The 115,343-nt window shown below is 70.2% G+C and carries 93 protein-coding genes and 4 pseudogenes (1 of these 97 running past the window's edge); 62 read left to right on the top strand and 35 right to left on the bottom strand.

Annotated elements, in window-relative coordinates:
- From JYK17_RS13475 to JYK17_RS13465, 3 genes and pseudogenes are all read left to right on the top strand, one after another.
- Window positions 1–2,674 carry the 3' portion of a TIM-barrel domain-containing protein gene (locus tag JYK17_RS13475; RefSeq protein WP_504739971.1) on the top strand. The gene continues 470 nt to the left of window position 1, outside the view, so the window shows 2,674 of its 3,144 coding nt (coding positions 471–3,144); the start codon falls outside the window, past its left edge; its stop codon occupies window positions 2,672–2,674.
- 62 nt (window positions 2,675–2,736) lie between these two features.
- A pseudogene (locus tag JYK17_RS13470) lies at window positions 2,737–3,175 on the top strand (nucleotidyltransferase domain-containing protein); the annotation flags it as partial.
- A gap of 298 nt (window positions 3,176–3,473) precedes the next feature.
- Complete coding sequence (locus JYK17_RS13465; protein WP_108014250.1) at window positions 3,474–4,010, top strand: MarR family winged helix-turn-helix transcriptional regulator; 537 nt, start codon at window positions 3,474–3,476, stop codon at window positions 4,008–4,010.
- 854 nt (window positions 4,011–4,864) lie between these two features.
- Here the strand turns inward: JYK17_RS13465 and JYK17_RS13455 are convergent.
- From JYK17_RS13455 to JYK17_RS13440, 4 genes are all read right to left on the bottom strand, one after another.
- Entirely contained in the window at window positions 4,865–5,641 is a 777-nt protein-coding gene (locus JYK17_RS13455) for a DUF4142 domain-containing protein (RefSeq protein ID WP_108014249.1), read from the bottom strand.
- Between the two features lie 143 nt (window positions 5,642–5,784).
- Window positions 5,785–7,635 carry a glycoside hydrolase family 76 protein gene (locus JYK17_RS13450; protein ID WP_222810447.1) on the bottom strand — a complete coding sequence of 617 codons (1,851 nt, stop codon included), beginning with the start codon at window positions 7,633–7,635 and terminating at the stop codon, window positions 5,785–5,787.
- Between the two features lie 176 nt (window positions 7,636–7,811).
- Entirely contained in the window at window positions 7,812–9,332 is a 1,521-nt protein-coding gene (locus JYK17_RS13445) for a glycoside hydrolase family 76 protein (protein ID WP_222810446.1), read from the bottom strand.
- Window positions 9,333–9,605: 273 nt separating this feature from the next.
- Window positions 9,606–10,346, bottom strand: coding sequence for a VOC family protein (locus tag JYK17_RS13440; RefSeq protein ID WP_222810445.1), 741 nt, complete (start codon window positions 10,344–10,346; stop codon window positions 9,606–9,608).
- A gap of 101 nt (window positions 10,347–10,447) precedes the next feature.
- Here JYK17_RS13440 and JYK17_RS13435 point away from each other — a divergent pair, with 101 nt between their 5' ends.
- From JYK17_RS13435 to JYK17_RS13420, 4 genes are all read left to right on the top strand, one after another.
- Complete coding sequence (locus tag JYK17_RS13435; RefSeq protein ID WP_222810444.1) at window positions 10,448–11,689, top strand: sensor histidine kinase; 1,242 nt, start codon at window positions 10,448–10,450, stop codon at window positions 11,687–11,689.
- A complete protein-coding gene (locus JYK17_RS13430; RefSeq protein ID WP_128800963.1) occupies window positions 11,686–12,351 on the top strand; it encodes a response regulator in 666 nt (221 codons plus the stop codon). Before JYK17_RS13435 ends, JYK17_RS13430 begins: the two co-directional genes overlap by 4 nt.
- A gap of 116 nt (window positions 12,352–12,467) precedes the next feature.
- Entirely contained in the window at window positions 12,468–13,106 is a 639-nt protein-coding gene (locus tag JYK17_RS13425) for a GOLPH3/VPS74 family protein (protein ID WP_108014244.1), read from the top strand.
- A gap of 270 nt (window positions 13,107–13,376) precedes the next feature.
- The gene (locus JYK17_RS13420; RefSeq protein ID WP_222810443.1) at window positions 13,377–14,939 is read left to right on the top strand and encodes a carboxylesterase/lipase family protein; all 1,563 of its coding nucleotides are present in this window, start codon (window positions 13,377–13,379) and stop codon (window positions 14,937–14,939) included.
- 96 nt (window positions 14,940–15,035) lie between these two features.
- Here the strand turns inward: JYK17_RS13420 and JYK17_RS13415 are convergent, their stop codons facing one another.
- The gene (locus JYK17_RS13415) at window positions 15,036–15,950 is read right to left on the bottom strand and encodes a PhzF family phenazine biosynthesis isomerase (RefSeq protein WP_222810442.1); all 915 of its coding nucleotides are present in this window, start codon (window positions 15,948–15,950) and stop codon (window positions 15,036–15,038) included.
- Between the two features lie 83 nt (window positions 15,951–16,033).
- Between JYK17_RS13415 and JYK17_RS13410 the strand changes: the two genes are divergently transcribed.
- On the top strand, window positions 16,034–16,918 hold the full coding sequence (locus JYK17_RS13410; RefSeq protein ID WP_222810441.1) for a LysR family transcriptional regulator: 885 nt from the start codon (window positions 16,034–16,036) through the stop codon (window positions 16,916–16,918).
- Here JYK17_RS13410 and JYK17_RS13405 read toward each other — a convergent pair.
- Window positions 16,915–18,318, bottom strand: a complete 1,404-nt coding sequence (locus JYK17_RS13405) for an MFS transporter (RefSeq protein WP_128800959.1) — start codon at window positions 18,316–18,318, stop codon at window positions 16,915–16,917. The genes JYK17_RS13410 and JYK17_RS13405 overlap by 4 nt on opposite strands.
- A 64-nt stretch (window positions 18,319–18,382) precedes the next feature.
- On the opposite strand from JYK17_RS13405, the gene JYK17_RS13400 reads away from it, so the two are divergent.
- From JYK17_RS13400 to JYK17_RS13390, 3 genes are all read left to right on the top strand, one after another.
- Window positions 18,383–18,844, top strand: coding sequence for a MarR family winged helix-turn-helix transcriptional regulator (locus JYK17_RS13400; protein ID WP_181362567.1), 462 nt, complete (start codon window positions 18,383–18,385; stop codon window positions 18,842–18,844).
- A gap of 112 nt (window positions 18,845–18,956) precedes the next feature.
- The gene (locus JYK17_RS13395) at window positions 18,957–19,202 is read left to right on the top strand and encodes a hypothetical protein (RefSeq protein WP_128800957.1); all 246 of its coding nucleotides are present in this window, start codon (window positions 18,957–18,959) and stop codon (window positions 19,200–19,202) included.
- Window positions 19,203–19,276: 74 nt separating this feature from the next.
- Window positions 19,277–20,140 carry a class I SAM-dependent methyltransferase gene (locus tag JYK17_RS13390; RefSeq protein ID WP_222810440.1) on the top strand — a complete coding sequence of 288 codons (864 nt, stop codon included), beginning with the start codon at window positions 19,277–19,279 and terminating at the stop codon, window positions 20,138–20,140.
- Here the strand turns inward: JYK17_RS13390 and JYK17_RS13385 are convergent.
- A complete protein-coding gene (locus tag JYK17_RS13385) occupies window positions 20,112–20,759 on the bottom strand; it encodes a DUF1062 domain-containing protein (protein ID WP_222810439.1) in 648 nt (215 codons plus the stop codon). The two genes, JYK17_RS13390 and JYK17_RS13385, sit on opposite strands and share 29 nt — an antisense overlap.
- A gap of 473 nt (window positions 20,760–21,232) precedes the next feature.
- Here JYK17_RS13385 and JYK17_RS13380 point away from each other — a divergent pair, with 473 nt between their 5' ends.
- Both JYK17_RS13380 and JYK17_RS13375 read left to right on the top strand, forming a co-directional pair.
- Window positions 21,233–22,450, top strand: a complete 1,218-nt coding sequence (locus JYK17_RS13380; protein WP_108014236.1) for an MFS transporter — start codon at window positions 21,233–21,235, stop codon at window positions 22,448–22,450.
- 218 nt (window positions 22,451–22,668) lie between these two features.
- On the top strand, window positions 22,669–23,607 hold the full coding sequence (locus JYK17_RS13375; protein ID WP_108014235.1) for a L,D-transpeptidase: 939 nt from the start codon (window positions 22,669–22,671) through the stop codon (window positions 23,605–23,607).
- Between the two features lie 28 nt (window positions 23,608–23,635).
- Here the strand turns inward: JYK17_RS13375 and JYK17_RS13370 are convergent, their stop codons facing one another.
- The 6 genes from JYK17_RS13370 to JYK17_RS13345 are packed head-to-tail and all read right to left on the bottom strand — an operon-like array spanning window position 23,636 to window position 29,307.
- Window positions 23,636–23,989 carry a VOC family protein gene (locus tag JYK17_RS13370; RefSeq protein WP_108014234.1) on the bottom strand — a complete coding sequence of 118 codons (354 nt, stop codon included), beginning with the start codon at window positions 23,987–23,989 and terminating at the stop codon, window positions 23,636–23,638.
- A 4-nt stretch (window positions 23,990–23,993) separates the two neighbouring features.
- Window positions 23,994–24,854 (bottom strand): STM4011 family radical SAM protein, encoded by an 861-nt coding sequence (locus JYK17_RS13365; RefSeq protein ID WP_108014233.1) that lies wholly within the window; start codon window positions 24,852–24,854, stop codon window positions 23,994–23,996.
- A 10-nt stretch (window positions 24,855–24,864) separates the two neighbouring features.
- Window positions 24,865–26,250 carry an STM4012 family radical SAM protein gene (locus tag JYK17_RS13360; RefSeq protein WP_222810438.1) on the bottom strand — a complete coding sequence of 462 codons (1,386 nt, stop codon included), beginning with the start codon at window positions 26,248–26,250 and terminating at the stop codon, window positions 24,865–24,867.
- Window positions 26,247–27,092 carry an STM4013/SEN3800 family hydrolase gene (locus tag JYK17_RS13355; protein WP_181362575.1) on the bottom strand — a complete coding sequence of 282 codons (846 nt, stop codon included), beginning with the start codon at window positions 27,090–27,092 and terminating at the stop codon, window positions 26,247–26,249. The genes JYK17_RS13360 and JYK17_RS13355 overlap by 4 nt, the downstream gene beginning before the upstream one ends.
- A gap of 7 nt (window positions 27,093–27,099) precedes the next feature.
- Window positions 27,100–28,320: an STM4014 family protein gene (locus JYK17_RS13350; RefSeq protein ID WP_222810437.1), complete on the bottom strand. Its 1,221-nt coding sequence runs from the start codon at window positions 28,318–28,320 to the stop codon at window positions 27,100–27,102.
- A 27-nt stretch (window positions 28,321–28,347) separates the two neighbouring features.
- Window positions 28,348–29,307 carry an STM4015 family protein gene (locus JYK17_RS13345; protein WP_222810436.1) on the bottom strand — a complete coding sequence of 320 codons (960 nt, stop codon included), beginning with the start codon at window positions 29,305–29,307 and terminating at the stop codon, window positions 28,348–28,350.
- A 175-nt stretch (window positions 29,308–29,482) separates the two neighbouring features.
- Between JYK17_RS13345 and JYK17_RS13340 the strand changes: the two are divergent.
- The 6 genes and pseudogenes from JYK17_RS13340 to JYK17_RS13315 all read left to right on the top strand — a co-directional run bounded on the left by JYK17_RS13340 (window position 29,483) and on the right by JYK17_RS13315 (window position 34,999).
- A pseudogene (locus tag JYK17_RS13340) lies at window positions 29,483–29,807 on the top strand (DUF8820 family protein).
- A 22-nt stretch (window positions 29,808–29,829) separates the two neighbouring features.
- On the top strand, window positions 29,830–30,936 hold the full coding sequence (locus JYK17_RS13335) for a DUF6745 domain-containing protein (protein ID WP_222810435.1): 1,107 nt from the start codon (window positions 29,830–29,832) through the stop codon (window positions 30,934–30,936).
- Between the two features lie 162 nt (window positions 30,937–31,098).
- The gene (locus tag JYK17_RS13330; RefSeq protein ID WP_222810434.1) at window positions 31,099–32,301 is read left to right on the top strand and encodes a serine hydrolase domain-containing protein; all 1,203 of its coding nucleotides are present in this window, start codon (window positions 31,099–31,101) and stop codon (window positions 32,299–32,301) included.
- Between the two features lie 519 nt (window positions 32,302–32,820).
- Complete coding sequence (locus JYK17_RS13325) at window positions 32,821–33,231, top strand: RidA family protein (RefSeq protein WP_128800946.1); 411 nt, start codon at window positions 32,821–32,823, stop codon at window positions 33,229–33,231.
- 63 nt (window positions 33,232–33,294) lie between these two features.
- The gene (locus JYK17_RS13320) at window positions 33,295–34,149 is read left to right on the top strand and encodes an alpha/beta fold hydrolase (RefSeq protein WP_222810433.1); all 855 of its coding nucleotides are present in this window, start codon (window positions 33,295–33,297) and stop codon (window positions 34,147–34,149) included.
- A 604-nt stretch (window positions 34,150–34,753) separates the two neighbouring features.
- Window positions 34,754–34,999: a DUF5133 domain-containing protein gene (locus tag JYK17_RS13315; protein ID WP_108014223.1), complete on the top strand. Its 246-nt coding sequence runs from the start codon at window positions 34,754–34,756 to the stop codon at window positions 34,997–34,999.
- A 36-nt stretch (window positions 35,000–35,035) separates the two neighbouring features.
- On the opposite strand, the gene JYK17_RS13310 is transcribed toward JYK17_RS13315, so the two are convergent.
- The gene (locus JYK17_RS13310; protein WP_128800943.1) at window positions 35,036–36,361 is read right to left on the bottom strand and encodes a lipase family protein; all 1,326 of its coding nucleotides are present in this window, start codon (window positions 36,359–36,361) and stop codon (window positions 35,036–35,038) included.
- A 406-nt stretch (window positions 36,362–36,767) separates the two neighbouring features.
- Here JYK17_RS13310 and JYK17_RS13305 point away from each other — a divergent pair, with 406 nt between their 5' ends.
- The 3 genes from JYK17_RS13305 (at window position 36,768) to JYK17_RS13295 (ending at window position 44,447) form a co-directional block, all read left to right on the top strand.
- Entirely contained in the window at window positions 36,768–38,276 is a 1,509-nt protein-coding gene (locus JYK17_RS13305; protein ID WP_222810432.1) for an MFS transporter, read from the top strand.
- 95 nt (window positions 38,277–38,371) lie between these two features.
- A complete protein-coding gene (locus tag JYK17_RS13300; protein ID WP_222810431.1) occupies window positions 38,372–39,847 on the top strand; it encodes an MFS transporter in 1,476 nt (491 codons plus the stop codon).
- A 325-nt stretch (window positions 39,848–40,172) separates the two neighbouring features.
- Complete coding sequence (locus JYK17_RS13295) at window positions 40,173–44,447, top strand: discoidin domain-containing protein (protein WP_222810430.1); 4,275 nt, start codon at window positions 40,173–40,175, stop codon at window positions 44,445–44,447.
- 56 nt (window positions 44,448–44,503) lie between these two features.
- On the opposite strand, the gene JYK17_RS13290 is transcribed toward JYK17_RS13295, so the two are convergent.
- Window positions 44,504–46,063: a mucoidy inhibitor MuiA family protein gene (locus JYK17_RS13290; protein ID WP_222810429.1), complete on the bottom strand. Its 1,560-nt coding sequence runs from the start codon at window positions 46,061–46,063 to the stop codon at window positions 44,504–44,506.
- Window positions 46,064–46,067: 4 nt separating this feature from the next.
- The gene (locus JYK17_RS13285; RefSeq protein ID WP_222810428.1) at window positions 46,068–48,143 is read right to left on the bottom strand and encodes a DUF4139 domain-containing protein; all 2,076 of its coding nucleotides are present in this window, start codon (window positions 48,141–48,143) and stop codon (window positions 46,068–46,070) included.
- Window positions 48,144–48,272: 129 nt separating this feature from the next.
- Between JYK17_RS13285 and JYK17_RS13280 the strand changes: the two genes are divergently transcribed.
- Window positions 48,273–49,067 (top strand): SDR family NAD(P)-dependent oxidoreductase, encoded by a 795-nt coding sequence (locus JYK17_RS13280; RefSeq protein WP_108014216.1) that lies wholly within the window; start codon window positions 48,273–48,275, stop codon window positions 49,065–49,067.
- A 3-nt stretch (window positions 49,068–49,070) separates the two neighbouring features.
- Here the strand turns inward: JYK17_RS13280 and JYK17_RS13275 are convergent, their stop codons facing one another.
- On the bottom strand, window positions 49,071–49,649 hold the full coding sequence (locus JYK17_RS13275) for a TetR/AcrR family transcriptional regulator (RefSeq protein WP_108014215.1): 579 nt from the start codon (window positions 49,647–49,649) through the stop codon (window positions 49,071–49,073).
- Window positions 49,650–49,921: 272 nt separating this feature from the next.
- Here JYK17_RS13275 and JYK17_RS13270 point away from each other — a divergent pair, with 272 nt between their 5' ends.
- From JYK17_RS13270 to JYK17_RS13255, 4 genes are read left to right on the top strand one after another with little or no spacing between them, the layout of a single operon-like run.
- Complete coding sequence (locus JYK17_RS13270; RefSeq protein WP_108014214.1) at window positions 49,922–50,500, top strand: (2Fe-2S)-binding protein; 579 nt, start codon at window positions 49,922–49,924, stop codon at window positions 50,498–50,500.
- Window positions 50,497–51,489: an FAD binding domain-containing protein gene (locus JYK17_RS13265; RefSeq protein WP_108014213.1), complete on the top strand. Its 993-nt coding sequence runs from the start codon at window positions 50,497–50,499 to the stop codon at window positions 51,487–51,489. Before JYK17_RS13270 ends, JYK17_RS13265 begins: the two co-directional genes overlap by 4 nt.
- On the top strand, window positions 51,486–53,612 hold the full coding sequence (locus JYK17_RS13260; protein WP_222810427.1) for a xanthine dehydrogenase family protein molybdopterin-binding subunit: 2,127 nt from the start codon (window positions 51,486–51,488) through the stop codon (window positions 53,610–53,612). The genes JYK17_RS13265 and JYK17_RS13260 overlap by 4 nt, the downstream gene beginning before the upstream one ends.
- Complete coding sequence (locus JYK17_RS13255) at window positions 53,605–54,726, top strand: XdhC family protein (protein ID WP_108014211.1); 1,122 nt, start codon at window positions 53,605–53,607, stop codon at window positions 54,724–54,726. Before JYK17_RS13260 ends, JYK17_RS13255 begins: the two co-directional genes overlap by 8 nt.
- An 18-nt stretch (window positions 54,727–54,744) precedes the next feature.
- Here JYK17_RS13255 and JYK17_RS13250 read toward each other — a convergent pair whose 3' ends face one another.
- Together JYK17_RS13250 and JYK17_RS13245 are read right to left on the bottom strand one after the other, a co-directional pair.
- Window positions 54,745–56,649, bottom strand: a complete 1,905-nt coding sequence (locus JYK17_RS13250; RefSeq protein ID WP_222810426.1) for an SMI1/KNR4 family protein — start codon at window positions 56,647–56,649, stop codon at window positions 54,745–54,747.
- Between the two features lie 84 nt (window positions 56,650–56,733).
- On the bottom strand, window positions 56,734–58,251 hold the full coding sequence (locus JYK17_RS13245) for a catalase (protein WP_222810425.1): 1,518 nt from the start codon (window positions 58,249–58,251) through the stop codon (window positions 56,734–56,736).
- Window positions 58,252–58,575: 324 nt separating this feature from the next.
- On the opposite strand from JYK17_RS13245, the gene JYK17_RS13240 reads away from it, so the two are divergent.
- The 5 genes and pseudogenes from JYK17_RS13240 to JYK17_RS13220 all read left to right on the top strand — a co-directional run bounded on the left by JYK17_RS13240 (window position 58,576) and on the right by JYK17_RS13220 (window position 61,808).
- Complete coding sequence (locus JYK17_RS13240; RefSeq protein WP_108014208.1) at window positions 58,576–59,355, top strand: oxidoreductase; 780 nt, start codon at window positions 58,576–58,578, stop codon at window positions 59,353–59,355.
- Between the two features lie 72 nt (window positions 59,356–59,427).
- Window positions 59,428–59,881: pseudogene (locus tag JYK17_RS13235) on the top strand (zinc-binding dehydrogenase); the annotation flags it as partial.
- Window positions 59,882–60,096: 215 nt separating this feature from the next.
- Window positions 60,097–60,987, top strand: a complete 891-nt coding sequence (locus JYK17_RS13230; RefSeq protein WP_234548352.1) for a hypothetical protein — start codon at window positions 60,097–60,099, stop codon at window positions 60,985–60,987.
- Between the two features lie 28 nt (window positions 60,988–61,015).
- The gene (locus JYK17_RS13225; protein WP_128800933.1) at window positions 61,016–61,321 is read left to right on the top strand and encodes a hypothetical protein; all 306 of its coding nucleotides are present in this window, start codon (window positions 61,016–61,018) and stop codon (window positions 61,319–61,321) included.
- A gap of 175 nt (window positions 61,322–61,496) precedes the next feature.
- Window positions 61,497–61,808, top strand: a complete 312-nt coding sequence (locus JYK17_RS13220; RefSeq protein WP_128800932.1) for a WhiB family transcriptional regulator — start codon at window positions 61,497–61,499, stop codon at window positions 61,806–61,808.
- Between the two features lie 40 nt (window positions 61,809–61,848).
- On the opposite strand, the gene JYK17_RS13215 is transcribed toward JYK17_RS13220, so the two are convergent.
- Together JYK17_RS13215 and JYK17_RS13210 are read right to left on the bottom strand one after the other, a co-directional pair.
- Complete coding sequence (locus JYK17_RS13215) at window positions 61,849–62,427, bottom strand: dihydrofolate reductase family protein (RefSeq protein WP_128800931.1); 579 nt, start codon at window positions 62,425–62,427, stop codon at window positions 61,849–61,851.
- Between the two features lie 119 nt (window positions 62,428–62,546).
- A complete protein-coding gene (locus tag JYK17_RS13210) occupies window positions 62,547–62,978 on the bottom strand; it encodes a universal stress protein (protein ID WP_108014383.1) in 432 nt (143 codons plus the stop codon).
- A 269-nt stretch (window positions 62,979–63,247) separates the two neighbouring features.
- Between JYK17_RS13210 and JYK17_RS13205 the strand changes: the two genes are divergently transcribed.
- Complete coding sequence (locus JYK17_RS13205; RefSeq protein ID WP_108014201.1) at window positions 63,248–64,024, top strand: SDR family oxidoreductase; 777 nt, start codon at window positions 63,248–63,250, stop codon at window positions 64,022–64,024.
- 50 nt (window positions 64,025–64,074) lie between these two features.
- Here JYK17_RS13205 and JYK17_RS13200 read toward each other — a convergent pair whose 3' ends face one another.
- Together JYK17_RS13200 and JYK17_RS13195 are read right to left on the bottom strand one after the other, a co-directional pair.
- Window positions 64,075–64,971: a LysR family transcriptional regulator gene (locus tag JYK17_RS13200; protein ID WP_222810424.1), complete on the bottom strand. Its 897-nt coding sequence runs from the start codon at window positions 64,969–64,971 to the stop codon at window positions 64,075–64,077.
- A gap of 212 nt (window positions 64,972–65,183) precedes the next feature.
- On the bottom strand, window positions 65,184–67,724 hold the full coding sequence (locus tag JYK17_RS13195; RefSeq protein WP_222810423.1) for a discoidin domain-containing protein: 2,541 nt from the start codon (window positions 67,722–67,724) through the stop codon (window positions 65,184–65,186).
- A 298-nt stretch (window positions 67,725–68,022) separates the two neighbouring features.
- On the opposite strand from JYK17_RS13195, the gene JYK17_RS13190 reads away from it, so the two are divergent.
- The 7 genes from JYK17_RS13190 to JYK17_RS13160 all read left to right on the top strand — a co-directional run bounded on the left by JYK17_RS13190 (window position 68,023) and on the right by JYK17_RS13160 (window position 76,730).
- Window positions 68,023–69,117, top strand: a complete 1,095-nt coding sequence (locus JYK17_RS13190) for a DUF1996 domain-containing protein (RefSeq protein ID WP_108014198.1) — start codon at window positions 68,023–68,025, stop codon at window positions 69,115–69,117.
- A gap of 12 nt (window positions 69,118–69,129) precedes the next feature.
- Complete coding sequence (locus JYK17_RS13185; protein WP_222810422.1) at window positions 69,130–70,884, top strand: discoidin domain-containing protein; 1,755 nt, start codon at window positions 69,130–69,132, stop codon at window positions 70,882–70,884.
- 73 nt (window positions 70,885–70,957) lie between these two features.
- Window positions 70,958–71,998: a LacI family DNA-binding transcriptional regulator gene (locus tag JYK17_RS13180; RefSeq protein ID WP_222810421.1), complete on the top strand. Its 1,041-nt coding sequence runs from the start codon at window positions 70,958–70,960 to the stop codon at window positions 71,996–71,998.
- 177 nt (window positions 71,999–72,175) lie between these two features.
- A complete protein-coding gene (locus JYK17_RS13175; RefSeq protein ID WP_108014195.1) occupies window positions 72,176–73,534 on the top strand; it encodes a beta-1,3-glucanase family protein in 1,359 nt (452 codons plus the stop codon).
- Between the two features lie 312 nt (window positions 73,535–73,846).
- Window positions 73,847–74,194: a hypothetical protein gene (locus JYK17_RS13170; RefSeq protein WP_234548353.1), complete on the top strand. Its 348-nt coding sequence runs from the start codon at window positions 73,847–73,849 to the stop codon at window positions 74,192–74,194.
- A 122-nt stretch (window positions 74,195–74,316) separates the two neighbouring features.
- Complete coding sequence (locus JYK17_RS13165; RefSeq protein WP_108014193.1) at window positions 74,317–75,306, top strand: aldo/keto reductase; 990 nt, start codon at window positions 74,317–74,319, stop codon at window positions 75,304–75,306.
- Window positions 75,307–75,545: 239 nt separating this feature from the next.
- Complete coding sequence (locus JYK17_RS13160) at window positions 75,546–76,730, top strand: beta-ketoacyl-[acyl-carrier-protein] synthase family protein (protein WP_108014192.1); 1,185 nt, start codon at window positions 75,546–75,548, stop codon at window positions 76,728–76,730.
- Between the two features lie 37 nt (window positions 76,731–76,767).
- On the opposite strand, the gene JYK17_RS13155 is transcribed toward JYK17_RS13160, so the two are convergent.
- Window positions 76,768–78,969, bottom strand: a complete 2,202-nt coding sequence (locus JYK17_RS13155) for a SpoIIE family protein phosphatase (RefSeq protein ID WP_108014191.1) — start codon at window positions 78,967–78,969, stop codon at window positions 76,768–76,770.
- A gap of 246 nt (window positions 78,970–79,215) precedes the next feature.
- Here JYK17_RS13155 and rph point away from each other — a divergent pair, with 246 nt between their 5' ends.
- The gene (gene rph / locus JYK17_RS13150; protein WP_222810420.1) at window positions 79,216–81,822 is read left to right on the top strand and encodes a rifamycin-inactivating phosphotransferase; all 2,607 of its coding nucleotides are present in this window, start codon (window positions 79,216–79,218) and stop codon (window positions 81,820–81,822) included.
- A gap of 77 nt (window positions 81,823–81,899) precedes the next feature.
- The gene (locus tag JYK17_RS13145; protein ID WP_108014189.1) at window positions 81,900–82,166 is read left to right on the top strand and encodes a hypothetical protein; all 267 of its coding nucleotides are present in this window, start codon (window positions 81,900–81,902) and stop codon (window positions 82,164–82,166) included.
- On the opposite strand, the gene JYK17_RS13140 is transcribed toward JYK17_RS13145, so the two are convergent.
- Together JYK17_RS13140 and JYK17_RS13135 are read right to left on the bottom strand one after the other, a co-directional pair.
- A complete protein-coding gene (locus tag JYK17_RS13140; RefSeq protein ID WP_108014188.1) occupies window positions 82,139–82,639 on the bottom strand; it encodes a GNAT family N-acetyltransferase in 501 nt (166 codons plus the stop codon). The two genes, JYK17_RS13145 and JYK17_RS13140, sit on opposite strands and share 28 nt — an antisense overlap.
- Window positions 82,640–82,689: 50 nt before the next feature.
- Window positions 82,690–84,564: a hypothetical protein gene (locus JYK17_RS13135; protein WP_222810419.1), complete on the bottom strand. Its 1,875-nt coding sequence runs from the start codon at window positions 84,562–84,564 to the stop codon at window positions 82,690–82,692.
- Window positions 84,565–84,829: 265 nt separating this feature from the next.
- Here JYK17_RS13135 and JYK17_RS13130 point away from each other — a divergent pair, with 265 nt between their 5' ends.
- The 14 genes from JYK17_RS13130 (at window position 84,830) to JYK17_RS13065 (ending at window position 102,553) form a co-directional block, all read left to right on the top strand.
- The gene (locus tag JYK17_RS13130; RefSeq protein ID WP_222810418.1) at window positions 84,830–85,855 is read left to right on the top strand and encodes a LacI family DNA-binding transcriptional regulator; all 1,026 of its coding nucleotides are present in this window, start codon (window positions 84,830–84,832) and stop codon (window positions 85,853–85,855) included.
- Window positions 85,856–85,942: 87 nt separating this feature from the next.
- On the top strand, window positions 85,943–87,538 hold the full coding sequence (locus JYK17_RS13125; RefSeq protein WP_108014185.1) for an FAD-dependent oxidoreductase: 1,596 nt from the start codon (window positions 85,943–85,945) through the stop codon (window positions 87,536–87,538).
- A gap of 17 nt (window positions 87,539–87,555) precedes the next feature.
- The gene (locus JYK17_RS13120; RefSeq protein ID WP_222810417.1) at window positions 87,556–88,821 is read left to right on the top strand and encodes an ABC transporter substrate-binding protein; all 1,266 of its coding nucleotides are present in this window, start codon (window positions 87,556–87,558) and stop codon (window positions 88,819–88,821) included.
- 7 nt (window positions 88,822–88,828) lie between these two features.
- Window positions 88,829–89,785 carry a carbohydrate ABC transporter permease gene (locus JYK17_RS13115; protein ID WP_108014183.1) on the top strand — a complete coding sequence of 319 codons (957 nt, stop codon included), beginning with the start codon at window positions 88,829–88,831 and terminating at the stop codon, window positions 89,783–89,785.
- Window positions 89,775–90,614 carry a carbohydrate ABC transporter permease gene (locus tag JYK17_RS13110; RefSeq protein ID WP_108014182.1) on the top strand — a complete coding sequence of 280 codons (840 nt, stop codon included), beginning with the start codon at window positions 89,775–89,777 and terminating at the stop codon, window positions 90,612–90,614. Before JYK17_RS13115 ends, JYK17_RS13110 begins: the two co-directional genes overlap by 11 nt.
- A 196-nt stretch (window positions 90,615–90,810) precedes the next feature.
- Window positions 90,811–92,019 (top strand): COG1361 family protein, encoded by a 1,209-nt coding sequence (locus JYK17_RS13105; RefSeq protein WP_234548354.1) that lies wholly within the window; start codon window positions 90,811–90,813, stop codon window positions 92,017–92,019.
- Between the two features lie 68 nt (window positions 92,020–92,087).
- Window positions 92,088–92,516, top strand: a complete 429-nt coding sequence (locus tag JYK17_RS13100) for a Rossmann-fold NAD(P)-binding domain-containing protein (RefSeq protein ID WP_234548355.1) — start codon at window positions 92,088–92,090, stop codon at window positions 92,514–92,516.
- Window positions 92,517–92,701: 185 nt separating this feature from the next.
- Complete coding sequence (locus JYK17_RS13095; RefSeq protein ID WP_108014179.1) at window positions 92,702–93,076, top strand: VOC family protein; 375 nt, start codon at window positions 92,702–92,704, stop codon at window positions 93,074–93,076.
- 53 nt (window positions 93,077–93,129) lie between these two features.
- Window positions 93,130–93,666: a GNAT family N-acetyltransferase gene (locus tag JYK17_RS13090; protein WP_128800918.1), complete on the top strand. Its 537-nt coding sequence runs from the start codon at window positions 93,130–93,132 to the stop codon at window positions 93,664–93,666.
- Between the two features lie 135 nt (window positions 93,667–93,801).
- A complete protein-coding gene (locus JYK17_RS13085) occupies window positions 93,802–94,344 on the top strand; it encodes a hypothetical protein (RefSeq protein WP_108014177.1) in 543 nt (180 codons plus the stop codon).
- 2 nt (window positions 94,345–94,346) lie between these two features.
- Window positions 94,347–95,558 (top strand): sensor histidine kinase, encoded by a 1,212-nt coding sequence (locus JYK17_RS13080; RefSeq protein WP_108014176.1) that lies wholly within the window; start codon window positions 94,347–94,349, stop codon window positions 95,556–95,558.
- Window positions 95,555–96,220, top strand: a complete 666-nt coding sequence (locus JYK17_RS13075) for a response regulator (protein ID WP_128800917.1) — start codon at window positions 95,555–95,557, stop codon at window positions 96,218–96,220. The genes JYK17_RS13080 and JYK17_RS13075 overlap by 4 nt, the downstream gene beginning before the upstream one ends.
- 134 nt (window positions 96,221–96,354) lie before the next feature.
- The gene (locus JYK17_RS13070) at window positions 96,355–98,760 is read left to right on the top strand and encodes a glycoside hydrolase family 95 protein (protein ID WP_128800916.1); all 2,406 of its coding nucleotides are present in this window, start codon (window positions 96,355–96,357) and stop codon (window positions 98,758–98,760) included.
- 439 nt (window positions 98,761–99,199) lie between these two features.
- Window positions 99,200–102,553 (top strand): lectin, encoded by a 3,354-nt coding sequence (locus tag JYK17_RS13065; RefSeq protein ID WP_234548356.1) that lies wholly within the window; start codon window positions 99,200–99,202, stop codon window positions 102,551–102,553.
- Window positions 102,554–102,640: 87 nt separating this feature from the next.
- On the opposite strand, the gene JYK17_RS13060 is transcribed toward JYK17_RS13065, so the two are convergent.
- Window positions 102,641–103,366, bottom strand: a complete 726-nt coding sequence (locus JYK17_RS13060; protein ID WP_108014172.1) for a TetR/AcrR family transcriptional regulator — start codon at window positions 103,364–103,366, stop codon at window positions 102,641–102,643.
- Window positions 103,367–103,455: 89 nt separating this feature from the next.
- Between JYK17_RS13060 and JYK17_RS13055 the strand changes: the two genes are divergently transcribed.
- Window positions 103,456–104,316 carry an SDR family oxidoreductase gene (locus tag JYK17_RS13055; RefSeq protein ID WP_108014171.1) on the top strand — a complete coding sequence of 287 codons (861 nt, stop codon included), beginning with the start codon at window positions 103,456–103,458 and terminating at the stop codon, window positions 104,314–104,316.
- 82 nt (window positions 104,317–104,398) lie between these two features.
- On the opposite strand, the gene JYK17_RS13050 is transcribed toward JYK17_RS13055, so the two are convergent.
- Entirely contained in the window at window positions 104,399–104,758 is a 360-nt protein-coding gene (locus tag JYK17_RS13050) for an excisionase (protein ID WP_108014170.1), read from the bottom strand.
- Window positions 104,759–104,826: 68 nt separating this feature from the next.
- Between JYK17_RS13050 and JYK17_RS41410 the strand changes: the two are divergent.
- A pseudogene (locus tag JYK17_RS41410) lies at window positions 104,827–105,205 on the top strand (Clp protease N-terminal domain-containing protein); the annotation flags it as partial.
- Window positions 105,196–105,798, top strand: a complete 603-nt coding sequence (locus JYK17_RS41175; protein ID WP_372465110.1) for a Clp protease N-terminal domain-containing protein — start codon at window positions 105,196–105,198, stop codon at window positions 105,796–105,798. The pseudogene JYK17_RS41410 and the gene JYK17_RS41175, both read left to right, overlap by 10 nt.
- Before the next feature lie 76 nt (window positions 105,799–105,874).
- Here the strand turns inward: JYK17_RS41175 and JYK17_RS13040 are convergent, their stop codons facing one another.
- Complete coding sequence (locus tag JYK17_RS13040; protein ID WP_234548357.1) at window positions 105,875–107,134, bottom strand: phospholipase D-like domain-containing protein; 1,260 nt, start codon at window positions 107,132–107,134, stop codon at window positions 105,875–105,877.
- Window positions 107,135–107,441: 307 nt separating this feature from the next.
- Between JYK17_RS13040 and JYK17_RS13035 the strand changes: the two genes are divergently transcribed.
- Entirely contained in the window at window positions 107,442–108,569 is a 1,128-nt protein-coding gene (locus JYK17_RS13035; RefSeq protein ID WP_222810415.1) for a hypothetical protein, read from the top strand.
- A 21-nt stretch (window positions 108,570–108,590) separates the two neighbouring features.
- On the opposite strand, the gene JYK17_RS13030 is transcribed toward JYK17_RS13035, so the two are convergent.
- The 5 genes from JYK17_RS13030 to JYK17_RS13010 form a co-directional block, all read right to left on the bottom strand.
- The gene (locus JYK17_RS13030; protein WP_222810414.1) at window positions 108,591–109,298 is read right to left on the bottom strand and encodes a response regulator; all 708 of its coding nucleotides are present in this window, start codon (window positions 109,296–109,298) and stop codon (window positions 108,591–108,593) included.
- Between the two features lie 35 nt (window positions 109,299–109,333).
- Window positions 109,334–110,548, bottom strand: coding sequence for a sensor histidine kinase (locus JYK17_RS13025; RefSeq protein WP_234548358.1), 1,215 nt, complete (start codon window positions 110,546–110,548; stop codon window positions 109,334–109,336).
- An 85-nt stretch (window positions 110,549–110,633) separates the two neighbouring features.
- Window positions 110,634–111,104 carry a hypothetical protein gene (locus tag JYK17_RS13020; RefSeq protein ID WP_108014167.1) on the bottom strand — a complete coding sequence of 157 codons (471 nt, stop codon included), beginning with the start codon at window positions 111,102–111,104 and terminating at the stop codon, window positions 110,634–110,636.
- Between the two features lie 114 nt (window positions 111,105–111,218).
- A complete protein-coding gene (locus JYK17_RS13015) occupies window positions 111,219–112,133 on the bottom strand; it encodes a hypothetical protein (RefSeq protein ID WP_222810413.1) in 915 nt (304 codons plus the stop codon).
- Window positions 112,134–112,269: 136 nt separating this feature from the next.
- Window positions 112,270–113,352, bottom strand: coding sequence for an NADP-dependent oxidoreductase (locus JYK17_RS13010; protein WP_222810412.1), 1,083 nt, complete (start codon window positions 113,350–113,352; stop codon window positions 112,270–112,272).
- Between the two features lie 100 nt (window positions 113,353–113,452).
- On the opposite strand from JYK17_RS13010, the gene JYK17_RS13005 reads away from it, so the two are divergent.
- Entirely contained in the window at window positions 113,453–114,349 is an 897-nt protein-coding gene (locus tag JYK17_RS13005; RefSeq protein ID WP_222810411.1) for a LysR family transcriptional regulator, read from the top strand.
- Between the two features lie 172 nt (window positions 114,350–114,521).
- The gene (locus JYK17_RS13000; protein ID WP_128800909.1) at window positions 114,522–115,106 is read left to right on the top strand and encodes a dihydrofolate reductase family protein; all 585 of its coding nucleotides are present in this window, start codon (window positions 114,522–114,524) and stop codon (window positions 115,104–115,106) included.
- Window positions 115,107–115,129: 23 nt separating this feature from the next.
- Here the strand turns inward: JYK17_RS13000 and JYK17_RS12995 are convergent.
- The coding region (locus tag JYK17_RS12995; protein WP_222810410.1) for an ATP-binding protein at window positions 115,130–115,343 on the bottom strand (214 nt) is incomplete at its 5' end.

The raw sequence follows: 115,343 nt of genomic DNA, 5'->3' as shown, positions 1-115,343 counted from the left end.
CGCCAACGCGGTCGGCGCCGACGGCAAGCACGAGGCACGCACCCTCAGCCTCGACGTGGACGGGGGCGCCGACAAGACGTTCACGCTTCCCGCGACGGCCGACTGGGACACCTGGGGCGTGGCCCGTCTGCCGCTGACGCTCGGCGCCGGTACCCACACCGTCACGCTGCACCGCACCTCCGGCGACTCCGGCGACGTCAACATCGACAGCCTCGCCCTCCTCAACTCCGGCGCCGACTACCCCTCCCGGGCACAGAGCGCGGTCAACGGCTGCCGCTTCGGCACCAGTTGCGAGGCCGAGGACGCCCTCCTCGCCGGTTCCGCCACCATCGCCACCGACCACAAGGGCCACGCCGGCTACGGCTTCACCGCCGAGCTGAACCAGGGATCGAGCGTCAAGGACCGGATCACCGGCATCCCGGCCGACGGCACCTATCTGCTGAACCTGCGCTACGCCAACGGCACCGGCAGCGACGGCCTGCACCAGGCGCGCACGGTCGAGGTCGGCACCGGCAGCGGGGCCTCCCGCACCCTGACGCTCCCGGCCACGGACAACTGGGACACCTGGCAATCGGCGTCCGTCCCCGTCCAGTTGAAGGCGGGCACCGACGACGTCACCCTGAACTGCCCCGATTCCAGCAGCTGTCACGTCAACGTGGACACCCTGGCGCTCAGCCGCGAGGGGGATCCGGCACCCGCGCCCCACCTCGCCCTGGGCGGCTACCGCCGCAGCCTCGACGGGCTCAACGGCGACAACGACCCCACGCCGTGGACCACACCAGGTCTGCTGCACCGCGACGGCTGGTACCTGCTCGACGACACCGCCTCCGCCATCTACGACTCGGCCACCAAGAAGGCCACGGCCCGCCCCTCCCACGGCGGCAGTGCCTACCAGGACGGCTACCTCTTCGGCTACGGACACGACTACCAGAAGGGCCTGTCCGACCTCTCCACCCTGACCGGACCGTCCCAGCTGCTGCCCCGCTGGGCCTACGGCGTCTGGTACTCCGAGTACATCGACCGCACCGCGAACGACTACGAGAACACGATCCTGCCCGCGTTCCGCGCCGCGGACGTACCGCTGGACGTGCTCGTCACGGACACCGACTTCAAGTCGCCCAACACCTGGAGCGGCTGGAACTTCGACCCGGCCAAGTTCCCCGACCCCAAGGGCTTCTTCGACTGGTCGACCAGCCAGGGACTGCACAACACCCTGAACGTGCATCCGAGCATCCTCGGCACCGACCCGCAGTTCGCGAAGGCCCAGAGCACGGCCAAGGGCAAGCTGCGCAAGGGCGGTTGCGCGGGCGGCGCGGGCTCGGACTGCTACACTTTCGACTTCGGCGACCCCGACCAGCTCAAGGCCTACCTCGACCTGCACCGTCCGATGGACGCGGCCGGAAACGACTTCTGGTGGCTGGACTGGTGCTGCGACGCCTCCCGCTCCTCGCAGGCGGGCGTCACCCCGGACGCGTGGATCAACCAGAAGTACGCCGACCTCACCTCCGAGACCAGCGACCGCCCCTTCGTCCTGTCCCGCGCCTACGGATCGCTGCAGGCCGGCGGCTACAGCGGGGGCGTGGGCCTGCCCACCGGGCCGTGGGCCGACAAGCGCAGCACGCTCCACTTCACCGGGGACACGACCTCGAACTGGGGCACCCTGCACGCCGAGATCGGCTACACACCGGGGGAGTCCGCCGCCACCGGCCTCTCCAACATCAGCCATGACATCGGCGGCCACAACGACGGATACGGCATCCCCGGAGCCGAGACGTACACCTCGGACGGCCAGACCCACCGCACCACGAAACTGCCCGACGACCTGTACGCCCGCTGGGTGCAGCTCGGCACCTTCCAGCCCATCGACCGCCTGCACAGCAATCACAGCGACCGGCTGCCGTGGCAGTACGGCACCGACGCGCAGAAGTCCGCCGAGAAGTTCCTGCGGCTGCGCGAGTCGCTCGTGCCGTACACCTACACGCTGGCGCAGCAGGCCAACACCACCGGCATCCCCATCGTCCGCCCGCTGTACCTGCAGTATCCGGAGGAGGAGGCCGCCTACACCAAGGCGGACAGCGAGTACCTCTACGGCTCCGACATGTTGGTCGCGCCGGTCACCTCACCCGGCACCGACACCACCACCTCAGTGTGGTTCCCGCCGGGCCAGTGGACGGACTACTTCACCGGCCGCACCTACACCGGTGGCGCCACGCACGACGTCGAGACCACCCTGGACACCATGCCGGTCTTCGTCCGAGCGGGCGGCATCGTCACCACGCGGTCCAACAACGTGGCCGCCGACGCGAAGAGCCCGCTCGACAAGGTCAGCGTCTCGGTGGCCCCGGGAGCGTCCGGCACCTTCTCCCTCTACGAGGACGACGGCGTCACCTCCGGCAAGTCCGCGCGTACGGCCACCACCCGCATCCGCTACACCGAGCACAAGGGTGCGCACCTGCTGAGGATCGCCCCCACCAAGGGGAGTTTCCGAGGCCAGGCGAGCCACCGGACCTGGACCGTCTCCTTCCTCGGAGTCGACCAGGCTCCGAAGCAAGTACACGCGGGCGCCGCCAAGTTGACCGCATCGGCCTGGCACTACGACGCCACGACCCACGCCCTGCGCATCACCCTGCCCGCGCACAGCATCCACAGCGCACTGACCATCGCTTACCAGTAGCAGCCCATCCCGAGGGGCCCGCGCACAGCTGAACGCGCGGGCCCCTTCGCTACGTTGCACACATGACGACCGACTCCCTGCCGCCGGGCGGCACCGTATTCGACGCGGACGAACTCAAGGCCCGCTGGGCGCATGCGTGGCGTCCGGAGCAGGTCGCGGAGCGCTTGCAGGGGGTCCGTGCACCTTGGTGCGTGGCGGCAGGATGGGCGCTGGACCTCTTCCGCGGGGAGCAGACCGGGCCGCACGGCGATCTGGAGATCGCGGTGCCCTCGACGGCCTTCCCGGAAGTGCGGGACCGCTTTACGGAGTACGTGTGGGACGCGGTCGGCTCGGGACGGGTCTGGGCCGCGGCGGACGCCGAGACGCTGGCGGCCACGCATCAGACCTGGCTCCGGGATCCGGCCAAGAGAGCCTGCGGCTGCCGTACGACTCGATCATCAAGCGGACCCCGGATGGAATCCCTACCTGGTACCGGAGTTGGTTCTGTTGTTCAAGGCACGCCCGGGCATCCGTGGTCGAAGAGGCTGCGGGCGCGGGGAGTGGGCGGGCCCACCGACGGCCCGGTACGTCGTCCGATCCCGTGATCGAGTGCCGCTCACTCATGGGCGCTGCGTACCGGACCGCCGGTTGGGGGACCGGCGCGATTTTTGCACAGTGCAACAAGGGGCCGCCACCCGGACCGCGCACGACGGCCCGAAGGGCGGCGCCGGGTGCTGTTGACCGATGTCCCGGTCATGAAAAGGAAAACGTGTGCCCATCACGTAAGTGGGCGGCGACTTCGGCGAGGTAGAAAGAACGCATGCCGGAGCACGAAAGCCCCGCGGGGGCCATGGACGACGTAGACGCGGTCTCCCGGGCGGTCCTGTCCGCCTCCCGCCTGCTGTTGGCCGTCTCCGCCCGTTCGCTCGCCGAGTACGAGGACCGGGTGACGCTGCCGCAGTTCCGGATGCTGGTCGTGCTGGAGACCCGGGGCGCCACCAAACTGGTCGCCCTCGCCGATCTGCTGCAGGTGGCGCCGTCGACGGCGATGCGGATGGTCGACCGGCTGATCGCGGCCGGGCTCGCCGACCGGCAGACCAACCCCGAGAACCGCCGCGAGACCCTGCTGCAGCTCACCGACGAGGGCCGGCGTGCCGTCGCACATGTCACTGCCCGCCGCCGAGCGGAGATCGCCACGATCGTCGAACGACTCGCTCCCACCCAGCGTCTCGCGCTCATCGAAGCCCTCAACGCCTTCAACAGGGCCGGAGGCGAACCCCTGGCCTCCGCCACGGACGGCCCCGAACCGCACCCGCCCGACCCGGCCATGGACGGCGTGGCGGCGCACGACGCCTGACGTCTCCCGCTCCCGTACGCCCGCCGCCTCCGGCGGCCCCTCATCCACGCCCCGCATATTTTGCATAATGCAAGGGCGCGACCGGCGCCGCACGAGCACCGGTCCGAAGGACCGGAAAGGACACGGGGCGTGGCACGCATGCACCGAAGAAGACGGCCCCGGTCCTCACACCGGTCCCCGCTGATGGGCCACTTGCGCACATCGGTGTGGGGCCCCGCGGAGTTCGTCGGCCTGCCGCCCTGGTGGCTCGTGGGGGAGGGGCTCCTCGCGGGCCTCCTGGGCGCCGCCGCGATCATCGGCCCGACGCTCTACGGCGCCTGGACGGGGCGACCGGCCCTGGCCGACGGCGAGTCGGGCCTGGTGTGCGCGGCGGCCCTCGCCCTCTATGTGGCCCTGACGGGGGCCGGGCGCGCGCTGGTCGGCATCGTCGCGCTGCTCGGCGTATGCCTGGCCCTGCAGACCCCGCAGGCCGCGGCCGGTGTGGTGCTGGCGGAACGGGGACGCGTGCAGTCCGTCGTGGTGACATCGGTCGACGAGGGCCGGCTCCCGGACGGGGTGCATGAGCGGTACCTCTGCACGGTGACCGACGCCGACGGCATCCCGCTCAAGGTCCGCATCTGGCGCGGTTGCGGACGCGCCACCCGCCCCGGGGACGCGCTCTCCGTCCGCTACGACCCCGAAGGGCGGGTACGCCCGCGCGGAGTGCGGACGGGGGACGCCGCCCCCAGGCCGCTGCGCGATCTCGCCCCGTGGACCGCCACGCTCGTCACGAGCAGCCTGGTCGCCGTCGTGCGCTCCTTCCGCCTGTCCGGCCCTCCGGCGCCTGCGAACCGCGATGTGACGCGACGCCGAGGTCACCCCACCGTCGCGGAACCGGACGGCGCGGCAGGCACGTTCGGCGTGGCCGGGACCGAGGTTCCCGTGGGAACCCCCTCGGCCGAGACTCCGGGCGGCGGAGTGAGGACGACCATGGGCACACCCGACTGAGGCACCGGCGGGGTGACCTGGTTGGACGGAAGCTTCTGCGGGCTCGTCTCCTGCGCGTTGACCTGGTCGAAGTTGACCAGCCCGGAGCCCTCCATCTGCGCGATGTGATCCAGCACCACATCGTTGGCCTGCTCCGCCAGTTGCCGTACGAGCGTGTTTCTGGTGGTCGAACGGATCTTGGCGATGGTGTTGAAGATCGAGCCGTGGGTGACGCGCAGGATGTTGGTGAGGTCGGAGTCGAACTGCTTGCCGGTGTCCGACTGCAGGGTCGCGAGGAAACCCTGCTGCTGCGGCGTCGGCTGGTTGGGAATGGTGATGTTCAGCTCCGGAGCGATCTTGCGGCAACTCGCGTCGAGTGCGGCATGCCCGATGATCAGATGCCGCCCGGCCTCGCGTACGGCCGCGGTCGTGCCCTTCTTCACCGCCAGCTCCCCGGACGGGAACTCCCACAGCCCGGCCGCCCGTACGAACACGACGAAGTTGCGGTCGGCCTCGGTGAGCGGACCGAAGCGGGTGTTGGCGATCACCCGGGCGCCGTTGCTGGACGTCTTCTGAACGCCGAGGAAGCTCGGGTACGCCAGGGCCGCGACGGTCACGGCCAGGGCGCCGCCGACGAAGACGGATCCAATGGTGAAGCGGGACATGGGCGGGGGCACCTCCGGTGCGGGCGAGCGCGGACACCAGGAGGTACGAGCACGGCACATGCCTGAACCTTTGCCGCAGGTAAAGCTTGCACTGTGCCAAGCTCGTCCTCCCGGTGTCGTAGCACCGCCTCCCCGCACGGCGCCTAGAACCGTGCCGCGGCCGTCAGCGCCTCCAGCGCGCTCGCCTGGGTGCGCCAGTCCGAGGTGTTGGGGCTCGTGCCCGACCAGCGCTGGCCGAGGCGGTTGAGGGAGTCCCGGTCGGCGGCCCAGAGGGAGTCGGCCTGTTTCCTGACGTACGCCTTGTAGGTCGCGGACCCGGTGGCGTCGGCGAGGTCGGCGAAGTGACGGATGAAGATGCCCTTGAACTGCTTCTGGTTGTCGTCGCAGGAGCCCGAACCGACGTCGCAGGACTCGGTGAGCACGCCGTCACGGGTCAGCGCGGAGGAGGACATCGCCGCGTCGGCCAGCCGCTTCGCCGTGTCCAGGTACCGGCCGTCGCCCGTCGAACGCCACAGCTGCGTGAACGCGCCGATGGCCAGGCCCTGGTTGTAACTCCACACGGTCTGGCCGTTGTTGGCGCAGCTCGCGGTCAGTCCGTCGTTGACCAGGCCCGAGGAGTTGATCAACCCGCTCGCCAGATACCAGTCCGCGGCCGTGGTCGCCCGGGCGCCCCACACGGTGTCGCCCCCGATCCGCTCGTGCAGCGAGGTGGTCAGCCACAGATACAGCCCGTTGGTGACGGCGTTCTTGTAGGTGCGCTCCCGGTTCCACCACACACCGCCGCCGCATGTACCGGTGTCCCAGTACTGCTGCACGTAGTCGGTGATGGTGACCGCCTCGTCCAGATAACGCTGCTCGCCCGTGTAGTCGTACGCCGTCACCCAGGCCACCGCCCACCATGCCGCGTCGTCGATCGCACGGCTGATGAAGTGGCCCTCGATCGGGTCCGAACTGCGCCCGCCCGCCGGGAAGACGCCGCGGTTCTGCTCGAAGGTACGGGCGATCGCCCAGTCGTAGTCGTGCCGCCCGCTCTGCTCGGCGAAGTCGATCAGCGCGGTGAGCGCGACGGCCGAGTTCCACCAACTGCTGCGCCACCACCCCTCGTTGGTCTGGTAAGACGCCATCAGCGCGTCCGCGCCCGCGCGGGCCCGGGTCGGTGCGGGCCGCACCCAGGCCGTGCAGCTGCCCTCCTGGTGGGATGCCTCCCGGCCGCAGGCGCGGACCGCACCGCCGTACAGCAGGCCGCGCGGGTCCCGGGTGGCGAACATGACGGTCCTGGTCGAGGAGGCTCCCGACGACACGCTCGTACGGCCGAGCGACGAACCCTCCGGCCAGCTCGCGCCGTTGTCCCAGGACCGGTCGAGCCAGATCTCGTCGCCCGCGCCACCGCCCGCGATGACGCCCCAGGCCATGCCGCCCTGTTGGTCGACGTGCAGGCTGATGGTGCGTCCGTACAGGCTGGTTGACGGGACGGGGGTGTCGTCGCCCGCCGCGGTCGCGGGGTCGGCGCCGTCGCAGGACGTGCCGTCGCACACCTTCGGGTACACCCAGTCGGTGCAGGCCACGCCGGCGGCGTCACCGCAGGCGCGGACCCAGCCGCGGCGGTGCCCGACCGGGTCGGTGATGTTGTACATGAGCGTGCGGGTGCCGGTCCAGGTGCTCGGGATGCTCGCCTTGCCGAGCACCGGTTCCCAGGTGGCGCCCCGGTCCCAGGACCGGTCCAGCCAGACCGAGTCGCCGCTCACGCCGTCGTCGATGCTGGCCCAGGCCATGTCGTCCGGGTCGGAGACGTGCAGCCGCACGGTGCGGCCGTTGATGTTCTTGCTGGGCACCGGGAAGGTGTCCTGCTGTGCCTGGGACGGATCCAGGGTGTCGCAGGCCAGGGCGCAGACCGCCGTGGCGGCATGCGAGGGAGTGGGGAGGGCTACCAGGCCGGTCAGGGCCAGGAGCAGGGCCAGGAGGCCGCCGATGGCGGGGTGGGTCCGCGCTGACATGACGTACCGCCGATCTGTGAGGGCCGTGCGCCGAAGGAGGAGTCGGCGGCCGCCCGGTCAGGTGGGCGGCCGCCACGATCGCTCCGGGTGAGGGGGAGGGCGCTGTCCGCACAGGGAGCGGGAACCGTGTGCGGACAACGTTGTCGCGCCGTACGGAGGTGCTGTCAACGCCCCTGTCAGGGCGCCGCGTTGAGCAGATCGAGGGCGCTCTGCTGCCGCGCCGCGTCCACCTTGTCGAGCGGTCCTGACCAGCGCAGTCCGTACTGGTCGAGGGCGTTGCGGTCGCTCGCGTAGGCGCGATCGGCCTGCCGTTGCAGATAGGCGGTGTACGGATGGTCCGGCAGCGCGGCGTTGAGCTTGCCGAGACCACGCACGTCCGCGCCCTTGAAGGAGGGCCCGTCGCCGCCGCAGTCACCGCTCTCACAGGGATCCCGGAGGATGCCGTCGGCCGTGTGCAGCGAGGAGGTCGTGGTGGCGGCGTCGGCGATCTGCCGCGCCCGGGTGAGCAGCGTGCCGTCCCCGGTGGCCCGGCTCAGCTCGGTGAGCGCACCGAGCAGGACGCCCTGGTTGTAGGACCAGACCGCCTGGCCGTTGTTCCGGCACGTGCCCAGATCTATCCCGTCGTTGACCAGGTTCGAGCCGTTGATCATGCCGCTGCCCTGGAACCAGGTCCAGCCGGCGCGTGCTCGATCCAGATAGGCCGTCTCGCCCGGGATGCGGTTGTGCAGGGCCGCGTTGAGCTGGATGTAGAGGGAGTTGGCGATGGCGTTCTTGTACGTCTTCGCCGTGCTCCACCACACCCCGCCGCCGCAGGTGCCGTCCCAGTACGCCGCCATGTGGTCGGCGTCCGCGCGGGCGGTGTTGAGGTAGCGGCTGTCGCCGGTCAGGTCGTAGGCGGCGACCCAGGCGAGCCCCCACCAACCGGTGTCGTCGATGTAGTCGTTGCGGAACTGCCCGCCCTGCGCGTTCAGGTTCAGGTCGTAGGTGCGGGAGATCGCGTACCTGTAACTGCCCATCCCCGACACGCGGATGTTGTCGATGACGGCGGTCAGCGCGTTCGCGGAGTTCCACCAGCCGGTGGTGTCGAACAGGCCGGTGGAGTTGTTGTAGAGGGTCATCAGGCCGGTGGCCGCCGCGGTCCGCCGGTCGCCGGCGTTCCATGTGGTACGGGCCCACGGAGTGCAGGCGATCTCGGCGCGGTCGCCGGCCTTGCCGCAGGCGCGCAGGGCGCCCACACCCTGGTTGTTCCAGTCGTCGACGTTGTACATGAGCGTGCGCCAACCCCGTTGCCCCGCAGGGACGTTGGTGTCGCCGAGCTTGCTCCCGGAACTCCAGGTGCGGCCGCCGTCGAGGGAACGGTCGAGCCAGACCTCGTCACCCGGGTTGCCGTTGTCGACGGACGCCCAGCCCATCGCGTCGGCGTCGTCGAAGTGCAGGGCGATCGACCGCCCGTAGATGCCGGCGGTGACCGGGGAGCGGTCGCCGGGAGAGAGGGCGGGATCACGGGCGTCGCAGTACTTGTTGCAGATGGCCGCGGCGGCGGAGGTGCCGTTGTCGGCGGCGGATGCCGGTTGCGGGGCGGGGCCCGCGAGGAGTGCGAGGGCGAAGGCCGCGGCCGACACCGCGGCGGTGAGGGGTCCGGATCGGTGGGGTCTTCGGGTGCGCCGGGGCCGTCGAGGTCTTCGTACGGGAGTCATGGGGCCTCCCCATCGGCTCAATGCTCTCCTGGCCTTGCCGTGGGCCTGCCGACGCCGCTTCGCGGAAGGCGTCGGTGACGGAGACTGCGACGGCCCGGGAGCATGCTGTGGATGAAATAGAGAGCGCTCTCAGAAGGTAATGACGGGGAGACGGAGCGTCAATGGGTTGCGGCGTACGAGAGTTGGGGGATGGGGAAGCGGGGGACCTGCGACCTGCCCACCGCGAAAAGTCCCGCGCGCCGGAAGCGACCGGGGTGGCGTCGAAGTGCCGCGTCAGTGCAGGGCGAGGACGCAGAACTCATGGCCCTCCGGGTCACTCAGGCACGTCCACGGGACGTCGCCCTGGCCGAGGTCGAGGTCGGTGGCGCCGAGCGCGCGCAGACGACTCACCTCCGCCTCCTTGTCGTCATCGGCGTGCGGCAGCAGGTCGAGATGGACGCGGTCGGGCACGGTCTTCGGGTCGGGGGTGCGGATGAACTCGACGTAGAGGCCGACCCCTTGGGCGGAGCGCAACCGCGCCTGATCGTCGCTCACCTCGTGCAGCGTCCAGTCCAGGGCCTCGTCCCAGAACCGGGCCATCGCCCGCGGATCCACGCAGTCGACCACGATCGCGGCGATCGGCCCGGTCTCCCGGTAGATCTCCCGAGGCTCCAGCACGCAGAACTCATTGCCCTCGGGGTCGGCGAGCACCGTCCACGGCCCGTCGCCCTGGCCGACGTGAACCGGGGTCGCACCGAGAGCCCTGAGGCGGGCGGTCAGCTCCGCCTGGTGGGCCGTGGAGGTGGTGGCGAGATCGAGGTGCACACGGTTCTTCACCGGTGACTTGAGCTCCGGAACGGGGACGACATCGATGCCCACGACGACCGGGTCCGGCCACACGAGGTCGGCCCCGGGCCCTACGTACGTCGTCACACCGGGACTGTGCGCGGTCCAGCCGAGTGCCTGCGCCCAGAACCGGCCGACGGCCGCGGCGTCGAGGGCCTTGATGTTCACCTGTACGGGGCGCAGTGTCATGCCCGCGATCCTATGCACACCCTGGACCCCACCAGGCGAAAAGCCGAGTCGCGCGCTGACGGTTGAGCTACCCGGCCGCCGCCGCTGGATAGGGTCGGGGCGTGGAGCTCAGCAGCAGGCAGCCGGACGACGTACTCGCCCGGGAGGTGCAGGGCAAGCTGTCGCCCCGGACGGTCCGGGCGCTGTGGTGGGGCTCGGCCGGTCTGGTGCTCGGCGTCCTGGGCACCTCGGTGGTCGTCGCCGGTGCGGAGCGCGGGTGGAGGCTGCCCGTGGCCGCGGTCCTGGTCCTCGCGCAGGCATGTGCCTTGAAATGGCAGGCCAGTGCCCCCGTCCCCGTCCTGGCGGTGAACGCGCTGACCGGGCTCGCGGTGTGGGGCCTGCTGCCCGAGGTGTCGCTGACCGGGGCGCTGCTCGCGGCGCAGATCACGTTGTGCGTGCTGTCGGCCACCGCGTCGCGACGAATGTCGGTGTGGGCGCTGGCGGCGATGTGCCTGCCGGCGGTGCCGGCCTTCGGCGCGGGCGGCCCGGCGGGGCTCGCGGTCTATCTGCTGACGGTGGTCCTGGCCTGGACCGTGGGGCAATGGCGGCGGGCGCAGCAGGCGCGGATCAGGGCGGAGACGCGCCGGGCCGTGGTGGAGGAGCGCGCCCGGATCGCGCGCGAGGTGCACGATGTCGTGGCGCACACCCTGTCGGTGATGGTCATTCAGGCGGGCGCCGCCGACGACGTGTTCACCGAACGGCCCGACCAGGCCCGTACGGCGCTGCGTGCCATCGAGACGGGCGCCCGCTCCGCGCTCGGCGAACTGCGCCTGCTGCTACGGGCGTTCGGGCCCGCCGCGGGAGGGGCGGGCGGGGGAGTAGCGGGCGAGGGAGGGGCGGGCGAGGGAGGAGCGGGCGAGAGCGGGGTGGGCGAGGGAGGGGACGGCGCCGGCGAACGGCCCGCCCCGGAGCCCTCGCTCGCCCGCCTGGACGAGCTGGCGGACACCGTGCGCGCGACCGGGATGACTGTGCGGGTGCACCGCGAGGGCGACGACGAACTGCCGCCCGCCGTGGACCTGGCCGCGTACCGGATCGTCCAGGAAGCCCTCACCAACACCCTGCGCCACGCAACCGGCGCCGACGCGGTGAGCGTGCACGTGACGACGGAAGGGGAGTGCGTGAAGGTCACGGTGGTCGACAACGGGCGTACCAGGCAAGGCAGTTCGGCCACCGCGGGAGCGGGGCGAGGGCTTGTGGGGATGAAGGAACGGGCGCGGCTCGTGGGCGGCAGCCTGCGCGCCGGGCCGCTGCCCGGAGGCGGGTTCGAGGTGACGGCGCGGCTGCCGTTGGAGCGCGCCTCATGACACTGCGCGTGGTGGTGGCCGATGACCAGGCCCTGGTCCGTACCGGTTTCCGCATGATCATCGACGCCCGGGACGACCTGGAGGTGATCGGCGAGGCGTCCGACGGCGACGCGGCGGTGCGGCTGACCCTGGAACTGGCGCCCGACGTGGTGCTGATGGACGTACGCATGCCCGTGGTCGACGGCATCGAGGCGACCCGGCGGATCGTGGAGAGTGGCAGCCGGGCCCGGGTGCTCGTGCTGACCACCTGGGACGTCGACGCGCATGTGGTCGCCGCCCTGCGGGCCGGGGCCAGCGGCTTCCTGCTCAAGGACATCCGCCCCACCGAACTCGTCGACGCGATCCGCCTCACCGCGCGCGGCGACGCGCTCCTGGCGCCGACCGTGCTGAGCCGTGTCCTCGACCAGTTCCTGCGCACCACGTCCGACCCGGCGCCGCCGCCCGCCCTGACGGATCTCTCCGCCCGCGAGCGGGAGGTGCTGACCCTGATCGGGCAGGCCCTGTCGAACGCGGAGATCGCCGAGCGGTTGCGACTCTCCGAGGCCACCGTCAAGAACCACGTCACCGCGGTCCTGCGCAAACTGGGCCTCCGCGACCGCGTCCAGGCAGTCGTCGCCGCCTACGACCACGGCCTCGTAGAGCCGCGCAGGCCGTCCCGTTAGGCGTTGGGCGTCTCCTCCTCAAGGAGGAGGCCGGGCCGCGATCCTCCTGTGTTCCCAGTGCCGGACCGCTCGTGCGGCCGATCCGCGGGCAGGGGCACCGGCCGTAGCGTCGGGATGTGACCGACGACCTGCCCTGCCTCATGTATCTGCTCGCCCACGACGACGCGGCCGAAGGCCCGTACGACCGTTCCAGGACACTGCTGCTGCTCCGGGCCGCCGCGCTGATCGACCTCGCCTCGCGGGGCCGATTGGGAGAGGACGGCGGCAGGGTCACGGTGTCCGGCGCACAACCGACCGGCAACCCCGTCCTGGACGGCGTGCTCGGCGACGCCGCTGCCGGACACGGCTGGAAGCATCTGGTGCGCACCCACCGCAAGCGCACCCTGACGCAGGTCGAGGACCGGCTCGCCTCGGCGGGACTGCTCACCGTGAAGGAACCCCGCACCCCCTTCGGCACCAGGCGCGTGAGCGTGACGGACCGGACCGTGCCCGCCGCCATACACACCCGTGTCACCGCGGCCCTGCACGGCAACGGCCCCGTACACGAGATCCCCACCGCCGACGCCGCACTGCTGGCGCTGGCCGCGGCGGGCGGCCTCCGCTCGGTCGTCTCCCGCCAGGACCAGAAGACCCACCGGGCCCGGATCGACGCCTGCACACGAACTCTCGCCGTCCTCGCACCGGGCCTCGAGAAGGCCGTACGCGCCCTGCCGACGACCGTGATCGCGGCGCAGGGGGGTATGGGCGGCGGCTGATCGCGTGAACGGGGCGGTGTGGGGCGGCAGATGCTGAACGGCGTGGCCTGGGGCGGGAGATGACCGAACGGGGTGGCGTGGGGCGGGAGATGACCGAACGGGGCGGCGTGGGGCCGCAGATGACTGAACGGCGCGGCCTGGGGCGGCAGATGACCGCACAAGGCGGCATGTGCCGGTAGTCGACTGAACGAGCGTGGCTGCATGCGCCAGCAGTCCCGGAAACGAACGCGGCGGCAAGCGGCCGTAGTTGACCGAACGAACGGGGAGACGATGACCATGCACCGCGTCCTGGCCACCACGGCCTGCGCGCTGACCGCCGTACTCGCGACGGCCTGGTCGGCGGCGCCACCGCCATCGTCGCCCCGGCCCGCGGCCACGACGGTCCGCACGCACGACGGCGCGATCCGGGGTACGGCCCACGACGGCTACCGCACCTTCGAGGGCATCCCCTACGCGGCGCCGCCGGTCGGCGGCCTGCGCTGGGTGTCGCCCCGCCCCGCCGCTTCTTGGCCAGGGGTGCGGGACGCGACGCGTCCCGCGAGCGCCTGCCCGCAGCCGGCCGGTGAAGTGCCGGGCGGCAGTATCGACGAAAACTGCCTCCACCTGAACGTCACCGCGCCCGACGGCGCAGCACCGACGCACCCCCGGCCGGTGATCGTGTGGCTGCACGGCGGCGGGTTCACCACCGGGGCGGGCAGTTCCTACGACGCCCACCGCATGGCCACGCGCGGCGATGTCGTGGTCGTCACCGTCAACTACCGCCTCGGCGCCCTGGGTTTTCTCGGGCACGCCGGCCTGCCCGGCTCCGGCACCTTCGGCCTGGCCGACCAGCAGGCGGCGCTGCGCTGGGTCCGCGCCGAGATCGGCGCTTTCGGCGGCGACGCGCACCAGGTGACCCTGGCGGGTGAGTCCGCGGGCGGCTACAGCGTCTGCGCCCAGCTCGCCTCGCCCGCCGCCGCGGGGCTCTTCGACCGGGCGATCATCGAGAGCGGCCCGTGCACCGGCCGCCCCGACCGCCCGTTCGCCCCGTACTCCGTACCCCTGTCCACGGCTCGGGCCACGGGCGCCGACCTCGCGGCCGAGGTCGGCTGCGCTTCCGCCCGTGACGTGATGGCGTGCCTGCGGCGCGTGCCTGTCGACCGTCTGCTCGCGGCCCAGGCCACCGATCAACAGCCCGCGTACGGAACGCCGTTGCTGCCGCGCGATCCGGGAACCGCTCTCGCCGCCGGACGCTTCCACCGTGTTCCGGTGCTCCTCGGCAACAACCACGACGAGGGCAACGGCTGGGCGGCCGGGATCATCCAGGCCGGCAATCCCGTCACCCCCGACACCTGGCCCGACGTCGCGGCCACCTTCTTCCCCGCACCTGGGCAGGCGAAGGCGATCGTCCGTGAGTACCCGGTGCACCGCACCGACGGCGGCCCGGTGTTCGGCGCGGTCATCGGCGACGCGAACTTCGCCTGCCCGACGGCCCGCACCGACAGCCTGCTCACCACTCAAGTCCCGGTCTGGCGCTACGAGTTCGCCGACGAGCACGCCCCACCGCTCACCTCGAACACGCCGCCCTTCCCGCTGGGCGCACCCCACGCGAGCGAACTGCCCTACCTCTTCGACCTGGGCGGCCGCCCCCGCGAACTGACCCCGGCACAGCACCGCCTGGCCGACACCATGATCGACTACTGGACCCACTTCGCCCGTACCGCCAACCCGAACGGCCCATCATCACCACCCTGGTCCCGCCGAACGGTGCTGTCCCTCGCCCCGGACCACATCGCCCCCACCCGCACCACGCAAGGCCACCATCACTGCGGGTTCTGGGACGCCTTCGGGTGACCCCAACATGGTGCTGCGCCAGGCGATTTCGGTGCCCTGGTTCATGTGGTTGCGCCGCTCGGACTCGTTGATCCGCCGCTGAGACCGACGACAGCGTCACCGCACATGGCCGGGACCTCGACCGATCGGCACAGCCCGCCCCGTGACCCGTGTCCGGGTGTCCTGCGGGTCGACGTCGATGAGCAGATCGCTGGGGCGCCCCATGTCCTCGCCCTGGCGGATGGTGATCCTGGCCGGGGAGGTGACCAGCCCCAGGCTGCGGAGATACCCGCCGAACGCCGCGGCCGCCGCCCCGGTTGCCGGATCCTCCACGACGCCGCCCACGGGAAACGGGTCACGGGCGTGGAAGCGTTCCGGCGACTCGCGCCACACCAGGTGGACGGTGGTCCAGTCATGACGCCGCATCACCTCGGCGAGCCCGTCGAAGTCGTAGTCCAGGTCTGCCAGGCGCGCCCGGGAGCGGGCGGCCAGCACCAGGTGGTCGTTGCCGCCGAACGCCACGTGGGGCGGGAGTGCGGGGTCCAGTTCTTCGGGGGCCCAGCCCAGCGCCTTCAACGTCGCCTCCAGCTCGGCGCTGGTGGCGGGGCGTGAACGGGTCGGCACGCTGGTGAGGGTCGCCAGCGCCGTTCCGTCGTCGTCCACCCTGATGTCCACGGGGATCTCCCCGGCGGGAGTGTCGAGGACGATCTCGCCGGGGCCCAGCTGTTCGGCGAGGGCGACGGACAGGGCGACGGTCGCGTGTCCGCAGAAGGCCACCTCGGCGAGCGGGCTGAAGTAGCGCACCCTGAACCGGCGTGCCGCGTCGTCGTGGCTGGTGACGAAGGCCGTCTCGGAATAGCCGACCTCGGCGGCGACGGCGAGCATCTCGGCATCGCCGAGCCCGGAGGCGTCGAGCACGACCCCGGCGGGATTGCCGCCCGCCGGATCGTGGGTGAAGGCGGCGTAGCGCAGGATCCGCGTGTTCGGCTTTGCGTGGTGCACGGGGCTCGCCCCGCTCGCGTCGTTGGTCATGGCTCCACGCTGCCACGGTCGGTCGATCGAGTCCAACGATGGATTACGATCCGGTCCATCGACACATCGCATACCCTGGCCTCGTGGACACCCGCCTGCTGAACACCTTCACGACGCTCGCCAGAACAGGCAGCTTCACCGCTGCCGCTGCCGAGCTGCACCTGGCTCAGTCCACGGTCACCGTCCATATCCGGTCCCTGGAAAGGGAGTTCGGTACGCGGCTCTTCGACCGACTGCCCACGGGCGCGCTGCTCACCGAATCCGGACGGCGACTGCTGGAGAGGGCAGAGGACGTACTGGACGCCGTCGCCCGGCTGAAGGCCTACGGCGACGACGACGGAGCCGTACGGGGACGGGTGGTCGTGGGCGCTCCCGAGTCGCTGTGCTCCAGTCGGCTGCCGGGGGTGATCGCCGCGCTGCGCATGAGCCGTCCCGAGGTGGACGTCAGTCTGTACGCGGCCGGTACCGCGGGATGCGTCGAAGGGCTGCGCTCTGGACGCCTCGATCTGGCGCTGCTGCTGGAGGAGGAGGCCGACTTCCCCGATGTGACGACCGAGCCGATCGGCCGCGAGCCCCTCGCTCTCGTCTGCGCCCCCGGCCACCCGCTCGCCGCGTCCTCTCGCCGGGCGTCCTGGGAGCAACTGGCCGACGAGGACTTCTTCCTTCTCGAACAGGGATGTTCGTACAGCGACAATCTGGAACGACGGCTGCTGGCCGTGCCCGGCGCCCGGCCGCGGCTGACCCGGTTCGGCAGCGTGGAAGCGGCGCGCTCCTGTGTGTGCGCCGGTCTGGGACTGGCCCTGCTGCCGCTCACGACCGTGGACGAGCACCTGCGCCAGGGACGTCTGGCGCGGGTGAACGGACCGCGGTTCGCCGACGTCCCGGTGCGGCTGGCCCGCCACCGCAGACGCTGGACGGCGCCCGCCGCCCGGGCCCTCGCCGAGGCACTGAAAGCGGACTCCGCCTAGGCCTCGCGGGTTCGCTGCCCCATGGGTGAGCCGAGGACGAGCAGGAGCGAGACGACCGCGCACACGGCGAGGAACGTGCCGATGGCGGCCATGCCTTCCTGCAGGCCGACGGTGAATCCCGAGTCGCTGCCACGGACGATGATGCCGAGTACGGCCACGCCGAGCGTGCTGCCGATCTGCCGGAACGTGTTCTGCACGGCGGAGGCGGAGTTGCTGAGGCGGTCGGGCACGCTGGAGACCGCCAGATTGCTGATCGAGGAGCTGAGAAGCCCGCAGCCGATACCGACGAGGGCGAGGCGCCACTCGATGCCCGCGAGCGTCGCACGGGAGGCCGCCGCCAGCAGCAGCGACCCGGCAGCGGTGACCGCCAGACCGGAGATCATCACGGGAGCGGCGCTGTAGCGGGCCATCAGCCTGCCGGTGACGGGAGCCACCAGAGCCATCACGAGGGTCATGGGCAGGAAGGCGAAACCGGCGGCCAGGACCGAGTAACCGCGCTGGTCCTGAAGGTCGAGGCTGTAGAAGAACAGCACCCCGAAGAAGACCGCGAAGTAGGCGAAGCCGCCCACGTTGGCGGCTATGAAGGGCCGGCTGCGCCAGACGCCCATCGGCATCAGCGGGTTGCGCCCGTTGCGGCCCTTGCTCAGCTGCGTGGCGATGAAAACGATCAGGGCGAGGACGGACAGCACGAGCGTGCCGAGCACGCGTGGCGAGGACCAGCCGGCGCTCTCGCCCTCGCTGAGCGCGAAGACCAGCGCGGCGAGGGTGACGGCGGCGCTGAACGAGCCCGCCACGTCCAGTGTCCGGCGCCCCTCGGGCCGACCGTGCCGCTCGACCGGGATCGACCTGCGGCCGAGCAGCCAGGTGACCATGCCGAGCAGCACGGTGAGAGCGAAGGCGGCGCGCCAGGACGTGACGCTGAGCAGTGCCCCGCCGACCACGGGACCGGCCGCCAGCCCCAGACTGGCCACGCCTGCCCAGGCGCTCACCGCGCGGGCGCGCTCGCGCGGCTCGGTGAACTCGTGCACCAGGATCGACAGGGTCTGCGGGAGCATGATCGCCGCGCCGAGTGCCTGCACCGCCCTGGCGCCGAGCAGCAGTCCGGTCACCGGAGCGAGCGTGCACAGCAGGGATCCGGCGCTGAACACGAGGACGCCGAGCAGGAAAGCGGTGCGCCGGCCCAATCGGTCGCCGAGGGCTCCGCCGAGGAGCAGGGCGGCGGCGTAGGTGAGCGTGTAGAGGGTGGCGACCCACTGCAGTGACGTGTCCGAGGCGTGCAGCGAGCGGCCCAGGTCCGGCAGGGCGACGTTGGTCATCGTCGAGTTGAACATGCTCAGCATGAGCCCCAGGCACATGGCCAGGAGAACCACCTTCTGGCTGCTTCGGTCACGTATCGCCATGCCATCCCTCAGTTTTATAGGTAGCCTAACTATAAAACATCGACGAGTGAGGACGGGCCGAGGGATGGCCGAGCCGGCCAACGAGCTGACAGACGAGCTGACAGACAAGCTGACGGACGAGGCGCGCAAGCGGCTGTTGCGGATCGGTCAGGCGATCCGCCGCGATGCCGCCGGCCTGCCCGTCACCACCGCGCAGGGCTCCGCGCTGAGTCTGCTCAGCGGCGGAGCGATGAGCGTCGGACAGCTCGCCCAGGCCGAGGGAGTGCAGCCGCCGACCATGACGCAGCTGGTCAACCGCATGGAGGCGGCGGGGTGGGTGACCCGCTCCGGCCCCGCGCGCAAGGGGAGCACCGTTCAGATCACGGCCCTGGGGGAGCAGGTCGCCGAGGAGGTCCGCGCGAGCCGCAACCGTCTGCTGGCCCAGCGGATGGAGGGGTTGACGCGCCGTGACAGGGAGGCGCTGCAGGCAGCCCTGGCCGTCTTCGACAAGATGTTCGGCCCGCCGCTCTCCCCGCCGCGGCCCTGAGGAGCCTCCGGCCGACAAACGGCTGAGCCACCAGGCGCGTTGTCGGAAACACGGAGGATTCCGTACCTATTCTCACAGAAGCCCATATTCCGGTGCCTTCAGGAGAATGACCATGAACCTCAAGCCTCTGGCTCGTGCGGCAACCGCCACCGTCGTCGCCGCTGCCGCCTCCCTCGTCGTGATCGGCCCGGCCGCAGCATCCACTTCTCACGCGCAGGTCGTACGAGCGACGTCCCCGACCCCGGGCGGGCCTGCTGCCCCCGCGGGCGCGATGACGGGCCCCGGCCTTGTCCAGTTCGGCGCTGCCACCATCGACTTCGTCGGCCGTCTCATCGGTACGGGCGGCAGCGGCGCCTGAGCGGAACCGGTGCCCCAGCGATCAGCAGCCCGTCCCACTCCGGCGGCTGCCCCACCGTGCGCAGAGGTCCCGCTATGAAACGGTTCGACGACGACAAAGCCAACGGCGACAGCAACGCCAACGCCGACAGCAACGCCCCCGAGACCGCCCCGGACGGTGGCCGCTACGGCGAGGCCGTCTTCCGCCCCGAACAGACCGGCGAGGGCGAGCGCATCGACTTCGGCGCCCTCGCCTACGACGACATCACCTGGGCACGGCTGCGGGCGCTCGGGGTCGGTCCGGGGTGGAACTGCCTCGACATCGGCGCCGGGACGGGCACGATCGCCCGCCGGCTGCTCACCGAGGCCGGGGCGGCCCACGTGCTCGCCGTGGACCGCGACGTACGTTTCCTCAACGCGCGGCCCGCGCCACGGCTCGACGTTCTGCAGGCGGACATCACCGCCCCCGACTTCACACCCGGGCAATTCCGTCTGGTCCACGCACGCTTCGTGCTGATGCACCTGTCCGACCGCGAACGCATGATCACAGCACTGGCCGAACTCATCGCCCCCGGCGGTGTGTTGGTGCTCAGCGACGCGGTCGATCTGACGAGCGACCGCGCCCCCGGCACGCCGTACACCGTCGCCATGCGGGCGATGTGGCAGGGGCTGCGCGACACGATCGGCACCGATGCGACCTCGGCGCCGACGTACCCGCAACTCCTGCGCGGGGCGGGGCTCTCGCCCGTCGCCGCCGAGATCCACGTGCCGCCGCTGCTGCCGGGCAGCCCCATCAGCCGCTTCTGGGCCGACACTTGGGCACGGAGCCGGGAGGCGATGCTCGCGACCGGCCTGGTCGACGAGACCGGCATCGATGCGGCGGTCCGCTATCTCGACTCCGACGAATGCGCCGCACTGTCGGCCGGGATGCTCACCGCGTGGGGCTGGAAACCCGAGTAGCCCCTACGATCACCACCTTCGGTCGCCCTAGCGGCAAAGGAATCAGCGGAACCGCTCCCGTCAACGTCAGCTCGAAGTCCCGATGAGTCCTGGCGCGTGGAGGCAGTGGCAGTTGGATGCGCGCGTCCGCGACCAGGCGTCGTATCCCGTTCCGACTGAGACCGAACCCGGCCATGAGCAGTCTTTCGACACGGACCGGCGCAGGCAGCTCGAACCTGACCCGCACCGTGAGCGGCCTCGGGTCGTCGAGTGCGGGCCGGGGCGTGTCGCGTCGCAGCTCCCACGCCCCGGTCCAGTCGAGGCGGTAAACCCTCTTCGCGGCGAGCGACGCGCTCATCGCCAGCTCCCGCACTGTGGCGGGGTCGTTGGCCTCGTACGCCACCAGCCGAGCGGGCTCCAGCGACGACACGTGGGCACGTTCGTGGACGGGCACTTTCGAGGTCCGGCCGCAGCCCGCGCAGTGCAGCAGCAGCCAGACGTCGAGGAGCTTGCCGTTCGCGTTGACGCGGAACCTGCCCGAGGGGCGGTGCCGGGTGCCGGGGCAGTCCGGGCAGGGCCGCACGATCATGGGCAGCGCGGATTGGCGCACGGCCCACTGGGCCTTGCGATCGATATTCATGGATGTGGTTGATTTCTGGGCTGAGCAGGAGCGCTCGCGGGCCGGGCCGCGGCTCCCGGGATCTGGTGGATGCACACGAGGGCGCGATGACCGCCCCGGGCCGGGTCGTCAGGCTCCGAGGCCGATCGCGCGACAGGTCGACCGTGCGTATGTGGCAGCCGTTACAGATCCATGCGGGCGATCCTCTTCGAGACCGCGGCGCGGAGCAACTCCTTTTCGGCCTCGGCGCATCCGGACGGCATCGCCCCGCCCTCGGTCGTGATGGACATCTCCGACCCCGGCGGTGAGAATGTCCGCGGTTCACAACCACCAACAACACACCGAGACTTCTGCCCGGTGATGGAGTCGGCGCGGGGCGAGTGTCCCCTCTCCGCGCCAGCACTGGACGGTTCCAGGCGGCGACCACGGGTCGGTACATTCGGGCACCGACGACCCAGGTGGGCCGTCCCGCCGGGCAGCGAACAGGACTCGCCGTGCCGTCGGCGAACTACCGTTCCCTGCTGCGCACCCCGGGTGCCGCGGCCTTCTTCCTGCCGGCCTCGCTCGGACGCGTCGGCGTCGCGATGACCGGCCTCGGCATCGTATGGCTCGTGCACAGTCACACCGGCACCTTCGCCGCGGCGGGTCTGGTCGGCGCCGGGTGCGCGGTGGCCGAAGCGCTCGGAGCGCCCCAACTGGCAAGGCTCGTCGACCGGTTCGGCCAGACGCGCATCCTGCCGCCCGCGCTCCTCGCCCACGCCCTGTCCGTGGCCGTCCTGGTGTCCCTGGTGGCCGCAGACGCCTCCGACGCCTTTCTGGTCCTGGGCGGTGCGCTGGTCGGAGCGACCCTTCCGCAACTCGGCGCGATGTCCGCCGCCCGATGGGCGGCAATGCTGCGCACCACCAGAGCGGCCGAACTACCCACCGCCTTCGCGCTGGAGTCCCTGAGCAACGCGGTGGGCTACCTACTCGGCCCGACCATGGTCAGCGCACTCGCCGCGGCCGGACATCCCGTGGCGGGCACAGTGTCGGCCGCCACCTTGTCGGTGACCGGCGGCCTGATCCTCGCGGCCCAACGCGGCAGCGCACCCTCACCGGCGGCCCACGGCGAACGCGCCGCCCGCAAAAGCCGCACCTTGCTGTGCGGCGGCGGCATCGGCGTACTGATGGGCCTCAATCTCGCCATCGGTGTCTTCTTCGGCGGCATGCAGGTGTCGGTGACCGCGTTCGCGGTGGAGCATGGCGAACCCGACTCCGCTGCCGTGATCTTCGCCGTCTCCAACTGCAGTGGACTGCTGGCCGGTTGGCTGTACGGGATGCGACGCTGCCGTGCCGCACCGCCGGTACAACTGCTGGTGGCAACCGGCGCCCTGCTCCTCGGCACACTGCTCTTGCCGACGGCCGGCTCACCGTTCACGCTCGGAGCGGTCGTGGTGCTGACCGGCGCCACCATCCCACCCCTGCTCGCACTCTTCTCGGTACTCACCGAGTCGACCGTCCACCCGACCGTCCTGACCCAGGCGTTCGCCTGGCTCGGCTCGGCCGGCGCCGCAGGCTCGGCCGCCGCGGCGGCGGTCTCCGGCCGAGTGATCGACTCCCTCGGCCCACATGGCGGCTTCACGATCACCACCACGGCCGCCGCCGCGATGACCGTGCTGAGCCTTGCGGGGCTACGGGTGTTCGGGTTCTCGGATCAGTCGCGCAGACCGTGAGACGGGCGGATCCGCTCGAGGGCGGTGTCCGCCGGGTTGAAAGGTGGCCGTAGTTTTGGGACATGCTTTACGTACGGTTGGAAACTCCCACCGTGCCAAGCGCAGTCTGACAGTAGGCAAGGTTCATCCGGGCCGAAGAGCAGTCGAAGAGCAAGAGAGTGGGGCAGGGCGTGCGAGGGCGCAAGGGCGGCATAGGGATCGCATTCGTCACGGTTGCGATGCTGGTGGGCACCAGTGCCTGCGGTGGGGGCAGCGGTGACAAGGCGAGCGACGACATCGGGAAGGGTTCGGGGAAGCCGAGTGCGAGCGCCTCGCCTTCGCCGACGAAGCCCAAGGGCCCGCCGATGCTGCTGGACACGATCACCCCGCAGACGGGAACCACCGTCGGCGTGGCCATGCCCATCTCGGTGATCTTCACGAACCCGGTGGCCGCCAAGGCGCGGGCCACGGTCGAGAAGCACATGAAGGTGAGCGCCTCGCAGCCGGTGGCCGGCGCCTGGCACTGGTTCGGCGACCGGCGCGCCGACTGGCGGCCGAAGACGTACTGGCCCACCGGCACGACGGTGAAGATCGACGCCGACATGACGGGCGTCAGCAACGGCAACGGACGCTACGGCGTGCACGGCTACACGCACACCTTCAAGATCGGTGACGATGTCCGCGCGGACGTCTCCGTGACCGGCCACACCATGAAGGTGACCCGCAACGGCCAGGCGGTGCGCACCCTTTCGATCAACGCCGGCAGCGCCCAGTACCCGACGTGGAACGGCACGATGGCCGTCATCGACAAGCAGGAGAAGGTCCACATGACCTCCTGCAGCGTCGGCATCAGCTGCGACAAGGGCAGCCCGAACTACTACGACCTGACGCTGCCCTGGGACGTCCACCTCACGCAGTCCGGCACGTACGTCCACTACTCGACCGGCGACCCCAACCCGGGCAGCGGCAGCGCCCGCGGCTCGCACGGCTGCGTCCACCTCTCGATGGCGGACGCCAAGTGGTTCTACGGCCAGGTCAAGCAGGGCGACCCCATCACCATCACCGGCTCGCCCCGCGCCAAGGCCCCGGCCGACAACGGCTACGCGTCGTTCAACCTGAGCTGGGACCAGTGGCTCGCCGGCAGCGCGTCAGGAGAGTCGACGACCGCCACGCTGTGACACACCAGCCGGCCTGACTCGATCGCGGTCAGGCCGGCTGCCACAGCTCGATCCGGTTCCCGGCCGGATCGGTGACCCAGCCGAACCGCCCGACGCCCTCCATCTCCTGCGTCTCCTCGGCCACATCCGCCCCCTTGGCCCGCAACTGCGCGAGCATCGCGTCCAGATCGCGCACCCGGAAGTTCAGCATCGTCCGCTGGTCCGGAGAGCCGAAGTAGTCGGTCCCGGACTCGAACGTCGAGAAGACCGTCGGCCCGGTCTCCTGCTGCCACAAACCGTTCTCGTCGGCCTCCAGCCCCAGACAGTCGCGATACCACGCGCCCAGGGCCGCCGGGTCCGTGGCCCGCAGGAAACAGCCACCGATGCCAAGCACACGTTCCATGCCGTCATCCTGCCAGGACATCGACGGGACGGCCCGGAATGCGCTCCAGCACCCCGCCCGCGAAGACGTCGTACAGCGGCAGCGTCTCCAGATGGACGTAGCCGATGTGGCAGTCGCAGGTCGTCAGCGGACAGGGGCGGGGGCGCAGGGCGGTGCGGTAGGAGCCGTCGTAGAGGTTGCCCAGTTCGGCGCGGACGAAATGGCAGCGGCGTACGGTGCCGTCGCCGTCGACCGAGATCACGGACTCACCCGTGCGGCAGGGCAGACCGGCGCTGGCGTGGGGGTGGCGGCTGTACGGGAAGAGGGGGTCGAGCGCCGTCCACTCGTCGGCCTCGGCGTCCCGGTAGGTGTGTCCCTCGGCGGCGTTGATCCACAGGTAGACATGCGCGGGCAGCTCGGCGCGCAGACGGCGGGCCGCCTCCAGGTGCTCGGGCAGGCCGACGACGCCGACGCTGAAGCGCACACCGCGTTCGGCGAGGTCGCGGCACTTGCCCAGGAAGCGGTCGTAGGGGGTCTGGCCCGGGTGGTACGTGCACCACAGCGCGAGTGTGTCGAGATCGGCCCCGGCGAGCCAGTTGGTGCGGCAGCTGAGGTTGGTCTGGATGGCGACCCGGCGGACGTGCGGCAGGCGCGACAGGTCGGTGAGCGTGCGCCGGTACCAGGTGCGGACCAGGCCCTCGCCCCAGGGTGTGAACAGCAGCGACAACCGGTCGTCGCTGTCCGCGGCCCACTGCGCGAAGCGCTCCAACGCGGCCCGGTCTGCGCGGAGTTGGGCGGTCGAGTCGCGCCGCTTGGCGAACGGGCAGTACGGGCAGTCGTAGTCGCAGGAGGCCAGCGGTCCGCGATAGAGGACGGTCAGATCCATGGCGGGCCCGTCACTTCCTCTCGTAGGCGGCCATGGCGGCCCGGACGGCGGGGGAGAACAACTCGGGTCCGATCGCGTCCGAGTGGGCCAGTCCCTCCGGGGTGAGCCGCAGCCGAGCGAAGCCGGGGCCGGGGTTGGGGCCGGGGCTGGGGTCGGTGGTGGTGTCGGTGGTGGTGTCGGTCAACCAACCCCGGTCCGCGAGGAGTTGGAGCTCCGGGCCGAAGTCGTCGAGCGGCTCCGCTCCGAAGCGCGCACGGTAGTCGGCGACCGTCAGGCCCTCCGCCTGGAGGAGCGACTGGAGCAGATGGCGGCGGCGCGCCTCGTGCGCGTCCATGCGGTAGCCGACCTCCGCGCGGGTGAAGTCGCCGGTGCAGACGTAGTCGTCGATGATCCCGCGGATCTCGTGCATCCCCACCGCATAGTCGAAGGAGTAGTGCAGACCGGCTGTGTACGAGCGGGCGCCGCAGCCCAGGCCGATCATGCCGTCGGTCTGGCAGGCGTAGTCGTCGGCGCCCTGCCGCGGGGCATCAATCCTGCGGAACATCCGCATCGACTGCTGGGTGTAGCCCCGGGCGAGGAGGTGGTCGCGGCCCGCGCGGTACAGGCGCAACCGCTGGTCGTCCCAGGCTGGGTCGGGGCCGTTGCCGGTGCGGTGACGGTCGAGGCCGGTCAGGGGGCGGACGTAGAGCGGGTAGAGGTACAGCTCCTCGGGCAGCCAGTCGAGGGCGGCGTCCAGGGAGCGCAGCCACGTCTGTTCGGTCTGGCCGGCGATGCCGTAGATGAGGTCGATGTTGAGGACAGGGATGCCGGTGTCCCGGATCCGGGCGAGTGCGGCCTCGACATCGGCGCGGCGCTGCGGGCGTACGGCTGCTCTCGCCTCGGAGTCGACGAAGCTCTGGACGCCGAGGCTGAGCCGGGTGGTACCGCGCTCGGCCAGGACGGTGAGGCGGTCGGTGGTGGCCGTGGCGGGCGATGCCTCGACGGAGAGCGGGATCGCGCGCAGGTCGGCGCCCATACGGTGTTCCGCGATGTCGCAGAGGCGGTCCAGTTCGGGCGCGGTGAGGAAGGTGGGGGTGCCTCCGCCGAGCGCCGCGGTCGAGAATCGCACCTGCCCGCCGGGCCGGAGAGCCTCGCGCACGGCGTCCGCCTGCCGTTCGAGGGCGTCGAGGTAGGCGCTGGTCAGGCCGTCGGGAGCGCCGATGCGGGTGAAGAGGTTGCAGAAGCCGCAGCGGACCTCGCAGAACGGTATGTGCAGGTAGAGCGAGAGCGCACTCTTGTCCTCGTTAGCCCACAGGGACCGCAGCGTGGGCCGGTCGGGCAGCCTGCGGTAGGCGGTCTTGTGCGGGTAGGCGTAGACGTAGTGCTGATACGGGCTGGTGAGCTGGGCGGTGGTCATCGGACGGCCTCCGCGGGGGCGGTTACCGCCAGGTCGGTCTCTGAGGGGTCGAGGAAGAAGTGGGCGTACGGCACCGTCCACACGGACTCGTGGCCGAGGCGGTGGCCGGAGTAGCCGTCGTCGCCGTAGGCGGTGCCGTGGTCGGAGCAGACGATGGCGAAGCAGCGGCGCCTGGAGCTCGCGGCGGCGAAGAGGCGGCCGATGTGCCGGTCGACGTACTCCAGCGCGGCGGCGTGCGTTTCGCGGGTGTCGCCCGTCTCGCGGGTCGCGCCGGGCAGATGGAACCAGTTGGGCTGGTGCAGAGCGGAGACGTTCACGAAGAGGAACAGCCGCTGGTCGACGGGGAGTTGAGCGACCACCTGCTCGGCTCGGGCGACCTGGTTCTCGAAGGAGTGCGGTGAGGTGACGCCGAACTCCCTTTCCCAGTGCGCCTCGTGGAAGAGACCGGGCAGGACCGTGCCGAGCGGGCCCTGCTTGTTGAAGAAGCCGACGCCTCCGATGCAGACGGTGCGGTAGCCCGCCTGCGCCAGACCGGAGACGAACTCCGGGGTGTCGTAGACGAAGGTGCCGTCGGCGGTCGTCTCGCTCCCGGCGAAGCTCGCCGCGAACAGCCGCGGATGCGGGCCCGGTTCGGCCGGAGTGGGCAGGAAGCCCGCGAAGATCGCCTGGTGCGAGGCGTAGGTGAAGCTGCCCGGCGCGTGGCGCTTCTCCCAGCGGCCGCCGGGGAGATGGCGGGCGAGGTTCGGGATGCGGCCCTCGGCCGCCAGCTCGACGGCCACGTCGTGGCGCAGTGTGTCGAGGGTGACCAGGAGGATGTCGTGACGGCCGACGACCTCGTTCATGTCGGGCTCAGGCATGGGGTGTTCCTGTTCTGTACGGGTGAAGCGGGCCGGCCCCGGTGGGGTTGGGCAAAGCAGAGCCGGTGGGGCTGGGCAGAGCAGAGCCGGTGGGGCTGTGCAGGGCAGACCCGGAAATGCTGCGCACGGCGGCCGCCACCTGCGCGGCGTAGGTGTTCAGGCCCTCGGCGCCGCTGCCGGGCAGGCCGGTGAGCCGGGGCAGCAGGTCGCCGAAGGCGTTGACCTCGCCGACGAAGGTCCTGCGCCAGCCCACGGCCGGCAGCAGGTCCACGCCGACGCAGAGGGTGCGCGGGAAACAGGAGGCGGCGCGCTCGCACACGTCCAGTACGTCGGCCCAGTGCGCGCCCGCCGCCTCCACGGCCTGACGCGCGGCGTCCAGGTCGCCGCGGCACCCGCCGAGGTGGAGATTGGTCAGGGGAGTGCGGCTGGTGCGGACCGCGGCGTGGGTGGCCCGGCCGGCCACGACCACCACCCGCAGGTCGGCGGCGCGGCCCTGCTGGGAGGCCTTCGGCACCCAGCGTTCGAGATGCAGCCCGTCCGGCGCGAGCGTGTCGACGATGGCGGCGATGTCCCGTTCACTGTCGTAGCGGCGTACCCGCAGCGAGTTGTGCAGCGCGCCGTCGGGGGCGAGTTCGACGGACGTGGTGGCCCTGATCCGCCCGCCGCCCGACTCGACGGCGAGGACTCCCGACGCCGACGACCCATGGGCGAGTTTGACGAACAGCCGGTGCATACGGTGCTCGCGCATCAGCGTCCGTACGTCGTCCCAGCTGCGCACCGGCGCGCCGTCGGGGCCCGAGGTGGGCGAGGCGGGGACGGGTACGCCCGCCGCGTCCAGCACGGCGTGACAGGCGCGTTTGTCGAACAGCACGGCAAGTTCGCCGGGGTCGTCGAGGCGGATGCCGCCGCGCAGGGTGCGCAGCGCGGCGGTGAACCCGGCGTACCAGCGGGCCGAGCCCTCGACCCGGGTGGGATCGAGCGAGCCCCGCAGCAACCGGTCGACCTCGGAATCCTCACCGGGTGAGTCGATCCGTACGATCTCGTCGGCCGCGAAGTCCGCTCCCCGCTCGCGCAGGACGTCCGCCCAGGCGATGACCCGCGGACCGGGCAGACCGGCCGCGCGCACCGCGTCCGCGAAGAGGGACACCCGGCGGTTGCCGGGGTTGCCGACCACGGCGAACCGCGGCCTGCCGTGGGCGACTGGCCGAGTCATGGAGGAAGTACTCACTGGAGGACGTGCTCACTCGCCGACGGCGACATAACGCCAGACCGTGCCGTCGTCCTCCGTGTCCTCCTCCGCGTCGTCGCGGTCGAGGTCGACCTCGACGCCCGCGGGCTCCAGGGTTTCCCGCACCCGCTCCTCCACGGGCTTGCTGAGGTAGTGGTGGTGCAGATCGAGCTTCTTGAGGTGGGTGAGGGGCTGACCGCCCAGGAGCGCGACCGCACCCTCGTCGGTCAGCACACCCATGGACAGGTCGAGCACTTCAAGGCGGTCCACGACCGGGGCGGCGGCCACGGCGGCGGCCACCGCGTCCTGCATCTCGCTGTTGCGCAGGGCCAGATGACGCAGGCGCGGCAGCCGGGCGCCGGACAGGATCGGCTCCAGATCGGCGACCTCGCTGTTGCCGCCGTAGTCGGGTGTGCCCAGCCACAGGTCGAGGTGCTCCAGAGCGGGCAGGTCGCTCGCGCCGATGCCGCGCACCACCTCGGCGGGCAGCCCGCCCGTCTCCACAACGAGCCTGCGCAGCGCGGTGTGTTCGAGCGCGGTGAAACCCAGCCCGGAACCGCCGCGCACACCGAATTCCTCCAGCTGGGGGAATGCGGCCAGGAGCGGGCCGACGTCGGTCTGGTTGATCCAGGAGATCTCGCACTCCTCCATCACCATGTCGCCCAGGAACAGCGCGCGCAGCGCGGGGAAGCGGTCCCGGGCGGCACGCAGGGCCGCGATGACGGCGTGCGGGTCGGAGTCGTAGGCCTCCTGCCAGGCCCCGACGATCACGGCTCGCACCCGGGTGGTGTCGACCGCGGCACAGAAACGGGCGAAGGCGTCCGGCCAGTCCTCGTTGGAGTCGTACACCTCGCTGCTGATCCGCCAGGCCACCGCGTCCGGCTCGGGCAGCTTGTCCGTGGGTGCGTCCGGCCCCGGGAAGGTGTGGGAGGGCAGCCGGTAGAGCGAGCTGAGGTGGTCACCGATGGTCATGCTGCCGCTCCTGAGGAGAAGGGAAGTGTGTGCGATCTGTGATGACCGCAGTTCTACCAACAGCCACTGACAACGGCGTTCGGCGGGGCGGGGATCCGGGGCGTTGTCAGTGGTGCCGCCTACCGTCGTGGTCATGAGGCCGGTGCGCGGTGCACCCGGCGGTGAGGGGACAGCCATGTACCGACAGGGAGACGTGCTGATCGTGCCGGTGACGGAGGGGGCGCTGCCGGCCCATGTGGCGCACGCCCCCAGGGAGCGGCGCGACGGGCGGGGCCGGCTCGTGCTGGCGCTGGGCGAGGTCACGGGCCATGCCCACGCGGTCGTCGGGCCGGGGGAGTTGGTGCGCGAGCCGGGATCGTACGGCCCCTTCCTGCTGCACCTTCCCCAGGGCGGCCGGGTGGTGCACGAGGAGCACGCGGCGATCGCTGCCCAAGGGCTGGTACCGCGTGATCAGACAGCGGGAGTACGTGCCCGGATCCGTCCGGATCGTGGCGGACTGAACAGCGGATGGCGGAGGGGCACATGACGAGGACGGACATCGAAGAGACCGTGAACGAGAGCGTTTCCGCGGAGGAGAGTGTCTCCCTGGAGGAGAGCGTCTCCTTGGAAGAGAACGTCTCCTTGGAGGAGTTGGGCCAGTGGCGCGCATGGGCCGCCGCGACCGGTCCCGCCGATCGTGCCACCGCCGAGGACGGCGTACGGCGTGCCTACCGGCTTGCGGGACTCGCGGAACCGGAGCGCGTGGTGTGGGTGGGGTCGCCCAGAGCGGCCGTCGCGCTGATCCGCGAACTGCCGGACCGCGGGGCGAGCGTACGGGACGTGGTGCGCAGCACTCCGTGGGCGCTTGAACGGTGCAGGGTCCACGCCGAGTTGGGGGCGGCGGGCTGGGCCGCGCACTGGGCGGCGACGGGCGGGCGCCTGTGGGACTCGACTCAGGCCCTCGTGGACCGGATACACGCCGGCGTCATCGAGGACCTGGTCGGCAAGGACACGGGCAAGGAGGCCGCACAGGTCCGGCTGCTCCTTTTGGACGCCGTGCTCGGACAGCACGACGCTCCGTGGCTCGCCGCGTTCTCCTGCGACGACGGTGCGCTCGGCGCATTGGCCCAGGTGTGCCGCAGCGCCGGCTGGTGGTGGCCCTTCGCCCGCGTGGCCGTCCTGTCGGAGCGGCCCGTCGCCCTGCACCGCGACGAGGCCGGACGGCTCGACCACGGGGACGGTCCGGCCCTCGCCTATCCCGACGGCTTCGCCCTGCACGCCTGGCGCGGCATGCCCGTACCGGCCACCTTCCTGGCCGAACTGCGCACGCTCACACCGGAGCGGATCCGCGGCGAGGAGAACGCCGAACTGCGGCGCGTGATGCTGGAGTACTACGGCTACGACCGCTATCTCGCCGACTCGGGCGCCCGGCCGGTGCACCAGGACGAGACGGGCACGCTGTGGCGGATCGACCTGGTCGACGACGAGCCCGTGGTGATGGTGGAAGTCCTCAACTCCACTCCGGAACCGGACGGGACCCGGCGCACGTACTGGCTGCGGGTACCGCCGTCGACCCGGACCGCCAAGGAGGGTGTCGCCTGGACGTTCGGCCTGCAGGCCGAGGCGTACGCGCCGGTGCGGGAGACATGAGGCGGGGCCCCTTCTGGAGCGCGTGGGCGCCCGGCATCGGCCGGCGTGCCACCGAACGGGTGGACTCTCAGGTGAACAAGGTGCAAGGGGCCCTCATGACGAGGTCGCCGTTGATCATATGGCCGTCTTGTCCGAGCCTGTGACCGGAAGAGGCGCCCCGACATGCGACGTACCCCCCACCGCCGACTGCTCGCCACCACGCTGCTCGCGGCGTCCGTTCTCATCCCGTCGACGGCGGCTCCCGCCGCGGTGGCCCACGCCGCCGGGGCCGTCGACCGGCACGGGCGCCACGACTGCCCGCAGAGCGGACTCGGCGCGACGCTGAACGCCCGGCTGGACGCGGCGATCGACGACGTCCGCCGGCAGGCGGGCATCCCCGGTGCCGTCGTCGGCCTGTGGCTGCCCGGCAAGGGTTGCTACGTCCGCGCCAGCGGCGTCGCCGACACCGTCACCCAGCAGCCGATGACCACCGACTCCTTCGTGCGGATCGGCAGCGAGACCAAGACCTTCACGGCCACCGCGCTGCTTCAACTCGTGGACCAGCACCGGGTCCGCCTCGACGACCCGATCTCCCGCTACATCAGCGGCGTGCCGAACGGCCGCAGGATCACGCTGCGGCACCTCCTGGAAATGCGCAGCGGCCTGTTCCCGTACACCTCCGACCCGGACTTCGTACAGGCCCTGTTGAGCGACCCGCAGCGCTCGTACACCCCTCGGGAGCTACTGGCGTACGGCTTCAAGCACGCGAACACGTTCGCGCCGGGCGCGCAGTTCGAGTACTCCAACACCAATTTCGTCCTGCTCGGCCTGGTGATCGAGAAGGTCACGGGTCACCGGTTCGGCGATGTGATCGACGCGCAGGTGCTCCGGCGGTCCGGGCTGAGGCACACGCTGCTCCCGCGAGGTGCCCAGTTCCCCCAGCCGCATCCGCACGGCTACACGAACCAGACGCTGGACGGGTCGGTCGCCGACGCCACCAACTGGAACCCCAGTTGGGCCTGGGCGGCCGGGGCGATGATCTCCAACCTCCACGACCTGCGCCGCTGGGCCGAGATCGTCGCGACCGGGAAACTGCTGAGCCCTCGCACCCAGGCGCAGCGGCTGCAGACCCTGCCGACCGGCTTCCCCGGCACCGACTACGGCCTCGGCATCTTCGAGACCAACGGGTGGATCGGGCACAACGGTTCGATCCCTGGCTACGAGACGGTGACCGTCTATCTGCCCTCGCAGAAGGCCACCATGGTGATCATGATCAACACGGACTCCACGAGTCAGGGTCAGGAGCCCTCCACCCTCCTTGCCCGGGCGATCACGGAGATCGTCACCCCGGACAACGTCTACGCGGGCGCGGTCGTCACGCACTGAGTGCATGCAAAAGGCCGCCCGTAGGCGGCGATCAGGGAGGCGGAGGAGGTACTGCGGGGACGCAGCCCTCCTCTGCCTGCCCTCGGTTGTACGAGATGGGCGTCACGCACAGATGTTGGCGGTTCCGTTGCAGTCGCCGTCGTCATCGTCCCAGTCGCCCCAGCCGCCGAAGGCGGAGTGGCCCGGGCTGGACTGAACCGTGGCGGTCCTCATGGCGGAGTGAACGGCTGACGGCGCGGCCTGAGCGGATCCGGCCGTGACCATCCCGGTTGCGAGGGCGAGGCCGAGTAGGGTGCTTGTCGCGAGTGCGCGTGACATGGATATCTCCAGTCGGTTCTTGTGTGTTGCCTTCATGCGGACGACTCTGCTTGCCCCTGGTGCCGGTCTCATTTCGGGCGCGGCCGATCGAGTGACCCAGACCCATGGGCGCGAGGGCCGTCGGCCGCACCCTCGGGAGTGCCGCACCCTCGGGAGTGCCGTGCCACCGCTCAACACCCGATGAGAAAGGACCGTACGACCATGGCTCGTACCGTCACCCTGATCCGCTCCTCCTCCCTGTCCGACATCGCCGAATACGCCTACGCCGCCACGGCGCCCGCCGATTCCCGCCTGATCTTCCTTGCCGGCGCGTGCCCGTTGAACGACGACGGCTCCACGGCTGCGATCGGCGACTACGCGGGCCAGGCGGCGAAGGCCGTCGAGAACATGCGGACCGCTCTCGCCGCCGCAGGCGCGTCCCTTCAGGACGTCATCAGCACCCGGGTTCTCGTCGCCTCGACCCGACGGGAGGATCTGGTGACGGCGTGGACCGTCGTCCGGGACTCGTTCGCCGATCATGACGTCCCGAGCACCTTGATGGGCGTCACCGTGCTCGGCTACGAGGACCAGCTCGTCGAGATCGAGGCGGTCGCCGCCGTAGTCGATGCGTGAGGCCGGTCCAGCACGCGACGTACGGCGATGTGCAGACGCCGGTGTCTCGTAGAGTGAAGGTCAATGACATTTCTGCATACGCACGACTACGGGGGCAACGGCCCGCAACTCGTTCTCCTGCACGGCTACGCACGGTCCCACACGGACTGGGACACCTCGGCGGCCCTTCTCACCACCGGACACCGCGTTCTCGCCGTCGACCTCCCCGGACACGGCAATTCACCCGATATCCCTTCCTGGAACATCCCCGCCGTGCTGCGGCGGATCACGGACACGCTGGACGCGCTTGGTGTACCGGAGGCGGTCGTGGTCGGCCATTCCCTCGGCGGGCTCGTCGCGGTCGAGTACGCCCGGGCGTGCCCGGAGCGGGTCCGAGCCGCCGTGAATCTCGACGGCTTCTGGTGGGGGCCCGACGAGCCGGGCGCGGAACGTGTGAGCAAGGGGCTGCTGGCGGCGGCCGGGACCGTCGCGCCGCCGGAGTACATCGAGCAGCAGATCACCAACTCCGCCAGATTCGGGATCCCTCGCGACCGCGCCGAGGCCGCCGCCCGCGCCGCCGTACGCCCGTTGCCCGACGGCAGCTGGCAGACGCTGCCGGAGCGGGCGGCGGCACTCGAGATCGTCGACGAACTGCACAGGCTGGGCGCGCTCGGTGTCACCGCATGGCTGGACGGTATCGACCGCCCACTGCTGCTGGTACAGGCCGGCCGGCGGCTGCCGCCCTCGCCGGGCATGGAGTGGTTCGCCGACTTCAACGCCCGGTTCGCCCAAGGGGTTTGGGACGAGCTGACCGTGCTCTCCCGCTCCCGGCCGACGATCAGCGTCACCCGGATCGATGCCACCCACCCCATGAACATGGAGGCTCCGGGAGCGGTGGCGACGTCGGTCGAGGAGTTCGTTCGCGGACTGCCTGACTGAGCGGTCGGGCACGCACGGACGGGCCCATGCCGACACCCATCGCGAGCATGCCGGGCGGGATCGAGGTACCTCCGCGGTCGACCGCGGAACGGCGCAAGGCACTCGGCCGTGAGCGGTACATCCGCCAGGAGATCCGGCGGCGCACCGCTCGCGGGAATGCCCCGCCGGGCGACGGCGTTATGACCGGCGTGGGAGTGAAGGGAACAGTGTCCCCGGGCCTCACCTATCGCCTGCAGGGAAGATCGTTCGGCTGAAGCCCTGCAGTGCCTTTCGCCGCGTAGGCGACCGCCCTTCACAACCACAAAGCGCAGACGCGGCCCCGAGTGCTTCGATTGCCTCGGGGCCGCGGTGCTGTGTCCGGCGTCCGGCGTCCGGCGCGAAGCCGGACCGGGCATCGGACAACCGCCGACGCTGAGCGATCTCACTGCTCCATGCGACGGATCTTTGGCCCCTGCAGGTATGTATCTCTCACACCGGGGCACTTGGGGCTGTACCCGACGCCCCTCGGCGTCGCCCAGTGACAACGACGCCACTGATGAAGTCCAAAATCCTCGCGGTGGCGCCTGCCCGCCTGCGAGCTGTGCTGTGTGGGAGAGGAATCGCCATGATGGTGCCGGCGGAGAAGGAACTGCGTGCGGTGCTGGCCCGGTTCGCCGAGGCGCGGATCGAGCACGACGTACGTCCCAGCGGCCGCAGCAGCGCCGCCCTGGAGGACGTCACGTACACGCTGTGCGTCATGACCGGCTCCCGCACCGTCGCGCAGGCCCTCCGCACGGCGGATCTGCTCATGGAGCAGTACACCGCCGAGCGTGCGGTCATCGTTCGCGAAGGCGAGACCCTGGCCGCCTAGGGACTGCAGTTCCACAGTTCCAGCCGTCGCATACGCTCAGGAGAGACCGGGCAGTGCGGCGCAGTTGGAGGTGGCCGGCTTGGCGTCGAAGCGGTCGGTGAGCCAGGAGATGGCGTCGCCCTGGTCGGTGAGCAGGGGAGTGAAGTGGTTGATCAGGGCGCTGCCGAGGTCGAGCTCGGGGACGGGCTTGTAGGTGATGTCGGCGCCCTTGGCGCACCAGTCGACGGCGAGCCGCCGGGCCTGTGCGTGCGGTACGAGGTTGTCGCTGATGCCGGTGGCCAGCCGTACCGGTGACGCGGGCTTCATGGTGCCGATGCGCTGCTTGTCCAGGAAGTCCGTCAGCGCGGGCTCGGACTGGATGATGTCGCTGATGGTCCGGCCGTCCGTGGTCCAACTGGTGCTGTGCCGACCGCCGTATCCGAAGATGGCGTCGCCGACGCACATGGTCGACAGATCCTTGAGGGCCGCGTGGCCCGCCGCGTTCAGGTGGGCGTCGGCGATCGGCTTCAGCGCGGGGTCGGACTCCAGGAACCCGTTGACCGACCAGCCCAGGGCGCCCGCCAGCTCGCTGCCGTCGATGGCCTTGGTGACCTCGACCAGATCGGCCGGGGGAGCGCCCGCGTAGGTCCCGGACAGGGTGATCTCGGGGGCGTACGACGGCTGCAGCTCGGCGGCGGACGCGGTGGCGCCGCCGCCCTGGCTGTAGCCGAAGAGGCCCACGCGTGAGGTGGGCGTGAGAGACGTCCCGTCGAGCGAGCGCGCGGCTCGGACGGCGTCGAGCACGGCGTGGCCCTCGTCCACCCTGTTGACGTAGGTGTGCGTGCGGTCCGTCGCGCCCAGCCCGGCGTAGTCGGTGACGACGACGGCGACGCCCTTGGCCAGCAGGCGGTAGATCGCCAGGTCCTCGTAGCCGATCGACACCGTCTGTCCGTTGAGGGTCAGGGGGTGTTCCAGGCCGAGGGAGGCGGCGCACTGGTCGCCCTGGCCCATGGTGCCGGGCGCCACTGCCACCAGCGGACGGTCGCCGGAGCCCCGCCAGGCCGCGCTGGGTTCGATGTAGGCGCCGGTGACCGCCATGGGTTCGCCGTTGGAGTCGGTGGACTTGTACATCAGACGGGTGGCGGTGCCGGGCAGCGGCCCGTGGACGCCCGGCAGGCTCAGCGCCAGGGGGAGGGGTTCGCTGCGCACCAGGGCGCCGTTGGCGGAGGGCAGGGCGGCGGGCGGGTTGTAGAACTCCGGGATCGTGACACCGCGGGAGACCACGGCGTCGGTCTGCGGCTCCGCTACGGCGGGAAGCGCGGTGCTGCCGAGACATGCGGCGGTCGTGACGGCGACGGCCAGGAGGCGGGCGGATGCGGGCATGACGGTCTCCGGTGTCGGGGAGGCCGAGCCTCGACCTGCGGCTCGGTGGGGTTGACGGCCTGGTGGGGCCAGGCCGGTGGGGGAGGGGCCGGTGGTTCGGGCGCGGTCGTTCCGCCGCGCCCCGCACCCCGTGCCACTTTCATTGCCACTCTTAGACGAAGTGTCAGGACGGTATCCGCGAGGGTGTTACCGGCGGTAGCAGTTGGAAGGTTACGTTTCAGTAATATGACGCCCCGTGAGCGGCATCACACCGGCGTCCGTGAGCGGCGTCCGTGCGGGTCCGCCCCGCTCGCCTGGGTACTCGGACGTGTCCCTCGACCGTTTTTCGGCCGTTCCCCGGTTTGCGGCAGCCGTCGGCGAGCAGACGATCTCGCGGCACCCGTGCCAGGCTGAAAGGAGCGTGCTCATGACCGACAACGAGTCCGGTCTCCTCGTCGGCGACGCGGACCCTGGAGCGGTCAGACGACATCGCACCCTGTTCAGGGCCGTGCGCCGGCGCAGGAACCCGCCACTGCGCCGTACCGACATCACCGTCACCGACGAGGCGGCCGTCAAGAGGGCGGTGAAGGCGGCCTCGCTCGGAAACGCCATGGAGTGGTTCGACTTCGGGATCTACAGCTATCTCGCGGTCACCATCGGACACGTCTTCTTCCCCTCCGGGAACGACACCGTCCAGCTGCTGTCGTCCTTCGCGACCTTCGCGGTGGCCTTCTTCGTACGTCCCCTCGGCGGCATGTTCTTCGGACCGATGGGCGACCGGATCGGCCGTAAGAAGGTCCTCGCCCTGACGATGATCCTCATGGCGATCGGCACGTTCGCGATCGGTCTGATCCCCTCGTACGCCACCATCGGCTTCTGGGCCCCGGTCCTGCTGATCTTCTTCCGGCTGATCCAGGGCTTCTCCACCGGAGGCGAGTACGGCGGCGCCTCCACCTTCATCGCCGAGTACGCGCCCGATCTGCGCCGAGGCTTCTACGGCAGCTTCCTCGAACTGGGCACCCTCGCCGGCTATGTCGGCGCGGCCGGGCTGGTCACGGCCCTGACATCGGTGCTGGACAGCGGCGGCATGGACGCATGGGGCTGGCGGGTGCCGTTCCTGGTGGCCGGTCCCATCGGAATGATCGGTCTCTACCTGCGGCTCCGGCTCGACGAGACACCCGCCTTCCAGAAGCTGGAGGACGGCTCGATGCACCGGGCGTCCGATGCCGCGTCCGCGGTCGAGACGACCACCGGCAAGGACCTCACGAAGATCTTCCGCGACTACTGGCCGACCCTCGTCCTGTGCATCTGCCTGGTCGGCGCCTACAACATCGCCGACTACATGCTCCTGTCGTACATGCCGACCTATCTGTCGGACGACATGGGCTATTCCGAGACCCACGGGCTGCTCGTCCTGATCGCCACCATGGTCGTGCTGATGCTGATCGTGAACCAGGTGGGCCGACTGTGCGACCGGCTGGGCCGAAAGCCGCTGCTGATGACCGGGATGCTCGGGTTCCTCGTGCTGTCCCTGCCGGCGTTCCTGCTGGTCAGGCAGGGCAGTCTGGTGGCGGTGTCGGCCGCGATGCTGATGCTCGGACTCTCGCTGGTCTGCCTGCTCGGCACCATGTCCGCCACCCTGCCCGCGCTGTTCCCGACGGAGGTCCGCTACGGCTCCCTGTCCATCGGCTACAACTTCGCGGTCTCCCTGTTCGGCGGCACCACGCCCTTCGTCATCACCGCGCTGATCTCGGTGACCGACAACGAGCTGATGCCCGCCTTCTACGTCATGGGCGCATCGCTCGTCGGCGTGATCGCCGTGCTGTGCATGCGGGAGACGGCGCGCCGGCCGCTGGCCGGGTCGCCGCCCTCAGTCGCCACGGCGGAGGAGGCCGACCGCATGGTGGAGAGCCAGGCGCCGACGCCCAGGTTCTGACGCGCGTCGGCGTGGTATGCCCGTAAAGGTGTGCATGTCCTGATCGAAACAGGGCCACGGGCAGGTGCAGGCCCACGGCAGGCGAAGGAGGAGCGGTGCCGACGCAGGCGGGTGACGGAACGGATCCACGGCGCTGGAAGGCGCTGTGGGTCACGCTGGTCGCCGGGTTCATGAGCCTGCTCGACGTCACGATCGTGGCGGTCGCGCTGCCGTCCATGCAGCGCGACCTGCACGCGTCGGCCCCCGCCATCCAATGGGTGGTCTCCGGTTACGCCCTCGCCTTCGCCCTGGTCCTCGTCACCGCGGGCCGGGTCGGTGACGCTATCGGCAGGCGCCGTATCTTCCTGCTGGCCCTGGGGGCCTTCGTGCTGTGCAGTGCGGCGGCGGGCGCGGCGCCCACCATCACCTTCCTGGTCGCCGCCCGCCTCGCCCAGGGCGTCGCGGCGGGCTGTCTCGCCCCGCAGAACTCCGCGCTCATCCAGCAGATGTTCCGCGGGGCCGAACGCGGCCGCGCCTTCGGCCTGTTCGGCGCGGTCGTGGGCGTCTCCAGCGCCGTGGGCCCCATCGCGGGCGGGCTCATCCTCGCCCTCGCCGACGGCCCGCAGGGCTGGCGGTGGATCTTCTACGTCAACGTCCCCGTCGGCGCCGTCGCCCTGCTGCTGGGCATCCGGTTGCTGCCCAGGACGACACCGGGCCGTCGGGAACAGCTCGACCTGGTCGGTGTCGCCCTGCTCGGGTGCGGAGTCCTGGCGCTGATGCTGCCGCTGGTGCTGGCCGAATCGGGCGGCGTACGACGGCTGTGGTGGTTGTTTTTGCTGGGCGCGGTGTGCCTGGCCGCCTTCGTGCGGTGGGAGCGGCGCGTCGCGGCACGAGAGGGCCAACCGCTGCTGGACCCCCGGCTGGTGACCTCCACGCGCGGCTATGCCGTCGGCGCCACCATCGGCACGCTGTACTTCGTCGGCTTCAGCGGGGTGTGGCTCGTCTTCGCGCTGTTCTTCCAGAACGGCCTGGACTACTCGCCCCTGCGCTCGGGTCTCGCGGTGACCCCGTTCGCGATCGGATCGGCCCTCGGGGCGGCGGCCTCGGGCCGTCTCGTGGACCGGCTGGGCCGGCTGCTGACCGTGTGCGGCCTGGCCGCCGTGGTGCTCGGCCTGGGCGGCACCGCGCTCATCCTGCTGCTCGAACCCGCCCATGTGGCCGCCTGGATCACCGCTCCCCTCCTGTTCGCCGGCGGCCTGGGCAGCGGCTGTGTCATCTCCCCGAACATCACCATGACCCTGCGCGACGTGCCGGTGCGGATGGCGGGCGCGGCCGGAGGCGCCCTGCAGACCGGGCAGCGGCTGGGCGGTTCGATCGGTACGGCCGCCCTGCCCGGGCTCTTCTACGTCGTGCTGAGCGCAGGCGCCCACAACTACCGCACCGCCGTGGCGACTTCCGTCGGCCTGGGCACCCTCCCCATCGTCTGCTCGCTCGCCCTCGCGATCCACGACTGGCGACGCGATCTCCGCGCCGAACGGCAGCCGTGCCCGCCGGAGGCCTCGAACAGTCACCTGCACGCGGGCCAGGGCTGAGACGCCGGGCCCTCGATATGCACGGAGTTTCGTAGAGCTACGCAAGAATTTGCGTTCCTTGCGTGTGCTTGCGCTGTGCGATGCAAGGTGTGGGAACATCGCAATTTTCCCGCTGGAGTGCGGGAGTTGACGGTGAAAAATGCGGTGCGCGTGCAGTAGACGTGCTCACATTGCTCTGCAATATTGCGATGAAACAGTGCAAGAAGCTGCGCATGCATTCCCTGCTTCATGGCAGAGGGGGTCGTGTGCGCCGTCGCTCTGCCCAGGAACGAGCCGTCCTCGCCGCCCCTTCCGGCGCGCGCACCTTCGCAGGGAGTGACCACGCATGATGCGACACAAACCGAGATCCTTCAGACGGCGCGCGGCAACGGCCGCGCTCGCCTCCGCCGTCCTGGCTCTGGGCATGCCCGCCGTCGGCGCGCACGCGGCCGGCGGTCCCAATGCCGCGGCCGACACGGCGACCAGGGCCGGCAGCGCCCTTCGCGCACACTCGGCCGCCAATGTCACCGACGGCGACAACAGCACCTACTGGCAGGCCGGGAAGAAGTCGGCGCAGTGGGTGCAGACCGACCTCGGCAAGACCAAGCGCGTACGCCAGGTCGTGCTGCGGCTGCCCGAACAGTGGAGAACTCGCAAGCAGACACTGGCACTTCAGGGCAGCGCGGACGGGAAGAGCTTCGCCACGCTCAAGTCGTCGGCGCAGTACGTCTTCAGCCCCGGCAACGGCAACACGGTGAAGGTCTCCTTCCCCGCGACCCTCGCCCGCTACGTGCGCGCCGACTTCACCCGCAACTCGGTCGCCGAGACCGCCCAGCTCGCCGAGATGCAGGTCCTCACGAGCGCCGCCTCGACCCCCAACCTCGCCCAGGGCAAGCCCTTCACGGAGAGCGGGCACGCCGATGTCTACGGCGCCGCGAACGCCGGTGACGGCAACCGCGACACCTACTGGGAGAGCAAGAACAACGCCTTCCCGCAGTGGCTCCAGGTCGACCTCGGCTCCTCGGTCAAGGTGAACCAGGTGACCCTGCGGCTGCCTGGCGGCTGGCCGAGCCGCAGCCAGACCCTCAAGATCCAGGGCTCCACGGACAACCAGAACTTCACCGACCTCACGGCCTCGAAGGCGTACACCTTCGACAGCGGCAACGACCAGTCGGCGACCGTCAGCATCGACACCACCACGACGCGATACGTCCGCGTGCTGATCACCGCCAACACCGGTTGGCCCGCAGGGCAGTTGTCCGAGCTGGAGGTCTACGGACCCGCGACCGGCGACACCCAGGCGCCCACCGCGCCTACGAACCTGAGCTACACCGAACCGGCCACCGGACAGATCAGACTGACCTGGAGCGCGGCCACCGACGACACCGCCGTGACGGGCTACGACATCTACGCCGACGGCCAGTTGCGCGCGAGCGTCGCAGGGAACGTGCTGACCTACACCGACACCCAGCCCGCCGGCAGCGACATCACGTACTACGTACGCGCCAAGGACGCCGCCGGCAATGTCTCCGCCAACAGCAACAGCGTCACCCGCAAGGGAGCGGGCGGCGACACGCAGGCCCCCACGGCGCCCGGCAACCTCGCCTACACGCAGTCCGGCGGCGACGTGAAGCTCACCTGGCAGGCGTCCAGCGACAACGTCAAGGTCACCGGCTACGACGTCTACGCCGACGACCGGCTCGTCAAGTCCGTGGCGGGCGACGTCACGACGTACACCGACACCCCGTCCGCCGCCGCCACGGTCACCTACTACGTGAAGGCGAAGGACGCCGCCGGGAACGTGTCCGTGGCGAGCAACAGCGTCACCCGGCCCGGCACGACCGACGGTGGCTCGAACCTCGCCGAGGGGAAGCCGATCGAGGCCTCGTCGTACGTCTTCACCTATGTCGCCGCCAACGCCAACGACGGCCAGAACAGCACCTATTGGGAGAGCGCGGGCGGCGCCTACCCGGCCACTCTCACCACCAAGCTGGGCGCCAATGCCGACCTCAGCCAGGTCGTCGTCAAGCTCAATCCGGACGCCGCCTGGTCCACGCGTACCCAGAACATCCAGGTGCTCGGCCGCGACCAGGACGCGACGGGCTTCACCAGCCTCGCCGCGGCGAAGGACTACACCTTCAACCCGGCGAGCGAGAACACCGTGACCATCCCGGTCTCCGGCTCCGCCGCCGACATCCAGCTCAAGTTCACCTCCAACACCGGTGCCCCGGGCGCGCAGGTCGCCGAGTTCCAGGTGATCGGCACGCCGTCCGCCAACCCGGACCTCAAGGTCACCGCCCTCACCAACTCGCCCTCGGCGCCGGTCGAGTCGGACACCATCAGCCTCTCGGCGACCGTCACCAACAGCGGCAGCAAGCCGTCCAAGGCCACCGACGTGAACTTCACGCTCGGGGGCACGAAGGCCGCCACGGCGGACGTCCCGGCCCTCGCGGCCGGCGAGTCCAAGACGGTCACCGCGAGCATCGGGACCCGGGACGCGGGCAGTTACCCGGTGGGCGCCGAGGTGGACCCGTCGAACAAGGTCATCGAGCAGAACGAGGCGAACAACGTTTTCACCCGCTCCGACGCACTCGTCGTCAAGCCGGTCTCCAGCTCCGACCTGCTCGCCGCCCCCGTCTCCTGGACCCCGTCCAGCGCCTCGTCCGGTGACGAGGTCAAGTTCACCGTGGCCATCAAAAATCAGGGAACCGTGGACTCGGCCTCCGGCGGCCACGACGTCACGCTGACGATCCAGGACTCCAAGGGCGCCACCGTCAAGACGCTCACCGGCTCCTACAACGGCGCCATCGCGGCGGGCCGGACGACCGCACCGGTCGACCTCGGCTCGTGGACGGCGGCCAACGGCAAGTACACCGTGAAGACCGTCATCGCCGACGACACCAACGAACTCCCGGTCAAACGGGCCAACAATACCACCACACAGCCCCTGTTCATCGGCCGCGGCGCTGACATGCCGTACGACATGTACGAGGCCGAGGACGGCACGGTCGGCGGCGGCGCCAAGGTCGTCGGCCCCAACCGCACCATCGGCGACCTCGCTGGCGAGGCGAGCGGCCGCAAGGCGGTCACCCTCAACTCGACCGGACAGTACGTCGAGTGGACCACCCGCGCGGCGACCGACACCCTGGTCACCCGCTTCTCGATCCCCGACGGCACCGACACGACACTCGACGTCTACGTCGACGGCCAGTTCCTCAAGCCGATCGACCTCACCTCCAAGTACGCCTGGCTGTACGGCAACGAGACCTCGCCCGGCAACTCACCCGGCTCCGGCGCCCCGCGCCACATCTACGACGAGGCGAACCTGCTGCTCGGCAAGACCGTCCCGGCAGGCTCCAGGATCCGGCTGCAGAAGGACGCCGCCAACACCTCCACCTACGCCATCGACTTCGTCAACACCGAGCAGGCGACGGCCGATCCCAACCCCGACCCGGCCGCCTACGCGGTCCCGGCCGGTTTCTCGCACCATGACGTGCAGAACGCGCTGGACCAGGTCCGCATGGACACCACGGGCAGGCTCGTCGGCGTCTATCTGCCCGCGGGCGACTACGAGACCTCCAGCAAGTTCCAGATCTACGGCAAGGCCGTCAAGGTCGTCGGAGCCGGGCCGTGGTTCACCCGCTTCCACGCACCGGCCTCCCAGGAGAACACCGACGTCGGCTTCCGGGCGGACGCAACTGCCAAGGGCTCGACCTTCGCCGGCTTCTCCTACTTCGGCAACTACACGTCCCGGATCGACGGTCCGGGCAAGGTGTTCGACTTCTCCAATGTCTCCGACGTCACCATCGACGACATCTGGGTCGAGCACATGGTGTGCCTGTACTGGGGCGCCAACACCGACAACATGACCATCAAGAACTCCCGCATCCGTGACATGTTCGCCGACGGCATCAACATGACGAACGGCTCCACGGACAACCACGTCGTCAACAACGACGCCCGCGCCACGGGAGACGACAGCTTCGCCCTGTTCTCCGCGATCGACGCGGGAGGCGCCGACGAGAAGAACAACCTCTACGAGAACCTGACCTCGACCCTCACCTGGCGGGCGGCCGGTATCGCGGTCTACGGCGGCTACGACAACACCTTCCGCAACATCCGGGTCGCCGACACCCTGGTCTACTCCGGGATCACGATCTCCTCGCTGGACTTCGGCTATCCGATGAACGGCTTCGGCACCGAACCCACGACGATCGAGAACGTCTCCCTGGAACGGACGGGCGGCCACTTCTGGGGCGCGCAGGTCTTCCCCGCCATCTGGGCGTTCTCCGCCTCGAAGGTCTTCCAGGGCATCAGGGTCAACGACGTCGACATCGACGACTCCACCTACGGAGGCGTGATGTTCCAGACCAACTACGTAGGAGGACAGCCGCAGTTCCCGGTGAAGGACACCGTCTTCACCGACATCTCCATCACCGACTCCAAGAAGAGCGGCGACGCCTTCGACGCCAAGTCCGGCTTCGGCATCTGGGCCAACGAACTGCCCGAACCCGGCCAGGGCCCCGCGGTCGGCGAGGCCACCTTCCGCAACCTGCGGATGAGCGGCAACGCCCAGGACGTCCGCAACACGACCAGCACATTCAAGATCAACATCGAGTAGTGCCGTGAGCGGTGCACAACAGTGCGGGGCCACCCTCGGTCAGGGTGGCCCCGTGCTCACAGCCCGACGACCTTGCCGCTCGCCGAGATCTCGTAGACCAGGGTGACCGTGCGGCGGCCACCGGGTGCCAGACGAAGGTCCCAGCGGGCGATGCCGTCGGCGTCGATCGCGTCGGGCTCCGGCGCGCAGGCTTCCTTGCGCAGTCGTACCTCCACGGCCGAGACCTCGGAGACCGGGATCCGTTCGCGCAGGGCGACGACCTGCTCACCCGTTTCTCCGGGTGCGGAGAAGCGGGACACATGCAGGCGCACTGTGCGGGTGATCAGGGTCCGCTGGGTCAGCGTCGCGGTGTCGCGGGACTCCTCGGCGTGCCGGATCACGCGGTAGTCGTCGTGGCTGCCGAAGGCCAGCTCGACCGGGGCGCCCGGAGCGGTGAACTCCAGCGTCCCGCGGCCGGTGAACCCGCTGCCTCGTACGAGGTCCACGGGTCCGGCCAACAGCGCGTGGCCGGACGTGTTGTCGAACCGCACGACCTCGGTGACCAGCGGCGACAGTTCGGGGGAGGAGGAGTACTCCCTGCTCGCGGCGGTGGTGATCGCGGTGAGCGGCACCCGGTGGGCGCGGCCGTCCGTGGGGACGGAGACGGCCGTGGGGGAGTGCAGGACGCGCGCCTGGCCGCCGTCGTCCACGCCGGGAAGACCGAGCACCGGGGTGGGGCCGAGGTCGGCGATGTCCTCCTCCCGCAGCTCCACGTCGACGGTTCGGCGTTCGGCGGCGGAGCGGTCCCTGAGGGTGAGCCGGTCCTCGGTCAGCCGCGGTGGGTCGGTGGTCAGCGCGGAGCGTGCCGTCGACAGGGTGAGCCGCACGTCCGACCAGTCCTCGCCCGTGCGCTGCCACACCATCGCGTCGGTCTCCAGCGTCAGCGCGTCCGCGTCGAGTACGGCACGGTAGGCCGGGCGCCACAGGGCGCACGAGGTGAGGTGGGTCAGACGCAGCCGGACCGGTCCGGCTGCCTCGGCCTGCACGGTCAGTTCGACATGGCCGACCAGTTCGGCGGGCTGCTCCTCGGCGAGGTCGAGGGCCTGCCGGGCCTCCGTGAGTTCGGTGGACAACACCGCCAACCGGGCGTCGGCGGCGCGGAGTTGCTCGCCATGCGATGCGCGTTCGGCGTCGATCCGGTCCAGCTCCCGGGTCCAGCGGGCCTCGTCCGTCTCCCCGAAGCCGGTCCCCTCGGCGATGTCCCGCAGCAGATCGGCGGCGAGTTTTCCGAGCAGGTCGAGGCGGGTGCGCAGCCGGTCGCCCTGGTGGCCGCGGGCCTGCCGTTCCTCTTCCAGGGCATGGATCCGCAGACGCAGCACGGAATCGTCGGCGGAGGGTTCGGGGCTTCGCGGCGTCCAGGTGCGGACGATCCGTGCGTCGAGGACCGTCGCCCCGTGCTCACCCGTCAGTTCCGCATGGAGCGTGCGGTCGACCGCGAGCGCGCTGATCGGACCGAGGCGCAGCCGCTGGACGCCGGCGCGCAGGTCGAGTCCGGTGGTCCGCTCGACGTGGGCGCGGTCCTCCAGGCAGGTGACGGCCGTGACGGGCAGGGGGATCGGCAGGGTTTCCGTGGGCATCGTGTCAGCTCCTGCGGTTGCCGCCGACCAGGGCCTTGGCGGCCGGGACGCGGATCTCGTAGCCGCCGTCGAGGGCGGCGCTGCTGCCGGCGGGCAGGTCCACCCGCCAGATGCGGGTGCCCGGGGCGTGGCGATCGGGTCCGGAGTCCTGCTCGGGGGTCGTCCAGTCGGCCCGTTCCTCGATCCGGACGTCCGGTTCGGAGGTGACCGGGACCTGTTCGCGGACCTCGACGGTGACGGTCTTGGCGAGCCGGTTGGCCAGTTCCACATGGACCTGGTGGTCGAGCACGGTGGTGTTGCCGCGCAGACCTGCCGTCGACTCGCGCAGGTTGGTCCGGCGGGTGACCCGGATGCCCTCGGCCGGGCCAAGTCCCATGCGGCGGACACCGCCGGGGGCGAGTGTCGGCAGGGCGGCGGTCAGCAGGAAGTCCTCGTCGACGGTGACCTCCACCGGGCCCGCCAGCAGGGCCTGTTCGGTGGCGTTGGAGAGTACGAGCGTGGCGTAGACCGTCTGTTCCACGGACGGCACGCACACGTACTCGGTGCGCAATCCGACCGGGATCTCGGTCACCGTGACGGTGTGCCAGGTGCCGTCGGAGGGGATGTCGGCGCGGGCGACCGCGTCGAAGCGGTGGTCGAAGGAACCCGCCGACTCGCGCGGCCGCACGGCGTGTCCGGGCAACGGCAGCGCGGACACCGCTTCGGCACGGCGGCGGTACTCCACCGCCACCGGGTCGTACGTCAGCTGCGGGAAGAGCCTGCCCCTGCGGTCCTCGGGCTCGTCCGCACCGGACAGCACGAGCGCGGCGTAGTCGAGCTCCGCGCCGCTCGGCCGGGGCGGGCCGTTCACCACGGGCGGCGGCTGGGGCGGCGGCGCGCTCATGCCCGGGGCCGCGGGAGCGAAGGCGGCGGGAGCGGCGGCGCGCTCGGCCGGAGCTTTGCGACGCGGTCGTCCGGACGGCGAGGACGGCGACGACTGCGAGGACGGCGCCGCGTCGAGCATGGCGTCGTCGAAGTCCTCCTCCAGGACGGCGCCGTAGCCGGACTCGGCGGGTGCGGCGGGCGCCACCATGCCGTACGCCTGTGCCGGCGGTGGGGGCGGCGGTGGGGCGGAACCGGCTCCCGCGACGGCAGCGGCAGCGGGCCTCGCGTTCGAGGCTGGGCGGGGGCCCGCCGCGTCGTAGCCCGCGAACAGGTCGGAGAGGCCCGCGGGAGGCTCGCGCCAGCCGGAGGGTGCGGGGGCGGGCTGGCGTCGGCCGACCCGGATCGAGCGCAGCCTCGGCAGGTCGGTGCGGCGCCGCAGATCCGCGGTGGCCAGGGCGATGCGCACCCCGGTCCAGTCCTCTCCGGTGCGCTGGGCGACCGAGGCGCGCAGCACCAGGGTTCCGCCGTCGTCGTCCTGACGGTGCGTCAGGCGATAGGCGGGGACCCAGACGGCACCCGGCACGCCGTACTCGACCTCCAGCTCCACCGGTCCGGATCCGTCCAGGGTCAGCAGCGCGCCGACGGTGGTCTCCACGGGCCCGGACGGTACGGCGGTGGAGGCGCGGACCCAGCGGTCCGTGGCGAGGGAGAGCTCGTGCTCGGCGCGGCGCAGCTCCTCCTCCAGCTCCGCGAGCCGTTGATGCAGGCCGCGCAGTCGTTCGTCGACGAAATCGGCGAGCCGCAGCCATGCGTCGGCGGGTGTGCGGCGGGGCGGGTCCTCTCGCTTGCGGCCCGGCGGAACCGGGCGCAGCGCCGCGACCTCGGCGATTTGGCTCAGCTGCCGGTCACGGTGCCCCTGGGCGGCTTCGTACGTGTCCCGCAGCCGTTCCATCTCGTGCCGCAAGGTGTCGGCCGTCTCGGCGCCGGACGGTTCGGCGTCCACCTCCACGCGCACCTCGGTGACCCGTACACCGCTGTCACCGACGACTTTGGCGCGCAGCGAGCCCGCATCCATCGAGCGGGGCAGCCCCGTCACCCGCACCCGGCCGCCCTCCGGCACCGTGCCGCGGGCCACCCGGGTGCACAGCGCGCCCTGCGCGTACACCACGACCGCGTCGAGCGTCGACGCCCATCGCTGCACTTCCTCGGATTTCATGCACTCCGCCCCCGTCGTGTCCGTGCCGTGCGGGACAGTATCCGGTGATCATCGAGGGGGACAAGACACGACAGGGACGTACAACGAAGGCGGCGTCGCGAAAGCGGCGCACACGAAGGGGCGTACGAGATGCGTATTGATCTGAGCGGTCGCACGGCACTGGTCACCGGTTCCACGCAGGGCATCGGCGCGGCGATCGCCGCCGGTCTCGCCCGCGCCGGTGCCCGGGTGGCCGTCAACGGCCGCAGCGCGGAGCGCGCCGAGGAGACGGCCGCCCGGCTGGCGCAGCAGGTGCCGGGAGCCGAGCTGGTGCCCGTGGCGGCGGACGTGACCACCGAGGAAGGGGCGGAGCAGGCGCTCGGCGCTCTGCCGCAGGTGGACATTCTCGTCAACAACCTCGGGATCTTCGGATCCGCCGACCCCATGGAGATCACCGACGACGAATGGCGCCGCTACTTCGAGGTGAACGTCCTCGCGGCGATCCGGCTGACCCGCCTCTGCCTACCCGGCATGACCGAGCGGGGATGGGGGCGTGTCCAGTACATCGCCAGCGACTCGGCCGTCGTCATCCCCGCCGAGATGATCCACTACGGCATGTCGAAGACCGCCCTGCTCGCGGTCGGCCGTGGGTTCGCCAAGCAGGCGGCCGGTACCGGCGTGACGGTGAATTCGGTCATCGCGGGTCCCACCCACACCGGTGGGGTCGAGGACTTCGTGTACGAGCTCGTCGACCGTGACCTGCCCTGGGACGAGGCCCAGCGCGCCTTCATGCGCGAGCACCGTCCGCAGTCCCTGCTGCAGCGGCTGATCGAGCCGGAGGAGATCGCCAACATGGTCGTCTACCTCAGCTCCGACCAGGCGTCGGCCACCACGGGCGGTGCGCTGCGGGTCGACGGCGGATACGTCGACTCCATCCTGCCCTGACCTTCAGGTTCGCGGAGCCCCGGCCCGCAGGCCGTCCATGACGAGGTCGAGGAGCCGGGCGGCGCGGGGCCGCCAGTCCTCGGCGGGGGGCAACTGCCACAGGCCGGCGATGGTCAGCAGGAAGTCGTCGGGGGTCAGGCCGGGGCGGATGGTGCCCGCGTCCTCGTTGGCGCGCAGGAGGAGTTCGGTCGCGTCGGTGAGGGGGGTGGGGGCGGGCTTGGCGGGGCCGCCCGGGGTGCTCGTGGCGAGGCGCATCGCATCGGCCAGGCCCGCCTTGGTCATGGCGAACTCGGCCAGCCGGTCCATCCAGGTCCGCAGCGCCTGCTGCGGCGGCAGCTGTTCGAGCAACTGGGCCGCGTGATCGGCCACTTGCTGCATCTCGTGGCGGTAGATCTCCAGGACGAGCGCTTCCCGGTTGGGGAAGTTGCGGTAGAAGGTGCCCTGCCCGACGCCCGCCTTCTTGGCGATCGCGCTGAGGGGCGCGTCCGGGCGCAGCGTCAGCTCGGCGAGGGCGACCTCGAGAATGCGCTCACGGTTGCGCTGGGCGTCCGAGCGCAGGGGCGCGTCGTCGTTGTGCTGCACTCGTCACTCCTCGCGGGCCGGCGCCGAAACCCGTCCTTGCCAAGCCGTCCTTGCTAAGCGGACAGCTGTCCGTTAGGTTTGCTGTGTAGCGGACAGTTGTCCGGTTGCGTCCAGCATAGCCCTGCCCGCGACCGAACGGCAGCCCGCGCCCCCCGTCACTCGGCGGCGTACAGCCGGCCTCCTGCCCCCCTGCCTGCCTCGGTCCTCGCCCCGCCCCGCCGCCAAGTCCAGCGGCCGGCTCCGTCGCGAACACACTGTGAAAGAAGTGGCCCATGGCCGTATCGACGTCCAGCGTCATCACCCTGCACATCAACGGCGAGAAGTTCACGCTGCCCGTCGACCACCGCACCACGCTTCTCGACGCACTGCGCGAGCGGCTCGATCTGACCGGCACCAAGAAGGGCTGCGACCAGGGCCAGTGCGGTGCCTGCACGGTCCTGGTCGACGGACGCCGGACCGTTTCCTGTCTGCAGTTCGCCATCGCCGCCGAGGGCCGTGAGATCACGACCATCGAAGGAGTGGCGGACGGCGAGCAACTGCACCCCGTCCAGCAGGCGTTCCTCGACCTGGACGGCTATCAGTGCGGCTACTGCACGCCGGGACAGATCTGTTCGGCCATCGGCATGCTCGGCGAGCACGCCGACGGATGGCCGAGCGCCGCGACGGAGGACGTACGGCCGGAAGCGGGGCCGCCGCCCCTGACCGCCGACGAGATCCGTGAACGGATGAGCGGCAACCTGTGCCGGTGCGCCGCCTACGCCTCCATCGTCGAGGCCGTCGCGCGAGCGGCGGAAGCCCCCGCGGCATCGCGGATCGACGCCCGGCCGAACACGAAGGAGCAGGCCGCATGAGGGAGTTCGCCTATCAGAAGGCCGGCGACGTGTCGGGCGCAGTCGCCTTGCTCGACGCCGATCCCGAGGCCCGCTTCCTCGCGGGCGGCACCAATCTGGTCGACCTGATGAAGAGCGGCGTCGAACGGCCCACCCGGCTCGTCGACGTACGTGAGCTACCCCTGGACCGTGTCGAGAGCACACCGGACGGCGGGCTGCGCATCGGCGCGACCGTCACCAACAGCGACCTCGCCGTCCACCCCGAGGTGCGGCGCCGCTACCCGATGCTCGCGCAGGCGCTGCTCGCCGGAGCCTCCGGCCAGCTGCGCAACATGGCCACCGTCGGCGGCAACCTCCTGCAGCGCACGCGGTGCGGATACTTCACCGACCTGTCCAAGCCGTGCAACAAGCGCACCCCCGGCAGCGGTTGCCCCGCCATCCGGGGCGAGCACCACAATCACGCCGTGCTCGGTGCCTCCGCGTACTGCGTGGCCGTGCACCCCTCGGACATGGCCGTGGCCCTGGCCGCCCTCGACGCGGTGGTGCACTTCGAGACCGTCGACGGGCCGGACGCGTTGCCGATCGGATGGTTCTTCCTGCCCGTCGACGAGACCCCGCACCGCGAAACGGCCCTGCCGCCCGGCGCGTTGATCACCCACGTCAGCCTGCCGCCGGCTCCGGTCGCGGCCCGCTCCCGCTACCGCAAGGTGCGTGAGCGCGCCTCCTACGCCTTCGCCATCGGCTCGATCGCCGCCGCGCTCGACGTCCGCGACGGCCTGGTGCACGACGTCCGCCTGGCCTACGGCGCCGTCGCCTCCCGCCCCTGGCGGGCGCGGGCGGCCGAACGCGTCCTCGCCGGTGCGAGCGCCGACGCGGAGACCTTCGCGGCCGCCGCGGATGCCGAACTGGCGGCCGCCAGGCCGCTGGCCCACAACGAGTACAAGGTGACCTTGATGCGGAACCTGACGGTGGCCGTGCTGAGCGAACTCGCCGAGGAGGCCGGCCGATGACCACGACCACCGTGACCGCCGCGCCGGTCCGCGCCGTCGGCAGGGACCACGTCCGCGTCGAGGGCCGGGACAAGGTCACCGGAGCGGCCCGGTACGCGGGCGAGGTCCCCTTCGCCGGGCTCGCCCACGGCTGGCTGGTGCTGTCCACGGTCGCCCGCGGTCGCATCGAGGACGTCGTCACCGGCCCGGTCCTCGAGATGCCCGGCGTCCTCGCCGTCCTGCACCACGGCAACGCCCCGCATGTGGAGACCGACTTCATCGGCATGCTGGGTACGAAACCCGATCCGACCTGTGCCGTCTTCCAGAACGACCAGGTGCCCCACCTGGGCTGGCCGGTGGCGCTGGTCGTCGCCGAGACCTCCGAACAGGCGCGGGAGGCCGCGGAATCCCTCGTCGTCCACTACGACGAGCAGCCCCACGAGGTCGAGTTCAGCAGCGAGGATCCCGATGCCTGCCACGTGGACGGCCGTATTCCCGCCGTCACGGACAAGGGCGACCTGGAGGCCGAACTCGCCGCGTCCGCGGTCGTGTTGGACGCCGAGTACACCACGCCCGAAGAACACCACAATCCGATGGAACCCCATGCGGCCATGGCCCGTTGGGACGACGGCCGGCTCGAACTGGTCGACTCCAACCAGAGCACCACCATGGTTGTCGGCGAACTCGCGAAACTCTTCTCCCTCGACCCGGCCTCCATCCGCGTGCGTTCCGAACACGTCGGGGGTGGCTTCGGCAGCAAGGGAGTACGCGCACACCAGGTGGCGGCCGTCATGGCCGCAAGTGTCCTGCAGCGGCCGGTACGCGTCGTCCTGACCCGACGTCAGATGTTCACGCTGGCCGGACACCGCAGCCCCACCATCCAGCGGGTCCGCCTCGGCGCCGACGCCGACGGACGGCTGCGCGCCCTGGACCACCGCTCCCTCAGCCGCACCTCCACCGTCTACGACTTCGTCGAACCCAGCGCGACCGTCGCTCGGGCGATGTACGACGCGGACGCCCACCACACCGAGAACCGGGTCGTACGGCGCGATGTCCCGAGCCCGACGTGGATGCGCGCCCCGGGCGAGGCGCCGGGGTCCTTCGCCCTGGAGGCCGCGCTCGACGAACTCGCCGAGAAGTGCGGCGTCGACCCCATCGAGCTGCGCCTGCGCAACGAACCGGACAAGGGCCCGGTGTCCGGCCTGCCGTTCGCCGCGCGCAACCTGCGGGCCTGCTTCGAGGAAGGCGCCCGCCGCTTCGGCTGGGACCGGCGCGATCCGCGGCCCGGCGTGCGCCGCGACGGGCGCTGGCTGCTGGGCAGCGGCACCGCGGGCGCGTCCTTCCAGGCGGCCGCCCTCCCGTCGACCGCCACGATCACCGCCGAGGCCGACGACACCTTCACCGTCCGCATCGCCGCCGCGGACATCGGCACCGGCGCCCGTACCGCGCTCACCCTTGTCGCGGCGGACGCACTCGACACACCGCCCGAGCGGATCCGGGTCAGGATCGGCGACAGTGCATTCGGACCGGCGAGCATCGCCGGTGGTTCCTCGGGCACCCGTTCCTGGTCCTGGGCCGTCACCGCGGCGGCGAGCGAGCTGCGGGAACGTCTGGTGCCGGGCATGGAGATCCCCGCGCAGGGCATCACCGTGCGCTCCGACACCACCGCGGCCATCACCGCCCTCGCCCAGAAGGAACGCCACTCCTACGGCGCCCAGTTCGCCGAGGTCGCCGTCGACCCGGCCACGGGTGAGGTGCGGGTGCGGCGCATGCTCGGGATCTTCGCCGCGGGGCGCATCGTCAACCCCCTCACGGCGAAAGGGCAGTTCACCGGCGGCATGATCTGGGGCCTCTCGATGGCCCTGCACGAGGAGGCCGCCCGCGACGCGTACTTCGGCGGCCAGGTCGGCGCCGATCTCGCGGGCTACCACGTGGCCACGCACGCCGACGTCCCGCACATCGAGGCGGACTGGGTGGACGACCACGATCCCGAGGACCCCGTCGGCATCAAGGGCATCGGCGAGGTCGGCATCGTCGGCGCCGCGGCCGCCGTGGCAAACGCCGTCTGGCATGCGACCGGTGTACGCCACCGCAGCCTGCCCATCCGCCCGGACCGCATCCTCACGGCGGGCAACGGTGCTTGATCTCGCACCGGAGCTGAAACGCTGGCTCGACGAGGACCGCGCTGTCGCCGTCGCCACGGTCGTGGCCGTCGGCGGCAGCGCCCCTCGCGGGCCAGGCGCCTCACTCGCCGTCGACGATGAGGGCACCGTCATCGGGTCGGTGTCCGGCGGTTGCGTCGAGGGGGCGGTCTACGACCTGTGCGTCGAGGCACGCCGAAGCGGCCGCAGCGTGCTGGAGCGCTTCGGCTACAGCGACGAGGACGCCTTCGCCGTGGGGCTGACCTGCGGCGGGGTCCTCGACGTCCTCGTCACACCGCTGCCCGTGGACGCGCCGCTGAGAACCCTGCTGCACATGGCGTTGAACCTCGCCGTCAAGGGCGAACCGGTCGCTGTCGCACGCGTGGTGCGCGGCCCGGAGCCCTACCTCGGCGCCGGTCTGCTCGTCCACGGCGACGGCTCGTTCGACGGCACGCTCGGCGGTGACGCGGCGCTGGACCGCACGGCTGCCGCCGAGGCCGGGGCCGCGCTGGATGCGGGTCGCACCGGCACGTTCGAGGTCTCGGAGGACGGCTCGCACTGCCCGGGCGGGCTCACCCTGCTGGTCGAATCGAGTGTGCCGCCACCCCGGATGATCGTCTTCGGCGCGATCGACTTCGCGGCTGCGCTGGTCCGGGTCGGCAAGTTCCTCGGCCACCACGTCACCGTGTGCGACGCCCGTCCCGTCTTCGCCACCCGGGCGCGCTTCCCCGAGGCCGACGAGATCGTGGTGGACTGGCCGCACCGCTATCTGCGCCGCACCACGACCGACGCCCGCACCGTGCTGTGCGTCCTCACCCATGACGCCAAGTTCGACGTTCCGCTGCTCGAGGTCGCGCTGCGGCTGCCGGTCGCCTTCGTGGGCGCCATGGGTTCACCGCGCACCCACGCCGACCGCAACCGCCGCCTGCGTGAAGTCGGCCTGACGGAAGCCGAGTTGGCCCGCCTGCGATCGCCCATCGGCCTCGACCTCGGCGGCCGTACCCCCGAGGAGACGGCCCTGTCGATCGCGGCGGAGATCGTCGCCAGCCGCCGGGGCGGAACGGGCGCTCCCCTGACGGGCTCCGGCACCCCGATCCACCGCACGGGCGTCGCATGAGGCGGTCGGCAGTACCCGTCAGGGCCGGTGGCGTACGAAGGTGAGAGTGGCGTACCCCTCGCCCTCGCGGGGCGCCCGGGTCCAGGACCGGGTGGTGAAGGTGGGGAGCTTGCCCCGGGTCAGGGCGAAGCGGGGCAGGGAGAGGCCGAGTTCGGTGTGCAGGGCCGCCAACATGCGTATTTCGGCGCCCAGTTCGGCGTCCTCTGGGCGGAACAATCGTGCGGGGTCCAGTGCCTCGGGTATCTCCCCGGAGCGCGTGATCTCCGCACCCTGCACGGTGAACGCGTAGAGGTCCACGCCCTGTTCGGCCACCGACAGGTGGAAGGTGGCCGACCGGCCGCCCGGGGACGAGGGCCTCGATTCGCGACAGACCACCACCGCGCGGCCGGACACGGAAGCGGCCTGAGCGGGGGACACGAACCTCGTGCTGAGGGAGCTGTGCGCGCGGCCGTCGAAGGCGAAGGCCCACCCTTCGGCGGTGCGGCCGACGGAGACCAGAGCCCGGTCCTCCCAGGGTTGCACGCCCTCCCGGTCGTTACTCCTGGGGGCACGCCAGAACGCCGTACGCGAATCGACGGGCGCACCCAGCTCGGCGCCGTCCTCGCCGATCAGGGCGGGCAGCCGGGCGGGGTCGCTCCCCTCGACCCAGACGCAGCGGTACCCGTCGAATGCTTGCCGCATCGTCGCGGTCTCGGCGAGCCAGACGAGACCCGGTGGGTCGAGATCGGGCACCGGCTCGGGAGCGGGCCCCTGCTGTCCGTCCCGTGGTGTCGCGAGGAGCTCCCGACCACGCTCCGGGGTGATCAGCGGGCCCAGGATCGGATCGGCGAGGAGACCGACCGGGGCGATCAGCAGGGGCCCGGGGGCCTTCCAGTGCGGAAGCGCGGCCCGAAGCACCCGCCATGCGGCGTCACTGTTTCCCCAACGAGCAGCCCCTCGCGCCTCGCTGACGGCACGGCCCCACGAACCGTCGGGTGCGTAGCGGTGGTTGCCGTCCCGCACCGCGCTCCGCACGGCCTCGGCCCTCTTCCGGGCGACCCCGCGAGCGACCATCATCCTCAACCAGTGGTCGTCCCCGCCCGGTTGCCATCGGCCGGTCACTTCCGACTTGGCCTCAACGGGCAGCAGCTCGGGCAGGTAGAGCGGGTCGGCCACCAGGTTGCCGTAGCCGGGGGTCTCGTGCGGATGCATGAACTGCCGCAGCTGGTTGAAGAGAGCGGCGCTACGCGGCCGTCCGAAGGACCGAGCCTCCTCAAGCAGGGGGAGGGCCTCCTCGTAGCGTCCGAGCACAGCCAGCACTCGGGCCTCGTCCACATGCGCGTCCTGGGCGCGGGTGGTCGCGTTCACGAAGTCGGTGTCCTGCGAGCGATCGGCGTGGAAGCGGCGGTACATGGCCTCCATGTACGCACGGAACGACGGGTACCGGCGGGGCAGTTCACCACTCCAGCCCTTGTAGACGTACAGGGCCCATTCGCCGTCCGCGTCGACGTCACCGGGGTCCAGCAGGGCGTGCGACATGTCGGAGTCGGTCTCCAGCTGGAGCGCCCGCTTCCACATCCCGGCCAGCCGGACGTCCTCCTCGCGCGGGTCGTCGCCCAGGTTCTCCTCGTACAGCGAGGTCATGCCGTGCGGGTCCCCGAACCAGCGGATGTCCGCGGCGCCGCCGAGCTGGTAGACCCCGACGGTCTCGTCCACATGCCAGCCGTCGCTCACGGCCAGGAACGCGCGGTACGAGGGCGGCAGTCGCCGTCCGAGCCGCTCCTCGGCCGCGGCGATCGCCGCCTCGTCCGCACCGGGTCTGCCGGGAAGGACGAAGGTCTCACCGTCGTCCTCGTACGCGTCCATGTCCGAGTCGTCGCGCGGAACCCACTCCTCCTGCCAACGACCCAGGAACGCCTGCCAGTTGAAAGACTCTCCACTCATATCGCGAGAATCTCACTCGGCACTGACAACGACCCGGCACCGACATGGGCAGTGCCGGGTGGCGGCTGCCCGACGGTCGGGCCGTCAGGCCTTGTCCTGCATGCTGCTCCGTGCGGGATTGGCCTGTTCGGCCGCCTTGGGGTCCTTCTCGCCGGCCTTGGCGCGGACACCCTGGGCGATGCGGTCCCCGATGGTCTTGTCGATGTTCGACCAGTACTCGAAGGCCCGCTTGAGGACGGGCTCCGTCACGCCGTTGAGGAGATGGCCCACGACGTTGTCGACGAGGCGGTCGCGCGCGGCGTCGTCCATGACCTCGCGCACCAGCGTGCCGGGCTGGCCCCAGTCGTCGTCCTCGGGATGACTGACGTACGCGGCACGGGTGATCGCGCCGTCCGCCTCCCAACTGGGCGGCGTGTAGCGGGCGCTGTCGGCCGCGGGGCCGCCCTTGGAGTTGGGGGCGTACACCGGGTCGGTGGTGTTCCGGTACGCCATCGCCCCGTCCTTGGAGTACGTGTGGACGTCGACGACGGGGGCGTTCACCGGAAGCTGCTGGTAGTTGCCGCCGATCCGGTGGCGGTGTGCGTCCGCGTAGGAGAACAGCCGGGCCAGCAGCATGCGGTCCGGGCTGGGTCCGATGCCGGGGACGAGGTTGTTGGGCTGGAAGGCGGCCTGCTCGATCTGGGCGTGGTTGTCGGTCGGGTTGCGGTCGAGCGTCATCCTGCCGACCGGGATGAGCGGGTAGTCGCCGTGCGGCCACACCTTGGTGAGGTCGAACGGGTTGAAGCGGTAGTGCGCGGCGTCCTCGTACGGCATCACCTGCACCTTCAGCGTCCAGCTGGGGAAGTCGCCGTCGCGGATGTGCTCGAACAGATCACGCGTGTGGTAATCCGTGTCGGCAGCGGCCATCTGGTCGGCCTCGTGCTGTGTGAAGCACTCGATGCCCTGGTCGGTCTTGAAGTGGTACTTCACCCAGAACCGCTCGCCGGCCGCGTTGATCCACATATAGGTGTGGGAGGTGTAGCCGTTCATGTGGCGCCAGGTCCGCGGAATGCCGCGGTCGCCCATCAGCCAGGTGACCTGGTGCGCGGACTCGGGGGAGAGCGTCCAGAAGTCCCACTGCATGTCGTGGTCGCGAAGGTTGTTGTCGGCGCGGCGCTTCTGGGAGCGGATGAAGTGCTGGAACTTCATCGGGTCCTTCACGAAGAACACCGGCGTGTTGTTGCCGACCATGTCGTAGTTGCCCTCGCTGGTGTAGAACTTCACCGCGAAGCCGCGCGGGTCGCGCCAGGTGTCCGGGCTGCCGCGCTCACCCGCCACGGTCGAGAAGCGGGCGACCAGGTCGGTGCGCGTGCCCGGCTGGAAAACGGCCGCCTTGGTGTACGCGCTGACGTCGTGGGTCACCTCGAAGTGCCCGAAGGCGCCGCTTCCCTTGGCGTGCGGCTGCCGCTCGGGGATCCGCTCCCGGTTGAACTGTGCCATCTGCTCGATCAGATAGGCGTCCTGCAGCAGGATCGGGCCCCCGGGTCCCACGGTGAGCGAATGCTCGTCGCTCTCGACCGGGGCGCCGGAATCGGTCGTGGTGGCGGGCGGGATTTCCGTCATCAATCTGCCTTTCGTCGTACGGGGGCGGTCGTGTGCCGGGTCGCGCGTCATCGGGAGACCCGGCACGTCCCCGTGTGCGGGGTGACCCCCAGGGGCGCGTGCAAACGTCACCGCAGCGACGGATGTGCACGATGCGCGGGGGGATTGCGTCCTGATCACCGGCGCACACCTCTCCAGCGTGTAACCGCTCGCCCGAGGGCGCCACCCGGCGGACGAGGTGAGGCGTTCGCCCTGCAGCGCCGCGACCGGCCTGGCACCGTGGGTGCCGGGCCGAGCCGTCTCCCCGGCGTGCCCGCCTCTCACCCACTCCGAGGAGCCGATCCCATGGCCAACGAACTGCAGGGCAGGACCGCCGTCGTCACCGGTGCGAGCAAGGGCATCGGGCTCGCGGTGACCGAGGCTCTGGCCGCGGCCGGAGCGGGCGTGATCGCAGGGTCCCGTACGTCGTCGAAGGAGCTGGACGTGCTGGCCGAGCACGCCTCGGTGACCTGGGTGTCCGTCGATCTGAGCGATCCGGCGGCGGCCGAGCGGCTGATCGGGGCCGCGCAGGGGCGGGTGGACGTCCTCGTCAACAACGTCGGCACGGCTCCGCCCCGCACCGGCGGCTTCCTCACGGTGACCGACGAGGAGTGGCGGCGCACGCTCGACCTGAACCTCCTCGCGGCCGTACGGGTCACACGCGCCGCCCTGCCGCTGATGCTCGCGGCGGGCCGGGGCTCGGTCGTCACGATCGCCTCGGTCAATGCCACCCTGCCCGACCCGCTGGTGATCGACTACAGCGCGGGCAAGGCCGCACTCGTCGCCTTCTCCAAGGCCCTGTCCAAGGAGGTGGGCCCCAAGGGCATCCGCCTCAACACCGTGAGCCCGGGTCCGGTGGAGACGGATCTGTGGCTCGGCGGGGGAGGAGTGGCCGACACGGTGTCGGCCGCGGTGGGCGCCACTCCCGAGGACATCGTGGCCGAGGCGCAGTCGTCCATGGTCACCGGCCGCTTCACCAAGCCCAGGGAGGTGGCGGACCTGGCCCTGTTCCTGGCCGGGGACCGCTCGGCCAACATCACCGGCAGCGATTTCGTGATCGACGGAGGCATGATCCCCACCTGGTGAGCCGCTGCCGGTCGTCGAGATCACGGTCGCGAGGCGTTCCACGTCGCCGGCTCGCACCCGGCGACGTCACGCGCCATGCGCCGGGCCGGCCAGGAAATCTTCTGCCACGCCTTCCCGACCCTGACCTACGACGGCATCGACCGGCACGACGGATCGACGACCCTGGGCGGCTACTCCCGCGAGTACGTCGTCCGCGACCGCTTCACCTACGCCCTTCCCGCCGGTCTGGATCCGGCCGCGGCCGGGGACCCGGGTCGCCGTGGCGGGACTGGGCGGCCTGGGCCATCTGGCGGTCAAGTTCGCCGTGGCACACGGCGCCGACACCTCGGTGATCAGCCGCTCACCGGACAAGGCCGAGGACGCTCGCCGGCTCGGCGCCCACGCCCTCATCGTCTCGACGGACCCCAAGCAGATGGCCGAGGCCCGCGACCGGTTCGACGTCGTCGGCGACACCCTCTCCGCCCCACACGACCTCGGCCCCGTCACAGTCGAGACCACCGACCTGCTCGTGGGCCGCAAGAAACTCTGGACATGTCGGACCTGGACTGAAGATCGGCGTCCACCGGCCGAACCGGTCGGTGTCGGTGATGGCTCGACTACGACATCGATGTCAGTGCCCCTTGTTATAACCGGGGTTGCGGGCACTCAGTGGGGGTGTTCCGTGCCAAGGAGGGGAATGTGACTGTGCACAGACGCGCAGGTTCACTGCTTTCGTTGCTGGGCGCGCTCTTGAGTCTTTTCGTGGCGGTCGGTCTCGGTTTCGGGACGGCCGGGGCGGCATCGGCCGCCACCGGCACACCGGTGGCCGTGACCAAGTACAGCTTCACCAGCCAGGCCGGCGACTACATCGGCCAGGGCGGCAGTGCCGCGTACACGCCGTCCACGAGCACCATCAGCGTCGGGGGTGACGCGGGGTACGTGCAGCTCACTGTGAGCACCGCCGACGAACAGTGGGCCGTCAACCTCGCGGCGCCCAGAGGTGAGCAACTCCGGCCCGGCATATACCGCAACGCGGAGGGAGCGGCGACCCGGACCGGCCGGTCACCCGGACTCGACGTCTATGGCGACGGCCGCGGCTGCAACGAGGTCTACGGCCAGTTCTCCGTCAACCAGATCGAGACAGACACATCCGGGGCGATCACCGTTCTGGACGCCACCTACACCCAGCACTGCGAGAGCGCCGACGCTCCCGCGCTCAAGGGAGTCATCAAGTACCACGCCTACCCGCTCTCCTACGCGTACACGAGCGACGCCGGCGACTACATAGGCCAGGGCGTCGCCCAGACCCACCAGGGCGCCACCAGCACCTTCTCGCTCAGGTCCTACGGTGACGGCGTGCAGTACGACGTCTCCGGCAAGCGGGAGTACTGGACCGCGCAGTTGACCCCGCCCGACGGCGAGCAGTTCGAGGCCGGACACACCTATCAGGCGGAGCGCAGCCATGGAGCCTCGGTCGCGGGACTGGACGTGTTCGGCGACGGACGCGGCTGCAACACCGTCACTGGTGAGATCACGGTGACCAGGCTGGCCCGCGGTGACGACGGCGCGATCAAGGCGTTCGCCGCCACCTTCGTGCAGCACTGCGAGGGCGGCGTACCCGCTCTGCACGGCACGATCCACTACTACGCCTGATCCTCTGGCGGCTCTGCCGGGGCGGAAGTTGGCCCCGGCAGAGCCGTACCGAGGAGCAACGTCGACGGGCTGCGTCATCGGCGCGACCGTCAGTGTGTTCCGCCCGGTCGCGGGCATCCGGACTGCACACCGGATGCGTCAACTCACCGAACGGACGGTCATCATGCTCGCGATACTCTCGGCGGTCCTGTTTTTCATCTCGTTCCTGATCAATGCGGCGGACATCTCCACCAACGACACCTTCAGCTCGACCAATGTGATGTTGCTCGGCCTCACCGCGCTGGCCCTGCACGTGGCCGGAATCGGCAGTGGATGGTCCTGGCGACGGCGTTGATTGGTGAACTCCCTGTAGCGCGGCAGCGCTAGGAAGGCAATCACCGATCACTCGAAGGTGTGATGCGCAGGGTGAAGGAAGTAACGATTCCTCAAACGGCGTGATCACATATGCCCGTTGCCCTCGGCACGAGGCAACTCATCAGGCAGGCCAGGGGAGAGGACGGCATCACCGGATGATGGACACCACCTGGGGCGAGCAAGGGCTGTGCAGGACAGCCGACCCCGACGAACTGTTCGTCAAGGGAACCGCGCAGAACCGGGCCAAAGCATTGTGCGGCGGCTGCGGGGTCAGGACCGAGTGTCTCGCCTATGCCCTCGACCAGCGCATCGAGTACGGAATTTGGGGCGGCATGACCGAACGCGAGCGCCGCGCCCTGCTGCGCCGCCGGCCGACCGTCACCTCCTGGCAGCATCTGCTGGAAGCGGCCCGCGCACAGCACGAGCGCGCCGGACACACCACCGTGGGCACCCCGCGGGCGAGTTGAGGCCGTTACAGCTCAGGTCTGCAGCAGGGGAGGGGAGCGCTCAGCCGTGCAGGGTCGGGCGGTACACGAGTTCCTGGATGTGGCCGTCGAGGGTGCGCTGCTCGATCAGTTCCAGGTCGAAGTCGGCAGCCCCCTGGAAGATCGGGGCCTGTCCTGTCCGACCGGTGATCACGGGGAAGAGCGTCACCTGTACGCGGTCGACGAGACCGGCGGCCATCAGCGCCCGGTTCAGCGACAGGCTCCCGTGCGAGCGCAGCGGAACCTCGGACTCCTCCTTGAGGCGGGCCACGACCTCGACGGCGTCACCGCTCACCACGGTCGCGTCCGGCCAGTCGAGGGCCTCCTTGAGTGTGCTCGACACCACCGTCGCCGGCATGTTCCGCATCTTCGTGACCCACGGGTCCCGCACGTCGGACTCCTCGGTGCTGGACGCCAGCATCCGCACGAAGTCCCGGTAGGTGTTGGCCCCGAAGACCATTTGCTGCTCCTCGCTGTAGACGGCGAGGCGGTGGTCGAGAAGCTCGGGGCCCTGCTTCCCCCAGTAGCCGGTCCAGTCGCCGCCGGCGGCACCGAAGCCGTCGAGGCTGCAGAAGACGTCGAAGGTGTAGGTGACGGTCATGGTGATCTCCTCAGCTGCGGTTGGTCACGCCATGCAGTGAAGACCGGTCACCACGAGAGAACTCATCGCCCGCTCGCCCCCTCGCCCGCTCGCTCGGAGCCGGGACGCGGACGGCGTGGTCAGGCCTGGTCGGGGGCTTCCGGGGCGAGCAGCACGGCGGCGCCGGTGTGATGGGCGACGGCGTCGCTGACACGAGGCTGGAACAGTGCCTCGAGCGCACTGCGGTGGTGAGGGCTCAGAACGATGAGGTCGGCGCCGAACTCCACGGCCGCCTCGGAAATGGCCTCCGCGATCTGCGTGGTGAGCCCCTTGGCGAGGGTGCCCTCGACCTTGATCCCCTGCCCCCGTAGGGCGGCGACGGCTTCATCGACGACGGCCTTTGCCTCGGCGTCGTTCTCGAGCGGGACGATCGCGGCGGCGGAGGCGGCCTGCGCGGCGACGTGTACGACGCGGACCTCGGCGCCGTGCAGCTGTGCGAGCTCGCCGACCAGCCGTACGGCGCGGTGGCGGGCGGGGCTGGGATCGACGGCGACGAGGATGCGCTGGAACACGGACACTCTTCTTCCCCTTCCGAAGGAGCGGCCGTTCGCCGTGATCGTCTCACCGACCCCGCGCCCCTCGAACGTCGGGTCCATGCAACGGCCAGTGAATCGCCGGCCTCTCCCATGGCCACCTCCCCAAATGGCCATAGGACCTCCCTATACCCCGTGCTGCTATTTCGTCTTTGCCTCGCCCTCTTTTCCGTACGTACGGTGAAACAGCTCATCTTTGATTCGAGCGCCCATACACAACGGATTGCATAATGGAGAGGACCGGTGGCATGACCACTGTCGACAGCGGATCGGGAATGCGGGAACTCGCAGGAAAGCGGGCCCTGGTCACGGGCGGCTCCCGCGGAATCGGAGCGGCCGTCGTACGCCAACTCCTGGACGCGGGCGCCGAGGTGCTCACGACCGCCCGGTCGGCGACGAGCGCGGCGCCGCAGGGAGCCGCCTTCGTGCAGGCGGACGTACGGACCCAGGCCGGCGCGCAGGCGCTTGCCGCGGTCGCGCGCGAGACGCTCGGCGGGGTGGACATCCTGGTCCACAACGCAGGAGGTGCGCGACCGCACAAGGTCGCTTCCGCCATCCCCGACGAGGAATGGCAGGACGCGATGGACCTGAACTTCCTGGCTTCGGTGCGCCTTGACGCGCTGCTGGTACCGGGGATGCGGGACCAGGGCTCGGGGATGATCGTGCATGTCTCCTCGGCCGCCGTCCTCACCCCGGTGGGACCGTTCCTGCACTACACAGCGGCCAAGGCGGCACTGGAGAACTACAGCCGGGGGCTGGCCCTGGAGCTGGCCCCGGCCGGAATCCGGGTCAACACCGTGAGCCCCGGCAGGGTCACCACCCCCGGCGGCGAGGCCACACGGGAGCAGTGGGCGCAGCTTTCCGAGGCGCCCGCCCAGGTCAACGCCGACGACACCACCCCGCTGGGGCGCGACGGCCTGCCCGACGACATCGCCCACGCGGTGCGGTTCCTCGTGTCCGACCGGGCGGGCTGGCTGACCGGAAGCAATATCATCGTGGACGGCGGCGAATTCCCCAGGGGCTGAGAACGCAATAAAACCCGCCCCTTTCCTGCCCCGCCTTTAGGACACTGCCATTAGGGCACCGCCGAGAAGAATGTCGGCTCGGACCACGTCTCCTTGCGCAGGAATTCGAGCAGGGCCGATTCCGCCGGGCCCGCGCCGGGCCGGAGCACGGCGATGACCGGCTGGGTCACGACCGGGGACACCGGGCGTACGAGGTGCTCGTAACCATGGGGCACCGCGGAGGCCGGTACGAGCGTCACCCCCAGCCCGTGTGCGGCCCAGCGCACGGCGGTCGCCGTCTGGGACACGCGGGCGACCGTGGTGGGGGCCAGTTCGTTGTCCCGCAGTACGTTCAGCAGCACGCCGTCGAGCGCGCTGTCACGGTCGAACCTCACCCACGGCTCCCCGTCCAGTTCGCGCAGGTCGACCCGGTCCGCCGCGAGCTGCCGGCGCCCGGCGCCCAGCACCACGACGAACTCCTCGTCGCCCAGGTGGTGGGCGTCGGCGGGGGTCCGCTCGCACGCCGCCATCAGGGCGAGGTTCAGCACGCCCCGGCGGCACAGACGGTCCAGTTCGGCCGAGCTCGGCTCCTCGAAGACGGTGACCTCCAAGCGGGGGAAGCGGCGCCGCAGCGCACTCAGCGCGCCCGGCAACTGCCGTGTGCCAAAGCCCATTTGGGCCGCGACGACGACCTCGCCCTCAAGCTCCTCGGCACCGGCCCGGGCTGTCGCCCTCGCCCGCCGTGCCGCGCTCACCGCGACCTCCGCCTCCCGCAGAAACGCGCGGCCGACGACGGTGGGCACCAGCCCGGTCGGCGTACGGGCGAACAGCTCCACGCCGAGATCCCGCTCCAGGCCGCGGATCTGCTGGGACATCGACGGCTGAGCGACATGCAGCAGCTCCGCCGCCGCCGTGACCGAGCCCGCCTCGGCGACGGCCAGGGCGTACTCGAACTGGCGCAGACTCATCGGCTCCCGCCTCCTGTCCTCCCTGCGGCGGACCGCGGGTCTCCGTGTGGATCGTCGTCACAGTCGGTAACCCCGTCGGGCGGACGGAGATTCCCGCGGATCACCCGCCGCAGACGTGACCGACCGGAAACCCGAACGAACCCCTGCCGGGACCGCGGTACGCGACCCCGGCAGGGGCTCAGCCGTTCAAGGTGTCACCGATCCCCAACCGGTCATGGGAACGACGTCACCTTCGACGGCACCGTGTCCGTGCCCGATGTCGGGGCGCCGGTGTTGTTGACGACATGGGCGTACTGGCCCTTGCCGCCCAGGGAGATCACCAGCACGTCGTGCAGCTTCACCCCGGCGGTGACCGGTACCTGGAAGCCGTGCGCCTGGACGATCGAGGGATCGCTGGTGTAGTTGCAGTAACTGCCCAGCCCCCACGCCTCGTGCTGGGTGACGTTGTCGGCGACCTTGTAGGCCGCGTATCCGACGATGCCGTCATGGGTGATGGCGGCCGCGTTCGGGGCGTCGTAGGCCTTCTCGTTCTGGAAGAAGATGGTGCGCCCGCGTTCGCCGCTCCACAGCACGTCGTACTTGTTGAAGTGCTCCACGAACAACCCCGTCGCCAGCACGTCGTCGCCGTTGACGCGCAGGCCGTAGTCGGCGCGGTTGGTGTCCCAGCCGACGCCGTCGCCGTGGTCGGCGCGCCAGAGCCAGGTGTGGTCGATGATGACGTCGTCGCTGTTGACGACGACGGAGTTGGTGGCGAGGCCGGGGCCCGCCCCGCCGATACGGACGAACACGTCCTGCATGGTGGTCGGATCGGCCGAGTGGTCGGCGCTCGCGCCGGGTTCCCCGATCTGCAGCAGCGTGTCGGAGTTGGTGGCGCCGGCGTCGATCAGGAATCCGGCGAGCCGTACACCGTTGACGTCGGCGACGTGCATGGCGTCGATGCCGTGGTCCGGCACGATCGTGGCCAGGCCCAGGCCCAGCACCACGGTGCCGGGGCGCGTCACGTTGATCGTCTGGTCGAGGTGGTAGACCCCGGGCGTGAACAGGAGGTTGAGGCCCTGGGCGAGGGCCTGGTTGATGGTGGCGGCGGTGGCGCCCGGCTTCACGACGTAGAACTGGTCCAGCGGGAGCGAGGTGCCCGCGTTCGCCGGCCAGGACACGCCGCGCGCGTTGGTGCGCTTGGCGGGCACGAAGACCTTGTAGGTGCTGCCGTCGAGGTAGAGGAACGGCTTCTCGCGGGAGACGGGCGTCGTGTCGAGCGTGGTGTACGGGCCGGAGTCGAAGTTGGTCGCCGGGGCGCCCTGGACGCCGGTGAACGTCATGTTCCACACGCCGTTGGTCCAGCCGCCGACCGAGCTGTCGCGGGTGTACCACTGCTGCTGGGAGTACGGGCCGACAGTGCCGTCGATCTTCGAGTCGGCGATGTAGCCGCCGGAGGCCCAACCGTAGCCGTTCGGGGCGAGGTTGAGTCCGCCGGTGACGTGGATGCGGCGGAACGGCGCGGCCTGGGCGACGGCCCAGCGGTCGGTGCCGCTGACCGGGTTGAGGGAGAGGTTCTCGGCCGAACGCCAGAAGTTCTGGGTGGCGTTGCCGTTGAACCAGCCCGCGTCGACGGTGATGTCACCGTTGATGCGCACGTCGTCGGGGTTGAGGCCGAGCCCGGAGATCGAGGTGTAGAAGCCGAGTTGGGCGTTGATGCCGTTGTAGGTTCCCGGCTTCATCAGGAACTGGTAGCGACCGCTGCCGAACTGCGCCTTCTCCTGCTGGGCGAAGACCTGGTCGAACTTCTGCTGCAGGTTCGGGGTCGAGGGGTCGACCACGATCACGTTCGGCCCGAGGTCGCCGCCGCCCTGCACCGGGGGCGTGCTGCCGCCGGAGCCGGTGTGGACGGCCACCTCCCACAGGGAGTAGCCGTAACCCGTCGCGCGGACCGTGCCGTTGATGCGGAGGTAGCGGCCCGAGCCGCTGACGTCGTAGGAGGCCGTGCCGCCGGTGGCGCCGGTGACGCTCTTGAGAGTGCTCCAGTTCTGGCCGTCGCCGGAGGCCTGGATCTGGAACTCCTTGGCGTAGGCGGCCTCCCAGGTCAGGTCGACCTTGCACAGGTCCTTGACCGAGCCCAGGTCGACCTGCACCCACTGCGGGTCGGCGGCCTGGCTGGACCAGCGGGTGCCGGCGTCGCCGTCGAAGGCCGCGGAGGCGGGGGTGCCGGCGTTCTCCGTGGAGGAGGCCGAGGCGGGCCTGCCCTTCGCTGCGTTCGCCGTGTCGCACGAGGAGGTGCCGGTGCCGGAGGTGCCGAAGACCTGGAACTCCCAGAGGGAGTAGCCGTATTGGGTGCCGCGGTGGATGCCGTACATCCTCACGTAGCGGCCCTGTCCAGCGACGTCGAGGGTGTCGGTGCCGCCGTCGCCGCCGGTGACGGAGGTGAGGTCGGTCCAGGTGCTGCCGTCGGCGGAGGCCTGGATCTTGTAGTCCTTGCCGTAGGCCGCCTCCCAGTTGAGGACGACCTTCGAGATCGAGGCCGTGGCGCCGAGGTCGACCTGGAGCCACTGGGAGTCGCTCGCGGCCGACGACCAGCGGGTGCCGGTGTCGCCGTCGACGGCGTCGGCGGCGGGTGTGCCGGCGTTCTCGTCGGAGGAGGACGTCGCGGTTCTGCCCTGGGACAGCGGGAGTTCGGCCGCGGCGGCCGGTCGGGGAACGGGAAGGGCGAGCAGCGCCGCCACGGCGGCGAGCGCGACGCCCAAGGATCTGAGTCTCATGGAGGTCCCTGCGGGTGCGATGGGAAGAGCACGAAAGAACACGAAGAGCACGAGGGGGCGCCGAAGGCAGGTGGGGGTGACGCACCAAGGTCACTGCCACGGCGCTTAGTTCAAGTCTTGATTTAACTGATGAGGTCCAACTCTCGGCAAGCCTTCGGAAGTTGAAATCTTTCCTGGTCCACTTCTGCCGGATCGCTTGACATCTTGATGACATGCACTCAACACTCCTCGGCGGGAGAGCGCTCTCCCGTTCCGGAGCGCGGTCTCTCCAACCCCCACCGTTCAGGAGGAGGTCTCCATGTCCGGGAGATCGAAAGGCCTGTCAGCCACACTGATCACCAGCGCGCTCCTACTGACCTCGATCGGAATCGGCGGCGTGGCCACCAGCGCCGGACCGCCCGCAGCGCACAGCTCCGCCGCGCAGTCCTTCGCCGCCACCCACTCCGGTCACGCGATGGCGGCGTCCACCGCCGGCTCCCCGGAGGACCCGGACGGCGACGGCTACATCCCCGCGAACCCGCCGGTCACCGGCGTGACGCCGTCCACGCAGGACCCGCCCCACCGCTACTTCCACGAGTTCCAGGCCAACTGCTCGGTCACCCACACCAAGCCGGACGACCCCATCGTCTATCCGCAGCAGCCCGGCAAGTCCCACGACCACACGTTCATGGGCAACACGACGACCGACGCCTTCAGCACCACCGCCTCACTGGAGGCCGGCGGCACCACCTGCAAGGCGCCCGGCGACCTGTCCGGCTACTGGATGCCCACCCTCTACAACGGCGACCAGCAGATCCTCCCCGTCGGCCCGCAGGTCATCTACTACAAGGCCGGCGTCACCGACTACACCAGCGTCCGGCCCTTCCCCAAGGGCCTGCGGTTCGTCGTCGCCAACCCGATGCAGAGCGCCGACGAGTTCCGCAACCACCCCGGCTTCGTCGAGGGCTGGGAGTGCGGGGACAGCTACTTCAACACCGAGTTCCCCGCCACCTGCCCCGACCGCGCCGACGTCCAGCTCAACATCCGCTTCCAGGCGCCCAGTTGCTGGGACGGCAAGTACCTCGACACCCCCGACCACAAGAGCCACATGGCCTACCCCGTGGTCAAGCCCGGCACGAACGACAACATCTGCCCGGCCGACCACCCGGTCGCCCTGCCGATGATCGAGTTCAAGATGGCCTTCCCGGTCAACGGGGACATGTCGAAGGTGCGCCTCGCCAGCGGCACGGGCCACAGCTTCCACTACGACTTCTTCAACGCCTGGGACGACGCCACGCTCAAGGCACTGGTCGACCACTGCGTCGTCGGCGGGCTGCAGTGCGACGCGCGCGGCTACGACGAGACCCACCCCGAGGCGGGCGCCGCACTCGACGAGAACTATGAACTCCCCTGAGGAGAAACGGCGATGACCCCACGACCCCGCACCCGCAGACGCCGCGCAGCGGCACCCCTCACCGCCGGTGTCCTGGCCGTCGGCCTGCTCACCGCACTGCCCGCCGCCCAGGCCCACGCGGCCGGCAGCGTCGTCAAGGTCACCGGCAGCCAGGGCAACTGGCAGCTGACGGTGGACGGGCAGCCGTACCAGGTCAAGGGCCTGACCTGGGGCCCGAGCGTCGCGGATGCCGAGAAGTACATGCCCGACCTGCAGTCCATGGGCGTCAACACGATCCGCACCTGGGGCACCGACGCCACCAGCAAGCCGCTGTTCGACTCGGCCGCCGCCCACGGCATCAAGGTCGTCGCCGGCTTCTGGCTCCAGCCCGGCGGCGGCCCCGGCAGCGGCGGCTGCGTCAACTACGTGACCGACACCGCGTACAAGAACCAAATGCTCGACGAGTTCCCCAAGTGGGTCCAGACGTACAAGGACAACCCCGGCGTGCTCATGTGGGACGTCGGCAACGAGTCGGTGCTCGGGCTGCAGAACTGCTTCAGCGGCGACGAGTTGGAGCGGCAGCGCGACGCCTACACCACCCTCGTCAACGACATCACCAAGAAGATCCACGCCGTCGACCCCAACCACCCGGTCACCTCGACCGACGCCTGGGTAGGCGCGTGGCCGTACTACAAGAAGAACGCGCCGGACCTCGACCTGTACGCCGTGAACTCCTACAACGGCGTCTGCGACGTCAAGTCCGCCTGGGAGCAAGGGGGTTACACCAAGCCCTACATCGTCACCGAGACCGGACCGGCGGGGGAGTGGGAGGTCCCCGACGACGCCAACGGCGTGCCCCTCGAACCCTCCGACCGGGCCAAGGCCGACGGCTACACACACGCGTGGGGCTGCATCACCGGCCACAAGGGCGTCGCGCTGGGGGCCACCATGTTCCACTACGGCACCGAATACGACTTCGGCGGCATCTGGTTCAACCTGCTGCCCGCGGGCCAGAAACGCCTGTCGTACTACGCCGTGAAGAAGGCCTACGGCGGCGACACCTCGCACGACAACACCCCGCCCGTCATCTCCGACCTGAGCGTGGAGGGCGACGCGGGCAAGGTGCAGGCGAAACATGATCTCGTGCTGGACGTCAAGGCCACCGACCCCGACGGCGACGCGATCTCCTACGAGGTCCTCGACAACAGCATGTACATCGACCAGAGCAAGAACCTGGCCTCGCTGCCCTTCACCGACCTCGGCGGCGGCCGGCTGAAGGTCACCGCACCCGACCGCCCTGGCGTCTGGAAGGTCTACGTCAAGGCGACCGACGGCCACGGCAACGTCGGCGTCGAGACCCGTTCGGTCCGCGTCGTGCCACCCGTGCCGTCCGGCACCAACCTGGCACAGGGCAAACCGGCAACGGCCTCGTCGTTCCAGCCCAGTTACGGCGACTGCCCGTGCACCGCCGCCAACGCGGTCGACGGGAACCCGGCCACCCGCTGGGCCAGCGACTGGAGCGACCCCCAGTGGCTCCAGGTCGACCTCGGCACCCGCACCACGTTCCGGCACGTCCAGCTGTTCTGGGAGACGTCGTACGCGAAGGCGTACACCGTCCAGACCTCCGACGACGGCCAGAACTGGCAGACCGTGCACACCGTGACGGACGGCAACGGCGGCATCGATGACTTCGACGTCACCGGAACAGGCCGGTACGTACGGGTCAACGGCACGGCGCGGGGCACCGGTTACGGATATTCGCTCTACGAGTTCGGCGTCTACTCCTGACGGCACCCGGCCCGGCACGCCATGCCGGGAGAGCGCTCTATTGCGTGATCCGCAGGTCGGTTAGGGTGCCTGCATGAGCAGACGGGCCCCGACGCTTGAGGACGTCGCCCGGGAGGCCGGTGTCTCCCGGGCGACCGTGTCCCGGGTCGTCAACGGCATCCGCAATGTGGATCCCCAGATACAGGAACTGGTCCGCCGTGCCATCGAGCGGACGGGTTACGCGCCCAACCGGGCCGCCCGTTCGCTGGTGACCCGGCGGACCGAGACCGTCGCCCTGGTGGTGTCCGGCGCGGGCGACACCTCGGACGCCGGCCAGAACGCCTTCGCCGCGCGGGTGTTCGCGGACCCCTTCTTCGGGCGGGTGGTCGGCGGCATCGTCGGCTTCCTGCGCCCCCGTTCCCTGCACCCGGTCCTGATGTTCGCCGAGTCCGCCGAGGCTCGGGAGGAGGTGCTGACCTATCTGCGGCAGGGGCGTGCCGACGGCGCCCTGGTGGTCTCCACCCACGCCGACGACCCGCTGCCCGCCCTCCTCGCCGACGCCCGGCTCCCCGCGGTGCTCTTCGCCCGCCCCTCCCGCCCGGTGCCGCTCAGCTATGTCGACCTCGCGCACCGGGACGGAGCGCACCTCGCCGCCGAGCATCTGCTCGCCCGCGGGTGCCGCCGACTCGGCACCATCAGCGGCCCGTTGGACGTCGCGGCGAGCCAGGAGCGGCTGGCCGGATTCCGCGACACGCTCGCCCGCCACGGCCACCCCTACGTCCCGGTCGCCGAGGGCGGCTTCACCCTCGACAGCGGCATCACGGCCATGGCGGATCTCCTGGACCGCCATCCCGAAACGGACGGGGTGTTCGCCGCCAACGACCTCATGGCGCAGGGCGCCTGCCAGGTGCTGCGCGAACGCGGCCGCCGGGTGCCCGAGGACGTCGCGGTCGTCGGCTTCGACGACTCCAGCATCGCCGTCACCTGCCGCCCCCCGCTGACCACCGTCCGCCAGCCGGTCGAGGAGATGGCGGCCCGGATGGCCCGCCTGCTCGACGAGCACATCGACGGCGTACGCACCGACCCCACAGCGGTCGTCTTCGAGCCCGAACTCGTGGTGCGCGCATCGGCCTGACGGCGCCGTCAGGTCCGTACCGGATGCGTCAAGGGATGTAGGAGCAGAGTGCAACGCACTTGATTTTGGCTTCAGTTGTTGACGCCAGGCAGCGGTGGGACTACAACCCCAGAGAGCGCTCTCTGTTCTGCTGTTGCTCCACCCCCACGCACGCCGAACCGGCCTGAGGAGACCCCCATGCAGAGTGTTGTCGGCGCACCCACCCGCAGACCACCGGCCGGCGCCGCGCGCTCGCACGCGGCTCTCGGCCTGGTCGTCGTCCTGATCGCCGCCTTCTTCGCCGTCCTCGCACCCTCGCCCGCGCACGCGGCCGACCAGCTGCTCTCCCAGGGCAGACCCGCCACCGCCTCCTCGACCGAGAACGGCACCTTCCCCGCGAGCGCGGCGGTCGACGGAAACACCGGCACCCGCTGGTCCTCGGCCTTCTCCGACCCGCAGTGGATCCGGATCGACCTCGGATCCGTCCAGCAGCTCAGCCGCGTCACGCTGAACTGGGAGGCCGCCTACGCGACCGCCTTCCAGATCCAGACCTCCACCGACGCCAACACCTGGACCACCGTCCACTCCACCACCAGCGCCACCGGCGGAACCCAGAACATCACCATCTCCGGCAGCGGCCGCTACGTCCGCGTCTACGGCACCGCGCGGGCCACCCCGTACGGCTACTCCCTGTGGGAGTTCCAGGTCTACGGCCCCGGCGGCACCTCCGCCCCGCCCGACGACTTCTGGGGCAGCACCAGCGACATACCCGCGGCCCACAACGCCGTCGAGGTGAAGATCCTCAACCGCACCAACGGCAAGTACCCCGACAGTCAGGTGTACTGGAGCTTCAACGGCCAGACGCACTCCATCGCCGAGCAGCCCTACCTCGACATGCCCGCCAACTCCGCGGGCCGCATGTACTTCTACCTGGGCTCGCCCAACGGCCCCTACTACGACTTCATCGAGTTCACGGTCGGCAACAACGTCTTCAACGGCAACACCACCCGCGTGGACGCCTTCGGCCTGAAGCTGGCCATGCGCCTGCACAGCAAGGACGGCTACGACGTCGAGGTCGGCGAGAACCGGCAGACGTTCGCCGAGGACCGCGCCACCACCTTCCAGCGCTTCACCGACGCCGTACCGAACGAGTTCAAGGTGCTGGCCCAGACCCAGGCCCCGTACCGCATCATCGCGCCCGGCAGCGACCCGAGCTTCCGCGCGGGCGGCGCCAACGCGAACTACTTCACCGCCTACGCCCAGTCCGTTGGCGTCAACGCGGCCACCTCCGACATCTTCGGCTGCGCCGCCTCCCTGGCGGGCAACCCCAATATGTGCGCCGCCCTCAACCGCCACGTCGCCACACTGCCGGCCTCCCAGCAGTCCGACCCGGCCCAGTTCTACAAGGCGGCACCGGCGAACTACTACGCCAAGTTCTGGCACGACAACGCCATCAACAACCTCGCCTACGGATTCCCCTACGACGACGTGGCGGGCCGATCCTCCTTCATCTCCCACGCCGACCCGCAATGGCTCCTGGTCGCCGTCGGCTGGTAGCCGATCCGGCGGCACGGACGCCGAACGACCGTTGAACCCCTGAACGGTGGGTCCGCCGGGTCGCACCGACCCGGCGGACCCGCGCGTTTCACCGCTACCAACCACCCGAACTTGCCCATTTGGGTGAGAAATGGGCGACGTTGCGTGCCTCGTCACCGTGGGTGAGCCATCGTCTCCTCGAACCGCAGGAACTCGCAGAGGAGACAGGCCTTGCAATTCAGGCGCACCGCAATGGTCCTGAGCGCAGCCGCGCTCACCGCACTGACCATGCCGACCAACGCTCACGCAGCAGGAATCGCGTGTGGCGGAGGCGTGTCGACCGGCCGCGTGGCCATCAACGGATGCATCAGCGCGGAGCGCGGATCGGTGGGCCGCCTCCCGACGAGGGAGATCTCCGCGTACATCAAGGCGCGCAACACCGGCTCCAGGGGAGTGAACATCACCTACGAGGCGTTCTCGCGCCCCGACGGCGGCTCCTGGGCGAAGGTGGGCACGGGCCGCTCGTATGTCGCGCCCGGGCAGGAGGTCGGCCCGGTCGAAGTGGGCAGTACCACGCGTGTCTGCGCGCCCGTGAGGGTCGAGATCCGCGTCCACGCCCGGGCCGACGGTGCCGCCTGGAGCGGCTGGTCTCCCGCCGCGACGAAGCAGTGCCAGAGCTGAACACGCCCGCCGGCCGGGCTTGCACTCGAGCGCGCTCCAGGTCGTAGCGTCGCAGACGGCGGGGCGCACGAGGCCCCGCCGTCCGGACGACGCGAGAGCGTGCAGAAAGGCTGGGACACCAGATGCAGAAGCGCAGTCTGCGGGATCTCCACGTATCGGCCATCGGCCTCGGATGCATGGGCATGTCCGCCTTCTACGGCACCGCCGACCAGGACGAGGGAATCGCCACCATCCGCCGCGCCCTCGACCTCGGCATCGACTTCCTCGACACCGCGCAGATGTACGGGCCGCTCACCAACGAGTCGCTCGTCGGCGAGGCGATCCGGGGGCACCGCGACGAGTACGTGATCGCGACGAAGTTCAACTACCGGATGGACAACGCCGTACCCGGCGACGGCAGCACGGTCGGTCCGCAGGACGGTTCCGCCGAGCACGTCCGCAGCTCGGTCCACGGCTCCCTGCAGCGTCTGGGGACCGATTACATCGACCTGTACTACCAGCACCGCGTCGACCCGAACGTGCCCATCGAGGAGACCGTGGGCGCGCTGGCCGAACTGGTCGAGGCGGGCACCGTGCGCCACATCGGACTGAGCGAGGCGAGCGCGGAGACCATCCGGCGTGCCCACGCCGTGCATCCGATCACCGCCGTGCAGAGCGAGTACTCGCTGTGGTCCAGGGATGTGGAGGCCGAGGTGCTGCCCGCGTGCCGGGAGCTGGGCATCGGCTTCGTGCCGTACTCGCCGCTCGGTCGCGGCTTCCTCGCCGGCCGGTTCACCTCGCCCGACGACCTGGACGCCAACGACTGGCGCCGCCAGAACCCGCGGTTCCAGGACGCCAACCTGGACGCCAACCTGCGGCTCGCGGCGAAGGTCAAGGAGATCGCCGCCGAGAAGGACGTCACCCCGGCGCAGTTGGCCATCGCCTGGGTGCTGGCCCAGGGCGAGCACCTGGTCCCGATCCCGGGCACCAAGCGCCGCACCTACCTGGAGCAGAACGTCGGGGCCGTCGACATCACGCTGAGCAAGGACGACTTGGCCCGCATCGACGCGGAGCTGCCGCAGGCGGCGGGGGAGCGTTACGACGAGGCCGGGATGCGGTCCGTCAACCGCTAGGAAGGAAACCGCCGGCGGCTGGGAAGGAAACCGCCGGCGGCTGGGAAGGAAACCGCCGGCGGCTGGGAAGGAAACCGTCCAAGCCGGGCATCCCCGCTCCCAGGTTTCAGCCAATCCGCGAACGGCGCGAAGTAGAGTGCCACTACGGCGTCTTGACCCCAGTCTGCCGATTTGGGCAGGTTCAGGCCACTTCGTGCCGTCAGGGTTTTGTCAGGATTCGCTGAGAAAGGGGCGTAATCGTGGGCGCCTATCTGTGTCCTCCCGCCGTGATGCACGGCGAACATTCCATACAGACCGACCAGATCCTGGCGGAGGTGCGCAGTCGCCATCCGCAGGCCCCCTGGCTGCCGCGGATCGACGGCATCGCCGCGAGTACGGGCATCACCGCCCGCGGATGGATGCTGCCGCTGGAGACGGCCGTCGCCCCCAGTGGCGGAAGCGGACTGCGAACTCCGGGCGCCGACGCGGCCCGTGAGGCACTCACCCGCGACGGCTTCGACGAGGACGAGGTGGACCGCGCGATCGCCGCACTGGATGCGATACCGGCGCCGCAGACCATCCAGGAGCGCACCGCTCCGGCCTGGGCTGCCGTGCAGAACTACGCGGAGCGCGCGGCCCGCGAGGCCCTGGAGATCGCCGGCCTTGACGCCGCCGACGTCGACTGCCTGATCACCAGTCACTCCACGACCCCGGCCCTGCCGGGCCTGGACCTGTCCCTGTTCAACCGCCTTCCGCTGCGCAGCGACGCACTGCTGCTGCCGGCCAGCCAGTGGGCCTGCATCGCCGGAACCCGATCGCTGGCGCTTGCCGCCGACCTCGTCGCCGCGGACCCCGACCGGGTGGTGCTGGTGGTCGTGTCGGAGGCGCTCAGCACCACCTACCAGCCAGCCGACGACACCCTGGAGTCCCTCATCGTGCGGCTGCTGTTCGCGGACACGGCGGTTGCCGCGGTGGTGACCGGCCGCCCCAGGACAGAATCGATTCTGCGGCTGGACGCCGCCTGGCACCACACCCTGCCCAAGACCTCGGACCTGCACTGGCTCGACACCCGGGCCGACGGCACGCACTTCGTGATGGACCGCCGCGGGCCGCGCGCCGTGCAGGAGACCGTCACCGCGATGTGGGAGTGGCTGCGCACCCGCCACGAGAACGACAAGCAGGCCTGGCATCCCGATCTGCTGCTCGCCCACCCCGGCGGAACCCGGGTGATGGAGTACATGGAACAGACCATGCCCGACGACTGGCCGACCGGGCTCCTGGAGTACAGCCGCGACAGCTACACCACCGGCAACCGCGGCGGCGCGGCCGTACTCGACATCCTGCGGCGCGCGCACGACGCCGGACAGAAGACCGGCAGCCACACGGTGCTGTACGCGGCCGCGCCCGGGCTGACCGCCACGGCCGTGGAGGGGGAGTGGCTTTGAGCTTCGCTTGATCGCGCGCCTCGGCTCGACAAGCGAACTACAGGTCCAGTTCCGCCCACACGGCCTTGCCGGTGTTGGTCCAGCGCACGCCCCAGCGGGTGGTCAGCTTGTGCATGACGTACAGGCCGCGCCCGCTGTCGTCGAGTACGTCGCTGTGACGCAGCCGCGGTCGGCCGTTGCCGGTGTCGCCGACCTCGCACGTCAGATGGTCCCCCGCCTTCACCAGCCGCACGGTGACGGGCCCGGTGCCGAACAGGACGGCGTTGGTGACCAGTTCGCTGATCACCAGCAGCACCCTCTCCTGGGCCTGGTCACTGGTGCGCCATCGCCGTAGGAGGGACGAGGCGAGGCTTCGGGCGCGCGCGGCGGTGTCGTCGTGCGCCGGCAGCTGCCAGGTCGCGGTGTCCCGGCTGCGACGGCCGGTCATACGCGCGAGCAGCAGCGTCACGTCGTCGCGCAGGCGCCCCTGCGGGGCCAGTTCGCCGACCACACGACGCGCGGTCGCCTGCAGATCGTCCCAGGGGTGCACATCACGCACCAGGTCCGTCAGCCGGTCGATCCCGTTGTCGATGGAGGACGCCTGCTCCTCCACCAGACCGTCGGTGTACAGAGCGAGGAGCGAGCCGGGCGGCGCGCTGAACTCCTGCACGTCGAACGGCTCCCGCACGGCGAATCCGGTGCCCAGGCCCGGGTGCGGCTGCGCCGTGATGGTCGCGGCGGACCCGTCGGGGTGAACGAGGACCGGGGGCAGATGACCCGCGTTGGACAGCGTGACCCGGTGGTCGACGGGATCGTAGACCGCGATGCAGCATGTCGAGCCCAGCGCGCTGTACCCGGCCGCCAGGCCCGCGTCCGTGTCGTCCAGCAGCGTGACCGTCTCGTCCAGACGCTCCAGCACCTCCCCGGGACCCAGCCCCGCGGACAGCAGCGCGCGGGCCTCCATGCTCAGCTGGCCCATGGTCGCCGCGGCCCCCAGGCCGTGCCCCACGACGTCACCGACCACGAGTGCGGTCCGGTCGCCCGGCAGTGGAAAGCTGTTCACCCAGTCACCGCCGACGCCCGCGCTGTCCGGAGTGGTGGGCAGATAGACGCTGGCGACCTCGATGGTGTCGCTGCCGGCCCGCGGCAGCAGCCGGCGCTGCAGTGCGAGAACCTGCGCGTGCTCGCGTTGGTGCTGGCGGGCCAGGTCCACGTGGCGCGCGGTCTTGGCCACGAGTTCCTGGAGGTCGAACAGCTCGCTGTCGCGGAAGGGCCGCTCGGGCCGCCGCCAGACCTCCGTCACGCCCAGCACGATGGGTCCCGCCGCGCCTTCCGGCCCCTCCACCACGAGCGGAATGCACGCGACGGTCGCCGGCAGGTTGCCGGGTACGAGGGCGCGTACCAGCCGAGGATCGCCGAGCACCCGCTCGATCGCCTCCCGGTCGGGGATGACGACGGCCTGCGGCAGGTCGTCACGGGTGACCGCACCGACCAGCAGCCGGCTCGCCTCACGGGGGAGGTTGTCGCCGCACGTCAGATACCCCTTGGGCCAGGGCCGGTCCGGCACCAGGGCGGCCCGGCGCAGCCGGATGCGCTCATGCGTCTGCTCGGTGACGGCCTCTCCCGTCCACACGGCGAAGTCGAGGTCGACGGCGGCGACGTCCCCCCAGGCAAGGAGGGACTGGGCGAGGGACTGCGCGGTCTCGCCGATGTCCAGGGACGTCCCGATCGCGGTCGCCGAGGCGTAGAGGTGCAGCCGCTTGGCCATGGCGATCAGTGAGACGGTCAAGCCGCCGTGCCGTTCCGCGGACGGCAGGATGCTCATCGAGACGACGAGTTCCGTCCCGTCGTCCCTCCGCAGCCGCTGCACCCGGGCGACATGCGCCTCGCGCGTCTCGACGGCGTTCCTCAGCCGCTGCGTGACCGTCGCCACGTCCCCGGGCGGCAGCAGCGCGGCGAAATCGGTCCCCGGCGCGGCGCTCACTCCCGCGAACGGAGCGGCATCCAGATTGCAGCTGGTGATCTTGAGATCCCGGTCGAGGCTGACCACAGCGAGGATCTGTTCCTGGCCTCCGGTTTCCGGGCGGTCGCCGCCTCCCGCTTCCGAAGGGTCTTCCGCGGTTGGCCCGGAAGGGGGATTGTTCTGCGCTGCTGCCTGGCCCGTGGCCCGCGTGGTCCCGCCCCGGGGCCTGTAGCCGGTCAGGGCGCCGCTGACCACGTCGAACGGCGAACCCGCCGATGAGGAGGGCGTGGGATCCATGCAGCTCACCCAGCTCGCTGACTCCGGCGCGCGCCGGAGAGCCATTCCCGAGTCCGTGCGATGGAGCCCCGAGATCCCTTACCGCACACCTCCTGGATAACACGTTCCGGCGGAAGGCAAAAACAAAGGCAAGGAGATCTCTCCCTGCCCTTCCCAACGTATAGCGCACCCGGGGGCTTGCGGCAAGGCCCGGGTCACCGCGCAGAATCATCCGCCGAGACCACCACCTGCGGAAACGGGTATCGCATGAGCGAGCAGTACGTGCTGGATCTTCAACAGGCCGACGAGACGCGGACCGCGGTCGTCGGCGGAAAGGGCGCACACCTGGGCGCGCTGTCGCGGATCGAAGGCGTCCGCGTGCCGGACGGCTTTTGCGTGACGACCGACGCCTACCGGCGCATCCTGGCCAAGGAGCCGTCCGTCGGAGACCTGCTCGACCAGCTGTCATGCCTGAACGAGGTCGACGCGGACGACGCGGACACGATCCGCACGCTCAGCGCACGGATCCGCTCGGCCATCGAGGACATCACCATCCCGGACGACCTGGCCGCGGCGATCACCGGCGCGCTCTCCCGCCATGGCGAGTGGGCCGCCTACGCCGTCCGGTCCAGCGCGACGGCCGAGGACCTGCCGACCGCGTCCTTCGCGGGCCAGCAGGACACGTATCTGAACGTGGTGGGCACGGCGGCGATCCTCGAGCACGTCAGCCGGTGCTGGGCCTCCCTGTTCACCGAGCGGGCCGTGACCTACCGGCGGCGCAACGGCATCGATCACCGCGCGGTCCACATGGCCGTGGTCGTGCAGCGGATGGTCTTCCCGCAGGCGTCCGGCATCCTGTTCACGGCCGACCCCGTCACCGGCAACCGGACGGTCGCCACCGTGGACGCCGGCTTCGGACTGGGCGAGGCCCTGGTCTCCGGCCTGGTGAACCCGGACGTCTTCAAGGTGCGGCACGGCGAAGTCGTCGCCCGGACGATCTCCGCCAAACAGCGAGCCGTCGAGTCCCTGCCGTCCGGCGGTACACAGGAAACGGCCATCGACGCACGGCAGCAGGAGCAGCCGGCCCTGTCGGACGCGCAGGTCGTGGACCTCGTACGACTCGGTCGGCGGATCGAAGCACACTTCGGCCGCCCGCAGGACATCGAATGGTGCCTGGTCGACGACGCCTTCCACATCGTGCAGAGCCGCCCGATCACGACGCTGTTCCCCATCCCCGAGGCCAGTGACGAGGACAATCACGTCTACGTCTCCGTCGGCCACCAGCAGATGATGACCGACCCCATGAAGCCCCTCGGGTACTCCATGTGGCAGCTGACGGCGATGGTGCGGATGCACGAGGCCGCCGGCAGGCTGTTCGTCGAGGTCACCCAGCGCTTGGCGGCGCCCGCGAGCCGCGCCGCCCTCCTGGACGTCATGGGCAGGGGCGATCCGCTGATCAGGGACGCACTGGAGACCGTCCTCGACCGCGGCGACTTCGTCCCGTCGCTCCCCGACGAGGCGCCCGGCGGACAGCCGGCCCGAAGCAGGCTCGCCCCGATCGAGACCGATCCGGCCGTCGTCACCGAACTGATCGAGCGGAGCCAGGCGTCCATCGCCGCGCTGGAGCGCGACATCCGGACGAAGAGCGGACCGGAGCTGTTCGACTTCCTGCTGGAAGCCTTCGCCGAGCACAAGCGGGCGCTCGGCGACCCGCTGAACATGCAGGCGATCATGGCGGGGATGGAGGCCACCTGGTGGCTCAACGACCATCTGCAGGAATGGCTCGGCGAGAAGAGCGCGGCCGACACGCTCACCCTGTCCGCCCCCGGCAACATCACCTCCGAGATGGGACTCGCACTGCTCGACGTCGCCGACGCGGTCCGTCCGCATCCGGAGGTGGTCGAGTTCCTGCAGGGCGTCGAGGACGACGATTTCCTGGAGGAGATGGCGAAGCTCGCGGGCGGTGCGGAGGCGCGCGCCGCCATCGAGGCCTACCTCGACCGCTACGGCATGCGCTGCGTCGGCGAGATCGACATCACCAGGCCGCGCTGGAGCGAACGTCCCAGCTCGCTCGTGCCCGTGATCCTCGACAACGTCAGGAACTTCGAACCGGGCGCCGCCCAGCGGCGCTTCGAGCAGGGGCGTCAGGCGGCGCTGGCGAAGGAACAGGACGTGCTGACACGTCTGCGGGCCCTGCCGGACGGGGAGCGCAAGGCCGACGAGACCAAGCGGATGATCGACCGGGTCCGCACCTTCATCGGCTACCGCGAGTACCCGAAGTACGGCATCGTCAGCCGCTACTTCGTCTACAAGCAGGCGCTGCTGGCGGAGGCCGAGCGCCTGGTGCAGTCCGGGCTGCTCGCGGCGAAAGAGGACGTCTTCTACCTCACCTTCCAGGAGTTCCACGAAGCCGTACGCGCGCAGCGGGTGGACGACCGACTCATCCGGCAGCGCAAGGAAGCCTTCCGGTCCTACGAGGCGCTCACGCCGCCCCGCGTCCTCACCTCGGACGGCGAGTGCGTCACCGGTGCGTACCGACGCGACGACGTGCCGGACGGTGCCCTGGTCGGCCTGCCCGTCTCCGCCGGGACCGTCGAGGGAAGGGCCCGCGTCATCCTGGACATGGCGCAGGCCGACCTCGAAGCGGGCGACATCCTGGTCACGCCCTTCACCGATCCCAGCTGGTCACCGCTGTTCGTGGGAATCGCCGGCCTGGTGACCGAAGTGGGCGGTCTGATGACCCACGGCGCGGTGATCGCCCGGGAGTACGGTCTGCCGGCCGTCGTGGGCGTCGAGCAGGCCACCCGGCTCATCCGGGACGGACAACGGATCCGCGTGCACGGAACGGACGGGTACATCGAGCTCCTGTCCTGACCATTGCGATGCATCCCGATGCGGGCCCACCGTGCGCGCGTCCGAGAACCACGGCGTGCCGCGGATGTGAAGGGCGCGTGACGGGGCAGACGATCCGCATGGAGATCGAGCTCGTGGGCGGTGCCGCCGACGGTGTCCGCACAACCGTCGGCGGCGACCCGACCGACCCCTGCCCGTACGTCCTCGTCGCGGAGCACCTTCCGCTGCGCACCGAGGACGCCGGGCCGACGAGCGTGCAGGCACTGCTCGCCTCGTTCCGGATCGTCCGCTACGACCGTGACAACAAGCCCCGTAGAAACGGCAGTTCGTGTCGGATCTACCGTCGGGCCGCCAGGTCCAGCTGATACCAGGTGCCCGGCTTGCCGCTGAGGTCGGACGGATCGGCCGGGCCGACCGGGACGAAACCGGCCTTGAGCAGCACCCTCTGGGACGCGGTGTTGGCCAGGGCGCAGGCCGCCCTGAGGGTGTGCAGCCCGTACCGTTCGGCCGCCAGCCGGCACAGCTCGCGTACGGTCTCGGTCGCCACTCCGCGACCGGCAGCGTGCTGCGCGACCCGGTAGCCGAGGTCGGCCGATCCGTCCTTGAGGTCGTACAGGTTGAAGCGGCCCAGAACCGAGCCGTCCTCGTCGACGAGCACGTGGAAGACGCATGTGCCGGACTGCTGCTCGGCCAGCAGGGCGCTGAACCCGTCGGAGAACCGGTCGAAGTACTCGTCGCCGCGGTCGAAGATCGAAGCGGCGAAGTAGGCACGATTGGCCAGCTCGAAGGCGAGGACCGCCGCCTCATGGCCGGCATTCAGCTGCGTCAGCTCAGGCATCGGCCAACTCTATGCGGCGAAGAGGTGGTCGTGCCGAAGCGGGGCGGCCGTCAGTAGGCGAGTCTGATGGACACGTCGATCGTGCCGGCGTGCGGGACCTTCAGGATGTGCATGCGTCGGGTCCCGCCGAGGTAGGTGACCGAGGCGGCCGCGACGGTGGCCGGGTGGGGCGTGCCCCAGCGGATGTGTACGACGCCCGGGCCGCGGTGCAGGTCGATGCCGGTCGCGGTGGCCGAGGCCGAGCCGCCCCAGGGCACGGTGGTGCCGTCGGAGAAGACGACCCGGTCGGACTCCTTGAGGATCAGCGGCATGGTCTCCGTCGCGGACGAGGTGGCCCGCACCGAACGCTCCACCAGGCCGTTGCCGACTCGCACGTCCGTGACGACCGATCCGGTCGGGGTGGAGAAGCGGAAGGCGTAGGGCTTGCCGCCGAAGAACTCACCGGTCTGCGGGCCGTCGGAGTCCGGTTTCTGACCGGGCAGCACGGTGGACCACACGCCGTAGTCGTTGTTGTTCAGGGACTGGACGATTGTGCCCGCCACCGGGTGCCAGAGGAAGGCAAGTCCCGTGCGGGCAAGGGTGGTTGGCCTGGCGCCGAGGTAGGCGCCCAGATAGACGTTGGGGCGGCGGACGTAGAGGAAGTCCTGGCCGTGATCGGTGCGGTGCTCGGTGAAGTTCTTCGAGGCGATGTACGGCACGGCAGCGACGGCCGCGCTCTTCGCCTGCCTGGTCGGGTAGCGCTCGCCGTAGATGGCGTGGCTGAGGATGCGCGGGGAGGTGTCCTGCTTGACCAGGCCCGGCACGGGCGAGGTGCCCGCGGCCCAGGCGGCGCGGGCGGCGGCCATGTCCTCGCGCGCGGACAGGAACGCGCCCAGAGCCGGTATCTCGGGGACGAACTGGGCGTTGAGCGCCGTGCGTTCGGGGTCGGGGCGGGTGTCGGCGTAGGCGAGGGTGCTGGTCCGCGTGGAGGGTGCGATGTTGCTGAACCAGCCGGCGCCGTCGGGCTCGCGGAGCAGGTTGTAGCCGAGCCAGTCCGTGTACTTCCCGGCCATGGTCACCAGGTGGCTGTTGCCCGACTGGCGCCAGGCGTCGGCCAGTTCGGGCAGCATCACCTCGAAGTTGTAGTTCATGTCCATGCCGCCCTTCTCGTAGAAGAAGCCGGCCGGACTCTGCCCGGTGTCCGCCAGACGGGCGAAGGCGCTGTTCAGCTGGGCGCTCAGGTTCGCGTCGGGATTGGTCTTCAGCGCCAGCGCCGATCCGGCGAGTCCCGCGGTGACTTGGTTCGCGAAGTGGATCGGGGTCTGCCACACACCGTCGTTGGACGGGTCGAGCAGCCAGGTCATCGCGGCGTGCAGGGCCTGGGCGATCTGGGTGCGCCGGGCGGGCAGCAGGTTCGCCCGCTTGAGCAGGACATGGGTCTTGCTGAGGTAGCCGAGTGCGAAGCCGGTGGCGGGCAGGGAGTGTTCGCCGGCGCTGTACTCCGACCACGAGCCGTCGGAGTGCTGGAGGCCCAGATAGTGGCCGAGCGCCGCGTCCAGGCCCGCGAGCAGCGCCGCGTCCGACGCATACGGGTTCCAGGAGCGGGCGTTGGTGAGGAACCAGGCCAGCGTGTAGACGTGCTCCTGCACCCGGGCGTTGTACGGCGCCGACGGCGTACGCCACCATCCGCCGCCCATGAAACCGAAGGTCGCGGAGTCGCTGCCCTCGATGTCGTTGACCATCGGGGCGAGGCTCACGAGATAGGGCGCGAAGCGCTGTTCCTCGGCGGCGAAGTCACGCCGGTGGGGTGCGCCTGCGGGCAGCGGCGCCAGGTTGGGGAGGCTGCCCGTCGCCAGGGCACGGGGTGCGGGCAGGGCGACCGCGAGGCCCGCGGCCCCGGCGGCGGTCAGCAGGGCGCGGCGCGAGAGGGAAGTTTGGTACTTCACGAGGCGACTCCTGGGCGATGAATGAGTCAACGGTGAGTCGGGGCACGGGAGATGACCGTCGACGGTGCGTGACCGGACGCGGCATCCCGCCGACTCGATCGGCCACATTCGCCTCATCGGGAGCCCTCGTCAAGCTGCTAATGCGAATTACTACTGGGATTTGTTGTCGCGGTCGAACCTCTTGACGGGCTCGCGCCGCGCGCTCTACGGTCCGTTCACCCGACCAGCAATGCGTATTAGCACCGTCGATGAGGGGCGATCACTCATGAGCCAGGCTCCCGGAAGGCTCACGCAGCGTGACATCGCCCGGCTTGCGGGCGTCAGCCAGACCACGGTCTCGCTGGTGCTCAACAACCGGGGCGAGGCCGGTGCGCGGATCGCCCCCGAGACCCGGGACCGGGTTCTGCAGGTGATCCGGGAGACCGGGTACGCGGCGGATCCGCTGGCCCGCCGGATGCTCAATCAACTCAACCAGATCCTCGGCGTGTTCACCTACGAGCCGGTCTTCCCCAGCACCAGCGCCGACTTCTACCACCCCTTCCTGCGCGGGATCGAGGAGAGCGCGGAGCGCAGCGGCTGCGATCTGCTGCTGTTCACCTCGGCGCCCGTGCGCGACGGTCAGCGGCGGATCTTTCACGAGGACAACCGGCTGCGCGTCGCCGACGGCTGTGTCCTGCTGGGACGCGAGATCCCGTCGGCCGAGCTCAGCAGGCTGGTGGCGGAGGACTACCCGTTCGTGTGCGTGGGCCGCCGCGACGACGCCGACGGCCGGCCCGTGCCGTACGTCGGCGCCGACTATGTGAACGCGACCGCCCAACTCGTGGAACGGGCCCGTTCGTTGGGCCATCGGCGCTTCGCCTTCGTGGGACCCGGCACGGGGGCGGAGTCCTCCGCGGACCGCCTGACGGGCTTCCGCCGGGCGGCCGGGGCCGATGCGCCGTTCCTCTCCGCCGACGCACCGGACCCGGCCGAGCGGCTGGCCCGGCTCCTGGAGGCAGGGGTCACCGCGGTGTTCGCGGAGGTGGAGGCCGAGGCGGTGGCCCTGGCGCGGGCCGCGGCGGCACAAGGCCTTTCGGTCCCGCGCGACCTGTCGATGGTCACCCTGGGCGATCCGACCATCCCCGTCCATTCCTCCCTGGACTTCACCGGATTCCACATCCCCCGGCCGCAGATGGGGCAGCAGGCGGTGGAGCTGCTGGTCGACGTACTGCACGGACAGACGTCCGTCACCCAGCGGCTGCTCGACTGCGAGCTGACCCAGGGGGAGACCCTCGGGCCGCCGGCCGCCTGATGCGCCAATCAGCCCAACGCCCTTACAGACAAACCAAGTTGTTGGAAAAGCCCCCTCAAGTAGAGCCCCCTTTCAGCAAGGAGACCCATGCACGCGGACGTCCTCGTGGTCGGCGGCGGCACCGGCGGTGTCGCGGCAGCGCTCGGTGCGCTGCGCGCCGGCCGGAGTGTGATCCTCACGGAGGAGTACGACTGGCTGGGCGGTCAGCTCACCAGCCAGGCCGTGCCGCCGGACGAGCACACCTGGATCGAGCAGTTCGGCGCCACCGCCTCCTACCGGGCGCTGCGCGACGGCATCCGCGACTACTACCGGCGCCACTACCCGCTGACCAGTCAGGCCCGCGCCCGCCGCGAGCTCAACCCCGGCGCGGGCTGGGTGAGCCGGCTCTGCCACGAGCCGCGCGTGGGCGTCGCCGTCATCGACGCGATGCTCGCCCCCTACCGCGGCAGCGGCCGCCTCACCGTCCTGCAGCCCTATCGCCCCGTGGCCGCGGCCACGGACGGCGACCGGGTGACCGCCGTGACCCTCGCCCACCGGGACAGCGGCGAGCGGATCACCGCCACCGCCGCCTACGTCCTCGACGCCACCGAGACCGGCGAGTTGCTGCCGCTGACCGGCACCGAGTACGTCACCGGCTTCGAGGCGCAGAGCGACACCGGCGAGCCCTCCGCCCCGGAGACCGCACAGCCGCTGAACATGCAGGCCGTCTCCTACTGCTTCGCCCTCGACCACGTCGACGGCGACCACACCATCGACCGCCCCGCCTCCTATGACTTCTGGCGCTCCTACCGGCCCTCCTTCTGGGGCGCCCCGCTGCTGTCCTGGTCGGCCCCGCACCCGCGCACCCTGGAAGTCGTCGAACGTGGCTTCACTCCGAACCCCGGCGACGACCCCGCCGACGTCGTCGCCGACCAGCGGGTCAGCGGCGGCGACATGAACCTGTGGACCTTCCGGCGCATCGCCGCCCGCGACAACTTCGTCCCCGGCGCGTACGCGAGCGACATCACCCTCGTCAACTGGCCGATGATCGACTACTGGGAGGGCCCGGTCATCGACGTCCCCGACGCCCAGGAACATCTGGCCGCCGCGAAGGAGCTGTCGTACTCCCTCCTGTACTGGATGCAGACCGAGGCCCCGCGCGCCGACGGCGGCACGGGCTTCCCCGGTCTGCGGCTGCGCGGCGACATCACCGGGGCAGCGGACGGCCTCGCCCAGGCGCCGTACATCCGCGAGTCCCGCCGGATCCGCGCCGAGTACACCGTCGTCGAACAGGACCTCTCCCTCGATGTGCGCGGCGGCAAGGGCGCCGTGAACTACCCGGACTCGGTCGGCATCGGCATGTACCGCCTCGACCTGCACCCCTCCACCGGCGGCGACACCTACATCGACGTCCCCTCCAGCCCGTTCGAGATACCGCTCGGCGCGCTGATACCGGCCCGGATGGAGAACCTGCTGCCCGCCGGCAAGAACCTCGGCACCACCCACATCACCAACGGCTGCTACCGGCTGCACCCCGTCGAGTGGAACATCGGCGAGGTCGCCGGACTGCTCGCGGCCCACTGCGTCGAGCACAACCTCACCCCCCGCGGCGTACGCAACACCCCTGACCGGCTCGAGACGTTCCAGCACCTGCTCCGCGCCCACGGCGTCGAACTGCGCTGGCCCGACATCAGTGGCTACTGACCAGGAGAGACACCCGCATGAACACCCAACGACAGCAGCGCACAAGGAAGTTCGCCGCCCTGGCAGCCACCGGACTTCTCGCCCTGACCGCCTGCGGCGGCGGTGACGGCAGTGGTTCCGACGACGGGCCCGTGACCCTGCGGATGACGGTCTGGTCGGGCGCCCCGGAACATCTCAAGCTCCTCAACGGCATCGCCGACACGTACCGCAAGACGCACCCCGAGGTGAAGTCGATCAAGTTCGACGTCCTGCCGGTGGAGAACTACACCGAGACCCTCACCACCCAGATGGCCGGCGGCAAGGCCCCCGACCTGGCGTGGATCTTCGAGAACTCCGCCCTCGACTTCGTCTCCTCGGGCGCCCTGAAAGAGGTCAAGGACGACCCCGACGTACTCCCCGCCGCCAAGAAGATCTGGCAGCAGGACGGCAAGCTCTACGCCTACCCCTTCTCCACCTCGCCGTTCGGCGTCTTCGTCAATCTGGACATGCTGAAGAAGGCCGGACAGCCCAGCCCCGCCGAGCTGATCAAGCAGGGCAAGTGGAACTGGGACGAGGTCGACAGGATCGGGGCCGCCGTCCACACCAAGACCGGGAAGACGGGCATGGTGATCCGCGACTTCGACTACAAGGCGTGGGACAACCTCGCCACTTACTGGGACGGTTGGGGCGCTCAGGCCTGGTCCGCCGACGGAAAGACCTGCGGCTTCGACAAGCCGCAGATGGTCGCGGCGATGACCAGCCTGCACAAGGCGATCTTCGACGACGAGGCGATGCTCGCCCCGGGCACGACTGCCGACTTCTTCGCCGGTGAATCCGCCATGACCGTCACCCAGATGAGCCGGGCCTCCCTCCTCACCGACAAGTTCAAGTGGGACTTCGTCCCGCTGCCCGAAGGACCCGAGGGCAAGTACGCCGTGATCGGCCAGGCCGGGATCGCGGTGCTCGCCAAGAGCAAGCACGCCGACGCAGCGGCCGGCTTCCAGGCGTTCATGACCAACAAGGAGAACTCGGCGAAGCTCGGTGCCTACTTCCCGCAGGCCCGCTCCTCCCAACTGAACGCGGCCACGCTCGCCAAGAGCAACGCCAAGCTCAGCGAGAAGCAACTCGCCGACGTCGTCATCGACGGCATCAAGAACGGCAAGGTCAAGCCCGTCCACATCGGCCAGGCCGAGATCTACGCGGCCGTGCGCTCCGGTCTCGACGCCCTGTGGAAGCCGAACGCCGACGTACAGAAGGTCCTGACGGGAGTCTGCAACTCCATCAAGCCGCAGCTGGAGCAGTGACGGCGCGATGAAGACCCTCGACCGACCCCGCTCCACGGCCGCCACCGGTCCGCCGGAAGACGGCACCCGCGCCGCACAGCCGTTCTGGACCTCCCGGCGCCGGGACCAACTGGCCGGCTACCTGTTCATCGCCCCGCAACTGATCGGCACCGTCGTCTTCGTGCTGATCCCGCTCGGCCTGGTGGTCTGGTACAGCTTCCACGAGTGGAACGTGCTCGCGGGCACCTTCCACTCCGTGGGCACGGACAACTACCACAAGCTGCTCGACGACCCGAAGCTGCCGGGCGTGCTGCGGGCCACCGCCTACTTCTCCGTGGGCCTGGTGGTCCTCAACCTCTCGCTCGCGCTGGCCCTGGCGGTGCTCCTCAACCAGAAGCTGCGCGGCAGTGTCGTCTTCCGCACCCTGTTCTTCTCACCGGTCGTCGTCTCGCTCGTCGCCTGGACCATCGTGTGGGGCTTCCTGCTGCAGAAGAACGGCGGCATCAACGCCGGCCTCGACCTGATCGGCGTCCACGGCCCCAACTGGCTGCGCAGCGAGGGCACTTCGATGCTGTCGGCCGTCGTCGTGCAGTGCTTCAAGAACGTCGGCCTGAACATGGTGCTGTTCCTGGCCGCCCTGCAGGGCGTGCCGCGCGAGCTGTACGAGGCGGCGACCGTGGACGGCGCGGGGCGGTGGCGGCAGTTCTGGCGGATCACGGTGCCGCTGATCAGCCCCACGATCCTGCTCACCTCGATCATCACGGTCGTCGGCTCGCTCCAGGTATTCGCGCAGATCGCCGTCCTCACCCAGGGCGGCCCGTCCGGCTCCACCACCGTGCTCGTCTACTACCTCTACCAACAGGCGTTCACCTTCCACCACTTCGGCTACGGCGCGACGCTCTCGGTCCTGTTGTTCCTGATCGTGCTCGTTCTGACCGTCATCCAGTGGCAGATGCGCAAGAAGTGGGTGTTCCATGAGTCGTAAGCTGTCCACCCGCGCCAAACTGCTGCTCTACGGCATCCTGCTCGTACTGTGCGTGCCGTTCGTCTTCCCCACCTGGTGGATGGCGACGTCGTCGCTGAAGCCGGCCGCCGACATCTTCGCCTTCCCGCCGAAGCTGTTCCCGGACAACCCCCGACTCGACGCCTACCGCAAGGTGTTCGAGCTCCAGCCGTTCGGCCACCAGTACTTCAACAGCATGTACATCGCCGTCGTGGTGACCCTGGGGACGCTCGCGGTCTCGTCGCTGGCCGGATACGGCTTCGCCCGCATCCGCTTCCCCGGGCAGAACATCCTGTTCCTCGTGGTCCTCACCGGACTGCTGATCCCCAGCGAGGTCACCATCGTCCCGCTGTTCCAGATGTTCCACGACTGGGGAATGATCGACACCCACTGGCCGCTGATCCTGGTGCCGGTCCTCGGCGCACCGAGCGTCCTCGCGACGTTCATCATGCGGCAGTTCTTCATCGCGCTGCCCCACGAACTGGAGGAGGCCGCCCGGATGGACGGCCTGGGCCGCTTCGCCATCTACTGGCGCATCGCCCTTCCGCTGGCGCGTCCCGCGCTGTCCGCGGTCGCCATCTTCACCTTCCTGCACAGCTGGAACCTCTATCTGGAGCCGATCGTCTACCTCTCCACACCGGACATGTTCACCCTCCCGCAGGCCCTCACCCAGTACGTCGACGCCTACGGAGGCCCCATGTGGAACGTCCAGCTGGCCGCCGCCTCCCTGACCGCGCTGCCGGTGGTCGCGGTGTTCGTCTTCGCCCAGCGGCAGTTCGTGGAGGGCCTGGCGCACACGGGACTGAAATGACACGGGCCGGGCGGGTCGGCGGGCGCCCTGACGTGGGTGACCGCCGTTACAGCCAACGCCGCTACAACCAATGGTGTCCTTCGCGTGTCCAGTACATGGCCTGATCGGGCGGTGCGGCAGATGACCTGCCGGCCGATCGGCGCGTCGTCGTACTGGTACTGCTGAGGAGATGGTTGTGCGTCCACTGCTGCGTGGCATGACGAGGTTCGTGGCGGCAGGGGTGATCGGGGTGGGTGTGCCCGCCATGTCGGCACCCGTGGCACACGCCGACGAGGCGGCACCCGACCTGGTGGTCTCGGCACTGCCCGCCGCCACGCCGAAGCCCGGCCAGACCTACGACCAGCCCGTCACGGTCACCAACAACGGAAACGCCGCCGCGAGCGACGTCACCTTCCGCGTCCGTCTGACCCGCGGGCTCGACTTCACGCCACCCGAAGAGGGCTGCGCGTACACCGTCGTGGCCGATCAGGTGAGGCAGGCGCTGTGCAAGCTGGACCAGGTGATCGAGCCGGGCGCCTCCGTCACCACCCACGTCCGCTTCACCGTCTCGTCCAAGGGACTGCTGGAGGTCGTGGAGTACGGAACCGGCCGCACCGGACAGCCTCCCGCGTCGGAAGAATTCGACGACAGCTATCGGCGCCTGGCGCTGACCGTCGACAACACCGCCGACCTGGCCGCCGTCGGTGACAGGGCCAAGGCCGAGCGGGGCGACCTGGTGAAGGTCACGGCCACGCTGCGCAACGACGGCCCGGGGTGGATCCACAACCAGGAGAGCGACGATCAGCCGGGCCTGCTGGTACACATTCCCAAGGGCACCAAGGCCGTTCACGTACCCCAGGAGTGCGCGCCGTTCGGGATCGATGGACCGATCGGTCCCTCGGAGCCCGGCCACCCGGTGTACGTGTGCTGGCACAACGACAACCTGCTGGAGGTCGGTCAGGCGCTCAGCTACCGCTTCGTGCTGAAGGTGACCTCGGCGTCGGGGGTGACGCGGGGCGAGGTGAAGGCCACCTCCGTCTACGACATCCATCCCGCGTTCGACAAGAACCCCGCGAACGACAGGGCGTCGCTGACCATCGACGTACCGGACGAGAACGGATCGGCGTCGGGGGGCAGTTCCGGTGGTTCCGGTCATGGTGGTTCCGGTCACGGTGACTCCGGAACGGGCGGTCAGGGCAACGACCCCCACGGGCAGTCGGCGGGCGGTTCGAGCAGCGGCGGGGAGCAGGGGTCGACCTCCGGCAGCACCGGCGACGTCGCCGACACGGCCGCGCACGGGAGCCTGGCCGGCACCGGCGCCGACGCGTCGGTGCTCATGGCGGGTGCCGGAGCTGTTGTCCTGGTAACCGGGGGAGCGGCGGCCCTGTTGGTGCGGCGCAGGTCCGCGGCGGCCACGCGCCGATAGCGGACGAACGACGTACTGCATCCCGGCGAAACGTGTTTGCCGTCGACGCGAACGGCAACGCGAAGTCCATGAATCAGTCGAACAGCGGCACGAATCGAGATTCCGAAGCCACGCGGAGCGCGTCAGCCAAGGCCCGAAAGGCCACGGAGAAGGCGACCGCTCCCGCGTCCAAGTCGGCGGACAAGGCCGCCGAGAAGACCAGTGAGGCCACGTCAGCAGCCGTGGACACGGCGGGGCGTTCGGCCGAGAAGACCACCGCGGTCATGCAGGGCGCGGCCGAGCGCGTCCAGGCCGGCCGTCAGGCCGTCGTCGCCGCCTCCGGACAGGCGGTGGCCCTCGCCAAGACCACCTGGACGCTGATCGCCGACCGCAAGGTCCTCGTCGCCGGGGTGGGCGCGGGCATGTCGGCGCTGGGCGCCACGACCTACCTCGCGGGCCGACGTGCGGGGCGACGCACGCTCGGTCCGATCACCCGTATGACCGGCGGCCGGATCTGAGGGGCCAGGCGGGCCCCGCCGTCCGGGGCGGGGTCACCGCCGAGCCGACGGGACATTGACGCTCGACTTCAGTCGCTCCGACGCGCGGCCCGGCGCGTCGTCTCGCATGCCCGCCGCGGCGGTGGGTACCACTGCTCCCGTACCGGGGTGTCGCGGAAGCGGCCGAAGAGCGAGGAGTGACGCAAGTGATCCGAAAGCTGCAAGCGGTCGCGCTGGACTGTGCCGATCCGGTACAACTCGCCGAGTTCTACGCGGAACTGCTCGGCGGCCGGGTGGTCGCGGACTCCGACGACGCCGACTGGATCGAGGTGCACGGGTTCGAGGGGATCCCACTGGCCTGCCAGCGGGTGGACGGCTACCGGCCGCCCGAATGGCCGGGCCAGGAGCACCCGCAACAGCTCCATCTCGACTTCGACGTGGACGACCTCGACGGAGAGGAGAAGCGGGCGCTCGCCCTCGGCGCGACCGTACTGGAGCGGACCGACCAGCTGCGGCCCGAGGCCAACTGGCGGGTCTACGCGGACCCGGCCGGCCACCCCTTCTGCCTCTGCTTCCACTGAGCCCGCCGCTATTTCGGTTGCCGCAGGTCACCGCGGTCGGATAGGAAGCCTGCATGCTCAGGGGAAGCAAGGTCGGGCTGAGGGCCCGGCACGAGGACGACATCCCGATCCTGCGGGCCGAGCTCTACGACGACGTGGTCAACTCGTCGCGGGCCGAAGGCGGGCCGTGGCGGCCGATCACGCCCGGCGCCAAGGACCCGCGCCTGTTCGTGGACGACCCGAAGGAGGGGATCGTCCCGTTCTCCGTGGTGGAGCTGGACGGCGGCACGCTGATCGGCACCGCGACGCTGTGGGGCATCGACACCCACAGCCGGTCCGCGCACATCGGCCTGGGACTGCTGCCGTCCGCCCGCGGCAAGGGCTACGGCACCGACGTGGTCGCCGTGCTGTGCCACTACGGCTTCGTCGTCCGCAGCCTGCACCGCCTGCAGATAGAGACCCTGGCGGACAACGTCGCGATGCTGACCTCCGCCGAGCGCAACGGCTTCGTCCGGGAGGGCGTCCTGCGCTCCTCGGCCTGGGTGATGGGCGAGTTCCTGGACCAGGTGCTGCTCGGGCTCCTGGTCGAGGAGTGGAAGCCGGACGCGTAGGGCCAGGTCCGGGCCGGCCGCAGCCTCACGGCTGGGGCGGGTCAGGTGCGCCCCGACGGTCGGGGAGTCGATCTCCACCTGTACGTCCACCCATGGGTCCAGGTGGAAGAGGCGCCGCGTCAGCACGATTGAGGCATGACCACGACCGACTGGATCACCGACATCGCCCTCGTCCTCGTCGTCTTCCGCCAGCTGCGGGAAGACCGGCTGCGCCTCACGTCCTACCTGATCCCGCTGGGGATCGTGACCTTCGTGGCCTCGCACTACCTGCGCAGCGTGCCCACCGCCGGCAACGACCTCGTACTGATCGGCACCCTGGTCGCCATCGGGGCGGCGCTCGGCATCGCCGGCGGCATCTTCACCAGGGTCCGCAAGGCCGGGGAGCACCTCCTCATCAAGGCGGGAGCCGTCTCCGCCCTGCTGTGGGTGCTCGGCATGGGCGCGCGCATGGGTTTCCAGATGTGGGTCGACCACGGCGGCTCCGACGACGTGGGCCGCTTCAGCGTCGCCCACCACATCACCACCGGCGATGCCTGGGTGGCGGCGTTCGTACTGATGGCGCTCACCGAGGTGGTCACCCGTCTCGCGACGATCTTCATTCGGAGCCGGATGGTCGTCCGCGAGCAGCGGATCCCGGCGGCGCCGCGGTCGGTGGCATCGCTCGACCGCACCGCCTGACCATGGGCTATCGTCGCGACGTGTCCGCATCCGAGAGTGTCGCCGCCCGCGGGCCGGCCCCGGACAAGGGGTCCGGCCCGCGGGCCGCGCTCCGCCAGGACCCGCGCACGCATGCGGCCATCACCCTGGCGGTGATCGCCATCGGCTTCGTGACCGTCCGTCCCCTGGGCGTGGAGGGCCGTGGCCTGGCCGTGGTCGCTCTGCTGGTGGTCAACTCCGTCGCCCTGATGGCCCGGCACCTGTCCGACTCCAGGCTCCCGCCCCGCGCAGACCTGATCTGGCTGACCGCCGGCATCCTGGCCGCCGCCGCCCTCATCGGCGTCAGCCGCAGCGGCTCCAGCTACATCTTCGCGTACTTCCTGACCGGTCACGTGGGCTACCGCCTGCCTCTCAAGCAGTCCCTCTCGCTCGCGGCCCTGTGCAGCCTGTTGTGCGGAGCCGTCGTGTGGTTCCGCCTCGGTCCCGGCCATGAACAGGTGACCTGGGTGCTCGGCCTGACCACCGGCGTCCCGGTCGTGGCGGGCATCCTCAGCCGCAGCAGACAGCGGGCGGTGGCGGCGATGATCGAATCCGCCGAGTCCGCCGAGCGGGCCGCCCGCGCGGAGGCGCAGGCCGCCGTGCTCACCGAGCGGAGCCGTATCGCCCGGGACGTCCACGACGTGCTGGCGCACTCGCTGGCCGGGATCAACATGCAGCTGGAACTGGCCGACGCCCTGATCGACACCGGAGACCTGGAGAAGGTCCGCGAGGCGAACAACAAGGCGCACGGCATGGTCAGAGAGAGCCTGAAGCAGGCCCAATGGACCGTGCACGCCCTGCGCGAGGACGCGCTGCCGCTGCTGGAGAGCCTGACGGCGATGATCGAGTCCTCCGGTCACCGCGACGCCCTCACCGTCACGGGCACCAGCCGTGACCTGCCCGCTCAGGTCACCCAGAACCTGCTGCGGATCTCGCAGGAGGCGCTGACCAACGCGGCCCGGCACGCCCCGGGCGCCGACGTCCGCGTGGAGCTGACGTACGAGCACGAGTCGACGACCCTGAGAGTCCGCAACGGCCCCGCGACCCGCGAGGTGACCGCCGGCGTCGGCAGCGGAATGGGACTGATAGGAATGCGCGAACGGGCCGCCCTCCTGGGCGGAACCATCACCGCGGGACCGGTCACCGAGGGACCGGAGGCCGGCGGCTGGCAGGTGGAGGCAGTGATCCCGGGATGAGCGAACCGACCGAGAAACCGCAGCGGTTGAAGGTGATCGTCGCCGACGACCAGGCCGCCGTCCGTGAGCCGCTGGCCGCGGTGCTCGCCCTGTCCGAGGACATCGAGGTCGTCGCCGCGGCGGCGGACGGCACCGAGGTGCTCGCCGCCGTGGCCGGCGCGTCGGTGGACGTCGTCCTGATGGACCTGCGCATGCCCGAGATGGACGGTATCGAGGCGACGCGCCGGCTGAGCGAGGAGCATCCGGAGACCGCCGTGGTCGTGCTCACCACCTTCGCCGACGACGACTCGATCCTGGCCGCCCTGAGTGCGGGCGCCCGCGGCTATCTGACGAAGAACGCCGGTCGCCAGGACATCGTCCGCGCGATCCGGGCCGCCGCCGCGGGACAGTCCGTCCTCGACCGTGAGGTCCAGGACCGCCTCCTGGCCACCGTGCGCACCCGGCCGTCGTCCCCCGGACAGTCGCTGCCCGCAGACCTGACCCCCCGCGAGCGCGAGGTGCTCACCCTCATCGGCCAGGGGCTGCCGAACCGCGCCATCGCCCAGCAGCTGTTCATCAGCGAGGCCACGGTCAAGACCCACATCAACAACCTCTTCGCGAAGGCCGACATCCGCGACCGCGCCGACGCCGTCCGCCGCGCCTTGGCAGCGGGTCTGGCCTGACGCCGATTGTCTCCACATTCATCGGAGGTATCAAGGTCGCTCGGACCCTTGAAAACATTAATTAGTAGTTTTAGTGTGCTCCCGCCTCGCGTCGCTCAGTAGGCAGCAGCTTTCAAGGCCGGAGGATCGCACACATGACCAGACGTCCGTCTGCCCGCACCTCGTCAGCAAGTCGTCGGACCTTTCTAGCGGCGGGCGCCGGCTCCCTGGCCGCGCTGGGTGGCCTCCCGGCCTTCACCGCCGCCGCGGCCGAACCCGAACGCCCCCTCTCCTCGCCCCTGGTCACCGACAAGAAGGCCCTACGGCTCTGGTACGACAAGCCGGCCGACCAGTCCGCGATGATCCAGCAGGCGCTCCCCGTGGGCAACGGACGGCTCGGCGCGCTGGTCGCCGGCGATCCCGGGCACGAGGCGCTCTACGTCACCGACAGCACCCTGTGGACCGGCGGACTCAACGACGTACTCGACGCCGACGGTCAATTCCCGTACGAGCGGGTCGAGTTCGGCTCCCTGACGCAACTCGCGCACCTGCGCCTCGACTTGTCCGGCCACGACCTCGCGTCGGTGTCGCAGTACCGCAGAACCCTCGACCTGAGCAACGGCCTTGTCAGCACGGCCTATACGCACCAGGGAGCCACCTGCCGACGCGAGGTCTTCGCCAGCCACCCCGATGACGTCATCGTCGTCCGTCTCTCCCGGTCCGGCGGCGGCTCCTACACCGGCACCCTCACTTTGGAAGGCACTCACGGCGAGTCGGTGACCACATCCAAGGGGGATGCCGTCGTGTCGTTCGCCGCCTCGCTCTCCAACAGCCTTCGCTACGGCGCCGCCGTGACCGCCGTGAGCAGCACCGGTCGCGTGACGGTGACCGACGAGGGCCTGGCCTTCGACGACTGCGCAGAACTCACCATCGTGTTCAGCGGGGGCACCAACTACGCTCCCAACGCCTCCCGCGGCTACCGCGACTCCGCTCTCGACCCCCGTGAACTCGCCCGGCAGAAGGTCCTCGCCGCCACGCGACACGCATACGACACGCTGCGCGACACCCATGTGCGCGACCACCGTTCCCTGTTCGACACGATGTCGGTGTCGCTGGGGGAGTCGAGCGGTCGTCAGCGGAACCTGGACACCTGGAGCCGTCTGCAGGCGCGCGCACAGGAGGGCGCGGAGCCGGATCCCGAACTGGACGTCCTCTACCTGCAGTTCGGCCGCTATCTCATGATCAGCGGGTCACGGGACAGTGTGCCGATGGGCCTCCAGGGCCCCTGGCTGGACGGCAACGACCCGGACTGGATGGGGGATTACCACACCGACATCAACATCCAGATGAACTACTGGATGCCCGACCGCACCGGCCTGTCCCGCTGCTTCGATCCGCTGACCGACTACTGCCTGGCCCAGCTTCCCTCCTGGACCGACACCACCCGCAGACTCTTCAACGACCCCCGCAACCGGTTCCGCAACACCAGCGGTAAGGTCGCCGGCTGGGCGGTCGCCTTCTCGACCAACATCCACGGCGGCTCCGGCTGGTGGTGGCACCCCGCGGCCAACGCATGGCTCGGCAACACCCTCTTCGAGCACTACGAGTACACCCAGGACCGGCGCATGCTGGCCCGCATCTACCCCCTGCTCAAGGGCGCCTGCGAGTTCTGGGAGGCCCGGCTGCTGTCGATCACGGTCACCGACCCCGAAACCGGCGAGCAACGCGAAGTGCTCGTCGACGACCGGGACTGGTCGCCCGAACACGGGCCCCAGGACGCCAGGGGCAACACGTACTCACAGGAACTGGTCCACGCCCTGTTCGGCAACTTCATCACGGCCGCGGAGATCCTCGGTCAGGACGCCGGCTACCGCGAGACCGTCGCCGGGCTCCGCGAGCGCCTCTACCTCCCGCGGATCAGCCCCACCACCGGCTGGCTGGAGGAGTGGATGTCGCCGGACAACCTCGGCGAGACCACCCACCGCCATCTCTCCCCGCTCATCGGCCTGTTCCCCGGTGACCGCATCCGCCCCGACGCGTCCACGCCCGATCTGCTGGACGCCGTCCGCAGCCTGCTCACCGCGCGCGGCATGAACAGCTACGGCTGGGCCAACGCCTGGCGGGCGCTGTGCTGGGCACGGCTGAAGGACGGGGAGAAGGCGTACCAGCTCGTCACCACCAACCTGCGCCCTTCGACGAGCAACTCCAACGGCACCGCGCCCAACCTCTTCGACATCTACCAAGTCGACGCGAACCGAAGCATCTTCCAGATCGACGCCAACTTCGGGACGCCCGCCGCCATCGCGGAGATGCTGCTCCACTCCCGCCCCGGTGACATCGAGCTGCTTCCCGCCCTGCCCGCCGCATGGGCCAAGAAGGGAACCGTGCGGGGCCTGCCGGCCCGGGGCGGCTTCACAGTCGACTTCTCCTGGCGCGAGGGACGGGTCACCCGCGCGACGGTGCACAGCGTCGGAGGGCACGAGACGCGGTTCACCGCCTCCGGTGTCGCCCGGCACCTCCGTGTGAGGCCCGGTTCATCGGTCACTTTGCAGAACCTTTGAGCCCCGGCGGGTGACTGTGCGTAGGCCCAACTGCCCGATCAGGCAGGGCAGATGAGCCTGCCCGCGCAGTCAGGTCGCCGAAGTCGGGCAGGTGGAGGCCGCATATGCGGCCGACACCGGCTCGTGGTCACCCGGTCGGCCGATGTGAGGGGAGCTCCTGCGGTCGCTCACAGTGAACTTCCACATCAGAAAGTTCCGTTGGCCTCGTTGACACACAACAGTCGCGCGCGTTCACTCGTCTCTCGTGCATGGCAACGTTGTCAGGCCGGTTGAGAGACCGATGTCGTTGCCTGTCGCCGGCGTGCGCCTGTTCCGGCACGCCGGCACCTCATGTGCGAAGTGGGAAACGCTGCGGAGGCAATCGATGCTCAGATCCGGACGTTCAGCCGCGCCACGTAACCGCAAGAGATTCCGTCAACGCCTGGCCGTGGTGTCCGTCATGGGCATCGCCGTGCTCCCGCTCCCCGCGATCGGGGGCGCCCAGGCCGCGAGCACCAAGGCGCCGGCTTACGTCAAGGACCCCGCGTCCCTGGTCAACCCACTCATCGGCACGTCCGGTGCGGTGGACACCTTCCCCGGCCCCGACATGCCGGCCGGCATGATGCAGTGGGGTCCCGACACCACGCCTGACCGTCCCTCGGGCGGCGGTTACGAGTACAACGACAAGAAGCTCTCGGGCTTCAGCCTCACCCATGTCTCGGGCCCCGGCTGCGGTGTCGCCGGCGATCTGCCCATCCTGCCGGTCACCGGCGCGCTGTCCGGCAGCCTCGGTGACCAGTCCGTCGGGTTCAGCCACGACGACGAGAAGGCCGGCATCGGCTCCTACGAGGTGACCGACGCGAACGGCGTCGCGACCCGGCTGACCGACACCACGCGCGCCGGTCTCGGCTCCTTCACCTTCCCCGCGGGCCAGCAGGCGAACCTGCTGTTCAAGCTCAGCGGCGGCGCCACCCAGGTGGACGGGACCCGGGTCCAGGTGGTGAACAAGAAGGAGATCACCGGCTCGGTCGACAGCGGTCACTTCTGCGGCGCGGGCAACAGGTACACGCTGCACTTCGACATCAAGTTCGACCAGCCGTTCACCGCGAGCGGGACCTGGGTCGGCAGCACCATCAACCCGAGCGCGACCTCGCTGAAGGCGGGCAAGGCCGAGCAGAAGCTGCAGTCGCAGTCGTCGAAGCCGCTGAAGGAAAAGCACTTCACCGTGCCCGCGCGGCCGTCCCCGACCATCCACGGCAGCACCGGCGGCAAGAAGTCCTCCGCCTCGACCCCCGCGCCGAGCGCCAGCGCCGCACCCCGTACGTCCGCGGCCAAGTCCAAGTCGAGCAGCGCGGCCGAGCCCCCCACCACGGGCGCGAACGGGATGTACCTGACCTTCGACACCTCGTCCAACCCGACGGTGCGCGCGAAGGTCGGCATTTCGTACACCAGTGACGCGGGCGCGGCGGGCAACCTCAACCGCGAGATCAAGAACTGGAACCTCGACTCCGTCGCCAAGGCCAACCACGACGCCTGGAACGAGGTCCTGAACAAGGTCCAGGTCGGCGGCGGTTCCGAGGACCAGCAGGTGCAGTTCTACACCGCGCTCTACCACGCGCTGCTGCACCCGAACGTCTTCTCGGACGCCGACGGCCAGTACATGGGCATGGACAACCAGATCCACAAGCTCGCCAAGGGCCAGCACGCCCAGTACGCCAACTACTCGGGCTGGGACACCTATCGGTCCCAGACCCAGCTGATGGCGATGGTCGAGCCCAAGGTCACCAGCGACGTCGTCACCTCGATGCTCAACGGCTACGACCAGACGGGCCTGCTGCCCAAGTGGGCCTCGAACAACGGCGAGAGCTATGTGATGGTCGGCGACCCGGCCGCCGGCATCATCGCCGACGCGTACGCCTTCGGAGCCAAGGGCTTCGACACCGGCAAGGCGCTGGCCGCCCTGCAGCACGAGGCGACGGTTCCCAACAACGACCGCCCCGGCGAGTCGGTGCGGGACGCCAAGGGCTACCTCCCGCTGGACGAGAACGACTACGGCTGCTGCAACTTCTACGGCCCGGTCTCCACGCAACTGGAGTACGACTCCGCGGACTACGCCATCGCGGCCTTCGCGAAGTCGCTGGGCAAGACGTCCGTCTACACCAAGTTCGCCACCCGCGCACAGGACTGGATGAACGTCTTCAACCCGCAGACCGGCTACATGCAGGGCAAGAACAAGGACGGCCAGTTCGTGGGCGGGTTCACCCCCGGCACCGGTAACGGCTTCGTGGAGGGTACGTCGGCCCAGTACACCCCGATGGTCCCGTTCAACCTGAAGCAGCTCATCCAGGCGCGGGGCGGCACCAAGGAGTACTCCTCCTACCTGGACAGCCTGCTGGACAACATCGCCCACCCCGGCGGCACCGACGCCGACCTGAGCAATGAGCCCAGCGTCGAGATCCCGTGGGAGTACGCCTACACGGGCGAGCCGTACAAGACGCAGGCAGCCGTCCGCGACGCCCAGCAGAAGCTGTACTTCAACGCCCCGGTCGGTTCCTTCGGCAACGACGACCTCGGCGCGATGAGCTCCTGGTACGTCTGGTCGTCGCTCGGCATGTACCCCGAGACCCCAGGCGCGGACACGCTGGTGCTCGGCAGCCCGGCGTTCCCGGTGGCCCAGGTGACGCTCGGAAACGGCAAGGCCGTGCAGATCAACGCACCGCAGGCCGCGCCCGACGCGCCGTACGTCCAGTCGCTCGACGTCAAGGGCAAGGAGTGGAACAGCTCCTGGCTGACGTACCAGCAGTTCACCGGGGCACGCACGCTCGACTTCACGCTCGGCACCCAGCCGAACAAGTCGTGGGCGTCCGACCCGTCCGCGGTGCCGCCGTCGGACACCACGGGCGGCGACAAGGTGCTGGCCGCCACCGGTCCCTCCAGCAACGGTCTCGTGCTCGAACCGGGCGCGTCCGGTGACGGCACGCTGAAGCTGACCAACCTCGGCAGCAAGGCCGTCACGGTCGACTGGAAGGCGACGGCGCCCTCCGGCGTCACGTTGGACACGGCGTCGGGTTCGCTGTCCGTGGCCCCTTCGGGCAGTGCGGAGGCCAAGGTCCATGTGACCGCGGGCTCCGACGAAGGGACGTTCCCGGTCACCTTCGCGCTGACCGACCACACCAGCGGCGCGCAGGTGGGCACCGCGGCACTCCGCGTGGCCGTGGCCAAACCGGGTGCGCTGTGGCCGTACGACACCAACGAGGGCATCTATGCCGACGGCACCGCCTTCTCGTCCGGGTTCGACGGCGGCGGCTGGGCGTACTCGCAGAACGCCCTGGAGGCTGCGGGCGTCACCAGCGGCTCCACCGTCACGGCCGACGGCATCTCCTACACCTGGCCGACCGTGAAGTCCGGTCAGCTGGACAACCTGGAGATCGCCGGCCAGACGATCCCCATGCCGGCCGGCACATCGGGTACGTCTCTGGGCCTGCTGGGCGCGGCGGCCAACGCGCCGACCGACGGCAGCGGGGTCTCGGGCACGCTCACCGTCACCTACACCGACGGCACCACGTCAAAGGCGACGGTGGGCTTCTCGGACTGGACGCTGGGCGCCGGAGGAAGCAAGCCGCTGCCGAGCGACACGACGGCCGTGACGACGTCGTACCGCAACACGGCGAGCGGCAGCCGGGACAACGTGAAGACCTACGTCTTCTCCACGAAGGTCCCCCTCGACGCCTCCAAGCAGGTCGCGTCGATCACCCTCCCGGTGACGGGCTCCTCCGGCACCGGCCACCTGTTCGCCTACGCCTTCGGCCACTGAGGGGCTGAGGCACTGAGCCACTGAGGCAGAGCAGGCGCTGAACGCGGCGGGCCGGCTCCGGGCACGATCCCCGGAGCCGGCCCGCCGTCAGTCGTGTGTGCCGCCGTCCGCCGCGAGCCGGGTGAGCCATTCGCGCAGCAGGTGCTGCTCGGCGTCGCTGAGGACCCCGCCGTCGTCGGGGAGCGCGGCGCGCAGTGCGCGGGCGGCCGCGGCCGGGCCGGACTCCGCGGCGGACACCATCGGTTCGGCGCGGGTGACGGCCGCGATCATGGACTCGCGCAGGACGGTCAGCAGCGCCGGGTTGCGGCGCTGTTCGGGCGTTGAGTGCCAGGTGACGACCGCGCCCTGGCCGGTGGCCTGGATGATCTGGGCGGCCAGCTCCTCGTCGACCCGCAGCCACCCCGCGGCCGCCAGCCTGCGCACGCGACCGTGCAAAATCTCCAGGCCCGCGCGGTGCGCCACCTCCGTCTCCCGGCCGGTGGCCCTGTTCATCACCGCGAACAGCTCGGGGCGCGAGACGCCGAACTCCACCACCATGTCCCAGCCGCGCCGCAACTCCTCGACCGGGTCCTCGGGCGCGGGGTCGAGCCGTGCGCGCTTGCTCTTGAGGAACTGCTCGTAGCCGTGCTCGGCGACCGCCTCCAGCAGCCCCTCCTTGTCGCCGAAGTGACGGTAGATCGCCGGCGGCTGCATCCCCGCCGCGGCGGCGACCGCGCGCGTGCTCACCGCGTCCGGGCCGCCCTTCTCCAGCAGCTCGACGGCCGCCTCGACGATGCGACGGCGGGGGCTGTCGGTGGTGTCACGCGTAGGCATATATCGATGATATCGAAAACTTGCTTCCATCGTTAGTTCCAGTGTTATCGTCGAGTTGATTCCACTGGAACCATCGTTGGGAGAACCCCGTGATCATCGTGACCGGAGCCACCGGAAAGCTCGGCCGCCGCACCGTGGAGCGCCTTCTCGACCGCGTCCCCGCCGACCGCGTCGGCGTCAGCGTCCGCGACCCCCGCAAGGCCCAGGACCTCGCCGAACGCGGCGTACGAGTCCGGCAGGGCAACTTCGACGACCCCACCTCGCTCGCGCACGCCTTCGAGGGCGCCGAACAGCTGCTCCTCGTCTCCGTGGACCGCACGGGCGAGGAGTGCGTCACCGGCCACCGCGTCGCCGTCGACGCCGCCGTGCAGGCCGGCGTGGGCCGCATCCTCTACACCAGCCAGATGGGCGCCGCCCACGACTCCCGCTTCCAGGCATGCCGCGACCACGCGGAGACCGAGGACATGCTGCGCGCCACCGGCCTGCCCTGGACGGCGCTGCGCAACGGCTATTACGCCGCCAGCGCCCTGCAGTTTTTGGAGCCCGCCCGGCACACCGGGGAGATCGCCCTCCCGGCCGACGGCCCCGTTGCCTGGACCGGCCACGACGACCTCGCCGAGGCCACCGCGGCGATCCTCACCGGCGAGGGCCGCTTCGAGGGGCCCACGCCGCCGCTCACCGGTTCCGAGGCGCTCGACTTCGACGCCGTGGCCGAGATCGCGGCCCACGCGACCGGCCGGCCCTTCACCCGCACCGTCGTCCCCGACGACGCCTTCCGCGAGCAGGCCGTGGCGCACGGCGCCCCCGCCCCCCTCGCCGACCTGCTGCTGAGCATCTTCGTGGCGGCGCGAAACGGCGAGTTCACCGCCGTGGACCCGACGCTGGCCGACCTGATCGGCCGAAAGCCCGTCGGCTTCGACTCGCTGCTGGAGCAGGCGTGGGCCGAGTAGATCCGGTGGGACGCGAACTCGCTTGATGGGGCGGGGCGTTCAACGGAAGTCCGGGAGTCAGGCTCACGGCGTGCGGTGCCGGTCACTTCCGCTCCAACGCCGCCAGCCGCAGCTCCAGTTGGTCGACCCGGTGTCGCAGCAAGGTGACCTGGGCCTCCAGGCTGACCTCTCGCTCCGCCCTGCGCTGGATGCGCGGTGATGCTGCGGCGCGTTCGATCACCGCGTTCAGGCGGACCAGGCGTTGCGGCCCGTTCGGTCCGTCGACCAGGCGGGACTGGATCTCGCCGTTGCGGTACCAGGAGCGCAGGGCCGAGCGGGAAACACCGGTCTCGGCCTCCGCCTTGGCCAGGGTGACCCAGGGTGTCTCCTCCAACTGCTCGAACAATTCCAGCTCGTTCTGCCAGCGCGCGAGCCGGTCCTCCCAATTCGACGGTGCCGCCATCACACCCTCCTTTCAGCACGGTGACCCTATCAAAAGCAGTGTATTGACAGGGTTGAGAGCATGGAAGCATGACTTTCGAACGGTTCACAGCCCACGCCCGCAAGGCGGTTGTCACGGCCCAGGAGCAGGCCAGGCAGCTCAAACACAGTCACATCGACACGGAGCACGTCCTGTTGGGACTGCTCGACGTACCAGACGGCACGGCGGCGAAAGTGCTGCACCGCCTCGGGTACGACAAGGAGACGGCGCGGGCCGACATCGCCGCAGTCGTCGAGCCCGGATCGCGCGAGTCGACCGGCCACATCCCGTTCGCGCCGCGCGCGAAGAAGACACTGGAACTCGCCCTGCGCGAGGCGCAGCAGCTGCAGCACCACCACGTCGGTACGGAACACATCCTGCTCGCCCTGGTCAGGGAAGAAGAGGGCGTAGGCGCGCAGGTGCTTGCTGAGCGGATCAACCCGGTCAGCAAGATCCGCGTCGCGGTGCTGGCGGCGGTGGCGGGAACACAGGACGCCGCGGCCGGACCGTGGCCCGCCGGGACACCGGCCACCGAGGACACCGTCGCCACCGCCGGCGCGCTGGCGGGCGGCGCACCGGTCGGCAGCCATCACCTGCTGGAGGCGATGCTGCGGGCGGAGAACAGCATGGCGGCCAAGGTGCTGCGCGAACTCGGGGTCGACCCCGACGCCGTCGCCGCAAAGATCGACGAACTGGACCCGGAGACAACCACGGACGCGAACCCCGAGGAGGCCGCCGCCCGCAGGATGGAGATCCGGGTGGTCGACGACGAGGTGCACCTGATCCTGCGGGACCCGGAAACCGTCACCGTCGCCAAGAACGTCACCGAGTTGTCCAACGGCCCGATCCAGGGCGTCGGCCCGGTCGCCGGGCTGTTCGTGCCGCTCTGGCGGTCGACCAACCAGCTACTGCTTCAGATCCAGGGCATGTTGGAGCCCGAACCCGAGGAGGATGACGCGTCCGCAGCGGGCCGGGTGGCAAAGGCCGTACGCACGGTCCTCGCACCGCGGCTCCGCCGCTGACCACTGCGACCGGCACCGGCGCTGATACCGGCACCGGCACCGATCACAGTGCTCATCTGCCGTGGTCGATCACGGTCTATCCACCGCAGGCGGCGCGGATCTTGTAGAACGTGCTCAGGTATTTCGCGTGGTACGACGCGTCCGCGATCCGCACCACCGCCTCGTCGGCCGAACGCAGCGACGACCCGGTCATGTTGGCGCTGCCGGTGTAGACCCGGGGTGTGATGTCGCCGTCGTAGGCGCCGTCGATCAGCATCTCCTTGTTGTGCGGACGCACGTCGATGCCGGGGCCGTTGGGAATGCTGCACCTACGGTGCTGGATTCCGGCGGCGTCCAGCCGGCTGGTGATCGCCGCGTCGGTCTCGGCGTAGAGGATGTCGATCCAGCAACCCCGGCCGCGCAGTTGGGCCAGTTTGTCGGCGACCTGGCGGCGGGAGCCGAAGAAGCTGTGCGTCACGATGCGGACGTCGGTCTGGTGCTTCTTGCCGTCGGCGCCGGTGTAGGAGCAGCTGAGCTGGTTCAGTACGCCCACCATGGTGTCGGTGGCCGGGTTGTAGTACGACGAGTCACCGCGCGGGAAGAAGAAGGCGCGGTAGGTCGATCCGGTGGGGGTGGAGAAGTAGGCGTGATTGTTGCCGCCGGCCCGCGAGCGCCCTTTGCGGAGCATCTCGTGGTAGGTGACGTAGCCGTTGTACACCGCGCTGTCGGCGAAGGTGACCGAGTCGTTGAAGGACTCGACCTTGTACCAGTCGCCGAGGTTGGAGGAGGTCTGGAAGACGACCTTCGAGTAGCTGGTGCCGTCGTCGAAGGGGCCGATCTTCGAGAAGAGGAAGAACTTGTTGTGGGCGTAGGCAGGTTTGGGAGGGGCGACGCTCAGGCAACCGCGGCTGACGTCGTCCACTCCGTCCGCGTCCTCGAACTTGTCGTCGCACACGACGACCCAGGAGCGGGCCGAGTCATCGGTTCCCAGCCCGGACTTGAGGGCCTGATAGGCAGGGTTGGGGTATTCGTCCCCGTTGCCGTTCACATAGGTCGAGTCGTCGACGACGAGCTTGACCGCCACGCCGCGTGAGTTGGCGGCGAGCAGGGCGTTCGCCACGGCCAGGTCGTCGAACTCGTACATCGAACCGCGGATCTGTTCACCGGCCGGCGTCGCGTTGATCAGCCGGATGAGCTGCGTGAAGATCGCCTCCTGCTGTGCGGCCGTGCCCAGCGGGTCGTTGAACACCGGTCCGTTGACCACCGGTTTGACGGGTGCAGCGGCTGCCGGTGTCGCCTGGCCGATGAGGAGCGTGAGTACGAGCGACAGTACGGACGCCAACGCGAAGGACGGCACGGCACAGCGGTACCGGAAAAAGCGGGGCCTCACGGGCTTACGGGTCATCGTCAGCGCTTTCGTGTGTGGGGCGAGGGCGAAGGCGAGCAGCGGCAGGGGTCGGGGATGTGAGATCACTGTGCCCATCAGGGCCGAAATGTCATCCGGAGTTGGTCGTATCGGGTTACTGCTTGCGCCTTATGGGTTACGCCGGGCGCGGCAAGCCGTCGAAGCACTCTGGCCGCGGAGCGGGTTCTGCTTCCGGGCGACCGGCGGCATGTGACGTACGCTCTGGACCCCAATCGACGAAGAGAAAGCGCTTAGTTCTGTGGCCGACAGATCGCCCGAAGACCCCATATCCGACGAAGTGTGGGAGAAGTTCGTCCGGGACAGTGAGAGCGACATACGCGCCTCCGCACCGAAGGAGCCGTCCGCGCGTGCTCGTATGGTGGCCGGACGGCTGCGGGAGCAAGAGGCGCGGGGGGAGTCGCCCGAGGGCTGGCGCACGGGGCCTGCCTTGGGGGAGAGGGGCGGGCGGGGAACCCGTCGGCGGGTGTGGGGGGTTCTCGGCCTGGTCGCCGCGATCGCCGTGGCGGTGGTGGCGGTGCGGCCCTCGGTAATTCCGGGTGATCCCTTCGGCACGGCGGGAGGGTCCGGCACCGCCGCTTCCCCGCTGCCCGCCGAGACGGCGGCGCCGACCGCCCCGCCCTCCTCGACGGATCCCGAACACCCCACGCTGGACAGGCCGTTCGCCGGATCGCCCGCCCTTGCCTGGGCCGACGGCGCGGCGGGCATCGTACCGCCGAAGGCGAAGCCCGTCGGGTCGCTGTCGAAGGCGCAGGTGGCGCAGGCGCTGGAGCAGACGAAGAAGCTGCTCGTGGACGCCAACCTCGATCCGGCCACCCTGCGCGGCGAGCGTCCCGAGACCGCCCTCGGCGTGATCGAACCCCGTCAGACCAGCCTCCTCGCCCGGTTGAACGCGGCGTTGAAGGAGCCGGACCAGAAGCACGACCCGCTGTTGCTGTTCAGCCGCTTCGACCCCCATGAGCTGCGCCTGGCCGGTGATGTGGTCAAGACGCGCGGGCGTATGACGTTCAAGGCGGGCGACCAGGCGTCCGTCGTCGTGCACGCCGACTACACCTTCGTCTATCCGCTGGTACGACCCGACGACAGCGCGCACGACGTGGCCCGCACCATCGTGCGGCGCGTCCTCGACGTCGAGATGTCCGACCCGGCCAAGTACCAGGTAACGCCGGGCAGGATCGCCGTCCGGCGCTACGACCAGCAGATCGGCAACTCGGCCTGCGAGGTCTACGACGGCTATCTCCACCCGAACTTCCCGAGCTCCGAGCCCACGGGCGCGCCTCCCAGCGGGCCGACGACGGACCCGTACGACCGGAGCAAGGGCATCGGCGAGGACCGCTCCACGGAGTGCGGGGTCGTGTCCCGCACCTGAGCCCGCGCCGTACCGGGCGGCTCAGCCCGCCGAGCCGCCCGGTGTCACGAGACCGGACTCGTAGGCGACGATCACCGCCTGGGCCCGGCTGTCGAGGTCGAGCTTGGTCATCGTGCGGTTCAGGTGAGTCTTGACTGTGGCCTGGCTGATGTAGAGCTGCTCGGCGATCTCGGTGTTGGACATGCCGCGTGCCGTGAGCAGCAGTACCTCGCGCTCGCGCGCGGTGAGCGTCTCCAGGAGCGCGGGGGAGTCCGGGACCGGCTCGGAGCGTTGCACGTATGCCTCGATGAGCCTGCGCGTGACACTCGGCGCGAAGAGCATGTCACCGCGCGCCACGGCGTCGATCGCCCCCAACAGCCGTGCGGGCCCGGTGTCCTTGAGGAGGAAGCCGGACGCCCCGGCGCGCAGGGCCGAGTACACATACTCGTCGAGGTCGAAGGTGGTGAGTATCAGCACGCGCGGCAACTGGGCCATTGTGCCCGGCAGTTCGGGCTCAGGCCGGGCGGCGGCGGCCTGGGCGAGGATGCGTTCGGTCGCGGTGGTGCCGTCCATGCCCGGCATGCGGATGTCCATCAGGATCACATCGGGCCGGAGAACGGCCGCACTGCTCACGGCCTGCTCGCCGTCGGACGCTTCCCCGACGACCTCCACGCCGGGCGCCGCCTGCAGCAGCGCGACGAGGCCCGCACGGATCAGGTCCTGGTCGTCGACCACGAGCACCCGGATCATCGCCGCAACCAGTCTCCTCAACTCGCGGCGTACGTCTAGGCGGGAAGAACCAGGCGCACCCTGAAACCCCCTTCGGCACGCCGGCCGACATCCAGTGTTCCGCCGTAGAGCCTCGCGCGTTCCCGCATTCCGATCAAGCCGTGTCCGGACGACGGCGGGACGTTGTCCGGAAGCGAGCGGTGTGGCCGACCGTCGTCGGTGACGGTGATCGTCAGCTCCCGGGGGCCGTAGGAGACGATCACCTCCGCCTTTGCGGGGCGCGCGTGTTTGAGGACGTTGGTCAGGGCTTCCTGCACCACGCGGTAGGCGCACAGCTCGATGCCGGGCGTCAACGGACGGGGCGTGCCGCGGGTCTGCAGGTCGACGGGAACACCCGCGGCAGTGACGCGCTCGGCCATCTCGCCGAGTCGGGAGACCCCGGGCATCGGTGTGTACGGCGTGGACCCAGGGGCGTCGCCGTCCGAGCGGTGCGGACTGGCGTCCGGGCCGCCGGTGTCGGGGTCGCTGCGCAGCAGTGTCAGCATGCGACGCAGTTCGCCCAGGACCTCGTGGCTGGTTTCGTTGATCGTGCGGATGGCCGAGCGCGCGGTCTCCGGCGCGCTGTCGAACACGTAACTCGCCATCCCGCCCTGCACGTTGATGACCGACATGTGGTGGGCGACCACGTCGTGCAGTTCGCGGGCGATACGACGCTGCTCCTCGGCGACCGCTCGGCGCATCCGGTCCTGCTGCTCGCGGCGCAGCTGCTCCGCGAGTTCGGCGAGCCGGTCGGCGCGGCGGGCCGAGACCCGTGCGGCGACGCCGAACCGGCAGCCGACGGCCGGGAAGACGACCGCCTGGGCGAAGACGGCGGGCGAGGGCTGGCCCGCGAGCCAGCCGGCGTACACCCACACGACACCCATCACCACCGCGCAGCCGACCGCCGGACGCAACGGCCGCAGCGAGGCGACGGTGTACAGCGCGAGAAAGGGGCCCATCGAGTTCACCACGGGCCAGTAGTCGAGCGTGATGAACAGGACCCAGGCCGAACTGCTGACCGCGAAGACCACGAGCGGGAACCGCCTGCGCGCCGCGAGCGGCGCGTTGACCAGGCAGGTGACCGCGATGCCCAGGGCGTCCTGAGGCTGCCAGTCCGCTCCCCGTTCGGGTTCATGGCCGAGGAGTACGGCCACCACCGTGAAGGCCACCGCGATGCTGACATCCAGGAACCACCGCTGACGCCGTCCGATCAACTGTCCGGTCCTTTCCACGGCCGCAGGGTACGGGCACGGCGACACCCCGGTCGTCGGCTTCGACGACCGGGGTTTTCGCCACGGCCTTGACGGCCGGTGGGGATCAGGTCAGGAAGTGCCCGTAGCAGGCCGAGTTCCACACCCAACGGTGGGAGCTGATGCCGTTGTTGACCCCGGCCCCGCTGGTGAAGTAGTTGTCGCTCAGGTTGCTCGCGTAGTACTCGGAGCGCGCCAGACAGCTGTAACCGCCGCCCCAGTCCGTGCCGGTGCCGTTGTAGACCGCCACGGCCATGCCCGAGGTGCCCTTGTTCAGCACCGAGCTCGCCTTGTTGGTGTCGCCTCCCTGGAAGGATCCTTGACCGTTGCCCCAGTTGGAGTCCGAGCCCGCGGCCTTGCCGAGGAAACCGACGCAGTTGTAGCCGTCGTAGGCGTAGAAGTAGCCGGGCGTCGCGCCGTCCCACGCCCCCTTGCAGGTGGCGACCGACTGGGCGCCGGCGTGCGCGGCGGTCGCAGGCACCGCCGTGCCGAGAGTCGCGAGGGCGAGCGCCGCGAACGCGGCATGGATTTTGCGCATGGAGAATCGCTCCCTGTGTGGGTGTGGGTGAACCGGATTTGGTGCATCCGGTATTGGTGAAACCGGTGTTGGTGAAACCGGGGGCCTTGAATCCAGTGGCCCTGAAGGCAGTGGTCAGTCGGCTGCGCCGAGTGCCCTGGCGCGGGCCAGCGCGGTGAGGTTCATGCGCTGGAAGGTGGCGATGTCGTCGCGGTAGGGGCGCAGCTTCACGCGGCGCAGTTCGCGTTCGACGGTGCGTGCGGTGGCGGCCAGAGGAGTGCTGTCGGCGCAGGTCGCCTCGGCGACGGCGAGGGCGGTCTCGGTGTCCTGAGCGGCCTTCGGGCTTGCGCCTTTGGTGAGCGCCGGCAGCTTCCTGCGGATCTCCTGCGGATCGGCGTAGGGGTGGCCCGCCTTGCCCATGCATGCGGACCACGCCTTGAGCGCGCGCTTGAAGCGGGCGTCGGCGAGTATGTCCGGCGCGTAGAGAGCGGTGAGGCTCTGTGCCGTCTTCTTGACCCGGAACCAGGTCGGGAAGTCGCCGTAGAGGTCGGTCATCGCCTTGGCCCGGCAGCCACCGCGAGCGGTCCACACCGTGCCGCCGGTCGGCAGCCGGACCTTCACGACGCCGCCGGACAACTTCCCGTCGAGGGCGTTGCTGTAGCGGACGAGGTCCCGCTTGGGCAGCGACCGGGCATACGCGATGTTGCGGTCTCCGAGGCGCTCTCGTTCCGCCCGCTCCTGCAGCTTCCGGCCATAGCCGTGCGCCCTGGCCCACGCCACGTCGGTCAGGACGTACCCCTGGCCCTGCCGGTCCGCGACACTCGCGATCGGGCCGATCCAGTAGCGGAAGCCCTGCTTGTTCATGCACCTCTTGACGAGGAGATCCTCACCGCGTTCGACGGTGACCTGTTCCGCGTACGTCAGATCGCGCAGCTTCCCGACGTCCGCCGGTCGGCCGTACGTGGCCGGCCGACCGGCGGATGCGGCGCACCCCGACAGCGCGGCCGTGGTCACGGCCACGGCCACGGTCGCGCTGAAGGTGACGAGCATGGATCCCCCACGGCCATGCTCTCTCCCGGTCATGAAGGTGTCCCCGTGCCGCCCCATGTGCCGTCCCCCCGGTCGTCACCTCGCGGAGTGCCCCGCGTTCGACAACGACGCTAAGGGAGCCGCCCAGGCTCGATCGTCAGTCCGCCGGTTGACGATGTCGGTAAACCTTGGTGGTACTTCGGCGCTGCGGCGCAACCGTGGTTGGAGAGTCGGTTTCGGTGGTGTCCCGCACGATGATCTTTCCGGTGTTGAGGCCGCGCAGCATTCCCAGGAACGCGTCCACGATGCCCTCGAACCCGTCGACGATCGTCTCGTCCAGAGCGAGCCGCCCGCTCTGCAGATGCGGTACAGCGAAGTCGTACAACTCCTCTTGCACGTCACGGTAGTTCCTGACCAGGAAGCCCTCCATGCGCAGGCTCTTCTCCACAAGGTCGGCGTAGTCGAAGCGTGGTGGCGGTGCGTCGGGGGTGTTGTACTGGCTGATCGTGCCGACCCGGACGATGCGCCCGAACTCGCGCAACGCGCCCACCGCCGCGGCCAGTTGCTCGCCGCCGACGTTGTCGACGAACACGTCGATGCCGTCGGGCGCGGCCGTGCGGAGAAGATCGCCGACGGGTCCGTCGTGGTAGTCGAAGGCGGCGTCGTAGCCGACCTGCCGGGTGAGATGGTCGGCCTTGGCGGCCGAGCCGGCGCTGCCCACCAGCCGTCCGGCACCGAGCAGTCGAGCGAACCGCCCGGTCGCCGTACCGACCCCGCCCGCGGCGGCCGACACGAACATGTCGTCGCCTTCCCGGAGTTGGGCGATGCGGGTCAGGCCCACGTAGGCGGTCAGGCCGGTGCCGCCGAGGACGCTCAGGTACGCGGTCAGGGGTACCCCCTCGAAGCGAGGCAGCCGGCGGATCTCCTCGGGGGTGACCACCGAGTGGGTGCGCCAGCCCTGCCGGTGGAAGACGATCTCACCCTCGGCCAGCCCGGGGGTGCGCGAAGCGACCACCTGCCCGATGGTGCGTCCCTCCAGCGGTGCGTCGAGCGCGAAGCCGCCCGGCACGTCGTCCATCATCTCGCGGTGATAGGGATCGACCGACCAGTAGAGGTTCCTCACCAGCGCGCCGCCGACCGCCGGGGTGGGAAGCGACGACTCCACGAAGGCGAAGTCCTCGGCGGTGGGAAAACCTTGAGGGCGAGCGGTCTGGTGCACGGTGAGCGCGGTCTCGTTCATGATCGGACCGTAGGGCGGGAATGCGCCTGACGGGCAGCCCGTTAAGTTCATGCGTCGTTCCCTTGCATGAGCAGTTCTCATACGTCGAGGTAGGCGCCCTGTGACCCGCACGTCCGACTCCGATCTCGCCCCGCACGAACTGCGCGTGCTGGTGGCCGTCGCCGACAGCGGCGGCTTCTCGGCCGCAGCCGGGACGCTCGGGCTGACCCAGTCCGCGGTGTCCCACTCGGTTCGTGGCAGCGAGCGCAAGATCGGTGCGGTCCTCTTCGAACGCGGCCGGACCGGGACGCGCCCCACTCCGGCCGGGGACAAGGCCGTGACACATGCCCGCCGCGTGCTGCGCCTGCTGGACATCCTGACCGCCGAGGCACGCGCGGCCGGACGGTCCGACGCGGTGGAGGGGCCGCTGCGCATCGCGGCCTTCCGCAGCGCGGCACTCCATCTGCTGCCCTGCGTGCTCGAACGGCTGCGCGCCCGGCATCCCGGGATCGCGCCGCGGGTGCGGATCGTCCGCGAGACGGGCCGCGGCACGGCAGGCGAAGTGGCCGACGGGAAGGCCGACATAGCCATCGCCACGCTCGGCGGCTCGGTGCCGCTGCCACCGGGTCTCGTCGCTCACGGACTCTTCGAGGAGCCGTACGCCCTCGTCCACCCGGTGGGTCACGCCGCTCCGCGTTCGCTGCCGCTGGTCGACTGGGCCGAGAACTGCGGCTCGTACACCCACGACTGGTGGCGGGCACAGGACTGGATCCCGCAGGCGACCGTCGAGGCCGAGGACGACGGAGCGGTCCTCTCGCTGGTGAGCGGAGGCCACGGAATGGCGATCATGCCCGCACTCTCCCTGACCGGAGCACCTGACTCGGTCGAGGTCACCGACCTCGGTCCTCAGCGCCCGACCCGTCAGGTCGGCTATGTCACCACCACCGAACTGGCCGAATCCGCAGTCGTACGCGCCCTGGTGAGGGAACTGCGGGGCACGAGAGCCCAAGATTTCTGAGTGCTTCCTGCAATTGGTCCTCGGGTTCCGGTCCGGTGACGGGTGTCGGTCGAACCGGGGCGCGGGCGGCACTGAGAGTCTTTCTACGACCCCCCGGAAACCCCGCGAGCCCCGCGATGAGTTCCGCGGCGTTGGACGGTCGTAGTTTCGAACCCCATACCGAGGAGGACCCGTGACGCGCAAGGTGACCTATTCGATGAGCGCCTCACTTGACGGTTACATCGTCGGGCCCGACGGTCGCTTCGACTGGAGTGCGCCGGACCAGGACGTCTTCCGGTTCTGGATCGAGGAGATCCGGGAGGTCGACGTTCATCTGATGGGACGGCGGCTGTACGAGACAATGCTGTACTGGGAGACCGCGGACCAGGATGCGACCCTCGACGACGACTCGCGCGAATGGACGGCACTCTGGAAGCCGCTGCCCAAGGTGGTGTTCTCCACCACGCTGTCGGAGGTGCAGGGCAACGCCCGTCTCGTCTCCGGCGGCTCTGACGGCTCCGGCAGTCTGGCCGGGGAGATTGAGCGGCTGCGGGCCGAGCCGGGGGAGGGGGACATCGCGATCGGCGGGGCGACCCTTGCGGCCGAGGCGGACAAGCTGGGTCTGATCGACGAGTACCGGGTCGTGGTCTACCCCGTGCTGGTCGGCGGAGGCATTCCCTACTTCGCGCGGAACGAGCGCCGGCTGGATCTCGAACTCATCGAGACCCGCACCTTCAACTCCAAGTTCGTCTACCTCCGCTACCAGGTACGGCGCTAGCCAAAGATTGCCCGTCGGCCGGTCTACCGTTCGGAATTGTGGATCAGGGTGTCGGTGTGCAGCGGGAGCAGCACGCGGAAGGTGGCGCCCCGGCCGGGGGCCGTGTGCACTTCCACCCGGCCGTGGTGGGCCGAGACCAGGGAGTGGACGATGGACAGGCCCAGGCCTGCCCCGCCGGTCTCGGTTCGGCCGCGGGCGGTGTCCGCGCGGTAGAAGCGGTCGAAGACGCGGGCGGCC

Origin of the sequence: Streptomyces plumbidurans, assembly GCF_019857225.1 — a bacterium.
GTDB classification, from domain to species: domain Bacteria; phylum Actinomycetota; class Actinomycetes; order Streptomycetales; family Streptomycetaceae; genus Streptomyces; species Streptomyces plumbidurans.
The sequence above is the reverse complement of the archived record's forward strand: the minus strand, read 5'-3'. Positions and strand labels throughout refer to the sequence as shown.

Bases quoted from the DNA above. Each gene is read 5' to 3' on its own strand.
- JYK17_RS13465 (WP_108014250.1), top strand. From the start codon at position 3,474: ATGCCGGAGCACGAAAGCCCCGCGGGGGCCATGGACGACGTAGACGCG.
- JYK17_RS13455 (WP_108014249.1), bottom strand. From the start codon at position 5,641: ATGTCCCGCTTCACCATTGGATCCGTCTTCGTCGGCGGCGCCCTGGCC.
- JYK17_RS13450 (WP_222810447.1), bottom strand. From the start codon at position 7,635: ATGTCAGCGCGGACCCACCCCGCCATCGGCGGCCTCCTGGCCCTGCTC.
- JYK17_RS13445 (WP_222810446.1), bottom strand. From the start codon at position 9,332: ATGACTCCCGTACGAAGACCTCGACGGCCCCGGCGCACCCGAAGACCC.
- JYK17_RS13440 (WP_222810445.1), bottom strand. From the start codon at position 10,346: ATGACACTGCGCCCCGTACAGGTGAACATCAAGGCCCTCGACGCCGCG.
- JYK17_RS13430 (WP_128800963.1), top strand. From the start codon at position 11,686: ATGACACTGCGCGTGGTGGTGGCCGATGACCAGGCCCTGGTCCGTACC.
- JYK17_RS13420 (WP_222810443.1), top strand. From the start codon at position 13,377: ATGACCATGCACCGCGTCCTGGCCACCACGGCCTGCGCGCTGACCGCC.
- JYK17_RS13415 (WP_222810442.1), bottom strand. From the start codon at position 15,950: ATGACCAACGACGCGAGCGGGGCGAGCCCCGTGCACCACGCAAAGCCG.
- JYK17_RS13405 (WP_128800959.1), bottom strand. From the start codon at position 18,318: ATGGCGATACGTGACCGAAGCAGCCAGAAGGTGGTTCTCCTGGCCATG.
- JYK17_RS13400 (WP_181362567.1), top strand. From the start codon at position 18,383: ATGGCCGAGCCGGCCAACGAGCTGACAGACGAGCTGACAGACAAGCTG.
- JYK17_RS13395 (WP_128800957.1), top strand. From the start codon at position 18,957: ATGAACCTCAAGCCTCTGGCTCGTGCGGCAACCGCCACCGTCGTCGCC.
- JYK17_RS13390 (WP_222810440.1), top strand. From the start codon at position 19,277: ATGAAACGGTTCGACGACGACAAAGCCAACGGCGACAGCAACGCCAAC.
- JYK17_RS13385 (WP_222810439.1), bottom strand. From the start codon at position 20,759: ATGAATATCGATCGCAAGGCCCAGTGGGCCGTGCGCCAATCCGCGCTG.
- JYK17_RS13375 (WP_108014235.1), top strand. From the start codon at position 22,669: ATGCTGGTGGGCACCAGTGCCTGCGGTGGGGGCAGCGGTGACAAGGCG.
- JYK17_RS13370 (WP_108014234.1), bottom strand. From the start codon at position 23,989: ATGGAACGTGTGCTTGGCATCGGTGGCTGTTTCCTGCGGGCCACGGAC.
- JYK17_RS13365 (WP_108014233.1), bottom strand. From the start codon at position 24,854: ATGGATCTGACCGTCCTCTATCGCGGACCGCTGGCCTCCTGCGACTAC.
- JYK17_RS13360 (WP_222810438.1), bottom strand. From the start codon at position 26,250: ATGACCACCGCCCAGCTCACCAGCCCGTATCAGCACTACGTCTACGCC.
- JYK17_RS13355 (WP_181362575.1), bottom strand. From the start codon at position 27,092: ATGAACGAGGTCGTCGGCCGTCACGACATCCTCCTGGTCACCCTCGAC.
- JYK17_RS13350 (WP_222810437.1), bottom strand. From the start codon at position 28,320: ATGACTCGGCCAGTCGCCCACGGCAGGCCGCGGTTCGCCGTGGTCGGC.
- JYK17_RS13345 (WP_222810436.1), bottom strand. From the start codon at position 29,307: ATGACCATCGGTGACCACCTCAGCTCGCTCTACCGGCTGCCCTCCCAC.
- JYK17_RS13335 (WP_222810435.1), top strand. From the start codon at position 29,830: ATGACGAGGACGGACATCGAAGAGACCGTGAACGAGAGCGTTTCCGCG.
- JYK17_RS13330 (WP_222810434.1), top strand. From the start codon at position 31,099: ATGCGACGTACCCCCCACCGCCGACTGCTCGCCACCACGCTGCTCGCG.
- JYK17_RS13325 (WP_128800946.1), top strand. From the start codon at position 32,821: ATGGCTCGTACCGTCACCCTGATCCGCTCCTCCTCCCTGTCCGACATC.
- JYK17_RS13320 (WP_222810433.1), top strand. From the start codon at position 33,295: ATGACATTTCTGCATACGCACGACTACGGGGGCAACGGCCCGCAACTC.
- JYK17_RS13315 (WP_108014223.1), top strand. From the start codon at position 34,754: ATGATGGTGCCGGCGGAGAAGGAACTGCGTGCGGTGCTGGCCCGGTTC.
- JYK17_RS13310 (WP_128800943.1), bottom strand. From the start codon at position 36,361: ATGCCCGCATCCGCCCGCCTCCTGGCCGTCGCCGTCACGACCGCCGCA.
- JYK17_RS13305 (WP_222810432.1), top strand. From the start codon at position 36,768: ATGACCGACAACGAGTCCGGTCTCCTCGTCGGCGACGCGGACCCTGGA.
- JYK17_RS13295 (WP_222810430.1), top strand. From the start codon at position 40,173: ATGATGCGACACAAACCGAGATCCTTCAGACGGCGCGCGGCAACGGCC.
- JYK17_RS13290 (WP_222810429.1), bottom strand. From the start codon at position 46,063: ATGCCCACGGAAACCCTGCCGATCCCCCTGCCCGTCACGGCCGTCACC.
- JYK17_RS13285 (WP_222810428.1), bottom strand. From the start codon at position 48,143: ATGAAATCCGAGGAAGTGCAGCGATGGGCGTCGACGCTCGACGCGGTC.
- JYK17_RS13280 (WP_108014216.1), top strand. From the start codon at position 48,273: ATGCGTATTGATCTGAGCGGTCGCACGGCACTGGTCACCGGTTCCACG.
- JYK17_RS13270 (WP_108014214.1), top strand. From the start codon at position 49,922: ATGGCCGTATCGACGTCCAGCGTCATCACCCTGCACATCAACGGCGAG.
- JYK17_RS13265 (WP_108014213.1), top strand. From the start codon at position 50,497: ATGAGGGAGTTCGCCTATCAGAAGGCCGGCGACGTGTCGGGCGCAGTC.
- JYK17_RS13260 (WP_222810427.1), top strand. From the start codon at position 51,486: ATGACCACGACCACCGTGACCGCCGCGCCGGTCCGCGCCGTCGGCAGG.
- JYK17_RS13250 (WP_222810426.1), bottom strand. From the start codon at position 56,649: ATGAGTGGAGAGTCTTTCAACTGGCAGGCGTTCCTGGGTCGTTGGCAG.
- JYK17_RS13245 (WP_222810425.1), bottom strand. From the start codon at position 58,251: ATGACGGAAATCCCGCCCGCCACCACGACCGATTCCGGCGCCCCGGTC.
- JYK17_RS13240 (WP_108014208.1), top strand. From the start codon at position 58,576: ATGGCCAACGAACTGCAGGGCAGGACCGCCGTCGTCACCGGTGCGAGC.
- JYK17_RS13220 (WP_128800932.1), top strand. From the start codon at position 61,497: ATGATGGACACCACCTGGGGCGAGCAAGGGCTGTGCAGGACAGCCGAC.
- JYK17_RS13215 (WP_128800931.1), bottom strand. From the start codon at position 62,427: ATGACCGTCACCTACACCTTCGACGTCTTCTGCAGCCTCGACGGCTTC.
- JYK17_RS13205 (WP_108014201.1), top strand. From the start codon at position 63,248: ATGACCACTGTCGACAGCGGATCGGGAATGCGGGAACTCGCAGGAAAG.
- JYK17_RS13200 (WP_222810424.1), bottom strand. From the start codon at position 64,971: ATGAGTCTGCGCCAGTTCGAGTACGCCCTGGCCGTCGCCGAGGCGGGC.
- JYK17_RS13195 (WP_222810423.1), bottom strand. From the start codon at position 67,724: ATGAGACTCAGATCCTTGGGCGTCGCGCTCGCCGCCGTGGCGGCGCTG.
- JYK17_RS13190 (WP_108014198.1), top strand. From the start codon at position 68,023: ATGTCCGGGAGATCGAAAGGCCTGTCAGCCACACTGATCACCAGCGCG.
- JYK17_RS13185 (WP_222810422.1), top strand. From the start codon at position 69,130: ATGACCCCACGACCCCGCACCCGCAGACGCCGCGCAGCGGCACCCCTC.
- JYK17_RS13180 (WP_222810421.1), top strand. From the start codon at position 70,958: ATGAGCAGACGGGCCCCGACGCTTGAGGACGTCGCCCGGGAGGCCGGT.
- JYK17_RS13175 (WP_108014195.1), top strand. From the start codon at position 72,176: ATGCAGAGTGTTGTCGGCGCACCCACCCGCAGACCACCGGCCGGCGCC.
- JYK17_RS13165 (WP_108014193.1), top strand. From the start codon at position 74,317: ATGCAGAAGCGCAGTCTGCGGGATCTCCACGTATCGGCCATCGGCCTC.
- JYK17_RS13155 (WP_108014191.1), bottom strand. From the start codon at position 78,969: ATGGATCCCACGCCCTCCTCATCGGCGGGTTCGCCGTTCGACGTGGTC.
- rph (WP_222810420.1), top strand. From the start codon at position 79,216: ATGAGCGAGCAGTACGTGCTGGATCTTCAACAGGCCGACGAGACGCGG.
- JYK17_RS13140 (WP_108014188.1), bottom strand. From the start codon at position 82,639: ATGCCTGAGCTGACGCAGCTGAATGCCGGCCATGAGGCGGCGGTCCTC.
- JYK17_RS13130 (WP_222810418.1), top strand. From the start codon at position 84,830: ATGAGCCAGGCTCCCGGAAGGCTCACGCAGCGTGACATCGCCCGGCTT.
- JYK17_RS13125 (WP_108014185.1), top strand. From the start codon at position 85,943: ATGCACGCGGACGTCCTCGTGGTCGGCGGCGGCACCGGCGGTGTCGCG.
- JYK17_RS13120 (WP_222810417.1), top strand. From the start codon at position 87,556: ATGAACACCCAACGACAGCAGCGCACAAGGAAGTTCGCCGCCCTGGCA.
- JYK17_RS13115 (WP_108014183.1), top strand. From the start codon at position 88,829: ATGAAGACCCTCGACCGACCCCGCTCCACGGCCGCCACCGGTCCGCCG.
- JYK17_RS13110 (WP_108014182.1), top strand. From the start codon at position 89,775: ATGAGTCGTAAGCTGTCCACCCGCGCCAAACTGCTGCTCTACGGCATC.
- JYK17_RS13105 (WP_234548354.1), top strand. From the start codon at position 90,811: ATGACGAGGTTCGTGGCGGCAGGGGTGATCGGGGTGGGTGTGCCCGCC.
- JYK17_RS13100 (WP_234548355.1), top strand. From the start codon at position 92,088: ATGAATCAGTCGAACAGCGGCACGAATCGAGATTCCGAAGCCACGCGG.
- JYK17_RS13090 (WP_128800918.1), top strand. From the start codon at position 93,130: ATGCTCAGGGGAAGCAAGGTCGGGCTGAGGGCCCGGCACGAGGACGAC.
- JYK17_RS13085 (WP_108014177.1), top strand. From the start codon at position 93,802: ATGACCACGACCGACTGGATCACCGACATCGCCCTCGTCCTCGTCGTC.
- JYK17_RS13080 (WP_108014176.1), top strand. From the start codon at position 94,347: ATGGGCTATCGTCGCGACGTGTCCGCATCCGAGAGTGTCGCCGCCCGC.
- JYK17_RS13075 (WP_128800917.1), top strand. From the start codon at position 95,555: ATGAGCGAACCGACCGAGAAACCGCAGCGGTTGAAGGTGATCGTCGCC.
- JYK17_RS13070 (WP_128800916.1), top strand. From the start codon at position 96,355: ATGACCAGACGTCCGTCTGCCCGCACCTCGTCAGCAAGTCGTCGGACC.
- JYK17_RS13065 (WP_234548356.1), top strand. From the start codon at position 99,200: ATGGGCATCGCCGTGCTCCCGCTCCCCGCGATCGGGGGCGCCCAGGCC.
- JYK17_RS13060 (WP_108014172.1), bottom strand. From the start codon at position 103,366: ATGCCTACGCGTGACACCACCGACAGCCCCCGCCGTCGCATCGTCGAG.
- JYK17_RS13050 (WP_108014170.1), bottom strand. From the start codon at position 104,758: ATGGCGGCACCGTCGAATTGGGAGGACCGGCTCGCGCGCTGGCAGAAC.
- JYK17_RS13030 (WP_222810414.1), bottom strand. From the start codon at position 109,298: ATGATCCGGGTGCTCGTGGTCGACGACCAGGACCTGATCCGTGCGGGC.
- JYK17_RS13020 (WP_108014167.1), bottom strand. From the start codon at position 111,104: ATGCGCAAAATCCATGCCGCGTTCGCGGCGCTCGCCCTCGCGACTCTC.
- JYK17_RS13015 (WP_222810413.1), bottom strand. From the start codon at position 112,133: ATGCTCGTCACCTTCAGCGCGACCGTGGCCGTGGCCGTGACCACGGCC.
- JYK17_RS13010 (WP_222810412.1), bottom strand. From the start codon at position 113,352: ATGAACGAGACCGCGCTCACCGTGCACCAGACCGCTCGCCCTCAAGGT.